Here is a 111,723-nt window from a genome sequence, read left to right on the forward strand (position 1 = left end):
GAAACGAGTCAGCGCCGATGATAGTGCGGATTCCCGTGTGAAAGTAGGTCATCGTCAGGCTAATATCCCGCCAAACCCCCGGTCCCCAAAGGATCGGGGGTTTTGCTTTTGGGGCGAGGATTTCCGCCGAATATTTCCGGTAGCCGTCCATCAATGCCGGGGCGAGATTTCGGTGAGCAGATGGCTTCTCACTGTGGCCCTATCCAAACATGCCGTAGGCGTTGTGCTCTATCGGCGCCCCCGAGGGGCGATCAAGGCCCGCCATCCGAAGGCGAGCGCGGCGTACGCATCCAGACCAGGCGCCTGTCCTGCGCTCGCTCCCCGCTCGTCACAGCTGCGAGCGACTCGCATTTCGTCCGCTATCCAGGCGTTTCATCCGACGTGGGCGCAGGTCACTCTTCAAGGACGGCGCTTCGTCGCTTAGGGCTGGCGGGCGCGCCCATGACTTCAGATACTGTGTCTACACAATCTGACAGGGCTGGTGGGATCTATGAAGCAAGTGCAGCAAGCTGAACGCGTAAGCCGCAAGCGTGCGGTGATGGCCGCTGCATGCCTGCTGGCTGTGAGCCTTTTTGCTCCTGCCCAGCCTGCGGATGCCAGCGAAGTCGTCAAGCTGACCCGACTGGTTCTCACCGGCAAGCGCTCCGTGGACAACGGCAGCAAGGCCGGACCTGCTCAGGGCCCGATTGAGCGACTGCCCAAGGTCAGTGTTGATGGTCTCCGCATGGATGAGACCCCCACCCAGGTCGCCGGCCAACTGCGTAGCGGCAGTCGCCCCAGCTAAGGCTTCCTCATCCCTGCCGAGGAACGAGGCCCTGCACCTGAAGAGCGCCTGAACAGTCCTTCAGCACCGCGTTACAGTGCAGGGCATTGCCATTGCCGACCCTGCCTAGATGCCCAAGCTCGTTTCCATTGCCACAGCCGAACCTGCCCGGACTGCCACGCCCCGCGGGGAAGCGCCTGCTGGGCCTCGAGCAGCCGAGAAGTTCCTGGTGAGCGTGCAGCCATCCCGCATTGATGGCCACGGCGTCTTCGCCGCCGAGCCTATTCCCGCGCGGCGCAAGATCGGCGAGATGCGCGGTGAGCTGATTTCCGTCGCCGAGGCTCGGCGGCGTATCAAGGGCCGGGCCCGCATTCACATGGTGGAAGTGAGCGAGCGCCGCGCCATCGATGCCACCAATTCCGATGGCCCGCTGCGCTACATCAATCACTCCTGCCAGCCTAACGCGGTGCTGCGCATCCGCCAGGGGCGGGCTGAGTTCTATGCCATCCGCGACATCGAACCCGGCGAGGAGCTGACTGCCGACTACGGCGAGAGCCATCACGAGGGACGGCTGCGCTGCGCCTGTGGGGCCTCCAATTGCAAGGGGCGCCTGTAAGTCTGGTTGCGGCCATGCCGGGTGCGGCCTTGCCCGCATCGTGAATGGCTCGCGAGGGAGGTTTCAGCGGGGAGCCCGGCGCATATCCTGAGCGGCAAACAGTGCGTCATCGATGAGTGCTGCCGCCTCGATGTCCTGCGGCCTGTCGTAGGCCTCCTGAAGATAGCGGAGCAGATCAGGGCCCTCGTCCATGGTCAACGCTGCAATCACGCCCAGCAACTCGGGGTCAGCGCCAGGGCGGGCCTCGGCCTGATACTGGCGAAGGAAGCCCTCCGCCCATGCGCGCGCCGCTGCAGGCATCTGCCCTGAAGGAGCTCCCGCGCCGAGCCGGTCGATCGCCCATGGCAGGGCCTCGGCCAGGGGCAGGGCGTCCGGGTCCTGCTGCAGCTGCTGAGGGTCGAGAGCCTCCTGCAGCGCTTGCCACCGTTCCTCCAGCCACGCCATGAACTCGTCCAGGAGCTCCTGTTCCACGAGGGCTTCGGCCCAGTCCTGGCCCCAGCAGGTGTCCAGAACGGCGACCGGCTCATCGGCGGAATGCAGGCACAGGGCGGCACACAGATGTCCGTCCAGATGATCGGGTGACAAGCGGTCTGGCGCATGCCGGTCATGGACCGGGAGCAGGGCGAGGAGCTGTATCAGGCGTTCTTGCACGGAGTAGGTTTCCTCGGGCGGATGGCGCCAGACGCCGGCGCATGGCCGGTACAGGCGCTCCGCCTACAGTGGTGCGCATGAAAAGAAAAAGGGGCCTCGTTGGAGGCCCCATGATGCATCAGACAGGTGCTCAGAGGCGCTCAGCCACCCAAGCCTGCACGCTGGCCAGGGCTGCAGGCACAGCACGCACATCGGTGCCGCCGGCCATGGCCATGTCGGGCTTGCCGCCGCCCTTGCCGCCGACCTGCTGGGCCACGAAGTTGACCAGCTCGCCGGCCTTCACCTTGCCAATGCTGTCAGCGGTGACGCCTGCGGCCAGCTGGACCTTGTCGCCATCCACGGCGGCCAGCACGATGGCGGCGGTCTTGAGCTTGTCCTTGAGCTTGTCCATGGTCTCGCGGAGGGTCTTGGCGTCGGCCCCGACCAGCGTGGCCGCCAGCACCTTGAGCCCCTTGACGTCCACGGCCTGGCTCAGCAGTTCATCGCCCTGGGCCGAAGCCAGCTTGCTCTTGGCAGCCGCCAGGTCCTTCTCCAGTGAACGCACCTGGTCGAGAACGCCTGCCACGCGTTGGGCCAGCTCCGCCGGGGCGGCCTTCAGGCTACCGGCCAGGCCGTTCACGGTGTCTTCCAGCGACTGCAGATAGGCGAGGGCGTTGTCGCCCGTCACCGCCTCCACGCGTCGCACGCCGGCGGCCACGCCGCCTTCCGCGACGATCTTGAACAGGCCGATGTCACCGGTGGCCTTGACATGGGTGCCGCCGCAGAGCTCCTTGGAGCTGCCGATGCTCAGCACGCGCACGGTCTCGCCGTACTTCTCGCCGAACAGCATCATGGCGCCGCTCTTCTGAGCGTCGTCCAGAGCCATCACCTCGGCCTTGGCGCCGGCATTGGCCAGGATCTCGGCGTTGACGATGGCTTCGACCTTGCGGATCTCTTCGGCCGTCATCGGCGCGTTGTGGGCGAAGTCGAAGCGGGTGCGCTCGGCATTGACCAGCGAGCCCTTCTGCTGCACATGGGCGCCCAGCACTTCACGCAAGGCCTTGTGCATCAGGTGGGTGGCGCTGTGGTTGCGCACGGTCTTGGCGCGCGCCTCGGCGTTGACCTGGGCCTTGAAGCCGTCACCCACCTTGACGGAGCCCTCCATCACGCGGCCGTGGTGGCCGAAGACGTCCGCCTGGATCTTGAGCGTGTCCTCGACGAGCACACGCGTGCTGGCATTGCGCAGTTCGCCGCTGTCGCCCACTTGGCCACCGCTCTCGGCGTAGAAGGGGGTGTGATCCAGCACGATCACGGCATCGTCCCCGGCCTTGGCCTCTTGCACGGACACACCGTCCACGTAGACGGCCGTCACCTTGCTGGTCTCGCAGACCAGGTGCTCATAACCATGGAAGGCGGTGGCTGCGCCGCTGTACTCCAGGCCCTGGGCCATCTTGAACTTGCCGGCTGCGCGAGCCTGCTCGCGCTGCTTGTTCATGGCGGCGTCGAAACCGGCCTGGTCCACGGTCACACCGCGCTCGCGGCAGACGTCGGCGGTGAGGTCCACGGGGAAGCCGTAGGTGTCATGCAGCTTGAAGGCGGTGTCGCCGTCCAGCTGCTTGTCGCCCTTGGCCAGGGCGGCTTCCAGGATTTCCATGCCGTTGGCGATGGTCTGGAAGAAGCGCTCTTCCTCCTGGCGCAGCACCTCGGTCACGCGGCCTTCAGCCTGGCGCAGCTCGGGATAGGCCTCGCCCATCTGGCGAACCAGCTCGGCCACGATCTTGTGGAAGAAGGGGGTGCGGGCGCCCAGCTTGTAGCCGTGGCGGATGGCGCGGCGGGCGATGCGGCGCAGCACGTAGCCGCGGCCTTCGTTGCCCGGGATCACGCCGTCCACGACGGTGAAGCTGCAGGCGCGGATGTGGTCGGCGATGACCTTCAGCGAAGCGCTGTTCTTGTCGCAATCGCCGGCGCCGGCGCCGTCCACGGCAGCCTTGGCAGCGGCCAGCAGGGCCACGAAGGTGTCGATCTCGTAGTTGGAGTGCACGTGCTGCAGCACGGCGGCAATGCGCTCCAGGCCCATGCCCGTGTCCACCGAAGGCTTGGGCAGCGGATGCATCACGCCGTCTTCGGTCCGGTTGAACTGCATGAACACGTTGTTCCAGATCTCGATGTAGCGGTCGCCGTCTTCATCGGGGCTGCCGGGAGGGCCGCCGGCGACGTCCGAGCCGTGGTCAAAGAAGATCTCGGTGCAGGGGCCGCAGGGGCCGGTGTCGCCCATCATCCAGAAGTTGTCGGACATGTAGCGGCCGCCCTTGTTGTCACCGATGCGCACGATGCGCTCGGCGGGCACGCCCACCACCTTGTTCCAGATTTCGTAGGCCTCGTCGTCCTCGGAGTAGACGGTCACCCAGAGCTTGTCGGCCGGCAGCTTGAAGTGCTGGGTCAGCAGTTCCCAGGCGTAGCTGATGGCGTCCTTCTTGAAGTAATCACCGAAGCTGAAGTTGCCCAGCATCTCGAAGAAGGTGTGGTGACGCGCGGTGTAGCCGACGTTGTCCAGATCGTTGTGCTTGCCGCCGGCGCGGATGCACTTCTGGGCCGTGGTGGCCCGGCTGTAGGCGCGCTTGTCGAAGCCCAGGAACACGTCCTTGAACTGGTTCATGCCCGCGTTGGTGAACAGCAGGGTGGGGTCGTCCCCCGGCACCACGGGGCTGGAGGCGACGATCTGGTGTCCCTTGGATTCGAAGAACTTCAGAAAGGTCTGGCGAATGTCTGCTGCTTTCATGCGGCCACTTTCATTGCGGGCGTGGGCCCGGGGCAAGGGCGTCGGCGACGCGGTAAATACTTGATTTTTGGGGATTTTTGATTATAGGGGCCTGCATTGACCGAGGTGGCTTTGCGGCCGGGGTAGAGTGCTGTCTCCACACCCCCCCATTCCCGGAGTTTTCAATGGACAGCAAGACCCCCGCCCTGGCCGCCCTGGACGACGCCAGCCTGTTGCGCCAGCAAGGCCTGATCAACGGCGAATGGGTCGGCGGCGAGACACGTTTCCCCGTGGACGATCCGGCCACGGGTCAGCTGCTGGCCGAGGTGTCCCGGCTGGGTGCGGCGGAGGCCGAATCTGCCATCGCCGCGGCCAATGCGGCCTGGCCGGCCTGGCGCAGCAAGACCGCCAAGGAGCGGGCGGCCATCCTCATGCGCTGGCACCAGCTGATGCTGCGCCATGCGGATGATCTGGCTCGCATCATGACGGCGGAACAGGGCAAGCCCCTGGCCGAGGCGCGGGGCGAGGTGGTGTACGGCGCCAGCTTCCTGGAATGGTTCGCCGAGGAAGGCAAGCGTGTCTACGGCGAGACCATCCCCACCACGGACAACAACAAGCGCTACCTGGTCATCAAGCAGGCCATGGGCGTGTGCGCGGCCATCACGCCCTGGAACTTTCCCATCGCCATGATCACCCGCAAGGTCGCGCCCGCCCTGGCCGCGGGTTGCACCGTCGTGATCAAGCCGGCCGAGGCCACGCCGCTGTCGGCCCTGGCTGTGGCAGAGCTGGCGCAGCGCGCCGGACTGCCTGCCGGTGTGCTGAATGTGCTGACCTCCGATGCGCAGGGCTCCATCGAGATCGGCCAGGTGCTGTGTCAGAGCGACGTGGTGCGCCACCTGTCCTTCACCGGCTCCACCGAGGTGGGCCGCATCCTGATGCGCCAGTGCGCGCCTACGGTCAAGAAGCTGTCGCTGGAGCTGGGGGGCAATGCACCCTTCATCGTCTTTGACGACGCGGATCTTGATGCGGCGGTGGAAGGCGCCATGGCCAGCAAGTACCGCAATGCCGGCCAGACCTGTGTCTGTGCCAACCGGCTGTATGTGCAGCGCGGTGTCTATGACGCCTTCGTGGAGAAGCTGTCGGCCAAGGTGGTCGAGCTGAAGGTCGGCAATGGCTTCGAGCCTGGCGTCAACGTCGGCCCGCTGATTGACGCGGATGCCGTCGCCAAGGTGGAAAGCCATGTCGCCGATGCGCTGGCCAAGGGCGCGCGGCTGCTGGCCGGCGGCTACCGTGCCGAGGGCCTGGGGTCCGGCCAGTTCTACGCGCCCACCTTGCTGGCCGATGTGAAGGCCGACATGCTTTGTGCCCGGGAAGAAACCTTCGGCCCCGTGGCGCCGGTATTCTGCTTTGACACCGAGGCCGAGGTCATCGAGGCAGCCAATGCCACTGAGTTCGGGCTCGCGAGCTACTTCTACAGCCGCGACATCGGCCGCGTCTTCCGCGTCGGTGAGGCCCTGGAGTACGGCATGGTGGGCGTCAACACCGGCCTGATCTCGACGGCCGAGGTGCCCTTTGGCGGCGTCAAGCAGTCCGGCCTGGGCCGCGAGGGCGCGCACCAGGGCATCGACGACTATGTTGAGGTGAAGTACCTCTGCTTGGGGGACATCCAGCGCTGAGGCACTGCACCGGAGGCCTGCCGACAGGCCCTTGTCGAATGGCGCCGCGTAGGCGGAGGGCAGGGTGGAGCGGGTGATGGGAATCGAACCCACGTATCGAGCTTGGGAAGCTAGCGTTCTACCATTGAACTACACCCGCTGAGGTGTGGCGCCAGCGCGCGGTGCGTGGGGCTGGCGCGGATTATAGGCAGGTTCAGGCGGGGCTCAAGGCGCGCGCCCGTTCTGGGTCAGGTCTGCGGCCAAGGCCGAGGCCCGCGGGCCGAAGGCGTAGGCGTCCATGCCCAGGCAGCCGTAGGTCACGCTCTCGTGCAAGCGCAGGGCTGGCGAGGCCGGTCCACCGGCGCCCGCGGCCACGAACCAGGGGAGCAGGTGCTCGTCGGTCGGGTGCATGTCCACGGCATGCGGGGCCTGGCGGCGGTAGTCCAGCAAGGCGGGCCAGTTCGAGGCCAGGGCCTGCTCGGCCCACCAGTGGCGGAAGGCCCTGGATTCTTCGACTTCCGGCGCGTCGACCGCCGCCCCGCCCTGGAAGACGCGGCGCAGGTTGTGGGTGATGCTGCCACTGGCCAGGATAAGGACGCCCTGCTGTGCCCAGGGCGCCAGGGCCTGCCCGAGTGCCCACAGCTCGGCCGGACTGGCCTGGGGCGAGAAGCACAGCGGCAGGACGGGGATGTCCGCCTGCGGCACCATGTAGCGCAGCGGCGTCCAGATGCCGTGGTCCAGGCCGGCCATGGCATGGGTTTGAAGCAGATCCGGCAAGGCCGACTGAAGCTCTGCGGCCAGCGCTGGTGCGCCAGGGGCGTCGTATTGCAGCTGATACAGCGCCGGGTCGAAGCCGCCGAAATCATGGACGGCATGCTGGCGTTCGGCCACGAGCAGGGTGGGGCGCCGCGCCAGGCTGTGTGCGGACAGGGCCAGGATGGCCCGCGGGCGCCTCTCGGCGCTCGTCACGAGCTGGCGGCCCAGGGCCTGCATGAACAGGCCTGCCGCACCTGGCTCCAGCGCCGTCATCGGCGAGCCGTGCGACAGGAAGAGGGGGGCGATGGCAGTGGCGGTGGTCATGGAAGCATTGCAGCAGAGCGATCGCCGCACAGGGCTGAGGGGACTTGCACGCAGGGTTCAAATGCATTGGACATCCGCCCTTACAGTGCGGCATGGATTCCTCCACCGCCTCGGAGCGCCGCCCGTCTGCTGCGCCTGCTGAACGACCCCGCACGCCCTCGATCTTCCTGCTGGCCTGGCGCCAGCTGCAGCGCGACTGGCGAGCCGGCGAGCTGCGAATGCTGAGCCTGGCACTGGTGCTGGCGGTGGCCGCGGTGACGGCCGTCGGCTTTCTCTCGGAGCGCATGGAGGCCGGGCTGCGGCGCGACGCCTCGCAGCTGCTGGGCGGCGACGCGCTGGTGGCCTCGGACCATCCGGTGGCGCCCGAGCTCCAGGCGCTGGCCCAGCAGATGCAGCTCAAGCGCATGCACAGCGTCACCTTCTCCAGCATGGCGCGCGCCGAAGGCGGGAGCACGCGCCTGGTGACGGTCAAGGCCGTGTCGGCCAGCTATCCGCTGCGGGGTCAGGTCTTGCTCACTGACGGCCGGCGCGTTGGCGCACCATCACCTGGCGAGGTGTGGGTGGACGCCCCAGTGCTCGACGCGCTGGACCTGAGCCCGGGGGGGACGCTGCTGCTCGGAGACACCCAGCTGAAGGTCGCGGGCGTGATCCTCAACGAGCCGGACCGCGGCGCCGGCTTCCTCAGCTTTGCACCGCGCCTGATGCTCAACGAGGCCGACCTCGCCGCCACCGGCCTGGTCCAGCCCAGCAGCCGCGTCACCTACCGGATGGCCGTGCTGAGCCCTGCCGCCGATCCGGACGCCGCGGCACGCTTCCTGAAGGAGGCGGGCGCCCTCATCGAACGCCAGGGCTGGCGCGGCCTGCGCCTGGAGAACCTGGAGACAGGCCGGCCGGAGATGCGCCAGACCCTGGACCGCGCCAGCCTCTTCCTGCGCCTGGTGGCCATGCTGGCCGCCTTGCTCGCGGCTGTGGCCATCAGCCTCGCCTCGCGCGATTTCGCGCTGCGCCATCTGGACGACTGCGCCATGCTGCGCGTGCTGGGGCAGTCGCAGTCGAGGATCGCGCGGCTCCACGTGCTCGAGTTCGCCATGGCAGGCCTGCTGGCCAGTGCCGTGGGCGTGCTGGGCGGCCTGGCCCTGCATGAGGTCTTCGTGCGGCTGCTGGCAGGGCTGATGTCGGTGAGCCTGCCGGCGCCCGGCTGGGCAACGGCCGTGGGCGGGCTCGGCCTGGGGCTGAGCCTGATGCTCGGATTCGGCCTGGGACCGGTGCTGCAGCTGGCCTCGGTGCCACCGCTGCGCGTGATCCGGCGGGACCTGGGCGGCGTGCGCATGGCCTCGGGCCTGGTGCTGCTGGCGGGCCTCCTCGGCTTTGCCGGGCTGCTGGCCCTGGTGGCCGGCGACTGGAAGCTGGGCCTGGGCACGGCAGGCGGCTTCATGCTGGCCCTGGCCGTCTTTGCACTGGTCGCCTGGCTGGTGTTGCGCATCCTGCGGCGTTCAGTGCCCCAGGCCGGCGCACCGCGCTGGCTGGCTCTCGCCACTCGCCAGCTCAGCGCACGGCCGGTATTCGCCGTGGTGCAGGTCTCCGCCCTGGGCGTCGGCCTGCTGGCCCTGGCGTTGCTGCTGCTGCTGCGCACCGACCTGATCAACAGCTGGCGAGCGGCCACGCCAAAGGAGGCGCCGGACCGCTTCGTCATCAACATCCAGCCCGAACAGGGCGAGGCCTTCAGGCGCAGCCTGGACATCGCCGGCGTGAAAGGCTACGACTGGTACCCCATGATCCGCGGCCGGCTGGTGGCCATCAACGGCGCTGAGATCAAGCCCGAGCAGTACAAGGAGGAGCGCACGCAGCGCCTGGTGGAGCGCGAGTTCAACCTCAGCCACTCCGACGCCCTGCCTGTGCACAACCAGCTGGCCGAAGGCCGCTGGGTGGCCGACGAGCAGGACGGCCTCAGCGTGGAGCAGGGCATCGCACAGGATCTGGGCCTGAAGCTGGGCGACCGCCTGCGTTTCGACGTGGCCGGGCAGCCCGTCGAGGCCCGCATCACCACCATCCGCAAGCTGGACTGGTCCTCCATGCGGGTCAATTTCTTCGTGCTCTTCCCGCGCCGCGAGATGGCGGATCTCCCGCGCAGCTACATCACCGCCTTCCGCGCGCCCGAGCAGGCCAAGGCCTTGGACAAGCAGCTGGCGCGTGACTTCCCCAACATCACGGCCGTCGATGTGCGCGCCCAGCTCGATCAGGTCCAGCAGGTGCTGGATCAGGTGGCTTCCGCGGTGCAGGTGCTGTTCGCCTTCACGCTGGCCGTGGGGCTGATCGTCCTGCTGACGGCGGTGAGCAGCACCCGGGAGGCTCGCATGCGCGAGTTCGCGCTGATGCGCGCCATGGGCGCGGGCTCGCGCCTGCTGGGCCGGGTTCAGAGCGCCGAGCTGCTGGGCCTGGGGCTGCTGGCCGGCGTGCTGGCCGGCGCCGCGGCCTTGCTGATCGGCGCGGTGCTGGCGGCCAAAGTCTTTGAGTTCAGCTGGACGCTCAACCCCTGGCTGATCCCCGCCAGTGGCCTGGCGGGCGCACTGCTGGCCTGGCTGGCGGGCTGGTGGGGCCTTCGTGGCGTGCTGCAGAAGCCAGTTATGCAGAGCTTGCGCCTGCAGGACATCACCTGAATCGCCGGGCCCGGGCCCGCACATGAAAAAGCCCCCGTGCCGCAAGGCGACGGGGGCTTTGTCCTGATGACCCGCGCGGGGTCTCAGGTCTGGCTCAGAAGGACTGCCAGTCGTCGTCGCCCTCCGCCTTGGGCGCGGGGCTGGCGGCCTTGGGCGCCGGGCTGGCCATGGGCGTGGGGGCAGGTGTTGCCTTGGCCGGGCGCGGGGCCGGACGGGCAGCCGCCGGGCTGGGCGCGCTCGGTGCCGGACTCATGCTCTTGCGCGGCTTGGCGGTGTAGGCCTTGAGCTGGCGCTCCTCCTCGCCCAGGCGGAACACGGACACCACCTCGGTCAGGCGCAGGGCCTGGTCCTTGAGGCTCTCGGCGGCCGCGGCGGATTCCTCCACCAGGGCGGCATTCTGCTGCGTCATCTGGTCGAGCTGGACCACTGCGCCGTTGACCTGGCCGATGCCTTGGCTCTGCTCTGCCGCGGCGGCGGTGATCTCGCCGATGATGTCGGTCACGCGCTGCACGCTGGAGACGATGTCGGTCATCGAGGAGCCGGCCGCCTGCACGAGGCGAGAGCCCGCCTCCACGCGGTCCACGGAGGCGCCGATCAGGGCCTTGATCTCCTTGGCCGCTTCAGCACTGCGCTGGGCCAGGCTGCGGACTTCCGAAGCCACGACGGCGAAGCCGCGGCCCTGCTCGCCGGCTCGCGCGGCTTCCACCGCAGCGTTCAGCGCCAGGATGTTGGTCTGGAAGGCGATGCCATCGATCACGCCGATGATGTCGTTGATCTTCTTGGAGCTGGTGTTGATCTCCTCCATGGTGGAGACCACCTGGGACACCACGTCGCCGCCCTTGGCCGCTGCGTCGCTGGCCGAGGAGGCCAGCTGGTTGGCCGTGGTCGCGGCGTCCGCCGTCTGGCGCACGGTGCCGGTCAGCTGCTCCATGGAGGAAGCGGCCTGCTGCAGATTCGAGGCGGTCTGCTCGGTGCGCTGGGAGAGGTCCTGGGCCCCGACGGCAATCTCGCTGGAGGCCGTGGAGATCGAGTTGCTGGCCGAGCGGACGTCGATGAGGATGTCCTGGATCTTCTTGGCAAACAGGTTGAACGAGGACGCGATGCGGGCGATCTCGTCATTGCCATGCTCGGGCAGGCGCTGGGTGAGGTCGCCGCCGCCCGCACTGATCTCGTCCAGTGCGGCGCGCACGCGGTCCAGGCCGCCCATGGCCCGGGTGATGGTGGCGGCGATGACAGCGCCGGACAGGGCCACCATGATGATCAGAATCACGGCGGCGGCACGCAGCAGCGAGCTCAGCGAGGCCAGCGCCTCGGACTTGTCCGCTGCCAGGATGAGGGTCCAGTTGGTGTCAGCGATGGGCACGCCGCGCAGCAGGTAGGTGCCGTCACCGATGGCCGCCTCCACCCAGGCCCCGCCTGCCGCCTGCGCCGCCTTCAGCGCATTGCCGTCCAAGGCCGGGGACAGCGCGCTGGCCGGCTTCAGCGAGAGCTTGCTGTCCGGGTGGGCGATGATCTTGCCGTCCTTGTCGACCAGGAAGGCGAAGCCGTTGGGCGTGGGCTTGATGGCCTTCACCGTGGACACCACGTCTTCCAGGAACACGTCCGAGGCCACGACGGCCTTGGTGCCGCTGCCATCCTTGACGGCGCTGGCGAAGGTCACCACCAGCTGCTGGCGGGCCGCGTCCATGTAGGGGTCGGTGAGGATGGGCCCACTGGCCGCTGCGGCCTGTGTATACCAGGGGCGGCCCGTGGGGTCATAGCCCGCGGGCAGGTTCTGGGGCGCGTTGAACGAGATGCGCTTGTCTGCAAAGCCCACGTAGGCCGCGTCCAGGCGGCCGGACTTGGCGGCCTGCACGAGGAAGGGCACGGGCTCGGCCTGATCGGCCACGGGCTGCATGGCCGTCACGATGTCGCGCTGGCTGCGGACCCACTGGGCGATCACCGAGGCACGGGCCGCCGCCAGTTGGTCGAGACCGGCCAGCTGCTGCGCATTGGTGTGCGACTTGACGGTCATGTAATTGGCCACGGTGGCTGCTGTCAGGGACAGCACCACCACCGCGATACCCAGGGCAATGAGCCGGGTCTTGATTGAGTCAAACATCGTCGCTCCTTCTTGGCTCTGCATCGCGGAGCGGTGGCCGCTCCGTCGTCTTGCTCGTCCGCCCCCCACGGGGTCCGGATCCTGGCGGCCCATCTGTGGGGCCTGCCGATTGATTCAGCAGCCGGCACCTCGGCGGTCCCGGCTGCTGGCGCCCGGCCCTGTGCGGCCGGCGCGCGTCAGAACGTCTCCCAGTCACTGTCGGAAGCCGGCTTGGCCGCGGGGGCGGCCCGAGGCGCTGGGCTGTCGGCGGTGCTGCTTGCGGCCGGGCTGCGGGGAGCGCTGGCCGCGGGCTTCACCGCACTGGGTTTGAACGGTGCGGATGCGGCCGGCGAGCGCGGGGCAGCCCGGGGCGCCGGGCTGGATGCCACGGTATGGGTGCCGCTCACACGAAACACGCTCACGGCCTCCACCAGGCGCTGGGCCTGCTCCTTGAGGCTTTCCGCGGCCGCGGCGGATTCCTCGACCAGGGCCGCATTCTGCTGCGTCATCTGGTCCAGCTGGACCACGGACTGGTTGACCTGGCCGATGCCGTCGCTCTGCTCGGTAGCCGCCGCGCTGATCTCGGCAATGATGTCCGAGACTCGCTGGACGCTGCTGACGATGTCCTGCATCGAATGGCCGGCGTCCTGCACCAGCCGGGAGCCTGCCTCGACCCGGTCCACCGAGGCGCCGATCAGGGCCTTGATCTCCTTGGCCGCTTCGGCGCTGCGTTGTGCCAGGCTGCGCACTTCTCCGGCCACCACGGCGAAGCCGCGGCCCTGCTCGCCGGCCCGGGCAGCTTCCACCGCGGCGTTCAGCGCCAGGATGTTGGTCTGGAAGGCGATGCCGTCGATCACGCCGATGATGTCGTTGATCTTGCGCGAGCTGTTGTTGATCTCGTCCATGGTCGTCACGACCTGGCCCACCACCTGGCCACCGCGGGCGGCGGCGCTGTTGGCGGACGCGACCAGCTGGTTGGCGGTACGGGCCGAGTCGGCGGTCTGGCGGACGGTGGAGGTGAGCTCCTCCATCGAGGAGGCCGCGATCTGAAGGTTCGAGGCCGTCTGCTCGGTGCGGTGGCTCAGGTCCTGGTTGCCCGTGGCAATCTCGGTGCTGGCCGTGCCGATGGAGTCCACGGAATGGCGCACGGTGCCGATGGTGTCGGCCAGGCGCTGGCGCATGGACTCGGTGTCACGGATCAGGTCGCCGATCTCGTCGTTGCGGGCGTTGTCGACGCTCTTCGTCAGGTCACCGCTGGCAATGGCCTGCACCGCGTCGCGCAGATCCCGCAGGGGGCGCGCCACCCAGTTGCGCATCATCCAGAACAGGCCGTAGCCCAGCGCCGCGGTGGCGCCGCCCAGCATGATCCAGAAGGGCACCATGGTGCGCCAGTGGCTGGCCAGCGCCTCGCTGCTGGACACCTGGGACACGACCCAGTAGCCGGCGGCGTCATTCTTGCGGAGCACAGCGACGTAGGAGCTGCCGCTGGCGCCCAGGACATTGGGCGTGCTGGACATGTAGCCGTCGCTGGTCTTGCCCAGCTCGACGAGGAAGGGCTCGATCTCGGGGGACAGCTCGCTCACGGCCTTGCCCTTGGCCGTCGGGTGGGCCAGGAAGCGCCCCCCCTTGCCGTCCTTGCCCACGGCCACCACGTAGGTGCCGCCGGTCTCGAAGAAGTGTGAGTCCTTGGCCATCTTCTCCATGGCCTTCTGGAAGCCTTCCATGTCCAGGGCGATGGCCAGGATGCCGATGACCTTGCCGGCCTCGTTCTTGATGGGGTCGTAGTAGGCCATGAAGGCCTTGCCATTGAGCACGGCACGACCGGCGAAGGGCTGGCCCTGCATCATGGAGGCGAAGGCCGGGTGGTCCTTGCCCAGCATCTGACCGACGGAGCGCTCGCCGCTGGCGGTCTTGAGGGAGCTGGTGATGCGGACGAAATCGCCGTCCTTGGCCGCGAACACGCTGGCGGCGCCGCCGGTGGTGCCGGCGAACTTGTCGACCTGCGTGGTGTTGCCGTTCAGCTTGGGGCCCCAGTCGCGCAGATCGCCCGTGGCCTCGTCCAGCTGGAACACCGGGCCGAACTCCTGGCGGAAGGCGCCGTAGGACTGCTTCACCATGGTCTTGGCGACTTCGTCCATGGCGTCCAGGGCATCGATCAGGGTCTGGGTCTTGTCGCCGACCCAGGCGATCGTGCGATCGTTGGCGACGCGCGTCAGCAGCACGCTGAGGATGGCGCTGGTACCCAGCAGGATGGCCGCGATGGCCGTGACGCCCACCATGGACACGCGGCGCGCGATGGAGGTGGATGAGCTAGACATTCCGGAAACTCCCAACTCTCAAAACGAGGTGCACCTCCCACCTCTGAAACCTGGCAGCAGGGTGGGTGTTCTCCTGCTGCCGTGAGCCAGCTGGCATCAGCTGGTCAGGCTGTCCATCAGGCCCATGTCGGCACTGCTCATGAGACCTTCGATGTCCATCAGGATCAGCATGCGGTCGCTGACGGCGCCGATGCCGGTGATGAAGCTGGTGTCGACCGCGCTGGCGTTGAGCTCGGGGGCCGGGCGGATGGCATCGCGCGACAGCTCCAGCACATCGGACACGGAATCCACCACGGCGCCGACCACACGGCTCTTCACGTTCAGCACGATGACCACGGTGAAGCTGTTGTACTCGGCCGTCGGGCAGCCCAGCTTCAGGCGCAGGTCCACGATGGGGACGATCACGCCGCGCAGATTGACCACGCCCTTGATGAAGTCCGGCGAATTGGCGATGCGCGTGGGCGGCTCGTAGGAACGGATCTCCTGGACCTTCAGGATGTCGATGCCGTATTCCTCAGCACCCAGCCGGAAGGTGAGGTACTCGCCGCTGGCCGGGCCATGGTTCTTCACCGCGACGGCGCCGCCTTCATGTCGAACGACCTGATTCGATTGTTGGACGATTTCCATGTTGACCTCAGCAGGGGTTGATTGGGTGTTGACAGGTGTTCTCAAAGGCTCAGAAGGTTTCCCAGTCGCCTTCGCTGGACGGCGCAGCCGGCTTGCCGGCCGCGGGCCTGGGCGTCGCGGGCGCAGCCGTTGCTGCGGCAGGGCGGACCATCGGGGCCGAGGCGGGCCTGCCGGCGCTGCCGCCGGCCAGGCTGGCCGAAACGGTGGCTGCCGGGCGCGGCTTGGCTGACGTGCTGCCGGCCGTGGGGCCTGGCGTGCGGCGGGGCTTGGCGACCGAGGCAGACAGGTCGACGCCACCGGTGATCTTGAAGCGGCCCACCGCCTGGGCCAGCTGCTCGGCCTGGTCGCGCAGACTTTCCGCGGCGGCAGCGGACTGCTCGACCAGGGCAGCGTTCTGCTGCGTCATCTGGTCCAGCTCCACCACCGACTGGTTGACCTGGCCGATGCCATCGCTCTGCTCGCTGGCCGCGGCGGTGATCTCGCCGATGATGTCCGTCACGCGCTGCACGCTGGAGACGATGTCCGTCATCGACTCGCCGGCTTCCTGGACCAGCTTGGCGCCGGTCTCCACCCGTTCGACGCTGGCGCCGATCAGGGTCTTGATCTCGCGGGCCGCGCCGGCGCTGCGCTGGGCCAGCGAACGGACCTCGCCAGCGACCACGGCGAAGCCGCGGCCCTGCTCGCCGGCCCGGGCGGCCTCGACGGCGGCGTTCAGCGCCAGGATGTTGGTCTGGAAGGCGATGCCATCGATGACGCCGATGATGTCGCCGATACGCTTGGAGCTGACGTTGATCTCGTCCATCGTGGCGACGACCTGGCTCACCACCTCACCGCCCTTGGCTGCCGCCGAGGAGGCGGAGCTGGCCAGCTGGTTGGCGGTGCGGGCAGAGTCCGCCGTCTGCTTGACCGTGCCGGTCAGCTGCACCATGGAGGACGCGGCCTGCTGCAGATTGCTGGCCGTCTGTTCGGTGCGGCCGGAGAGGTCCTGGTTGCCGCTGGCGATCTCCACCGATGCGGTGCGGATGTGGTCCGCCGAGGTCCGCAGCTGACCCACCAGGTCCTGCAGGGCCTTCTGCATCAGCTGCAGGCTGTGCAGCAGGTGCGAGGCCTCGTCCTTGCCCTCGATGGGGCGGTCGTCATTGGTCAGGTCACCCTTGGCGATGGCGCTGGCCAGCTCCTCGGCCTCGGCCAGGGGCTTGCAGATGCTGTACATGTTCAGCAGGGTCAGCGGCACGACCACCACGGCGCTGGCGATCAGCACGATCACGAAGACCGTCAGCACATTGCCCTGCGTCTTGGCGGCCGACTCCTGCAGCTGGCGGGAGTCCTTGAGCAGGATGGCCTGGTAGTCCATCACCAGCTTGTCGGCTTCGGTGGCCAGATCCTTGGCGCCGGCGAGCATGCGGTCGGCCACGGCGGCGTTGTCGTAGGCGCCGGCTTCCAGCTGCTGCAGCACGGGCTTGGCCTTTGCGTCGTAGTCGCCGAGCACAGCGGGCAGGCGGCTCAGCGGGCCGGTGTCGGAGCCGTGCTGGAGGGCCTTGCCGAGCTTCAGCACTTCGTCGCGGGACTGCTCCCAGCGCTGGCGAAGCGCCTTCACGTTCTCCGGCTTCTCGTAGTTGACGATCATGTCCTTTTCGAAGCGACGCATGTCACCCAGGGCATGGACCAAACTGGTCAGCTCCGTGGAGTCGTTGACCGAGCGCTGGAGGATGTCGTCGGACTGCTTGCGCATGGAGTTCATGCCAAACAGACCCACGCTGCCCAGGGTCAGCAGCAAGGTCAGCACCATCACGATGGCGCCAATCATGCGCAGGCGGATGCTGAACTGCCGCAACAGCGAGCTCATGCTCATTGGAGATGCTCCCAGGAGCCCCTCGTGGGGGCCCGTTCAATATTCAATGACGCGAACGACGGACGAGGCTGCCCACGTCCAGGATCAGGGCCACCCGACCGTCGCCCATGATGGTGGCGCCGGAGACGTCGGTGACCTTGCGATAATTGGCTTCGAGGTTCTTCACCACCACCTGCTGCTGGCCCAGCAGCTCGTCGACCAGCAGGGCGACGCGGCCGCCCTCCGCCTCGACGACGACCATGATGGAGCTGACGTGCTCGAAGTCGAAGCGCGGCACGTTGAAGACTTGCTCCAGCTCAACCACGGGCATGAATTCGTCCCGCACCTCGACGACGCGACCGGAGCCGCCCACCGTCTTGATGGTGTCCGCCTGGACCTGGAAGGACTCGACCACGGAGGACAGGGGCAGGATGTAGACCTCTTCGCCCACGCCCACGCTCATGCCGTCCATGATGGCCAGGGTCAGCGGCAGGCGCACCGAGACCTTCATGCCGTAGCCTTCGGCGGAGTCGATCTCGACGGTGCCGCCCAGCTGGGTGATGTTCTTCTTGACCACGTCCATGCCCACGCCGCGGCCGGAGACGTCCGTCACCTGCTCGGCAGTGGAGAAGCCCGGCGCGAAGATCAGGCCCCAGACTTCCTGGTCGGTGAGGGAGTCGGGCGCGTCGATGCCCTTCTCGCGGGCCTTCTTGATCAGCTTCTCGCGGTTCAGGCCGCGGCCGTCGTCACGGACCTCGATCACGATGGAGCCGCCCTGGTGGGAGGCCACCAGGGTGATGGTGCCGTGCTCGGGCTTGCCCTTGGCCAGGCGTTCGGCAGGCAACTCGATGCCGTGGTCGCAGCTGTTGCGCACCAGGTGGGTCAGCGGGTCGGTGATCTTCTCGACCAGGCCCTTGTCCAGCTCGGTGGCCTCGCCCTGGGTGACCAGCTCGACGCGCTTGCCCAGCTTGGCGGCCAGGTCGCGCAGCATGCGGGGGAAACGGTTGAAGACCACCGACATGGGAATCATGCGGATGGACATCACCGACTCTTGCAGGTCGCGGGTGTTGCGTTCCAGATCGGCCAGGCCGGAGGACAGCTGCTGGTACAGGCCCGGGTCCACATTGCGCGAGTTCTGCGCCAGCATGGCCTGGGTGATCACCAACTCGCCGACCAGGTTGATCAGCTGGTCCACCTTCTCGACCGAGACCCGCAGCGTGGACTGGTCCATGCCGCCGCCACCGGCGCGCGGCTCGACCTTGGCTGCAGGACGGGCTGCCGCCACGGGCTTGGGGGCCTCTGCCACGGCCTTGACCTCGGTGCCCGTGCTCGCGGCGACGGGCACACCGGGGGCGTCGTCGAAGAAGCCGTAGCCCGGGTCTTCTTCCTTCTTGACCTCAGGGGGAGCGCCGGGCGCGCCCTCGTGGAAGCCGTAGCCTTCGCCCAGGGGCGAGAGCTGCACCTGCTCACGGGCGACGTGGAAGGTGAAGAGGTCCAGCAGGTCGTTGTCGGTGCTGGTGGTCAGGACCTTGAAGCGGCGGATGCCGTCGGCCGCAATGCCACCGTCCAGGGGTTCGATGGTGCCGAGGTCGGTGATCTCCTTGAAGAGCTCGACCAGGTTGTCGGCCTGTGCGGGATTGCTCAGCGGGCCGACCTTCAGCTCCAGCTGGCGCGCCACCGGGCCTGCCGGCTTGGCCGGGGCAGGTGCGGCGGCCACGGGCGCAGCGGCGGGCGCGGCCGGTGCAGCCTTGGGCGCCGGCGAGCCGTCCAGCGTGCCGCCGTCGACCAGGGTCTTGATACTCAGCAGCAGCTCGCTGGTGTCCACGGGAGCGGCGCCGGAGCCCTGATGGCGGCCCAGCTGCTCGCGCAGGGCGTCACCGGACTGCAGCAGCACGTCCACCATCTGGGAGGTGGGTTGCAGCTCGTGGCGGCGCAGCTTGTCCAGCAGCGTCTCCATCTGGTGGGTCAGTTCGGCGACATCGCTGAAGCCGAAGGTCGCGGCGCCACCCTTGATGGAGTGGGCGCAGCGGAAGATGGCGTTCAGTTCCTCGTCGTCAGCCGTCTCGATGTTCAGGTTCAGCAGCAGCTGTTCCATGTTGTCGAGGTTCTCGCTCGCCTCCTCAAAGAAGACTTGATAGAACTGGCTCAGGTCGATGCCCGCGCTGAGGCTGGCGCCTTCGGAGGTCATTTCTCCCATGCTTTACTCCTGGCGTTGCTCGTGCCTTAGCGGATCACCTTGCCGATCACTTCGATCAACTTCGCCGGGTCGAAGGGCTTGACCAGCCAGCCGGTGGCGCCGGCGGCGCGGCCAGCCTGCTTCATCTGGTCGCTGGACTCGGTGGTCAGGATCAGGATGGGCGTGGTCTTGAACTTGGGGTTGTCGCGCAGCTTCTTGGTCAGGCTGATGCCGTCCATGCGGGGCATGTTCTGATCAGTCAGCACCAGATCGAAATCGCGCGTACTGGACTTCTCCCAGGCGTCCTGCCCGTCCACCGCCTCCACCACGTTGAATCCTGCGTTCTTCAGCGTGAAGGAGACCATCTGGCGCATCGAGGCCGAATCGTCTACAGCAAGAATTGAGTGCATCGCTTTCTCTCCGGGTAACTAGCTGATATCGACTGGATCGAGTCGATCCTTAGAACAATTCAATGGACCCCGCGTCCATCTCGTCCTGCGTCACGGGATTGGGGCGCAGGGGCGCGATCTCGACGACGGTCGTGCCGTCTTCGTCGTCGCCAAAGGTGTCGCGGGCCAGCTGGTCCGCGCAGTTGCGCAGGCGCTGGCTCGTGTGGGCGATCAATTGCGTGGCCATGTCCTGGAACTGCAGGGCGGTGATGGCCCCCGCGATGTCTTCCATGACGCGGTGCAACTCGCTGCTGCCACTTTCGTCAGCCTGCTCGGCCGCGCGTCGCAGCAGCCCATGCAGGATGCTGGATGCACTGAAGAAATGGGTGGAGAGCGACTCCCCGGCGTCGTCCAGCAGGCGCTGCAGGCGCTCCAGATCGTTGGTCACCGTCATCAGGTGATCCTGAAGTTCTGCCGCGGCCAGGAGGGGAAGCATTCCCGATTCCATTCCCGAGTCCGAGGCGGAGGTGTCATTCATCAGCATCTTGGCTCCACGGGTTTTGTCTCTGCAGAAGCTGCCGTTTGCATCGAGCGAGGTCTCCCCCTATCGACCATTCCGAGCCATGTGTTCATGGACGCGATCTTCGGCATTTCTTGTGGCGATGTCGACAGGACTTGTTGTTCAAACTTGGGCTATTTCCATCCTTCGGCCAATAGTTCTCATATTGACCCTAGGGTTAACCCTTTGTTTGCGCTTTTGTCATCGGGGGACTGTCGTTTTCCAGCAGGCAATGCCCCTGGCAGGGGTACCTTGCGTTGGCATACTCCCGCCCATGTCCAAGCCGAGTCCCGAGCGTCAGCTGCGAGTCCTCCATGTCGAGGATTCCGAGCTGGATCACCACCTGATCGCCGTTGAGCTGGCCCGCGCCGGGCTGCAGGTGGAGCTGTGCCGCCTGGACAGCCTGGCCGCCGTCAATGCGGCCCTGGATGAGCGTTGGGACGCCATCATTTCCGACTTCAACCTGCCTGGCTTCTCGGGCCTGCAGGTGCTGGCCCTGCTCAAGGAGCGGCACCAGCTGCTGCCCTTCATCCTCGTTTCCGGCGAGATCGGGGAAGACACCGCGGTTGCTGCCATGAAGACCGGTGCCTCGGACTACCTGCTCAAGAACAACCTCACCCGCCTGGCCCCGGCGCTGCTGCATGCCATCGAGGCCAGCGAATCCGAACGTGCGCGCATGGAGGCCGACCGGGCCCTGCGCCGCAGCAAGCAGCGTCTGCATGAGCTGGCGGGGCATTTGCAGACCAGCATCGAGATGGAGCGGGCCGCCATCGCGCGGGAGATCCACGACGACGTCGGCGGCTCCCTGACCGCGCTGAAGTTCGACCTGGCCTGGCTGGCTCGCCATGTGAGCGAGCCGGCCGTCCAGCAGCGCGTGGCCTCGGCGATCGAGACCGTGAGCCAGGCGATCGAGGCCAGCCAGCGCATCATGCACAACCTGCGCCCTGCCATCCTGGAGCAGGGCCTGGTGGCGGCTCTGCAGTGGATGGCGGCGCGCTTCGAGCGCCGCACGGGCATTCAGGTCAGCCTGCGCACGCCCCAGGAGCAGCTGCAGATGCCGGCCGGCGTGCCCCTGGTCGCCTACCGCTGTGCCCAGGAGGCGCTGACCAACGTCTCCAAGCATGCGCAGGCGAGTCGCGTGGACATCGAGCTGAGCCTGGACGCCGGCGTGCTGACGCTGGAGCTGCGTGACAATGGTCGCGGCATGGCGCCCCAGGACCTGGCCAAGACGCGCAGCTTCGGCATCCGGGGTCTGCACGAACGGGCCGCGACCGTCGGTGGCTGGGTGGACCTCAGCAGCAGCACCAAGGGCACCAGCCTGATCCTGACCATACCGCTGGAGCCCGATGCGATCGCGCAGGTCCAGGAGGGTGACGAAGAGGCAGAAGACGCCAGCGCGCACGACCCCTCGGTGTGGGGCAATCTATGATCAAAGTGATTCTCTGTGACGACCATGCCCTGATCCGCCGCGGGATCCGGGACACGCTGGCCGATGCGCCCGACATCGAGGTCGTCGGCGAGGCCGGGGATTACGGCGAGTTGCGCACCCTGCTGCGCGGCCTGGGCGACCCGCCCGCCTGCGATGTGCTGGTCCTGGACATCAACATGCCGGGCCGCAGCGGCCTGGACGTACTGCATGTGCTGAAGGACGAGGGCAGCGCCCTGCGCGTGCTGATCGTCTCCATGTACCCCGAAGACCAGTACGCCATCCGCGCCCTGCGCGCCGGCGCCTTCGGCTATGTCAACAAGGGCGGCGATCCGCAGCAACTGGTGCAGGCCGTGCGCACCGTGGCCCAGGGGCGTAAATACGTCACGCCCGAGATCGCGCAGATGCTGGTCGAAAGCCTCACCGCGCCCGTCACCGAGCAGGCTCACCAGAAGCTCTCCGACCGCGAGCTCCAGACGCTTGTGATGATTGCGTCGGGAAAGCGCCTCTCCGATATTGCGGAGGAATTGACATTGAGCCCCAAGACGGTGAGCGTTTACCGCGCCCGCGTGCTGGAGAAGCTCGGGCTCAGCAACAATTCGGAACTGACCGTCTACGCCATCCGCAACGGCCTGGTCGCCAGCTGACGCAGGGGCCGCTGCCAGGCGTTTCGGCGCCTGTGCCTGTCCACCTGCATGCAAGCCAAGAACAATCCTTCCACGATGCCTGCGGGCGATGCCTTGCGCGACGCGCCAGCCTCGCCGCGCTCAGCCTCGCTGGTCGCCCGTCTGACGCGATGGAATCTGGCGGTGCTGGTGTCCACCCTGCTGCTGTGCTTCGTCCTGATCGCGACGGCCGGCTGGTTCTCGGCCCAGGCGCGCCAGGCCAGCCTGTCGCAGGCCAGCGCCCAGGTCCTGGCCAACAGCCTGGCGACCATGCTGGTGTTCGAGGACCGCGATGCGGCGCGCGCCGAGCTGCAGTCCTTCATCCGCCGGGACGACGTGCTGGAGCTGCAGGTGCTGATGACGGACGGCAAGCTCTTCGCCCAATGGGAGGCCGCCGGCCAGCACTCGGACCTGCTGGTCAGCGAGGCCGTGAAGGTGAGCGCCGCACGCCATGAGGCCGATGCCCAGCAGCTGCGCGTCTGGATCCCCATCATGCTGCGGGGCGAGCGGGTTGGCGTGCTGTACCTCCGCGAGAGCCTGCAGGCGCTGCGCCAGCAGCTGCAGCAGGCCATCATCATGGCGGCCTTGCTGATGGCGGCGGGCATCCTGGTGGCGTCGCGCGCCCTTCGCTATGTGCAGCGCCGCGCGCTGTGGCCGCTGGTGGAGCTGTCCCGCCTGGCGGAGCAGGTTGCGGCCGATCAGAACTACAGCCGCCGTGCCCGGGTTCATCATCCGGACGAGGTCGGGCGCCTCACGGAGCGCTTCAACCAGCTGCTGCGCCGGGCCGAGGCCTGGCAGACCGAGCTGAACCGCCAGCTGCGCGAGGAGCAGGCGGCCGGTCAGCAGTACCAGCGCCTGGCGCACGAGGACAGCCTGACCCGGCTGCCCAATCGCCTGTACTTCCAGTCCGCGCTGCAGCGCCTGCTGGCCCACAGCCGTGAGCACCGGGAGCCGCTGTCCCTGATGTTCATCGACCTGGACAACTTCAAGCTCGTCAACGACGGCCACGGTCACGAGGCCGGCGACCAGGTGCTGGTCGAGGTGTCGCGACGCATGAGCGCGGTGCTGCGCAGCAGCGACGTGCTGTGCCGCCTGGGCGGTGACGAGTTCGCCCTCATCCTGCCCGGCCTCGGGCCCGAGGGTGTGGTGACGACCCTGGCCCAGCGCCTCATTGCCGTGGTCCGCGATCCCATCCTGATCAACGGCCAGTCCGTGCAGGTCGGCGCCACGGTGGGCGTGGCCAGCTTTCCAGACGATGCCTCGGACGACGCCGGCCTGCTCGGGCAGGCGGACGCCGCCATGTACGCGGCCAAACGGGCCGGCAAGAACACCTACCGCCAGGCCGGCAAGGTCAACAGCCATGACGCATGAACCAGCCCACCCCCGCACGGCGAGCGCCCTGCTGTGCTGCCTCGGCCTGCTCTGGGCGCTGGGCGCCGCCGGGATGGCCCGCGCCGAGGACGGCGCTGCGGCGCAGGATCCGCCGAGCCTGGAAGAACTGCTCAAGCAGGGCCTGACGGTACTGCCCAAGGCCGTGCAGGTCTCGACGGCCTCGCGCTTCTCGCAGACCGCCGAGACCTCGGCGCTGACCTATGTGCTGACCGAGCAGGACATCCGCAACCTGGGCCTGCGCAGCCTGCGCGAGGTGCTGGATGCCCTGCCGGGCCTCTACATCACCAGCAATTCGAACTTCAGCTTCGTCGGCGCCCGCGGCCTGGGTCGGCCAGGCGATTTCAACTCCCGCGTGCTGCTGATGATCGACGGCGTGCGGGTCAACGAGAACACCACGGATGCCGCCCTCATCGGCCCCGAGTTCTACCTCGATGTCCAGTGGATCGAACGCGTGGAGTTCACGCCCGGGCCCGGCTCTGCCGTCTACGGGAACAACGCCTTCCTGGGCGTGATCAACGTGATTCCCAAGCGGGCGGACAAGCTCCTGGGCTGGCGCGTCGGCCTGAGGGTGGACAGCAGCGACCGCCGGGAAGCGCAGATGAGCTGGGCGGTACGGGGCAGCGAAGGTCAGGAGGCCATGCTGGGCCTCTCGCTCGTGGAGCAGGCGCGCCTGCCCCTGGCCTATGACGTGCCGCCAGAGCAGTTCGATGCCATCCAGTCCCTGAACTCCGAGCGCGTGCAGCGGCTGTTCGGCAGCTACAGCCACCGGGGCCTGTCGGTGCGCGGCGGGCACACTGAACGCACGCTGGGCAGCGCCGTCTGGCTGGACGGGCGCAAGCCGGAGCTGGGCCTGGTCAAGCGCGAGTCCTACTACCGCAACAGCATGCTTGCGCTCAGCCAGGAAATCGCCCTGGGCCCGAGCGTCGACCTTTCGCTGGACATCTCCGGCAAGCGGACCCGCGTCGAGGGCCGTCAGCCCTACCTCGACGAGGAAGGGCGCCGGCGCGTGTGGCGCACGGTGAACGATGGCCGCTGGGTCAACGCCAGCGTGCGCCTGGGGCTGTCGCAATGGGCAGGGCACCGCCTCATGTTCGGCTGGGACACGCAGCAGGACCAGGTCCAGCAGATCTTCCTCGGCCCCTGGGGCGAGGAGCCCTGGCTGACCTTCCTCGCTGGCGGGCGTGGCAACGGTCTCTTTGTCCAGGACGACTGGACGCTGGGCCAGGGCCATCACCTGTCCCTGGGCCTGCGCCGCGACCGTGACGACCGCGTGGATGGTGCGCAGCTCAACCCCCGGCTGGCCTGGACCTGGCAGATCGACGCCGATCGCCGCCTGCGCCTGGTGCACGGCAGTGCCTACCGCGTGGCCAACCTGATGGAGTTCGCGCAGAACTACTTCGTCGAGGCACCGGAATGGCTGCCCTCCGAGGAGCGGGTTCGCTCGCAGGAGCTGGTCTACGAGCACGCCTTCTCGCGCAGTACGCAGCTGCGAGTGTCGGTGTTCCGTTCCACCTTCAAGGGGCTGATCAGCCTCAACCAGGGCCTGGCCTATGTGAACGATGGGCCGATGAAATCCGTGGGCATCGATGCCGGCCTGGAGCACCGCTGGGCCGATGGCGGCCGACTGCAGGCCGCGCTGACGGCGCAGCGCCTGCGCGACGCGGCGGACCTGGTCCCCGACAACTCCCCGCGCTACCTGCTCAAGCTGCAATACCAGCGGCCGCTGGACGGGCGCTGGACGCTGGGCTGGCAGACGCTGGCCATGGGCGCGCGCCACGTGGGCGAGGAACGACTGGGGCCCAGCCTCGTGAACCACGTGCACCTGAGTGCGCGCTGGGACCAGGGCTGGACCCTGGGGCTGGGCCTGCGCAACATCGGCCAGAAGCGCTATGGCGACATCGCCGAGCCGGGCAGCGGCCTGGTCCGGGCGCCTGGACGGACCCTGTTCGTGCAGCTGTCCTCGGCATGGGGATCGTGATGCGGCGCTGGCTTCGCCTGGCGCTGGCTGCGCCCGCCTTCTCCTTTTCTGCGCTTGCGGGAGCCGCGCAGGCCTCGGACGAGGCCGCGCTCAAGGCAGCCTTCGTCTACCGCTTTGCCCAGTTCACGCAGTGGCCGCCGCCGCCGCTGAAGGACTTCACCTACTGCCTGGCGGGGTCCTCCGACATGGGCGAGGCCCTGCGCGGCCTGGCTGCGCGCCAGCATGAGGTCAGCCAGGTGCGTGTCGTGACGCTGACCCAGGTGGGGCAGGCGTCGGGCTGCCAGCTGCTGGTGCTGAGCCTGCTGGACCGCCAGGAGATGCTGCGCTGGCAGCAGGCGCTGGCGGACGCCCCGGTGCTGATCGTCGCGGACTCCCCGGAAGCCCTGCGCAGCGGCGCCGTCATCGCGCTGGCCCAGGAGCCCAACGGCCTGACCTTCCGCATCAACAACACCGAGGCCAAGCGCCGTGGCCTGACGCTGAGCTCGCAGGTGCTGAAGCTGGCTCGCGAGGTGCGCTGAGGCGCGGGTGAATCCGGGAGGGTCAGGTCTTGCCCGGCGTTCAGGTGAAGGCCGCGAGCATCCGGTCCAGCACCAGCTGGAAGGGCCCCTGCATCAGCGGCAGCGTGGCGACCATGCCGATGAGGCCGATGCTCACGGTCAGCGGGAAGCCCACCGAGAAGACGCCGATCTGTGGCGCCACGCGCGAGATCACGCCCAGCACCAGGTTGACGAACATGAGCATGGTGATCAGCGGCAGGGCGATCCAGAAGCCCATGCGGAAGATCTCCGCCCCCCAGATGTGAGGCTGGGCCACGCGCAGGAACTCGAACGGTGACTGCCCCACGGGAAAGGCCTGGAAGCTCTGCACCAGGGCCTGGATCAGCAGCAGGTGGCCGTTCACCGCGATGAACAGAAAGGCCACCATGGAGCCGAAGAAGCGCGAGGTGGAGGTGCCCTGGCTGCCGGTGGAAGGGTCGAAGAAGCCCGCGAAGTTCAGACCCATCTGCAGGCCGATGACTTCCCCCGCGAACTCCAGCGCCGAGAACACCAGGCGCACGGCAAAGCCCATGGAAAGACCGATCAGCAGCTGCTGCGCCAGCAGGAGCAGCAGCAGGGGCAGGGAGTCCAGGGGCGTGGCGGGCATGGCCGGCAGCGAGGGCTGGGCCGCCACCGAGATCAGCAGGGCCAGGCCGATGCGCAGGCGCATGGGCATGGCGCGCTGGCTGAACACCGGCATGCCGGCGAACAGGGCCAGGGTCCGGAAGAAGGGCCACAGCAGCGGCGTGAGCCACTCCAGCAGCTGCGCTTCGGTGAAGCTGACCATGGGCGTCGCGTCTTGCGTTCAGCCCACGACCTGGGGGATGGTCTGCAGGGTGCGCTGGATGTACTCGACCAGCGTGGTCATCATCCAGGGCCCGGTGATGGCCAGCACCAGCACGGCCGCGACGACCTTGGGCACGAAGCTCAGCGTGGCCTCGTTGATCTGCGTGGCGGCCTGGAACACGCTCACCAGCACGCCCACCGCCAGCACGGTCAGGAGCACCGGCGCGGCCACCAGCATCAGCATGTAGAGGCCTTGCTGGCCGAAGGTGAAGACTTGTTGGGCGTCCATGGGTGCACTCAGTTCATGTGGCAAAGGAGGCGGCGAGCGAACCCAGCAGCAGGTTCCATCCGTCCGCCAGCACGAAGAGCATCAGCTTGAAGGGCAGGGACACCAGCACCGGTGACAGCATCATCATGCCCAGGCTCATCAGCACGCTGCTGACGATCATGTCGATGACCAGGAAGGGGATGAAGATCAGGAAGGCGATCTGGAAGGCCGACTTCAGCTCGCTGGTCACGAAGGCCGGCACCAGCACCCGGAAGGGCACGGCCTCGGGCTTGACGTCTCCTTCGAGCTTGGCCAGGCGGCTGAACAGGGCGACGTCGGCCTGGCGCGTCTGCTTGAGCATGAAGCCGCGCATGGGCACCTCGGCCCGCTTGAGTGCCTCGTCGAAGCCGATCTGGCCGGCGGAGTAGGGCTGCCAGGCGTCGCTGTAGACCTTGTCCAGCGTCGGGCTCATCACGAAGAAGGTGAGGAACAGCGAGAGCCCGATGATGACCTGGTTGGGCGGCGCCGCCTGGGTGCCCAGGGCCTGGCGCATCAGCGAGAGCACGATCACGATGCGCGTGAAGCCCGTCATCATCAGCAGCACCGCGGGCAGGAAGCCCAGGGCGGTGAAGAAGAGCAGGGTCTGGATGGGCACCGAGTAGCTGCCGCCCGAGCCCTGGCCGATCAGCAGGGGCAGGGTGGCCGGTGGCGGATTGCCTTGCTGGGCCATGGCGCCTCCCGCGGCCAGCAGCAGCGCCAGCACGGTCCCGGCGCGCAGGAAGGTGTCACTGCGCATGGCCGTCTCCGTTGCCGCGCGCCAGGCGCTGGCGCAGCTGGGCCGCGAAGCCGCCGGCCTCAGGCGCAGCTGGCAGGGTGGCCTGCGGGGCCATCACATGCAGGGTCTGGATCTGCTGCGCGGTGACGCCCAGCACCAGCCAGCGCCGGTCCTCGCCTTCACCCACCTCCACGGTCAGCAGCTTCTGGCTGGGAGACAGGGGCAGGATGGAGACCAGGCGCATCTGCGCATTGGCAAGACCTGGCCCCAGCGGGCTGCGCTTGAGCAGCCACAGCGCCAGGGGAATCAGCGCGATGATGGCCAGGAACCACAGGACCGGCAGCACTTGAGAGTTCATGTGCCGATTCTGGGCAGGACTTGAGGGTGGGAGTCCTTGGAAAAGCGCGGGAAAAGCCCTGCGACAGGGCCAGACGCCCGTGGCCCGCTGCGCTTGCTGAGCCTGGCGTGGTCCGGCGGATCAGCCGCCCTTGGAGAGACGGCGCATGCGCTCGGAGGGCGTGACGATGTCGGTCAGGCGGATGCCGAACTTGTCGTTCACCACCACCACCTCGCCCTGGGCGATCAGGTAGCCGTTGACCAGCACGTCCATGGGTTCGCCGGCCAGGGCATCCAGTTCCACCACCGAGCCCTGCGCCAGCTGCAGGATGTTCTTGATGGGGATGCGGGTGCGGCCCAGCTCCACAGTCAGCTGCACGGGGATGTCCAGGATCATGTTGATGTCCTGGCCCGGCATGTTGCCCGGGGTGGGCGAGAAGTTGGCGAAGCTGGCGGGCGCGACCTGCTCGGTGGGGGCTTGCACCTCCTCCGCGACTTCGGTGCCCTTGGCTTCTGCGAGTGCGGCCGCCCATTCGGCCGCCATTGCGTCTTGTTCGTCCATGGCAGTGCCTTCAGCCTGTGTTGCGGGTACCCAGCCAGCCCTGGTCATGGCCGGTCAGCATGTTTTCAACCTTGAGGGCGTACTTCCCATTGGAGGTCCCGTAGTGGGCCTCGAAGACAGGCACGCCGTCGATCTTGGTCTTGATCACCGGTTCCAGGTCCAGCTCGATGAAGTCGCCGGGCTTGAAGGCCAGCAACTGCTCCACCGTGGCCGGCGCCTGGGCCAGCTCGGCCACCAGCTCCACCTCGGCCGATTGCAGCTGGTGCTTGAGCAGGTTGACCCAGCGGCGGTCGGGTTCGGTGGAGTCGCCCTGCGTGCTGGAGTACAGCACGTCGCGGATGGGCTCCAGCGTGGAATAGGGGATGCAGAAATAGACGGTGCCGCTGGTCTCGCCGATCTCCAGCGTGAAGGACGTCGAGACGACGATCTCGCTGGGCGTCGCGATGTTGGCGAACTGCGGCTGCATCTCCGAGCGCTGGTATTCCAGCTCCAGCGGATAGATGCCCTTCCAGGCCTTGTGGTACTCGGCGGTGATCACCTCCACCAGGCGGAAGATCACGCGCTGCTCGGTGGGGGAGAAGTCCCGGCCCTCGATGCGCGCATGGAACTTGCCGATGCCGCCGAAGAGGGAGTCGATCACGGCGAACACGAGCGTCGGGTCGCAGACGATCAGCCCCGAACCTCGCAGCGGCTTCACCGAGACGATGTTGAAATTCGTGGGCACCACGATCTCGCGCAGGAAGGCGCTGTACTTCTGTACCTTGATGCCGCCGATGGCCACTTCCGGGCTCTTGCGGATGAAGTTGAACAGGCCGATGCGGATGTTGCGGGCGAAACGCTCGTTGATGATTTCCATCGTGGGCATGCGCCCACGCACGATGCGTTCCTGGCTGGCCAGGTTGTAGTCGCGGATGCCGCCCTGCTGGACCTCCTCGGCCTCGAGCTTCTGGCTCTCGCCGGTGATGCCCTGCAGGAGTGCATCGACTTCGTCTTGGGAGAGGATCTGCTGGTTCATGGCGGACTCACTGCGCGTGCGGCATCACTGCACGATGAAGGTGGAGAACAGCACCTGGGTCACAGGGCTCTCGACGGCCTTCTTCTTTTTCTTCTTCTTTTTGCTCGTCGCGGCGGCATCCTCGTCTTCCTCGTCGTCGAGCTCGATGCCCATGGGGCGCACCGACTCGCGCAGGATCTCGCGGGCCAGCTTCTCCTTGCCCTCGCGGGTCAGCAGCTCTGCCGAGGTCTTGTGCGACAGCACCATCAGCACATTGCTGCGGATGGCGGGCATATAGGCCTTGAGCTGGTCCGCGGTCTTGGGGTCACCGACCTCCAGCGTCACGCCGATTTGCGCGAAGCGGTCCACTTCCTTGTCGGCCAGATTGACCGTGAAGGGGTCCAGCGGCACAAAGGTGGGCGGCGTGCCCGGCTTGGGCTTGGCATGGCTCGTCTCGGCCGCGGCGGGCGCCTCGGCGCCGTCCTCGTCCTCGGCGTGCTGCTTCTTCTTCATCAGCATCAGGGCCGCACCACCGCCGATGATGACCAGCAGCAGCACCGCGGCAATGATGATGATCAGCTTTTTCTTGCCACCGCCGCCACCCCCTGCGGCAGCGGCCTCGGCACCGGCTGGTGTGGCCATGAAGACTCCTTGGATCTGTGGGCCCGGCCGCGGTAGCGCGCCATGGGGCCATCAGGATCAATTATTCGGACGAATGGCGGCTTGGCATATGGCAATAAGCGGGGGAAAAGCGTGCAAAAGACCGGAGAGGCCCCGCCAGGACCCCTCCGACCTGCGATGCGGGTCTCAGGCGAAGAGGTCCAGGACGCCGCGGCTGCGGCGCGGCGCGGTCGCGCTGCGCTGCTGCGCCGAGCTCATGTCATCGGCTGCCATGCTGTCCAGGGACGAGGCGGCCCAGCGTCCACCCGCCGCGCTGCCCTCGCGGTCCGCCTGGCCGGACTGGCCCGACTGCGCCTGCTGCTGCTGGCTGAACACGCCGCCACCGCTGAGCGTGAGGCCCTGCTCGCGCAGCGCACCGGCCAGCTCGGGCAGGCTCTTCTCCAGCACGGCCCGGGTGTCGGCCTGCTCGGCCACGAAGCTGATCTGCGCCTGCTGGCCATCCAGCACGATCTGCACCTGCACGGGACCCATCTCGGAGGGATTCAGGTGCAGCTGAGCCTGTTGAACGCCTTCGGTGGCGGCCAGGCTCAGGCGCGCGGCCATCTCGGGCGCAAAGCCCGGTGCGTGCAGCGGTGACTGCAGCTCGTAGCGGGCGCCGGCAGGGGCAGCGCCCGTGCCCCGCTCATGCACGCCACCGGCCTGCGCCTGCTGCAGCAGGCCGGCAAAGCCGGCGGGCAGCGCGGCGGGCTCGTGTGCAGGGCCTGCACCGGCCTTGCCGCCTGGTGCCGTGGCCTCCAGGGCCAGCGCGGCCTCATCCGCACCGGCGGCCTGCGCCGGCGACGCCCCTGCGCCGGCCAGTGCCTGCTGCGCCTGGGCCTGGGCCGCAGCGCCCGGCAGGCCTGCAGGGAGCTCGATGTTCCGGGCGTCCCGCGTGCTCGTACCGCGAGTGCCGTCCGCCAGCCCTTGCGGGCCCGCTTCACCCAGGCCCTCGGGCCTGGACCGGGCCTGGCTGCCCAGGGCGTCGGTCGATGCCAGGGTGGCATCGCCGGCGGCGGGCAGGGCCTTCTGGGCCTCCTGGCCAGGCAGCTGGGCTTGTGGAACCGCCGCCGTCAGACTGGCGTCCTCCGCCGCATCCTGCGTCTCGGTGGGGGCGTCCTCGGCGGTGGCGTCGATTTCGGCATCGCTGGGGCCATCGTCCTTGCGCAGATGCCGCAGCACCTGGGCCAGCACCGGGTCCTGCGCGTCTGCCTCGGCCGTGGCCTGGGCGGCCTGGCTCTGCCTGTCCTTGCCCTGGGCCATGCGCCGGCTGTCGGCCCGGGCGGCGTCCTGGCGCCGCGCCAGATCGGCGGCTGGGTTGCGTGAGGATTCGGCTTCCGGCCTGGGCGAGGCCGGGGTGTGGGAAGGGGCAGGGGCCGACGCACGGGGCGAAGGAGCGGCCACCGGCTCGCTGCCTGGCAGGGGGGCTGCCGGCGTGTTGCCTGCGGCGGCGGGCTGACGCGGGCTGCTCGCGACCGGCGCTGCCGACAGCACGCCGCCCTTGGCCTGCAGCAGCTGTGCAAAGGCAGCCGAGGCCTCGCCGTCCTGGCCGCCACGGGCCGAGCCCAGCTGGCTCAGCAGGTCTGCGGCGGCCGACCGCGAGGTGCCGGCCGTGGGCGTCAACATCATCTTGTTCATGGGAGATCCTTTCGGGCCGGCGCCAGGGGCAGCCGGCGGCGCGGGGTCAATGGCCGAGACGCAGGGCAGGGCCGAAGCCGCTGTGGCGCAACGCGCGGGCCGCCTGCTCGTCGGTGGCCTTTTGCTCCTGGCGATCCTGGCTGCGGCGCGCCTCCAGGCGGCGCCGCTCCAGCAGCTTGCGCACCGAGGCCACGCGCAGCTCGCGTTCGCGCAGTTGTTCACGGATCAGGTCCAGGCGCTGCTCGGCCTGATTGCTCAGCAGGTCCTGCTGGCTGATGGCCTGGTCCAGTCGGCCGCCGAAGCTCTGATAGCAGCTGAGGATGTCCACCGTGGTGCTGCGGGCAAAGCTCTGGGTCCAGCGTGTCTGGTATTCCGTGCGGTATTGCGCGAGCTGCTCGTGCTGCTGGCGCATGGCGCCGGCCCGCGCCTCGGCGTCGCGCAGCAGGCGCAGGGCCTCGTCGCGTTCGGCTTCGGCACGTTCCAGCAGCACGTCCAGGGCTTGCAGGGATTGAGCGCTCATGAAAGTTTCTCCGTCTTGGGACTATCGGCAGTTCTCAGGAAACATTGACCAGTTTTTCGAGCTGGTCGACGCTGCTCACCAGGCCGGCCGGCGAATGCATGTCCTGCTGCAGCAGCTGGGCCATGTCAGCATGCAGCCGCACCGCGAGGTCGAGCTCGTGGTCATGGCCTGGCACATAGGCGCCCAGCTGGAGCAGGTCGCGGGCCTTGTTGAACTTGGCCCAGAGCTGGCGGAAGCGGCGAGCGCAGACCACATGCGCAGGTTTGGCCACGTTGCTCATGACCCGTGAGATCGAGCGTTCGATGTCGATGGCCGGGTAGTGCCCGGCCTCGGCCAGCTCGCGCGAGAGCACGATATGGCCGTCCAGGATGCCGCGGGCGGCATCGGCGATGGGGTCCTGCTGGTCGTCGCCTTCCGAAAGAACGGTGTAGAAGGCCGTGATGGAGCCGCCGCCCGCCATGCCGTTGCCGCTGCGCTCCACCAGCTGCGGCAGCTTGGCGAAGCAGCTGGGCGGATAGCCCTTGGTGGCCGGCGGCTCGCCGATGGCCAGGGCGATCTCGCGCTGGGCCATCGCGTAGCGGGTCAAGGAGTCCATCAGCAGCAGCACATGCAGGCCGCGGTCGCGGAAATGCTCGGCGATGGCGGTGGCGTAGGTCGCGCCCTGCATGCGCAGCAGCGGCGGGGCGTCGGCCGGCGCGGCGACGACCACCGAGCGGGCCAGGCCTTCCTCGCCCAGGATGTCTTCAATGAATTCCTTGACCTCGCGGCCGCGTTCGCCGATGAGGCCCACCACGATGACGTCGGCCTGCGTGTAGCGGGCCATCATGCCCAGCAGCACGGACTTGCCGACGCCGGTGCCGGCGAAGAGGCCCAGGCGCTGGCCGCGGCCCACGGTGAGCATGGCGTTGATGGAGCGCACGCCAGTGTCCAGCGGGGTGCGCACCGGATCTCGGTCCATGGCATTGATGGGGCGGCGCACCATGGGCTCGGGGTGCACGTCTTCCAGCGGGCCGCGGCGATCCAGCGGGTGGCCGTGGGAGTCCACCACCCGGCCCAGCAGGCCATTGCCCATGGGCAGGTGCAGGCCGCGGTCCTCGTCGCGGCGCCAGGGATGGCGCTGCTGGCCCAGCACCGGGCCGTGCAGGGCCGCGGGGCGGGGCACGACCATGGCGCCGCTGGAGAGGCCGTGGACCTCGTCGGTGGGCATCAGGTAGGCGCGGTCGCCGGAGAAGCCCACGACCTCGGCATTGACCGGCGCCTGACCGCGGCGTGGATTCGCCGCCGAGCTGGGCATGTGGATCTGGCACACCGAGCCGACGGGCACGCGCACGCCGGTTGCCTCCAGCACCAGGCCGGCGACGCGCACCAGCTTGCCCTGCGGCTCCAGGGCCACGGGGGCCGCGGCGAAGGCCTGCAGGTCGTCGAGGTACTGGCCCCAGCGCGAGAGGCGCTCGATGCTGTCGTTCCTCATGCGGCACCGTCCTCTTCCGGCTCGGCACTGCCGCGGCGGTCTTCCCACAGCGAGTGCTGGCCAAGGGCAGCCATCACCTGCTGCCAGCGGGCGGGCAGGGTGGCGTCGACGCTGGAGATGTCGGAATCCACCTTGCAGCCGCCGCGGGCGATGGCCGGGTCGGGGATCAGCTGGGCCTCACGGGCCTTGAGTTCCTCGCCCGCGCCCTGCTCGACCAGGGGCAGATCCTCGGGATGGACCCGCACGCGGATATGGCGGGCCGAGATCAGCAGGGCCTCGACGGCGTCGTGGGCCACGCGGGCGATGGCCTCGGGCTGCTGTTCCAGCTCGGTGCGCACCACCTGGCGGGCCAGCTCGACGGCGCAGCGCGTCAGGGTCTCGGCCATGCGGACTTCCATCTCCTCGAAGTCGGCGTTGAAGTTGCGCACCAGCTCGCCGATCTGGGCGCTCATCTGCTGGGCGAAGCTCTTCTTGAAGGCGTCCAGGGCCTCCATGCCGTCGCGGTAGCCGTCCTGGTAGCCGCCCTGGCGCGCCGCAGCGAGAAGCTCCTCGACATCGGGCGCCGCCGGTTCGGCCGGGGCTTCGGCGACGGCGGGCTCGGGGGCGGCCGTCGTGTAGGTCGGCTTGTTCTCCGGCACGCCGTGGAAGGCGTCCGGATTCCAGCTGGAGAAGCCCTGCAGCTCCTCGCGCGGGATGAAACGGCTGTAGTGGCTGGTGCGCGTCGGGCTGCCCTCGGGGCGCACCGGCGGGGGGACTTGGCGAGGCGGGCGAGGCGGCATGGTGAACATTCAGGGCATTCGGTGAGGACGGTGTCCGCAGGCTCAGAGGAACTGGTCGTCCCCGCCGGTGGCGAGCACGATCTGGCCTTCGTCCACCAGGCGGCGAACGATCTTGAGGATCTCCTTCTGCTCGCTCTCGACTTCCGAGAGACGCACGGGGCCGCGGGAATCCAGGTCCTCGCGCAGCGTCTCGGCCGCACGGGTGGACATGTTGCGGAAGATCTTCTCGCGCAGCTCGGGGCCGGCGCCCTTGAGCGCGACCACCAGAGACTCGCTCTGCACTTCCTTGAGGGTGGCCTGGATGCCCTTGTCGTCGATCTTCTCGAGATCGTCGAAGGTGAACATGTTGTCCATGATCTTCTGCGCCAGGTCGCTGTCGGCCTCGCGGATGTAGTCCAGCACCGAGGCCTCGACGCTGGATCCCATCATGTTGATGATCTCAGCCGCTGTCTTCACGCCGCCCAGCGAGCTCTTGCGCATGCGGTCGCCGCCGGCCAGGATCTGGCTCATCACCTCGTTGAGGTCCTTCAGGGCCATGGGCTGGATGCCATCCAGCGTGGCGATGCGGATCAGCACCTCGTTGCGCTGGCGCTCCGTGAAGAGCTTCAGGACGGAGCTGGTCTGGTCGAAGTCCAGGTGGGCCAGGATGGCGGCGATGATCTGCGGGTGCTCGTTGCGCAGCAGCTCGGCCACCGAGCCGGCGTCCATCCACTTGAGGCTCTCGATGGAGGAGACATCGCTGCCCTGCAGGATGCGGTCCAGCAGCAGGTTGGCCTTGTCCTCGCCGAGGGCGCGACGCAGCACCGTGCGCACGTATTCGTCGGTGTCGTTGACCAGCATGCTCTGGGTCTCCGCCACTGCGTCGAACTTGTCCAGCACCTTCTCGACCTGCTCGCGCTTGACCACCTTCAGCTTGGCGATGGTCTCGCCCAGCTTCTGCACTTCCTTGGGCGCGAGATGCTTGAAGACCTCGGAGGCCTCTTCCTCGCCCAGCGACATCAGCAGGATGGCCGCTTGTTCAACGCCTTCGTCATCCATGATGGTGCGTTCCTGTCAGTTCCGCCCCCCGGGCGATGGCAATTACTTCGGGCCGAGCGCCGGGCCGCCCCAAGCCGGCCCGCGGTGACGATGTCAGCGGCTCAATGCCGCAGACATCGTCGTCCCCTCGGGGGACCGACCAGGCAAGCCCGCGTTCAGCGAGGCGAGCCTGGGCGAGGGGCCGGGTATTCTGGGCCGAGCGCCGGGCCGCTCCCAAGCCGGCCCGCGGTGACGATGTCAGCGGCTCAACGCCGCAGACATCGTCGTCCCCTCGGGGGACCGACCGGGTTTGCCCCCGTTCAGGGTGGCAAGACTGGGCGAGGGGCCAACACATCACGCGGGCTCCTCGCCATTGACCCAGGCGCGAACGATGTTGGCGACGGCCGCGGGGTTCTCGCGGGCCAGCTGGCGGGCCCGTTCGAGCTTCTGGTTGTTGGCGGGTGCTTCCAGGGCGGGCAGGCCATCGGCGCCGGGCAGCAGCTCGGTCTCATCGGCCACTGCATTGAGCTGGCCGCCGGCCTCCTCGGCCTTCTCTTCCGCGGGCGGCGGGAAGGCCGCGCGGATGGCCGGCTTGACCATGCCAAAGACGGCGATCAGGGCCACCAGCACCAGGGCCGCGGGCACGGCGGCGGCGCGCACCACGTCCAGCAGCCAGGGCTGCTTCCACAGCGGCAGCTCGGTGCTGTCGATCTTCTCGACCACGAAGGGCGCCGAGACCACGCGCACGGAGTCGCCGCGGTCCTGGCTGAAGCCCATGGTCTCCTTGACGAGCGCGGTCAGCTTGTCGAGCTCGTCCTGGGACACGGGCACCGTCGTGACCTTGCCCTTGGGGTCGGTGATGCTGCGATGGTTGACCACCACCGCGGCATTGAGCCGGCGCACCACGCCGGTGGCGTTGCGGGTCACGCGAACGGTCTTGTCCAGCTCGTAGTTGGTGACAGCCTCGCGGCGGCTGCTCTGCTGGCCGCTGCCCGCGCCACCCGCCGTCTGCAGCGGGGCCGAGGCGCCATTGATGGGGGCCGTGGCAGGCACCGGCGGCTGGTTGGTGGCGGCGCCCGGCACGCCCGCGGGCTGGGCGGGCGTGGCGTTGGTCGATTCCTGGGTCTGCTGGCTGCGGATGGCGCTGCTGGCATTGGCACCCTGATTGGGCTTGTATTCCTCGGCGGTGGACTCGACCTGGGAGAAGTCGACATCGGCGGTGACGGTGGCGCGCAGGTTCTCGCGGCCCACCACCGGCTCCAGCAGCTCATAGATGCGCTTGTGGAGGTTGGCCTCGACCTGCTGCTTGTACTGCAGCTGCTGGCTGTCCAGGCCGGAGCCGTTGTCACCCGGGTTGGAGAGCAGGGCGCCGGTGCTGTCCAGCACGCTGACGGCCTTGGGATTGAGTTCGGGCACCGAGGCCGAGACCAGGTGCACGATGCCGGCGACCTGGGCGCGGTCCAGGGTGCGGCCGCCGCGCAGGGTCAGCATCACCGAGGCGCTGGGCTTCTGCTGCTCGCGGAAGAAGCCGTTCTGCTGGGGCATGGCCAGGTGCACGCGGGCATCGGCCACGTCCGCCATGGCGGTGATGGTGCGGGTCAGCTCACCCTCCAGGGCGCGCTGGAAGTTCAGGCGCTCGTTGAACTGGGTCTGGCCGATGGACTGCTTGTCCATGAGCTCGAAGCCCACCACCGAGCCCTTGGGCAGGCCGGCCGAGGCCAGCTTCATGCGCACGTCATAGACCTGGTTGGCCGGCACGAGGATGGTGCCGCCGGGCTCGTTCCTGTAGGGCACCTGCATCTGCGCCAGCTGGGCAATGACGGCACCGCCGTCCTTGTCCGAGAGGCCGGTGAAGACGGGGCGGAAGTCGCCTTGCGAGGACCACAGGCTCATGGCCAGCACCACGCCCACGAGCGCGGCGAGCCCCAGGCCCAGGCCGAGCTTGCTGCGGGCGGGCAGGGCCACCAATCGCTCGGCCAGGCCCGGCTGGCCTGCGGGCTGGACCGGGACGGGCTCCAGGGTGACGGCGGTAGGGGCGGTGAGGGCGTTGTCCATGGCGGGTGGCTGCTGAGCAAGGGTGCAGGGTTCCCGCACCAATGACCAGGATTTTTTTGTCATTTCCCCCTCAAGAAAGGCGAAATGAGGCCGACAAAGCGCGCTCAGTTCACGCCTTTGTCCTTTGGCCTGCCCCGTAGCATTTGCCTACCTGAAGAGCGGGACCGTGTCCTGCCGCCGTGCCCCGCCGGGCCGGATGGCACCGTCAGCTCCGGGAGATGCCATGGACCTCAAGCTTCGCCCCTTTGATTTCGCAGCCGCCGTCGCCCGCGCCGGGATGAGCAGCAACGGCCAGCCGGTGACGCAGACGCGCCCCACCGGTGGCGCCAGCTTTGGCGATGCCATGGTCAAGGCCATGCAGTCGGTGAGCACCCAGCAGAACGAGGCCCAGCGCCTGCAGCGCGAGGTCCAGCTGGACAACCCCACGGTCAGCCTCGAAGAGACCATGGTGGCCATGCAGAAGGCGCAGATCGGCTTCCAGGCCACGCTGCAGGTGCGCAACCGCCTGGTCTCGGCCTACTCGGAAATCATGAACATGCAGGTCTGAGGCCTGCCGCGGGCCGGTCAGTGGGGCTTCACAGCCGCATCTGGCGGCGCCGCTTCTGCGTCTGGTCGATGTAGAGCTGCAGGGCACGTGCCGTCTCCGGCGGCAGCGTCTGGAAGGCGCAGCCCAGGTGGCGGCCGCTCTGGATCTCGGCATGCTGCGTCACATGCAGCAGCCGCAGGCCCACTTCCAGGCGGGTGTCTCGGTCCAGCTCCAGCACGCAGCCGCCGAGGTCCTGGTTGGGCGGGAGCTCGGGCTGGTCGCCCGGCAGCAGCAGGCCCAGGCCGCCCATGCTCACGTCCAGCACGCGCAGGCGCAGCAGCTCACCCTGCAGAGGGTGGCGCAGCTGCAGCAGCGGATAGTTCACGCCCGTGGGCTGGACCCGGAAGGTCTGGCGGCGCTGGAAGCGGTACAGGCGCTGGGGCAGGGCGGCACGCAGCACGCTGCCGCCGCCATCGCGCACGATGACGGGCTGCTCCAGCTCGAACTCCAGCCGGATCGAGGCCAGGTAGGCCGTGGCGGTGATCTCGTCGCTCTCGAGCAGGGATTCCGCCTGGCTGCTGCTGCTGGGGAGGTCGAAGCCCATGAGCCCGGTCCGGGCGTCCAGCACGCACAGGGTGGTGTGCAGGTCGACCCCTTCCGGATTGCGCAAGTAGACCCGTGCCTGCTCGCTCATCAGCTCACGCAGGTAGGCCGCAATCTCGACGGGGGCGCTGATCCGGTAATTCTCCCGCTGCGGGTCATCGAGGGCGGAGGTGGCGGCGGTGTCGGGCAGGCTCATCGGGGCGGACCAGTTGCAGCGGGCGGCCTGCCGCGCCATCGGGCGGCGGCCGTGATGTGAAGAAGCGCACCGGGGTGCGCTTCGAAGTCTTCAGTGTACGGTCTTGAACTTGCCGCTGAGCACCTGATCCAGATCATCGAGCCAGGGCTCGGCGAGGTGGCGGATCTCCGCGTCGTTGAGCAGGATGCGCTGCATGATGCGCGTCTTGAGCTGGCTTTCCTCGGGCGCCAGCTGCTCGCGCTGGGCGGCATGCTTGAGCTGCGAGATCAGCAGCACGCAGGCGCCTTCCAGCTTGACGACTTCATCCCAGTTGCCCGAGCGGGCCGCGGAGAGCATGTCGGCGCTGGCCTGTTCGATCGCTTCGTAGTAGCTGATGAGGTGGGTGTTCATGGGGCTGTCCGGAATGCTGGGTGGGCGGGCTGTCGTGGTTTTGACGCGCATGCTTCAGGCCACTCGTTTGGTTTCGCCGCGTTCGCCGATGGCATGCCAGGCTTCTCGGATGGGCTGGAGCAGCCGCTGGCATTCCTGGATGGTGGCGATGTCGCTGTGCAGATTGGCATGCGTCAGGCGCATGCACAGGTAGGCGTAGAGGTCGCGCAGGTCGCGGGCCAGGGGGCCGGATTCCAGGTTCAGGGCTGCCTTCAGCCCTTCGTCCAGGATACGGACGCAGCGGCCGAGGCTGCGGTTCTTCATCTCGTGGTTGCCGGCCTGGATGTGGCCGATGGCCTGGGTCATGCCGTCGTGCACGCCATCGAACAGCAGGGTCACCAGGCGGTGCGGGCTGGCATTCAGCACGTCGGTTTCCAGACCGACCTTGCTGTACATGGCGCTGGCCCGATGCGTGCGCGATGCGAAGGGGGAAGAGTTGCCGTACATATGCTCAGTTCTCTGTTGGGCCGTGTTGAGACATTTTTCGACCTTCCGCCGGGAAACTTGAGCCTCCGCGACGCGACGAATTGCACGGGGAAACCAGTGGGTTTGTGAGTGGACAGTGTGAATGAAAAAGGCGCCCCGCGGGGCGCCTTGTCAGAGCAGGCCGGACAGCGCCTCAGCCAGAGGACTTGTTGGAGAACTGCTGCGTCACGTAGGCCGACAGGCCGTTGAGCTGCCCCATCTTGGTGTCCAGCGCCGTGTACTGGGCGCGCAGGCGCTTCTCCATCAGGTCCAGGTGGTCCTGCAGGCGGTCGATCTGCTTGTCGTTTTCCTTGATGCGCTTCTGCAGGCCGGTCTGGCCCACGGAGATGGCTCCGTCCGTGCTCAGGTTCTTGCTGGCGAATTCGTTCCACTTCTTGGCAAAACCGTTGTGGCTGGCGTCGGTCAGGTCCACCGCGCTGAAGAAGCGTTTGAGGTCGCCCAGATTGCCCAGGGCCTTGTCCAGCTTGGCGCTGTTGACGGTGAGCGTGCCGTTCTGGCCGGGGTCCAGGCCGATGTCGGCCAGGCGCGCAAAGGCCCCGCCCAGCGTGGTCGAGCCGCCGCTGAGGTTGCGCAGCATCTGCTGCAGCGAAATGGCCTTGGCATCGCCCTGCAGGGTGCCGGCGGTCTTGGTGGCCGAGTCGTACTTGGTCTGGTCGCGCATCAGGTTCATCAGGCCGTTGTAGGCGGTGACGAAGTCCGTGATGGATTTCTTGATGGCCGCAGTGTCCGTGCTGCTGCCGATGTTGACGGCCGTGGTGCTGGTCTTCAGCAGGGTCAGCGTGAGGCCGTCGGCGACGGTGGTGAGGGTGTTGGATTCGGAACTGAGGTCCAGCCCGTCCATGTTGAAGGTGGCATTGCCCGCGCTCTGCTTGAGGCTCATGCCGCCGGCAGCCGGGCCTTCGTAGCTCAGCGCGGCCAGGCTGGGGTCCGAGGCGCTGATCTGGAAGCCGTTGGTCTGCCCGCTGTCACGCGAGCGGATGACCAGGCGCGTGCCCGCGGCATCGCTGACCACGCTGGCCACCACGCCGGCATTGGCTGCATTGAGCTTGTCGCGGATGCTGTTGAGCGTGTCCGTGGCGGTGATGCTGACGTTGATCGAGCTGCTGCCCGACTTGCCGGTGAACACGGGCGGGTCGCCTTCCCAGCTGCCCAGGGCGATGGTCAGCGTCCCCTCACCGACGGTGCTGGTGCCGCTGGCAAACACGCCGCTGGCCACGCTCTGCGCTGTGGCGAGCTGGCTGACGGTGATCACATGGCTCTGCGTGCCGGCACTCGGGCCGCTCACGGTGACGGCGGTGGCGTCCGAGCTGCTGGCCGAGGAGGCGGACCAGGTGGCCGGGTCGCTCAGCTTCTGGGCGGCGGTCTGCATGGCCGACATCGCGGCCTGCATCTGCCCATAGGCCGAGATCTTGGTCTGCAGGCCGGCGGAGGCCTTCTTGATGTTGTTGATGGGTGTCTGTTCGACGGACATCAGCTTCGAGATCATGTCCTCGACATTCAATCCGCTGCCAATCCCCACTGAAGTAATGCTCGCCATGGCATCCTCTCAAAAAGACACTGCCCCAAGCCCTCTTCGGCAGGGTCGGAGCGAACTTTAGGGCTTTTTGCGTTTTTCAGCGCCCGCAGGCCGAGACCGTCTCCCGAAAGCATCGGGAAACCGCCTCGGCCTGCAGGCTGCCGCCTGGTGGCTCAGCCCTTCAGCAGCTGCAGCACCTGCTGCGGGAGCTGGTTGGCCTGCGCGACCATGGCATTGCCGGCCTGCTGCAGGATCTGCGCCCGCGAGAGGCTGGAGGTCTCCTGCGCGTAGTCGGCGTCCATGATGCGGCTGCGGGCGGCGGCCTGGTTCTCCACCGCGACCTGCAGATTGGCGATCACGGCGTCGAAACGGTTCTGCGTGGCACCGAAGGTGGAGCGGGCCAGGTTGACCTGGGCCAGTGCCAGGTCGATCTTGGCCAGCGAATCCAGGGCGCCCTGCGTGCCGCCGGCGTAGACATCGAAGGTCGTGCCGGTGCCGGCCGCGCCCAGGTTCAGGATGTCCGTGGCGGTGGTGTCGATCACCGCCGCCAGCGCGCCGTCATTCTTGCCCGCTGCCGTGGTGGTGGTCAGCATGTCGCTCACCGCCACCTGGATCTGGTCGTCCGTGGTGGCGTTGGCCCCCACCTGGAAGGTGTAGGTCGTCGCCGCGCCGGTGAGGATCTGCGAGCCGTTGAAGGTGGTGTTGCGCACCAGCCGTCCGATTTCGGTCTGCAGCTGCAGGAATTCGTTGTTCAGCGCGGAGCGGTCGTCGACGTTGTTGGTGCCGTTGGCACCCTGCACCGCCAGCTCACGCATGCGCTGCAGCATGTCGCCGATCTTGCCGAGCGAGCCTTCAGCCGTCTGCGCCAGCGAAATGCCGTCGTTGGCATTGCGCACGGCCACCGTCATGCCTCGGACCTGCGTGTTCATGCGTTCCGCAATCGCGAGGCCGGCGGCGTCGTCCTTGGCCGAGTTGACTCGCAGGCCGGAGGACAGGCGTTGCATCGCGACGCTCAGCATCCCCTGAGACATGTTCAGGTTGCGCTGCGCATTCAACGAGGCGATGTTGGTATTGATGGTCTGGGGCATTTGAGCACTCCTGCAAATTGCCGGAGGGTTCGGACCCCGAGGACGCCGATCCGGCGCTCTGCGCGCTCAGGACCGAGGTCTTCGGAGTCGCCCCGCGAAAGGCAGCAGGCCGGAACTGAACCTGACTGCGATCCGGAGGGCTCCGGAATCCACGCCGGGAATTCCTGACGTGTTGGACGAATTCTGAAAGTGCTCGAGCGTCTCCAAACTCCCGATAAAGGGGTGAAACCACCGCCAAAACAAAAGGCAGCACCCCGCCCTGGGCGAGACGCTGCCTTCCTGCGGGGCGCCTTTGCGACGCCGGGATCAGCCGCCGCGCAGCAGCGAAAGCACCTGCTGCGGCAGCTGGTTGGCCTGGGAGACCATCGCATTGCCAGCCTGCTGCAGGATCTGGGCGCGGCTCAGGTTGGCGGTTTCCGAGGCGTAGTCGGCATCCATGATGCGGCTGCGGGCGGCGGTCTGGCTTTCCACCGACACGTTCAGGCTGGAGATCACCGCATCGAAGCGGTTCTGCGCCGCACCGAAGGTCGAGCGTGCCGTGTTCACTTGCGAGAGCGCCAGGTCGATCTTGGCCATGGCGTCCAGCGCACCCTGGGTGGCGCCGGTGTAGACGTCGAAGGTGGCGCCCGTGCCGGCCGCGCCGACGTTCAGGATGTCCGTGTTCGTCGTGTTGATCACCTCGGCCAGGGCCGCGGCATTGGTGCCGGCGCTGGTGGTCGTGCCGGTGATGTCGACGCCGGTGATGGTGATCTGATCGTTGGTCGTGGCGTTGGCGCCCACCTGGAAGGTGAAGCCGGTGGTGCCCGTCAGCACGGGCTGTCCGTTGAAGGAGGTGTTGGCGGCCAGACGCGTGATTTCGCTCTGCAGCTGGGTGAACTCGTTGTTCAGCGCTTCGCGGTCGGTCTGGTTGTTGGTGCCGTTGGCGGACTGCACGGCCAGCTCACGCATGCGCTGCAGCATGTCGCCGATCTTGCCCAGCGCGCCTTCGGCCGTCTGCGCCATCGAGATGCCGTCGTTGGCATTGCGGATGGCCACGGTCATGCCGCGCACCTGGGTGTTCATGCGTTCGGCGATGGCCAAGCCGGCGGCGTCGTCCTTGGCGGAATTGACTCGCAGGCCCGACGACAGGCGCTGCATGCTCACAGAGAGCGAGTTCTGCGACATCGACAGATTGCGCTGGGCATTCAGCGATTGCAGATTGGTGTTGATGATTTGAGGCATGACGCGATCCTTTCAGTACCGATGAATGGAAACCGAGCCCAAGCAGACCAGCGTCGCGGCCGCTTCAGTGACAGTGCGGGCGATGTGCCTGCGCTGCCGGCCTGGTGCGCTCTCGAGAGGAGAGGCGGTGGCCGCTGTCGCTTGTCGCTAACGAGCTGGGACCCGTTGAGAGGGTTATCGGACCGATGTGGATGCGCTTGAGGTCAGACCTTGAAAAGAGGGGCCGCTCAATCACCTGAAAAGCGGGGTGATTGGCGGCCTGTTAGGGTGTTTGCGCTGGCGGGCTTTGCCCTTTGACCTCGACGGTCGTCGCAGCGTTGGAGCTCAGGGCCAGCGGGGCTGGCCCAGGGTCATCGAAGAAGCGACAGCACTTGCTGGGGCGTCTGATTCGCCTGGGCGATCATCGCCGTGCCGGCCTGCTGCAGGATCTGCGCTCGGCTCAGGTTGGCGGTTTCCATGGCGTAGTCAGCGTCCATGATGCGGCTGCGGGCGGCAGACTGGTTCTCCACCGAGACCTGCAGGCTGGAAATCGCAGCGTCGATGCGGTTCTGCGCTGCACCGAAGGTCGACCGTGCCACGTTCACCTGGGCGATGGCCAGGTCGATCTTCGCCACCGAGTCCAGGGCGCCCTTGGTGGCGCCGGCGTAGGCGTCGAAGGTCGTGCCGGTGCCGGCGGCGCCGACGGCCAGGATGTCCGTGTTGGTGGCGTTGGTCACTTCAGCCAGCGCACCGTCGTTCTTGCCGGCGGCGGTGGTCGTGCCCAGCATGTTCAGCCCGGAGATCGAGATGACGTCATTGCTGGTCGCGTTCGCGCCGACCTGGAAGTCGAACGAGGTGGTGGTGGTCAGGGTGGCCTGGCCGTTGAACGTGGTGTTGTTGGTCAGACGGGTGATTTCGCTCTGCAGCTGCGAGAACTCGTTGTTCAGCGCGGTGCGGTCGTCCGTGTTGTTGGTGCCGTTGGCCGACTGCACGGCCAGTTCACGCATGCGCTGCAGCATGTCGTTGACCTTGCCCAGTGCGCCTTCAGCCGTCTGCGCCAGGGAGATGCCGTCGTTGGCATTGCGGATGGCCACATTCATCCCCTTGACCTGGGAATTCATGCGTTCCGCGATGGCCAGACCGGCGGCATCGTCACGGGCAGAGTTGACTCGCAGGCCAGAGGACAGGCGCTGCATGGACACCGCCAGCGCAGACTGCGCGGTGTTGGCGTTGCGCTGTGCGTTCAGCGACAGCAGATTGGTATTGATGACGGCGGGCATGATGTGCTCCTTTCAGCTTGAAGAACCCCGGCTTAGCGCCGACGTGACTCGGGTGCCCGGGTACTGACACCCGTGCTTGCAGCTCGACAGGCGAACCTGCCGCTCTGCACCGCCCGGCGCTAGTCAACCGTTGAAGCCGGAACCTCGTCTTGCCATCGAGGTGCCCGTTCTCGGCCTCCTAACCGGACCACGGAACCTGTTTCCAGACCCGTTGGAATGGCTATCGGAGCCCCCCAGTCGGAACTTGAGGGCTTTTTGTCAAGACCTGTGATCTTTTGAATAGCCGGGGGACTTGCCGTGCTTTTCTTCGTTTTGAATTCAGGCGGGAGCGGGCCTGGACTGTGAAGAAATGCCGGTCTGGCGTCGGGTGGGGCTGGAGGGACTCGGGCGTCCTTTGCTGAAAGGGAGCCGCGTCGTCGCCGCGGCACAGGTGGAAGAAGGCAAGAGGTGAGCGTCAGGAGCACGCTGCGGGGGCCGCGCCCTCATGCCACTGGAGGCGGGGCCCTGTCTGCTATTTCGGCCCGCGCCGGACGAGGCAGGCGCCGAGATGAAGCCGGCAGACCCCGCTTTTCAAGCCTTTGGAGGGGAGGGGCGATCCCTAAAGTGGGCGCCAACGCGGACGATAAGCCTGCCCCTGCCGGTCAGCGATGGCAGGCCATGCATTGTTTGCGTCCCTTTCAACGGCCCGCACGGCCTATCTGCAGGAGATGCACATGCGTTCGACCCATACTGAAGGCGCGCGCGAGGCCTTGCCCGCCGCCATGATCAATCCCAACCCCGAAGCCCAGTGGCTGCTGGCTCAGGCCCGCAACGCGGCCTTCGCCGAGGCCTCCCGCGGCCGTGTGGGCCAGGGCCTGGCCCTGCTCGCAGGCGCACTGGAGCAGGAGCCGCTGAGCCACGAGCTGCTGAGCGATATGGCCGCCCTGCTGCTGAGCGCCGGTGAGCTGGTGCATGCGGCGCGCTATGCCCGCGAGGCCCTGGTCATCACTCCCCACCATGGCGCGAGCCTCTATACCCTGGGCTTTGCCCTGGCGGGCCTGGGCGAAGAGGCAGCCGCGCTGGAGGTGCTCACCCAGCTGCTGACTGGGCAGGGCCTGATCAGCCTGGAACGCGAGGCTCCCGAGCTGGTGGGTCTGGTGCGCGTTGAACTGGCCCGGCTGCAGGCTCGCGCCAACGAGGCGTCCGGCCTGTCATCCCAAGGCTGACAAGCCCGCCCTCTCAGCCGGCTCCAGGGTCGGCATGCCCCCGAAAAGGCCTCCTGCCCCCGTGCAGCAGGCCTTTCTTCTTTGGTGCGGCCGACAGGCTTGTAGGAATTTGCCTGACAAGCGGCTGAGAAATACCGGGACTTCATCGACGGAAATGGGCTGATGTTTCGTTCCAGTTGTGCTCTTCACAATTCGTCTCACGTTGACACGCAATTGAAGCGACACAGGAGCCCGACATGAATGCCGATCAAATCCTCACCGAGATCCGTGAAGCCAATCTGTCGTACCTGATGCTGGCCCAGAGCCTGATCCGCACCGATCGCGAGCAGGCCCTGTTCCGCCTGGGCATCTCGGAAGAGACCGCGACTCTGATCGCCACCCTGACTCCGGCCCAGATCATGAAGATCTCCTCCGGCAACACCCTGCTGTGCCGCTTCCGCATGGACGACGACCTGGTGTGGGGCCTGCTGACCAGCCATGGCAAGCCGGCGGCCAACGACCATGTGTCCCGCCTGCATGCCTCCATCCTCCTGGCCGGCCGGCACCAGGAAGCCGCATGACATGGGGCCCCCGGTCGCCCGGGTACGGGCGACCACCCCCCGAGGGGGTGCAGTTCATAGCCGCCTGGGGGCGTATATGAACTGCAAGGGGGCCGGCTTGGGGCGGCCCGGCGCCGGCCCATTCAATACGCAGTACGAGCCCGCCGTGGGCGGGATCGAACTGCAGCCTAGATGAACCGAGTAGTTTGAATAGACTGGAGACCAACCATGCGCAGCAAGTCCATCCTGACCGAAGCCCGCCAGATCGAGCGCGCCGTCACCCTGATCCAGCTGGGTGCCCGCCTGCAGGTGCTGGAATCGGAAACGGACCTGTCGTATGAGCGCCTGCTGCGCCTGTACAAGGAAGTCTCCGGCAAGTCGCCGTCCAAGGGCCAGCTGCCCTTCTCGACGGACTGGTTCATGACCTGGCAGCCCAATATTCATGCCTCGCTGTTCCTCAACGTGCATGAATACCTGAACAAGGTGGCCGAGATCGACGAGATCGACACGGTCATCAAGGCCTACCAGCTCTACCTGGAGCAGGTGCAGGCCCAGGGGCTGGAGCCGCTGCTGTCGGTGACTCGCGCCTGGCGTCTGGTGAAGTTCGTGGACAACGGCATGCTGACCATGACCAAGTGCTGCAAGTGCGGCGGTCACTTCGTCACCCACCCGCACGAGATCTCCCGCCATTACGTCTGCGGCCTGTGCAACCCGCCGGCCCGCGCCGGCAAGGGCCGCGCGCAGGGCGCGATCCAGATGCATTGAATCAGGGCAGGGTGGTGATGCAGAAACGATCAGCTGCGGAATCTGCCCTGAACACGCCGCCGGGCGCCGAGCAGGTGCCGCCGGCGGCGCGCGCCTGGACCCGCCGGCTGTGGCCGGCGTCGGCGTTTCTGTGCTGGCTGCTGGGCTGGCTGCTGCTGGCGGCGCTTCAGCCGCTGGGGCCCCTGTGGGCCTTGGTGGGCGCGTTGATGCCGGTCGCGGGCCTGGCCTGGCTGCATGAGCGCCGCTGGCGCCGGTTCATGGTGCTGGGTGGCTTTGCCGCCTCCTTGCTGCTGCACCAGGGGTTGGCAGGCCTGCCGGCCTGGTGCTGGCTGCTGCCTCTGGGGCTGCTGGTCCTGATGTACCCGCGCAGCACCTGGCGTGATGCCCCTCTGTTCCCGACGCCTGCCGGCGCGCTGGCGTCCCTGGCTGCCCATGTCGATCTGCCGCCCCAGGCCCGCATCCTCGATGCCGGCTGCGGCCTGGGCGGCGGCCTGCGCGAGCTGCACCGTTGTTTCCCCGCCGCAGAGATCCATGGCGTGGAATGGAGCCCCTTGCTGGCCCTGGCCTGCCGGCTGCGTCATCCCTGGGCCCGCGTCCGGCGGGCGGATATGTGGGCCCAGCCCTGGGCGGGCTACCAGCTGGTCTACCTTTTCCAGCGGCCCGAAAGCATGGCGCAGGCCGAAGCCAAGGCCCGTGCAGAACTTGAGTCCGGTGCCTGGCTGATCAGCCTGGACTTTCCGCTGCCGGGCACGCCTGCCATACTGAACCAGCCCCTCGCGGGGCGTCATTCCGTTCATGTCTATCGTTTCTGAACCCTCGTCATCGGCCCGGGCCGTGGCTTCTTGGCGGTCTGCCGGGGAGATGGTGCACCGGCCTCGCTCAAGAGCCCGGGCGCATGGCCGATAAGGGCTTCAGACACAGCAGCATTCACACACCATGTTCGTCATCGTCGGCTGGCTCATTGCCATGGGTTGCATCTTCGGCGTGTTCATCGCGCACGGAGGCAATATCGGCGTCGTGCTGCATGCACTGCCCTTCGAGTTCATCACCATCTTCGGGGCCGCCTTCGGTGCCTTCCTGGCCAACAACCAGATGAAGGTGGTCAAGGGCGCCATGAAGGGCCTGGGCATGTGCTTCAAGGGCAGCAAGTTCAGCAAGGCGCGCTACATGGAGCTGCTGGCGCTCATGTACGACATCCTCCAGAAGGCCCGCAAGGAGGGCCTGATGTCCATCGAGAAGGACGTCGAGGACCCGCACAGCTCGCCCCTGTTCCAGAAGTACCCGACGGTGGGCAACGACCACCACGTGACCGAGTTCATCACCGACTACCTGCGCATGATGGTCTCGGGCAACCTCAACGCCCACGAGATCGAGTCCCTGATGGACGCCGAGATCGAGACCCATCACCAGGAAGAGCATGCCGCCGTGGCGGCCCTCAACCGCCTGGCAGGCGGCCTGCCGGCCTTCGGCATCGTGGCCGCCGTGCTGGGTGTGGTGAACACCATGGGCTCGGTGGGCCAGCCCCCGGCCGTGCTGGGCGGCATGATCGGCTCGGCCCTGGTCGGTACCTTCCTCGGCATTCTGCTGGCCTATGGCTTCGCGGAGCCGCTGGCCGGCCTGCTGGAGCAGAAGGTGGAGGACGCCGGCAAGGAACTGCAGTGCATCAAGACCACCCTGCTGGCCAGCATGCAGGGCTATGCGCCGCAGGTGGCCATCGAGTTCGGCCGCAAGGTGCTGTACTCGGGCGACCGCCCCAGCTTCACCGAGCTCGAGAGCCACGTGAAGGGCAAGAAATGAGGCTGAGTTCCTCGATGCCTGCCAACGCCAGGGGAGGGCAGCACCATGGCCGGTGACGCCAAGAAGCTCCAGCCCATCATCATCAAGAAGATCAAGAAGGGCGGCCATGGCGCCCATGGTGGCGCCTGGAAGATCGCCTATGCCGACTTCGTGACGGCCATGATGGCCTTCTTCCTGCTGATGTGGCTGCTGGGCTCCACGACGGAGGGCGACAAGAAGGGCATTGCCGACTACTTCTCCTCGCCACTGAAGGTGGCCCTGAGCGGCGGCTCGGGCTCGGGTGATTCCTCGCACGTGATCAAGGGCGGGGGGCAAGACCTGACCCGCCAGACGGGGCAGGTCAAGGCCGGTGATGTCGACGCCCCGCGCCACACCATCAATCTGCGTGCCCTGAAGGAGGAGCAGCGCCGTGCCGAGCGCACCCGTCTGCAGGAGCTCAAGGACAAGATCAAGGAGGTGCTGGCCAACAACCCCTCCCTGGCATCACTGGGGGGGCAGATCCGTCTCGAAATGACACGCGAGGGGCTGCGCATCCAGATCGTCGACGAGAACAACCGTCCCATGTTCGACAGCGGCAGCGCCGTGGTCAAACCCTATATGCGAGAACTACTTCGCGAACTTGGCGCCGTCCTCGCGGAGGTGCCCAACCGCCTGACGCTGGAGGGGCATACTGATGCTCAGCCCTTCTCGGGGGGCGAGCGGGGATACAGCAACTGGGAGCTGTCGGCGGACCGCGCCAACGCTTCCAGGCGGGAGTTGCTGTCCGGGGGGTTGCCGGAGTCGCGGGTGCTGCGCGTGCAGGGCCTGGCGGCGAGCAAGCTGCTGGAGCCCGACGATCCCCGAAGCCCGATCAACCGCCGGATCAGCATCATCGTGATGAACCGTGATGCGGAAGACGCGGTGCTGAAAAATCTGCCGGACAACGAGGACGAACCGGCCGACAATGCAGCATCAGCGGCCGAGAAACCGTAAAGAAGCGTTGAAACGTCCCGTCGCAGCAGGCCCTCGCCACCGCCGGTCAGGCCCGCTGCAGGAACCAGGTTCGACCAGCCCTCAAGCCCCTTGCGAGGAACGCCATGAGCACTGACATGAAATTTCTGATCGTCGATGACTTCTCGACCATGCGCCGCATCGTGCGCGGTCTGCTGAAGGAGATCGGCTACAACAATGCCGAAGAGGCGGAGGATGGCGTCGAGGCCCTGAACATGCTGAAGAACGGCAAGTTCGACTTTGTGGTGAGCGACATCAACATGCCCAATATGACGGGCTTCGAGCTGCTCAAGGCCATCAAGGAAGACGCCTCGCTGAAGCACCTGCCGGTGCTGATGGTGACCGCCGAAGCGCGCAAGGAAGACATCGTGCTGGCCGCCCAGAGTGGCGCCGCCGGCTACATCGTCAAACCTTTCACCAAGGCGACGCTGGAAGAGAAGGTGCAGAAGATCATGCAGAAGCTGGCCGCGGCCGCTTGAGGGAGAAGGCCATGAAAGCCGAAGATTTCACCAAGCTGGGCGCAGGTACTGACCCCCTGATGGTCTCGCCGGAGGTGTTCCAGCAGCTGGGCACCATCACGCGGGTGCTGCACGACACCATGCAGCAGCTGGGCGTGATGCCCAAGCTCCAGACCGCCACCGACGGCCTGCCCGACGCGCGCAGCCGCCTCACCTACATCGCCAACAAGACCGCCGAGGCCGCCAACAAGGTGCTGAACTCGGTGGACCAGGCCAAGAGCGAGCACGCCAAGATCTCGGCCGCGACGGCGGAGATGGCCAAGGCCATCACGGCGGACCCGGTCAAGGCCGTGGCCTCGGGCGCCGTCTTCAACTTCGTCAAGCAGGTCGAGGACTCCACCGCCCACATCGACCAGCACCTGACGGACATCATGCTGTCCCAGGACTTCCACGACCTGACCGGCCAGGTGGTGGCCAAGGTCGTGACCCTGGCCAATGATCTCGAAGACAGCCTGGTCAAGCTGCTGGTGCAGGTGGTGCCGCCCGAGCAGCGCGAGAAGGTGGATCCCAACATCCTGCAGGGTCCGGTCGTGAATCCGGAAGGCCGCACCGACGTCGTGGCCAACCAGAGCGAGGTCGACGACCTGCTGGCCAGCCTGGGCTTCTGACCCCTAGTTGTCCTCCGGCCCGGCCGGCCACATCAGGTGGCGCCGGACCTTCCACAGCCCGCTGAGTGCGATGCACCGGCGGGCTTTTTGTTTGTCACCTCGACCTTCGCGTTGGCCTTGGCGCGAGGTCCCGGCGACGCTCCAGTCGGCGCAGGCGGCCGGCCCGCCGAATGGGTGCGACGGCGCGTGGCCCGCGAGCCCTGATCACCGCCCCTTTCCCCCCGCTTATCCGGCTTAAGTTCCCCCGTCCGCCGGCCAAGAATGTCGCCATCCCCCGGACCGTCCCGTCCGGTGGCATCACGCCATGGCAGACCAAGACGCACAGGACCGCAACTTACCGGCATCGGCCAAGAAGATCCAACGATCTCGGGCCGAGGGCCAGCTGCCGCGCTCGCGTGACCTGCCGCACTTCGCCATGCTGGTCAGCGCCGGCGCTCTGCTGTCCGCCGGTGCGCCCCAGGCCCTGGACTGGCTGCAGAAGATGATCCAGCACGGCCTGCGCTTCGACGCCCAGCTGCTGCAGCGCCCCGGCTTCATGGGCGAGCGCCTGGGTGAACTCACGATGCAGGCGCTGCTGTTCCTGCTGCCCATCTGCGGTCTGCTGATGGTCGTGGCCGTGGCCGCCAATGTGGCTGCCGGCGGATGGAACTGGACCCTCAAGCCCCTCACACCGCGCTTCGATCACCTTAATCCCCTGCAGGGCCTGGCGCGCCTGTTCCAGTGGCAGCACCTGGGTCAGGCACTCAAGGCTGTGCTGCTGGCCCTGCTGCTCGGCGGCGTGGGAGCCATGGTGCTGCGCGACCGCATCTCGGCCTATGTGGGCATCATGTCCGTGCCCCTGCCCAGCGCCATTGCCTACGCCGGCCAGCAGCTGATGCAGGGCCTGGCCCTGCTGGGCCTGGCGCTGGCCCTGTTTGCCATCATCGACGTCCCGCTGCAGCGCCATCTCTACCTCAAGCGCCTGCGCATGAGCCGCGAAGAGGCCAAGCAGGAAATGAAGGAGATCGAGGGCAACCTCGAGATGAAAGGCAAGATGCGCGCCCGCATGCGCGAGATGGCCAAGCGCCGCATGATGGCTGCCGTGCCCACCGCCGACCTGGTGGTGATGAACCCCACTCACTACGCCGTGGCGCTCAAGTACGAAGAGGGCAGCATGGCCGCGCCCAAGGTCGTGGCCAAGGGCACCGACCTGCTGGCCTTCCGTATCCGCGACCTGGCCAAGGACTCCAAGGTCCCGGTGCTGCAGTCCCCTATGCTCGCCCGCGCCCTCTACGCCCACGCCGAGGTGGACCGCGAGATCCCCGCCGCCCTGTTCGCCGCCGTGGCTCAGGTGCTGGCCTATGTGTACCAGCTCAAGGCCGCGATGGCCGGGCAGGGTCAGGCCCCCACGCAGATGCCGGATCCGCAGGTGCCGCCCGAGCTGGACCCGCACAACAAGCCGCATCGCCCCGCCGATGCCGATCTTCTGGAGGATGAGGCATGAACGCCCTGATGGCTCAACTGCAGGCCATGCTCGGCCCGCGCGCGCAGATCGTCGGCGCCCTGGGCGCGCCCATCGCCATCATCATGATCCTGTCCATGATGGTGCTGCCGCTGCCGCCCTTCGTGCTGGACCTGCTGTTCACCTTCAACATCGCCATGGCTGTGATGGTGATGATGGTGGCGGCCCACATGCTCAAGCCGCTGGACTTCGCGGCCTTCCCCACGGTGCTGCTGCTGACCACGCTGATGCGCCTCTCGCTGAACGTGGCCTCCACCCGCGTGGTGCTGCTGCAAGGCCATACCGGCACGGGCGCTGCGGGCCGGGTGATCGAGTCCTTCGGCCACTTCCTGATCGGCGGCAACTTTGCCGTCGGCCTGATCGTGTTCGCCATCCTCGTGGTGATCAACTTCATCGTGGTGACCAAGGGTGCGGAGCGCATCGCCGAGGTCGGGGCGCGCTTCACGCTGGATGCCATGCCGGGCAAGCAGATGGCGGTCGATGCCGACCTCAACGCCGGCCTGATCGACGAGAAGGAAGCCAAGCGCCGCCGCGCCGAGCTCAGCGACGAAGCGGACTTCTTCGGCTCCATGGACGGTGCCAGCAAGTTCGTGCGCGGTGATGCCGTGGCGGGCATCCTGATCCTCTTCATCAACATCATTGGCGGCTTCATCATCGGCGTGGCCCAGCACGGCCTGTCCGCCGGCCAGGCGGCCGATTCCTACATCCTGCTGGCCGTCGGTGACGCGCTGGTGGCCCAGGTGCCGGCCCTGCTGATCTCCGTTGCTGCCGCCATGGTCGTGTCGCGCGTCGGCAAGGACAAGGACATCGGCACCATGATCGGCCGTCAGGTCTTCGGCTCGGCCAAGAGCCTGTCCATCACCGCCGGCGTCATCGGCATGCTGGGCCTGATCCCGGGCATGCCGCATGTGGTCTTCCTGCTGATCGCGTCCGGCCTGGGCTACCTGGCCTGGTGGCTCAAGCGCAAGGAGCAGCTGGCGCAGGAAGCCAAGGCCGAACAGATGCCGCCTCCGCCGCCCGAAGCCAATGCCGAGGCCAGCTGGGACGACCTGCAGCCCGTGGATGTGCTGGGCCTGGAGGTCGGCTACCGCCTGATCACCCTCGTGGACAAGACCAAGGAGGGCGACCTGCTCTCACGCATCAAGGGCGTGCGTCGCAAGTTCGCGCAGGAGGTGGGCTTCCTGCCGCCGGCCGTGCACATCCGCGACAACCTCGAGCTGCGCCCCAGTCAGTACCGCCTGATCCTGCGCGGCGCCGTCATCGGCGAGGCCGAGGCCTATCCCGGCATGTGGCTCGCCATCAACCCCGGCCATGCCACGCAGAAGCTGATCGGCACCTCCACCACCGATCCCGCCTTCGGCCTGCCCGCGACCTGGATCGAGGAGCGCCAGCGGGAAATGGCCCAAATGGCCGGATTTACCGTCGTTGATTGTTCGACTGTCATTGCCACCCATCTTTCACACTTGATGCAAGTTCACGCGGCCCGTCTCCTGGGTCGTGTGGAGGCCCAGCAGCTGGTGGACCACCTCACCAAGCAGCAACCCCAGTTGATCGAAGACGTGATCCCCAAGATGGTTGGCATCGCCACACTGCAAAAGGTTCTCCAGTTCCTGCTGGAAGAGGGCGTGCACATCCGCGACATGCGCTCCATCGTCGAGTCCATCGCGGAGAACGCCGGCGCCACCAACGATCCCATCGAGCTGGGCCGCCGCGTCCGCGTGCACATCGCTCCGGCCATCGTCCAGCAGATCTACGGCCCCGTGAAGGAGCTGGACGTGATCGCCCTGGAGCCCGAGCTGGAGCGCCTGGTCACCCAGGCCCTGAATTCCCCCCATGGCGCCGCGCTGGACCCCGGCGTGGCCGACACGCTGGCCCGCAGCGCGGCCGAGCAGAGCCAGGCCCAGGAGGATCGTGGCGTGCCCGCCTGCCTGCTGGTGCCGGACCTGATCCGTGCGCCGCTGGCCCGACTGCTGCGCCGTGCCGCCCCGCGCCTCAAGGTGCTGGGCCACAGCGAGATTCCCGAGACCCACTCGATCCGCATCGGATCCATCATCGGAGCAGCCGCATGAGCGCCCGCGCCCTGATGACTGATGCCCTGCCTTGTCTGGAGGCCGCATGAACGTCAAACGCTTCACCGCCCGTACGTCCCGCGAGGCCCTCGCGCTGGTGCGCCAGGCCTTTGGCGACGATGCCGTCGTGCTGTCCAACAAGCCCTGCGCCGGAGGCGTGGAGGTGCTGGCCATGGCCCCCGAGGGCATGAACCAGATCGAGCGCGTGGCCGCCACCGCGCCGCGCGCCGAAGCCCGCGGCCCGGCCCGCGTGCAGGCCCGCCCCGCCGCTGCACCCGTGCCCACCATGGCCGGCAGCGCCCGCCTGGCCCAGCGCGTGGCCGAGCGCAATGAACCCAGCTTCGGCCAGCCCGTGGACGAGGATGTGCAGACCCTGGCCATGAGCACCCTGAGCTTCCAGGACTATGTCCGCGAGCGCATGCTCAAGCGCCGCCAGGCCGAGCTCAACGGCCAGCCCGATCCCATGGACCTGCCCGCTGCGGCCCCCGAGCTGCCCGCCGCCGAAAGCCTGGCCACCATGGCCGCCGCCCGCCAGCAGCGCGCGCAGTCCGCCATGCAGACGCTCAACGCCCGCCGCCTGGACACCCCGGCTGCGCCCGTGGCTGAACCGCCGCGCCGCAACCCGCCCGTGCTGCGCGATGAGATCCGCATCTCCGCCGAGCAGCGCCCCATGCCCCAGCTCTCCGACATGCCCGGCACCGCCCGCCGCGACCAGCAGGACATGATGAACGAGCTGCGCTCGATGAAGGGCCTGATCGAGGAGCGCTTCGGCGCCCTGGCCTTCATGGAGAAGCTGCAGCGCCAGCCCGTGCAGGCCCGCCTGACGCAGCGCCTGCTGGACGTGGGCTTCTCGCCCGCCCTGGTGCGCAAGCTGGTCGAGGGCTGCCCGGCGCATCTGGAGGGCAAGGAAGGCGCAGATGAAACCCAGTGGGCCGCGCAGGTGCTGGCCCGCAACCTGATCACCGACGAGACCAACCTGCCGCTGGAGGAGCAGGGCGGTGTCTTCGCCCTGATCGGTTCCACCGGTGTGGGCAAGACCACCACCACGGCCAAGATCGCCGCCGCCTTCGCGACCCGCCATGGCGCCTCGCAGCTGGGCCTGATCACGCTGGATGCCTACCGCGTCGGCGCCCACGAGCAGCTGCGCGCCTACGGCCGCATCCTCGGCGTGCCCGTGCACACGGCCCATGACCGCGCTTCGCTGGAAGACCTGCTGGAGCTGCTGTCGGGCAAGAAGATGGTGCTGATCGACACCGCCGGCATGGCCCAGCGCGACAGCCGCACCCACGAGCTGCTGGAGATGCTGGCCCACCCCAGCATCCGCCGCATCCTGGTGGTTAATGCCGCCCAGCAGGGCGAAACCATCGAGGACGTGGCCGGCGCCTGGCGCGCCCAGACCTGCCAGGGCGTGGTGCTGTCCAAGATCGACGAAGCCGTGAAGCTGGCGCCCGCGCTGGACACCATGATTCGCCATCGTTTGCGCATTATTGGCGTTGCCAACGGGCAGCGGGTGCCGGAAGATTGGCATCGCCTGTCGGCGACGGCCCTGGTGCAGCGCGCGCTGCGCAGCCAGGCCCACGCCGCTTGGCGCATGGACAGCGCCGATGTGAACCTGATCTTTGCCGGAGGCCCCGCGCTGGCCGCCGTGCAGTCCACGGCCCCGGGCGTGCACTGACCCGCCCCTGAGTCATCGAACCCATCGAGACCACCCCATGCGCGAGCCACCCTTCAGCAAGACCCCGCAAGACCAGGCCGACGGCCTGCGCAAGCTCTTTGCCGCCTCACGTGTCCGCTTCATCCCCGTGGTGAGCAACCCCGAGGTGCTGGACTCCGGCGTGCTGCTGGAAGGCCTGTGCGCCGCCTTCTCCGAGATGGGCCTGCAGACCCTGGTGGTCGATGCGGGCGAGCTGTCCCCGGCAGCCACGGAGATGGCCGCTGTGGACCTCTCGGCCTGTGTGGAACGGCTGTCTCGCCAGGTGAGCTACCTGGCCGCGCGCGGCCTGCCGCTGCGCTACATCAATGCCAACGGGTCCGCTGCCGAATTCCTGCAGGCCCTCAGCGAGGCGGCACCCCAGGCCGATGTGATGATCCTGCATGCGCCGGCCGCCGAGCTGGCCCGCGTGCTCAATTCCCGCGAGCTGCGCCCGGTGCTGCTGGCCGACACCGACGCCCGCAGCGTCACCCACGCCTATGCCGGCATGAAGTGGCTCAGCCAGCGCGCCGGCATCATGGTCTACAGCCTCTTGATGGCCTGCCACCCGCAGCTGCGCCTGGCGGAGCGCATCGCCCAGCAGATCAGCAGCTGCGGCGATGGCTTCCTGGGCGCCGTGCTGCGTGACTGGGCCTGCATGGATCCCCGCACGCCGCCCACGGCCCCGCTGTCGCCCGAAGTGCGGCACCTGGCCCGCGAGCTCCTGGCGGTCGTGCCCCAGGGCTTGGCGCCGGATGCGGCCCAGCAGGCCCGCCCGCTGCGGCCCCTGGTGAATCTCCGTCCGGCGCGGCCGGCGGTGGCCGCCAACTGATGTTGCAGGAGCTGAAGATGTATACCGCCAAAGGCCGCCTCGACAACTCTGCGCTGATCCAGCAGTACAGCGGTCTCGTCCGTCGCCTGGCTCACCAGATGATCGCCAAGCTGCCGGCCAATGTGGAACTGGACGACCTGATCCAGGTGGGCCTGATCGGGCTCACCGATGCGCTGTCGCGATTCGATTCCGCACAGGGCGTGCAGTTCGAGACCTTCGCCACCCAGCGCATCCGCGGCGCCATGCTGGACGAGCTGCGCGGCGGTGACTGGATGAGCCGTGGCACGCGCCGCCAGCAGCGCTCCATCGAGACGGCGGTCCACAAGCTGGAGCAGCGGCTGGGCCGCGCGCCGCATGAATCCGAGATCGCTGCCGAGATGGGGCTCAGCCTGGGCGACTACCAGGACATGCTGTCCAAGGTGCGCGGCACCCAGCTGGTCTACCTGGAGGACATGAGTGGCGAGGAGGGGAGTGATGACTACCTCGATCGTCACGTGGTCGACGAGAGCAACAATCCCATGGCGCAGCTGCAGGACCATCGCATGCGCGAGGCCCTGGTCGCCGCCATCAAGAACCTGCCCGAGCGCGAGCAGTACGTGATGAGCATGTACTACGAGCACGACATGAACCTCAAGGAAATCGCGGCGGTGCTCAAAGTGACCGAATCCCGGGTCTGCCAACTGCACAGTCAGGCCATCGCCCGCTTGCGCGTAAAGCTGCGCGACTGGTAAAACTTCTCCCCAGACGGCCGGGTCCGGCCTGGAGAGGAATCCGCATGAAGTCCTGGTGGCAGTCCGGCTCTCGAGAGCCGGCGCAAACCCCGCAAGCCGCCGAGCCGGCTGGCAAGACTGCAGACGCGCAGGCTCTGGTGCGCTCGCTGGCCCAGCCGGTGTCCAGCCTCGGGCGCGATGCCGCCGAGGTGCGCGGCGCGCTGGAAGACACGCAGAAAGTGGTCGTTGCCCAGCGCGAGGCCATGCAGGCCCTGGGCCACGAATTGCAGCTGGTCCAGCAGGCCCAGCAGGGCATCGCCCTGGCCACGGCAGAATCCATCGAGGCCGTGGCGCAGGCCCGCCTGGCCCTGCAGAACATCGGCGCCGAAGTGGGGGGCATCGTGCAGACGCTGCGCCAGGTCTCGGATGCCGCCTCTGAAATCACCCGCATCGCCCTGCAGACCCGTCTAGTGGCCTTCAACGCTTCGGTGGAGGCCAAGCGGGCGGGCGAGGCCGGCCGCGGCTTCGGCGTGGTGGCCGATGCCGTCAAGGACCTGGCCGCCCAGGTCGAGCAGAGCTCCAAGTCCATCATGGGCACGGTCGGCGCCCTGGATGCCCGCATCGACAGCTTCAGCCGCGAGCTCAGCAGCGAAGGGTGGCAGGCCCATGAGCAGAGCAGCATCCATGCCGCCTTCGGCACCGTGCATGCCGACGTGCAGCGCATCGCCCAGGCCGCCGACCAAAGCCAGCAGACCACCGCCGCCCTCGCGGAACGCGCCGCCGAGCTGGGCGGCGAGGTGGCCCTGGCCCTGCGGCACCTGGAGTCCGCCTTCGCCTGCAGCGACCGATTCCTGCGCCTGTCCGAGGACCTGATCGAGCGCATCGCCTCCTCCGGTGTGCGCGTGGACGACGCGCTCTACATCGAGGGGGCCCAGCAGGCCGCGCAGGAGATCGGTCAGCTGCTGGAAACGGCGGTGAAGCAAGGGCGTATCAGCCTGCAGGACCTCTTCGACGAACACTACCAGCCCGTGCCGGGCAGCAATCCTCAGCAGCACCTCGCGCGCTTCTGCGAGCTGGCCGACCAGCTCTTCCCGCAGGTGCAGGAGCGGCAGCTGAAGCTCTCGGACAAGGTCGTCTACTGCATCGCCGTGGACCGCAATGGCTATGTCTCGACCCACAACCGCCAGTACTGTCAGCCTCAGCGGCCTGGCGATGTGGTCTGGAACACGGCCCACAGCCGTTATCGCCGCATCTTCAATGACCGCACGGGCCTGGCCTCGGCGCGCAACGAGCGGCCCTTCCTGCTGCAGACCTACCGGCGCGACATGGGCGGCGGCCGCTTCGTGCTGCTCAAGGAGGCCTCGGCGCCCATCTGGGTGCAGGGCCGGCACTGGGGCGGCCTGCGCCTGGCCTTCAGCTTCTGAGCCCGCGCCCGCAAGCCCGGGCACCCTGGCTCACTCGACGATGCAGGCGCGGTTCTTCCCCGTGCGCTTGGCCTCGTAAAGGCCTTCGTCGGCGCGGTCCAGGGCCACTTCCAGGGTCTCGCCGGCACGGTAGAGCGTGATGCCGGCCGAGAAGGTCACGAAGACGTCCTTGCCCTCGTGCATGAACAGCGCCGCGGACAGCGAGCGCTGTAGCCGCGTCAGCACCTGCTGGGCCTCGTCCAGGGGCGTGCGGGGCAGCATCAGCACGAACTCCTCGCCGCCATAGCGAGCGACCAGATCGCCGGGGCGCAGCATCTGTGTGACCCGCGCGGCCAGGGACTTCAGGGCCTCGTCGCCCGCGGCATGGCCCAGGCTGTCGTTGAGCTTCTTGAAGTTGTCCACGTCCAGCAGCGCCAGGGCCAGCACGGTGCCCTCGCGTTCCAGCTTGGCCTGCTCGGTGTTGAAGGCCGCCTCCAGCCCGCGGCGGTTGGCGATCTTGGTGAGCTGGTCGGTCTGGACCTCGCTGGAGAGGCGGCGCAGCTCGACCTCCAGCTCATCGACCCGCTTCGAAAGCTCGGAGGCACGCTCGTGCTCGGTGCTCAAGCGCTGCTGCGTGCTGTGGACCAGGGTCTGCACCGTGCGGCTTTCCTCGACCATCTCGCGCACGACGCCGGCCAGGCTCTCGAGCGTGTCGGCCTTTTCGATCACGTCGGCATAGCGGCTGACGTTGCTCTGGAAACGGTCCGTGTGCTGGCCCAGCTGGCCCAGCTCCTCGAGCATGCGGTGGATCAGCAGCTTCAGCGAATCGCGGGCGCGGGCACGCTCGGCCTGCAGGCTCTTCTGGCGCTCGCGCGTGCCTTCCAGCATCTCGCTGACCATGCGCACGCCGCGGGAGCTGAGGCCGGTGTCCAGAGCCTGCGTCATCAGTTCGCACTGGCCTCGGGCCCAGGAGTCATCTTCCGCCAGCTCGACCAGGCTGGCGCTCAGCGCGCGGCAGAGCTCGCCCATCTGGCCGAAAAGATGGTGGCGGTGGTCCAGCATGCGGCGGGCGCGCACGCACAGGGCCTCCATGGACTCGGCGCGCTGCGGCGTGGCGCCCTGCTCGCGCAGGCTGGCCAGGGCCGTTTCCAATTCGTGCTTCAAGGCGTCGGCGCGCTCGTCCATGGCGGGCAGGGCGTGCTGCACGGTCTCATGCAGGCTCTCGCCCACCAGAGGCCAGGCCTGTGGGCCGGCCTCGCGGTCCAGGGCACTGGTGTCCAGCTGGAGTTCGTCTTCGCTGAAGAACTGGCTGGGCGTGCCACCCGGCTCCTCGGCGGCCACCTCCTGCACATCGACGCCGACGTCGCTGGTGTCGCTGTCCCAGCTGGTGAGGAGCTGGCGCAGGCGGTTGAGCAGGCGGTGCGGGTCGCTGCGGTTGGACTCCAGCACGCGCTGCAGGCCGTCCTTCTTGCGGGCCAGGGTCCACTGGCGCCCGCCTCGTTCCAGGCCGCGCACCAGGCGTTCGGTGACGCCGGCCATGCCGTCGGCCAGCACGGCCGGGCCGGCGCTCTGCTGGAAGCGCTCGAGGACGCGCTGGGCCTCGTCCCAGCGTGACTCGCGCAGCATGGCCATGACGTCCTGGCGGGCTTGGATCTCACTGAGCCCCAGGCTCAGCAGGCGCTGGACCACGGGTTGGGCGCGCTCGGGGAGGGTGTCTGCCGCCGCGGCCGGTGCAGCGCTTGCCTCGCTGCCGCCGGACTCGACGAGATAGGCCCGCGCGTAGTTCTCGGGCGTGGGCTCCAGCTTGGCCATGGCCAGGCGGCGCAGTGCGGCCTTGGCGATCAGGGCCGGTGCCTGGCCGGCTGCCGTGGCAGTGGCGGGGCGGGTGGCGGGCGAGGAGGGCGAACGGTCGTCCATGGTGTTCCTGAAGGCTCAGCGCTGGCCGCCGGCCGGGCTGCTGAGGGGGCGGCTCAGGGCCGGGTCGCCATCCAGGCCGTTGGCCTGGACGATCCACGGTGCCTTGCGGGGCAGCACGGTCTGCGCGAGCCAGCGTTCGAGGTCGTCCGCGGCGAGCGGGCGGCTGAAGAGGAAGCCCTGCATCACGCTGCAACCCAGGCGGTGCAGCACCTCCATCTGGCGCAGGGTCTCCACGCCCTCGGCGATCACGCGCAGGCCCAGCGAACGCGCCAGGGCGATGATGGCGGTGACCACGGCCGAGCTCTGCGGCGTGATGCCCAGATCGCGCACGAAGCTGCGGTCGATCTTGACCTCGGAGATGGGCAGCGTGGTCAGGTAGGCCAGGGAGGAGTAGCCGGTGCCGAAGTCGTCGATGGAGATCTCCACGCCTACCTCGTTGAGCCGGTGCAGCGCGGGGATCACGTTCTGCAGGTCCTTCATCAGGCCCGTCTCGGTGATCTCCAGCTGGATGGCCCGGTGCGGCACGCCGTAGGCACTGACGCACTGGTGGATGTGCTCGACCAGGTCCGAGCGCTCGAACAGCCGGTTGGGCAGGTTGACGGCGATGGCGTCCGAGAAGCCGAAGTTCAGCTGCCAGACCTTGGCCTGGCGGGCCGCCTCGCGCAGCGCCCACTCGGACAGCGGCACGATCAGGCCGGTCTCCTCGGCCAGGGGGATGAAGTCCCCCGGGGGCACGAGCTTGTCGCCGCGCTGCCAGCGCATGAGGGCCTCGGCGCCCACCATGCGGGCGGCACGCACGTCGATCTTGGGCTGGTAGTGCAGCACGATCTCGTTGCGCTCGATGGCCTTGTGCAGGGCGGACTCCAGCTCCAGCTTCTCGCGGCCCCGGCCGGCCAGCTGCGGGGTGTAGAGCGCCGAGGCATTGCGCCCCTGGCTCTTGACCGCGTACATGGCGACGTCGGAATTGCGCAGCAGGTCGGCCGTGGTGGTGCCGTCACGCGGATAGATGGCGATGCCCACGCTGGCCGTGACGAAGCACTCCTGGCCGGCGATGAAAATGGGCTCGCGCAGGGCCTCCAGCACGCGCTGGGCCACGCGCTCGGCGTCGCGCTCGTCGGTCACCTCGGGCAGCAGGGCCACGAATTCGTCGCCGCCCAGGCGGCCCACGGCCTCCAGGGTGCGGTGCGAACGGCCGCCCACTGATTCGAGCAGGCCTTCCATGATCTGGTCGGAGTGGCGCACGCAGGCACGCAGGCGGCGGCCCACCTCCATCAGCAGCTCGTCGCCGGCGGCATGGCCCAGGGTGTCGTTGATGACCTTGAAGCGGTCCAGGTCGATCAGCAGCAGGCCCACCTCGTGGCCGCTGCGCCGCGCCGCCTCGATGGCGCGCTCGGCCCGCCAGATCAGCTGGCGGCGGTTGGGCAGGCCGGTGAGGGCGTCGAAATTGGCCAGCTGGCGGATCTTGTCCTCGGCCAGGCGGCGGTCGGTGACGTCCTGGATCACGCCGGTGTAGCCGCTGGCATTGCCGTGCTCGTTGAACTCGGGCTCGGCCTCGATGTGAAGCACGCGCTGCCGGCCGTCGACCAGGGTCACGGCGACGTCGGTCACCAGCACCGAGTTGTGGGCCATGACCTCGCGCAGCAGGCGCATGAAGAGCTGCCGCTCGTCCCGGGGCACCATGCGCATGACGCCGATGAAGTCCAGCGGCTCGTTCGGGCCGTAGCCGAACACGCGCAGGGCTTCCGTGGCCAGCACGAAGCCGCCCGCGCCGCGGTGCCATTCGAAGCTGCCCATGCGTGCCAGGTCTTGCGCGCGGGCCAGGCGGGCCTTGCTGCGCTCCAGCTCGATGCGGGTGCGCGAGCTGCGCAGCAGGTAGCGCAGGCGCCCGGCCAGCAGGCTCCACTGGGTGGACTTGACGAAGAAGTCGGTGGCGCCGACCTGGTAGGCGCGGTTGATGGAGGCCTCGTCGTCGAGGCCGGTCAGCATCAGCACGGGCGTGGACTCGAAGCCCGGCATCTCTCGCAGGCGGCTGCAGGTCTCGAAGCCGTCCAGCTCCGGCATCATGGCGTCCAGCACGATGATGTCCGGCGTCCAGCCCGACACCGTGCGCAGCGCCTCCTCGCCACTGCTGGCCTCGGTGATGTCAAAGCCCCGCTCCCGCAGGGCGATGGCGGTGAGCAGCAGATTGACTTCGTCGTCGTCCACGAGCAGCACGCGGGGCTGCTCGGGCAGGTCCTGGTCCACGGTCGGGTTGGCTGAGTTCATTGGGGCCCCGTCAACAAGGCTTCAAGGGCATGGCGTACCAGCCCCGCCTCATCATGCATGGCATCGATGAGCTTGTCCAAGCCTTCGGTCTGTCCGTTGCGGGCCATGGTCTCGATATCGGCACAGTGCCGCGACAGCTGGAGGGCTCCCAGGCTCGCCGAGGAGGACTTCAGTGTATGGGCCACATGCCGGATGGCCGCCAGGTCCATGCCGGCCTCCCGGGCGCGCTGGAGGTCGGGCAGGAGCTTGTCCAGGGACTTGACGAAGGCGTTGATCACCCGGGGCAGCAGCTGGTTGCTGCCGCTGGGGTCCAGGTCGCGCAGGCGTTGCAGCGAGGCCTCATCCAGGCAGCCGGCGCTGCGCTCGGGCGAGGTGGGCGGGGTGGCAGACGGCATGGTCTCTCCAGGAGGAAGGTGGGCCGATTCGGCAGGCGCGGGGGCGGTCTCGGGGCCGGACAGGGCGGCCTGGCCCAGCTGGCGCTGCAGCACGGCCTGCAGTTCACCGCTGCGGATGGGCTTGGGCAGGTAGTCGTCGAAACCATAGGCCAGCAGCTTGCCGCGGTCGCCTGACAGGGCGTTTGCGGTCACGGCGATCACTGGCAGGCGTCCCGGATTGACGAAACGGAAGCGGCCGTCGCCGCCTCGACGGAAGATCTGCAGGGCCTGGATGCCATCCATGCCGGGCATGTGGATGTCCATCATGACCAGGTCGAAGGTCGATTCGCCCAGGGCGAGCAGGCCTTCTTCGCCGCCGTTTGTGAGCTGCACGGTGCAGCCCAGCTGCAGCAGCATCTGCTGGATGACTTCCTGGTTCACCGGGTTGTCCTCGACGACGAGGATGCGCCATGCCGGTGGCGTTGCGGGCCCGGCCACGGCCGGCGCCTGAGCCGCTGAGCCGCCGGCTGCCGTCAGGGGCAGCGCCAGGCTGAAGATGCTGCCGCCCTCGGGCCGCGCGGCAGCTTCCAGGCGCGCGCCCATCTGCTGGGCCAGCTGCTGAGCCACCGCCAGGCCCAGGCCCGCGCCACCGTAGCGGCGCGCGAGGCTGGCATTGCCCTGGGTGAAGGGCATGAACAGGCGTTGCAGCTTCTCCGCCGGGATGCCGATGCCGGTGTCCACCACCTGCAGCAGCAGGCCGTCCGGCGAGCTGCCGGTGGGCTGGCGCAGGGCCCTCAGGCGGACCTCGCCCTGTTCGGTGAACTTGAGGGCGTTGTCCAGCAGCTTGCCCAGCAATCGGCGCAGCGCGCCGGCGGACACCGGCACCGAGGCCGGCAGGTCCTCCGGCAGCTCCAACGTCAGACGCAGGCCGCGCGACTCGGCCTGCGGACGGTACTGGGCGGTCAGCGTCTCCAGCAGCGGCCGCAGCGGGCAGTCGCCCCCGCGGAGCTCGGCGGCCTCGCCTTCCAGATGGGCGAGGTCCAGCATGTCGTCCAGCAGGTGCTGCAGGTCTTCGGCGCTGGCCTGGACCTGGCGCGCGTAGTGCTGCTGCCGCTGGTCCAGCGGGGTGTTGAGCAGGAGCTGGGTCATGCCCAGGATGCCGTTCATGGGGGTGCGGAACTCATGGCTCATGTTCGCCATCAGCAGGCTCTTGGCCTGGCTGGCGGACTCGGCCTTGTCCCGTGCGGCCTGCAGCTCGCGGTGGCGCTGCTGCTCCTCGGTCACGTCGGCCAGGATGCCGTAGACCAGGGGCGCCCCGCCCGCGTGCACCTGGACCCGCGTGCGCAGACGCACCCAGCGCAGCCCGCGGCCGGGGTGCTGGATGCGCAGCACCATGTCCGAGGACTCGCCGGCGGCCTGGGCCAGCAGCCGGCGCTGGTAGAGCACGCGGTCCTCGGGGTGGATGCGCTCCTCGAACAGGCGGGGGCCGTGGCGCAGGTCCATGGGGCTCAGCCCCAGGGTGTCCAGCAACAGGGGCGAGCTGAAATGCAGGCGGTCCCACTCGGCATTGGTGACGAAGAGGCACTCGCTGACGGCGTCGGTCACTTCCCGGAAACGGGTGTCGCTTTCCTGCAGCGCGCGCTCCAGCTGGCGGCGGGCGTTGGCGTCCTGCAGGACCAGCACCGCGAGGGTGCGACGCTGTCCGGCCAGGGGCAGCAGCAGGCGCTGCACCTGCAGCCAGCGCGAGCCGAAGGGGGTCTGCACGCGCAGGTCCTCGCGAGCGCCGCGGCGGCCTTCTCGCAGCGTCTGCCACCGTGCGGGGGCGCAGAGCTCGGCCAGCGCCGGGTCCACGCCCTGGCCCAGGGGCTGGCCCAGCACGGCAGCGCCGCGCAGCGAGAGCAGGCGCTCGGCCTCGCGGTTGAGGTGCATCAGGCGGCCGTCCTGGCTGTCCATCAGCAGCAGGCCCATGGGGAGCAGGTCCAGCAGGGCCAGGGAATCGGCCGGATTCAGGGCCTGCAGGAGCTGCCGAGCCGCCTCGCCGGCCAGGGAGGAATCAGGCGTCATGGGCGCCCTGCGGGCCAGTGGGGCGGCCGGCGCGGGCCAGGGCCCTCAAGACCTGACCCTCGTCCCGGTGGCGGGCGGTGCCTGTCGGTGCATGTGCTGCCGCGCCCCCCGGGGCCCGGCCTGTGTCTCGTTCCTGCATGGATCGTCTCTCTGCGGTGGGCGGCGCCTCCAAGGCGGGCCCTGGACCCTCATCGCCGCATTCTCGGTGAAACGCCGCTGAACTGGGTAGAGGGATCTTTACAATGAGTTGCATGAGCAGCCTCAGCCAAGTCCCGCAGCGTGGTCGACGCCGACCCTGGTGGGGGGGCGCCCTCGTCGGACTGGGGCTCGCGCTTGCGGCGCTGGGCCTGTGGATGCTGGGCAGCATGGAATCGCAAGGCGCGCTGTGGAGCGGGCTGCTGGCCGTGGCGGCCATGCTGCTGCTGTGCGTGGCGCTGGCGCTGGGCTGGCACCTGGGCGTGCGCCTCACGCGACAGCAGCTGGGCGAGTCCCTGCGCGAGCTGCGCCAGCAACTGCACGCGCAGGCTCAGGTGCAGTCCGACTGGCAATGGCAGACCGATGCCCAGCATCACCTGGTGCGCTGGCAGGCCCCCTGGGGCCAGCCCGGCTCCAGCTGGGTGGGCCTGGCCGCGACGCAGTCCCTGGCCGAGCGCCTGCAGCTGGAGGCGCCCCTGGCGCTGCAGCTGCACGAAGCCCTGACGGCCCAGCGCCCCATCCAACAGCTGAGCCTGCCCGGGGCCTCCGCCTGCGCGAAGCCGCAGGCCGGCAGCTGGTCCCTGCAGGCCGTGCCCCTGCTGGACGGCAGCGGGCGTTTCTGTGGCTTCCTGGGCAGCGCGCGTTTCATCGCGGCGCCGGAGGCCGCAGCGCCCGCCCAGGGCGCCGTCAGCACGCTGCAGCAGGCCGACAGCGAAGGCCTGCGCGCCGAGCAGGCCGCCTTCGCCTACACCGTCTCGCATGACCTGCGCGCACCGCTGCGTGTGGTCGAGGGCTTTGCCCGCATCCTGCGGGAGGACTACGGCCGTCTGCTGGACCGCGTGGGCAATGACCACCTGGACCGCATCTCCGGCGCGGCCCAGCGCATGAATCAGATGATCGATGCCCTGCTGGCCCTGAGCCGGCTTTCGGTCCAGGCGCTGGAGTGCCGGCCGGTGGACCTCAGCGTGCTCGCCGGCCTCGTGGTCGAGGAGCTGCGCCGTGACGCCCCGCAACGCCAGGTGGAGGTCCGCATCCAGCCCGGCCTGGTGGCCCAGGGCGATCCCACCCTGCTGCGCGTGGTGCTGGAGAACCTGCTGGGCAATGCCTGGAAGTACAGCAGCAAGTGCGAGCTGGCACACATCACCTTCGAAGCCAAGGACACGCCGCAGGGCCGGGTCTTCGTGGTGAGCGACGACGGCGCGGGCTTCGACATGCGCTTTGCCGACCGGCTCTTCGCTGCCTTTCAGCGCCTGCACAGCGCCAGCGATTTCCCCGGCACGGGCGTGGGTCTGGCGTCGGTGCGGCGCATCGTCAGGCGCCATGGGGGCGAGATCTGGGCCGAGTCGGCCGTGGGGCAGGGCGCCCGCTTCAACTTCACGCTGCCGGGCTGAACGCCGCGCGCAGGGCGGCGCACTGCCGCCTCAGGCCTGGTCCGTCGCGGGCAGGGCCAGCAGTTCCACGGCTTCAAGCAGGCGCGCGGCCTGATCCGGGAGGGAGCGGCCTTCCGCAGCCGCCATGCGGCGCAGGCGCGTCAGGGCATCGCGGCGGGAGAGGGAATAGCGGTGCATCAGCACGCCCACGGCCATGGCCTCGGTCTGGCCGAGCACTTCGTCGCCGCCCTGGGCGCGCGGCGGCTCGGTCGGGGTGCTGCCGCCGATCCTTGCCCGCAGGTTGGCAAAGGCCGCTTCCACCGCCGGCACGATCTGGTGGATGTCCAGGGGCTTGACCAGATAGGCCACGGCGCCCAGTTCCTTGACCTTGGCCACGGTGTCTTCGTCGGCGAAGGCCGAGAGGAACATGAAGGGCGTCTGCAGGGCCTCGCGCAGATAGGCGGCGACGTCGAAGCCGCTCATGCCCTCCATGCGGATGTCCAGCAGGGCGAGTTCCGGGCGGTGCTCGCGCGCCAGCAGGATGGCATCGTCGCCGTTGTCGGCGTCAATGACCTCGTAGCCGGCCTGGACCAGGCCGTGGGTGAGCGTCGCCAGGACCAGCCTGTCGTCGTCGACCACCAGAATCTTGCCTTTGCTCGTCACTGCCTGCGTTCTCCCACCCAAGGTGGCCGGATTCGCCCGGCCTGGCCACGCTTTCGGCCCCGGGGTGGAGCGGCGTGATCTGGGCCGCTCCTGGTCATTCCGGGCGGCCAAAAGCGGTCATTGTCGCTGAATTGCCGCCTTGCCTGCCTTCACGATTGCCCTAGTCAGGCACAGAGCGGGGCGCAGGGCGACCGTGTCGCTCATGGGCAAGCCCGGGGCCCGGTTCAGCCGGCGGCCAGCCAGGTGATGCTGGGCGGCTGCAGCTCCATGGTGCAGCACACCAGCAGGCCCTGCTGCTCCAGGCTCAGCGTGGCGCTGCGTCGGGGCAGCAGCGCACGCACCAGGCCCAGGCCCGAGACGCTGCCGGGCACGCCGGCCAGGCTGAAGCCCGGTGGCAGCTGGCCCGGGTTGACGATCTGGATCGAGACCCGGTCGGTCTCGCAGCGCAGGTGGCAGTGGATGGGCGCGTCCACGCTGTGCTTGATCGCGTTGGTGAGCAGCTCGTTGAGCGTCAGCGCAATGGGGATGGATTCGGCCTCCGGCAGGGCCCAGCGCGCCGCCTCGGCCGCCATGCCGCCCTCGATATGGCAATGGATGGGCCGGCCGAACATGCGCTGCACGGAGCCGGTGATGGCCTCCACCACCTTGGGCACGCGCAGTGGCCCGGCGCCGCCCACCTGCAGGCCGTAGACCTGGGCGATGGCCTGCACCTGGCCCACGGCCTCGGAGATCACGCCCTTGATCTCCGGGCGGCGCGCGGCGATCTGCTGCAGCAGGCCCGCCACGCCTTGAAGGTTGTTCTTGATGCGGTGGTGCACTTCCTTCACCAGCAGCTCGCGCTGGGCGATGGCGGCCTCCAGGCGCGCAGCCTCGGCGGCGCGCTGCTCGGTGACGTCGCTGGCCACCATCAGCAGCTGCTCGGGCTCGCTGGCGCCGTCGGGGCGGCTGACGTCGCTGAGGTGCAGGTAGCGGGTGTCCCAGATGCGGGTCTCGCCGCCCATGCGCAAGGGGTACTCGCGCTGGGTGACGGCGTCGGTCTGCAGCGCGGCCTCCATGTCCAGGCGGATGGCGCTGCCCTGCTCGGCGCCGAAGAGCTCTTCCGGCGTCGCGCCCAGCAGGGCCTGCTCGGGGCGGCCGGCCAGTCGGGCTGCCACCTGGTTGATCTTCTCCAGGCGCAGGCTGCGGGCATCCAGCAGGCTGATGGCCAGGGGCGCGGCCTCGATGATGCGGCGCAGGGAAGCCTGGGCCTGCTGGGTCTGTGCCTCGGCCTGGCGGCGGCGTTCGATGTCCAGCAGGGCGTAGGTGAGCTGGCGGCCATGCTCGGCAAGACCTGTCACCACGGCGTTGCCCACCACCCAGAACTCGCGGCCGTCGCGGGCCATCAGCCGGCATTCGAAGGTCTCGGCCTGGCCTTCGGTGAGCTCGTCGAGGTAGTGCGTCTGGCGGAAGGGATGCTCGGGCTCGGGCGTGGCCACGATGCTCATGGGCTGGCCCAGGAACTCGACCAGGTCGCCGCCGAACATGCGTCGCGCCGAGCGGTTCATCCACTCGATGCCGCCGCGGCCCACCGTGACGATGCCCACCAGCACCGAGTCCAGCACCGCGCGCTCGCGCTCGGCCTGCAGCAGCAGCGACTGCTGGGCGCGCCAGCGGTCGTCCACGTTGACGTAGGTGGCGATCAGGGCTTCGTCGGCCAGGCCCTGGCGCATCAGGCGCTTGCTGACCTGCATCCACAGCAGGCTGCCGTCGCGCCGGCGCACGCGGCGCTCGCCGCGCCACAGGCCGCTGTCCTGCAGGGCCATCTGGGTGAGGCGGCCGATGTGCTCGTACTCGTGCTGCGATTCGTAGAGGGCCTGCAGGGGCAGGCCCACCAGTTCTTCGATGCGGTAGCCCGTCAGCTGCGCCAGGGCCTCGTTGGCGCGCTCGATGCGGCCGTTGCGCAGGATGGCAATGCCCACGTCGGACAGGCTGAACATCAGCTCGCGGTCCTGCACCAGGGTCTCCAGCTGCGCCTGCTGGCTCTTGAGGCGGCTGATGTCGCTGATCACCGCGATGGCCTCGGGCTCCATCGACTGCCCGGCCGGCACGGCCTTGAGGCTCAGGGACAGCCAGCGCGCCTGGGCCTGGTTCGGGCCGACCTGCTGGAACTCGGCCTCGAAAGGCTGCTGCGGATCCAGGGCCTGCAGGGCATCCAGCACCTGCCGGGCCAGCTCGGGCAGAGCCTGGAACAGCCGGGCGATGCCGGTGCCGGCCTCCGGCTGCGTGGCATGGCCCAGCATGCGGGCGAAGCCGGGATTGCAGCGCACCAGGCGCTGGCCGCGCAGATAGGCCAGGCCCAGGCCGGCGCCGTCCATGGTGGTGGTGAGCTCGTGCAGCAGTTGCTCGCTGCGGGCCTGGGCCTGCTGCTGCGCGGTCATGTCCAGGGTCACGACGGAGGTGGTGCGCTGTCCCGATCCCAGCTGCCCGGGCTCGACCCGCGTGAGCAGCCAGCGCCGGCCCAGCTCGGGGTGGCGCACGGCGTAGCGGACCTCGGCCTTCTCACCGGTCTTGAGCGCCCGCTGCAGGCGCTCGAACTCAGGCAGGGATTCGGGCTCGACGATGTCCCGCCCCACGCCCTGCAGGCCGGCCAGGGGGCCGGAAGGCGCGGCGCCACCCTTGCCCGGGCGGGGCCGCAGCCAGCCGGCGTCCTGCTGGAACGTGGCCAGGCCGACGCCGGCGGTGTCCATCAGGGCGTCCAGCTGCTGGTGCGCCAGGTCGCGCTCCTGTTCCAGGCTGCGGTCCTCCAGCAGGGCCATCACCCGGCGCTGGCCTGCATGCTCGGGCAGGAGGCGGGCCTTGGCCTGCCACCAGCGGGTGCGGCCCTGCGGGTCCAGCAGGCTGGCCTGGGTCAGCAGCAGGCCCTGCCCCTCCAGCAGCAGGGGATGCAGCCCCTGCGGCGTCCAGCCCAGCAGGGACTGCAGGGCGGGCTCAGCCTCGTGCAGCGTGGCGGGGACCTGCAGGCACAGGGCGGCAAAGGCGCTGTTGTGGCGCAGCAGCAGGCCCTGGGCGTCGAAGAGCACCATGGGCAGCGGGCTGAGGTCCAACCACTGGGCCGTTTCCAGCTGCACGCGGTCGGCCTGCTCGCGGGCCAGCATCTCGGCGCTGCAGTCCTGCAGCAGAACCAGGGTCAGCGTGGGCGACTGGGGTTCGTGGAGCCGATGGCTGCTCAGGCGCACCCAGCGTTCGGGCCCGCCGGGCTCGCGCAGGCGCAGGGGGCGCGCGGCGGTGTCGGCCCGCACCAGGCTGCGCGCCAGGGCCCGGCTGTGCGGGCGCTCACGCCACTGGGCGCGGTCCTCGGGCGCCAGCCACTGCGCGAAGTCCTGGCCCTGCAGGGCCTCCAGGGGCCTGCCCAGCAGCGTGAGCAGGGCCTCGTTGGCCGACTGCAGCCGGTGCTGCCCGTCCTCGACAAAGGCCGGAAAGGGGGAGTGCCAGAGCAGTTGCAGCAGGTCCTGGGCCGCGCCTGGGGCCGCAGGCGCCAGGGGTGCCGGTGGGTGCGCTGGCAGATTCGATGGCGAATGCGATGGCGGGGGCAGATGGGGCGCCACGCCGACATCGCTCGCCGGGTGGCGACCCAGCACGCTGCGCCCTGCGCGGGCGGGGCGCGCCGTTTCGGGGGAGGACTCGACGCGGGCATGCAGCATCCAGCAGGCCGCGTCCTGGGTGTCGGGTGTCAGCCCGATGAGATGGAGCTGGGCGCGCAGGGCTTCGCTGAGGGCCCAGGTCGGGGCCACCGGCGCCCGTCGGCCTTCGGCCAGCGCCTGGGTGGCCAGCTTGAGCCAGTCGAAGACCTTGGTGCCAGCGGCGGTGCGCAAGCCTTGCAGGCTGCCTCCCGGCTGCAGGTCCAGGGCCTGGGCCGCGGGGTTGGCTTCGAGGATCTCCAGACGCCGGCCGAGCAGGACGACGGGATCGCTGAGCTCATGCATGAGCCCGCGCACTGCGGTCAGGTCCTGGGCGAGCAGAGAGAGCTGGGATGGCACGAAGCGCAGTGTAGGACAAGCGCCAGGCCCCAATCCCGAGCGGGACTTGCCGCCGGCCTACTCCAGCTGCGCGGCCTTGCCCAGGGCACGGACCACGGCCAGATTGACTTCCTCGATGCCCAGCATCAGGGCGTCCGTGCTGGCGCGGAAGTCGAAGGCTGACTCGTTCTCGACGGCATGGACCAGGTCGAGATAGGGCTTGTACGGCCCGGTCTGCTCGACCAGCGCCTGGCGCACGCGCTCGGGCACGGGGATGGACTGCAGCAGCTTGTCGAAGGGCTGCTTGAGCATGTGGTCCAGCAGGGAGAACAGGCCGCAGATGAACATCTCGTCCCGCATCTCGGACTCGCTCATGCCCTTGGCCAGCTCCTCCATCAGCAGGCCGCGGCGCAGCGCGGCGTACATGATGGGACGCATGGCGTGGTCCTTGCTGGCGGTAGCCAGCAGCAGGGCCAGCCAGCGCTTCAGCCGGGCATAGCCCAGCAGCATGATGGCGTGACGGAAGGAGCTGACCTCCACCGGCAGGCCGAAGGCGGCCGAGTTCATGTAGCGCAGCAGCTTGAAGGCCAGGCTGGGATCGCGCTTGAGGGTCTGCTCCAGGCGCTCGACGTCATCGCCCTGGTCCAGGCGGGACATCAGCTCCACGATGACCTGCAGGTCGGCCTGGATCTCCTGCTTGCCGGCGCCCGGAGGGGGCTCGTAGGCCTCGACCGCGGGGCTCCCGGCAACCAGGGCCGCGCCCAGCTTGAAGGCTTCATCGATCTCGGCGGTGCCGCGGGCATTGCCCACCAGGACGTTCTTGCCCTGCAGCGCGGCCAGGCCCAGGCGACGGGCGTCGTCCAGGTCCAGCTGGACGCGGCCGAAGGCACCGCGCAGCTCGGGCGCCAGCGGGTTGGCACTGAGCCCCTTGAGCAGCAGGCCGGTGCCGTTCTTGCGGGCGGCCTGGATGGCTTGCGCAGCCTCGGGGCTGGCGCCCATGAAGGCCGGCCATTCCAGCTGGGTCTGCGGAGGCAGGGGCAGGGCGGCCAGGCCCTGGAGGCCGGCTTCGCTCATCAGGTTGAGCTGCAGGGGCTTGGGCGGTTCGCTGAAGGCCGGCTGCAGCGCGGCCAGCAGGGCGCTTCCATCCAGCGGGGCATCTGGGCGCAGGGGCAGGATGCTCAGGCGCGTGGCGGTGACCGTGCGCTGGGCGTCGATGACGGGCGCATAGCCCAGGGCCAATTGGCCCAGGATGGGATGTTCACTCATGCAGGCGCTTCGCTTGGGTTCAGTTGTTCAGGTAGTTGAAGAGGGACATGCGCTGCACGGTGGCATAGGCCTTGAGGGCGGCTTCGTAGCCTGTCTGCTGGTTCTGGAAATCGGAGATCGCCCGGGTCATGTCAAGGTCTTCCGCGGCCGATTTCTCGGCTTCGTTGTACTGCTTCAGCGCGGCCAGGCGGGTTTCGGTGCCGTCCAGATTGTTCAGGCGTTCCCCGACCTGGCTTCGCACATTCTGCAGGTTGGCCATGGAGGCGTCCAGATCTCGCAGCGCCAGGACGTTGCTTTGCACGATCTCGGTGCCCGTACGGTTGGTCTTGCGCAGGTCGGCCACCGCGCCGTCGAGTACATCAAAGACCTTCAGCGTGTTCGTCGCAGGCTGGACCTGGAACTCGTCGCCATCGGCGGCCACGCCCTGCAGTGTCATGGACATGCCATCGAAGTCCAGGGTCTTGCCTGGCACATAGGTGCCGGATTTCACGACACCACCGCTTGTCGTGTCCGTCACGGTGTAAGTGGCTGTAGGTCCTGTACCACTGATGGAAATCTTGTAACTATCTCCAGTCAAGGCCGCCGGATCGATGACGCGGCCGGAGTCGATCCAGGACTTGGCCGGCCCGCCCGTGATGCTGTTGGGCAAGGCCGAGGTCACGAAGCTGCCATTGCCGCTGCGGGCCTGTTCCCAGGTCTGGCGGCCATCGACGGTGAGGGGGAAGTTGTCAAGGTTGCCGGTCTGGATCTGGCCGGAGGAACCGCTGTAGACCACGCCGGTGGCCGTGTCCAGGAAGGGCGGGTTGCCCGCGCCCTGGCCGGAGAAGAGGTAGCCGCCGCTGCCGTCAGCCCGGTTGGCGATGGACAGCAGCTGGGCGCGCAGGCCCTCGATCTTGTTGGCCAGGCCGTTGCGCTCCGAATCGCTGTAGGTGCCGTTGCCGGCGGAGACCAGGGTCTCGCGGATCTGCTGGAGAATCTCGTTGGCGTCACCCAGGGCACCTTCGGCCAGCGTCATGCCGTTGCGGCTGGCTTCCAGCGCGCGCTGGTTGGCGTCGACGCGGCCGATGGCCGAGAGGGCGCGCTCGGCGCGTGCCGCACCGGTCGGGTCGTCGCTGGCCATCTCGACCCGCTTGCCGGAAGTCAGCCGCTGCTGCGCTTCCTGCATGCGCTGCTGGCGGGCCTGCAGCTCGGTGATGCCGGCGTCGAAGACGGTGATGGTGGCGAGTCTCATGGCGGAAATCCTTCAGCGGCGCGTGAGGGCCGGGGTTCAGCGCTGAGCCAGCGTGAGCAGCTCGGCAAAGACGGTCTGGGCGGTCTGCAGCACCTTGGCGGCGGCCTGGTAGCCCTGCTGGTACTGCATGAGCCGGGCGGCTTCCTCGTCGAGGTTGACGCCGGCCTGGCTGGCACGGCTGGTCTCGGCGTCGGCCGCCACCGCGGCGGACACATTGCTCAGGTACTGGGCACCCTGCACCCGTGCGCCGATCTCGGACATGGCGGCCGCATAGGCGTCGTTGATGGTCGAGCCCGCGGCCAGGCTGCCGTCGGGCAGCAGGCGCTGGCCCACGAAGGCTTCCTTCTGGATGTTCAGAAAGGCCTTGGCATTGCCGTTGTTGCTGGCCGGGAACTTGGTGGTGGTGATGTCGACCGCGTCGTCCTTCTTGGGCACGCCCACCAGGCGCAGCTCGAAGCCCAGGTCGATGGGCGGCGAGGCCGCGGGGTCGTTGCCGATGGGCGAGCCGGGCGTCCAGGTGCCGGTCAGCGTGCTGCCGTCCGACAGGGTGATGGTGTAGTCCACGCCATTGGGCACCAGCGGATTGGGGTCACCGAAGACCAGGCGGGCCGGCGTCAGGCTGAGGTCCAGCTTGTTGTTGACCGCGTACATGGCGTCCACGCTGACGGTGCCCTTGTTGTTGACGTCGGTGGTGGCGCTGACGGGCGAGGCGGCGGCGATGCCGGTGGTCTGGTCCAGCACGCGGCGCATGTCGACCGAGGCCTGGGCCACGGGCTCCAGCAGCATGCTGTCGGTGCTGGCCAGCGGCGCGCCGACGATCTTGACGGTGAAGCCGTCGACCGTGTCGCCGTCCGAGATGGTGCGCTCCAGGCCGTCGGACAGGCGCGTCAGCTTGTACTGGCCGGGCGAGGTGGCATCGGGCTGCAGCTTGTAGGAGCTGGCCTGCAGCAGCTTGGCGTCGCTGATGGTGAGGTCCACCTTGCTGGCGAAGGTGCCGTCGGGATTGCGCACATTGGTCTCGGCCGGCAGGGCCCGCGGGGGCGCCAGGGAGAAGATGGGATTGCCCGAGCCGGGCGGGTTGGTGAGGGTCCAGCCCAGGGCCTGCTGGTCGTTGACGCGGGTGGCCAGCGCGGTGGCCATCTGGCCGATCAGGTTGCGGGCGTCCTGGATGTCCTTGTTCTGGTAGCGCAGCAGTGCGCTCAAGGAGCCGCCGGTCAGGATGGACTCGTCCAGCTTGCGGGCGCCGCTGACGTCGATGATGCTCAGCGAGGCGCGGGCCGGATCGTAGGGGTCGGCCGTCACCTGCAGGGCCTGGGCGTCGGCGCCCAGCACCAGACGCTGGCCGCCGCCGATGAAGACGCCCAGCGTGCCGTCATCCTGGGCCAGCGTGGTCACCTGCACGTACTGGCTCAGCTGCGAGATCAGCTGGTCGCGCTTGTCCAGCAGGTCGTTGGGCGTGTGGCCGTTGCCATTGGAGCGGGCGACCTGGTCATTGGCCGCGGCAATCTGCTTGGAGAGCTGGTTGATCACGTCCACATTGGCCCGCAGATCGCTCACCACGCCCGCCTGCAGCTGCTGCAGCTGCTCGCCGGCATTGGAGAAGCGCGCGGCCAGCTCCTGCGCACGGCCCAGCACCACCTGGCGGGCGGAGGGGTCGTTGGGCCGGCTGGTCACGTCGACCATGGCGTTGAGGAACTGGCTGGCCGCGTAGCCCAGGCCCTGGGTCCCGGGCGGGAAGAGCTTCTCCAGCTGGGACAGCTGCTCCAGGCTGGTCTGGTCCATGAAGGCCGTGGACTTGGTGCTGGCCGCGTTGTTGGTCAGGAAGGCGTTGTAGGAGCGGGTGACGGTCTCGATCACCACGCCCTTGCCGAAGTAGCCGGCGCCGGTGTACTGGCCGTCCGGCGTGGTGAGCTGCAGGCTCTGGCGCGAGTAGCCCGGCGTGTTGGCATTCGAGATGTTCTGGCCGATGACCTGCAGCGCCGCCTGATTGGCGAACATGGCCCGCATGCCCAGTGACATCAGTGCGGAGTTGCCCATGGTTCTGTCCTCGATTGGGTCCGGTGCTCAGGCGCCGGGCGCTCAGGCCATGGCGCGCTGCACGCGCACCGTGGTGTTGATGGTCTTCGCCAGCTTGACGGCGTAGTCCGGGTCGGTGGCATAGCCGGCCTTCTGAAGGCCCTGGGCGAAGGTCTCTGCGTTGCCCTTGCCGGCCTTGGCCACCACGTCCTTGTAGCGGTCATTGCTGCTCAGCAGCTTGGCATAGTCCTTGAACGCGTCGGCGTAGCTGTCATAGGCGCGGAACTTCGCAGTGACCTTCTGCAGGCGGCCGTCGATGTACTCGGTGGTCTGGACCTCGGTGGTCTTGCCAGTCCAGCCGGCGGTGGCCTTGATGCCGAAGATGTTGTGCGAGCTGCTGCCGTCCTTGTTCATGATCTCGCGCTTGCCCCAGCCCGACTCGTGCGCGGCCTGGGCGATCATGAAGGAGGCCGGGATGCCGGTGCTGGCCTGTGCCTCCTTGGCGGCGCCGTCGTGCTTGAGGATGAAGTCCTGCACATGCGGGGCCACGTTCTTCTTGGCCAGCTGGGGCAGGGCTTGGGGCGCGGCGGGCTTGTCGGCATCACCGCTGATGCCCATCTGGCGCTGCAGCTGGCGTGTGATGGCGTCCGAAAGCCCGCCGGGCAGGCCCGTCATCTTGGTGGCGAACTGCTGGTCCAGCATCTCGGTGCCCATCTGCGAGCCGGCGTTGTCCAGCATGCCGGAGGACAGCGTGGCGGCGCGCATGCTCTTCATCACCTCCTGCATGAAGAGGGACTCGAACTGCTTGGCCGTCTCACGGATCTGGCTCTTGGGGTCGCGCGCGGCGGAGGCGCGCAGGGCGTCCAGCGAGCGCGTGTCGGTGCTGAGGCTGTTGCCGCTGAGGGTCGGTGGATTGAATCGCATGTCAGGTCTCCTCGGCAGCGTCCGGCACCGTCGATGCAGGACGCCATTCGAGCCGAGCGGCATCCGAGGATCCGGCTTTGCCGGTCCTGCGGATGCGCCCCCTCGAGGGGGCTGGCGAAGCCAGTAGGGGGTGGGCCATCAAATCACTTCCAGCTCAGCATTGAGCGCGCCGGCAGTTTTCATCGCCTGCAGGATCGCCAGCAGATCCTGCGGGGTGGCGCCAAGTGCGCTGAGCGCCTTGACCACGTCCGAGAGCTTGGCGCTTGCGGGCAGCTGGATCAAGGGGCCAGCCTCCTGGCGGATCGCGATATCGGTCTTTTCTGTCACCACGGTCTGCCCGCCGCTGAGCGCGCCGGGCTGGCTGACCTGCGGGGTGCTGGTGATGGTGACGGAGAGGTTGCCATGCGCCACGGCGCAGTTGCCGATGCTCACGGCCTGGTTCATCACCACCGAACCTGTGCGGGCGTTGATCACCACCCGGGCTGCCGGGGCTGCCATCTCGATGGGCAACTCTTCCAGGTCGGCGAGGAAGGCCACGCGCTCATCGCTGTCGGTGGGGGCCTTGACCCGCACCACGCGGCCGTCCACGGCCTGGGCCACGCCCGTGCCCTTGGCCTTGTTGATGGCGCGGGCCACGGCGCGGGCGGTGGCGAAGTCGGCGGAATTCAGGTCCAGCTGGATGGCCTCGCCCAGGGCCAGGGGCGTGGGCACTGAGCGCTCCACGGTGGCTCCGGCGGGAATGCGGCCGGCGCTGAGGTGGTTGATCTGCACCTTGGCGCCACCGGCCGAGGCCCCGGCGCCGCCCACCACCAGGTTGCCCTGGGCCATGGCGTAGACCTGGCCGTCGGCGCCGCGCAGGGGCGTGGCGATCAGCGTGCCGCCGCGCAGGCTCTTGGCATTGCCGATGGAGGACACGGCGATGTCCAGGGTCTGGCCCGGCTGGGCGAAGGGGGGGAGCTGGGCCGTCACCATCACCGCGGCGATGTTGCGCGGCTGCATGGTCACGCCCTGGGGCAGGATGACGCCAAACTGCTGCAGCATGGCCTGCAGGCTCTGGCCGGTGAAGGGGGCTTGGGTGGTCTGGTCGCCGGTGCCGTCCAGCCCCACGACCAGGCCATAGCCCGTGAGGGCATTGGTGCGCACGCCCTGGACGGCGGCGACTTCCTTGAGGCGCACCGCTTCGGCAGTGCCTGCCGCGAACAGCAGGGCGGCGAGCAGGAGACGGAGAACGGTGGTGGTGGACATGATGGTCGCAGGGGTAGCCTTGCGACCAATTTTGCGAAAACTTTAGACCGGCGAAAGACTCAAAAAGAAGCGCGACAGCCAGCCTATTCCATGGGCCTCGGCCGGCGCGCCGCGACCGCGCTGCTCGATGCGCACGTTCGCGATGGCCGTGGAGGGGATGGCATTGCCCTGCTGGATGGCGCGCGGGTCCACCTGGCCCGAGAAGCGCAGCACGTCGACGTTCTGGTTCACACCGATCTGCTTCTCCGCAATGATCAGCAGGTGCCCGTTGGGCAGCACCGCGGTCACGACAGCGGTGACGGTGCCCGTGAACTCGTTGGTGTTCTGGTTCGCGCCCTTGCCCGCCGCCTTGTTGGAGGAGCTGCCCGCCACCGAGGCCCGGCCGAAGCTGTTGCTCGCGATGCCGGGCAGGGCGGTGAGGCTGCCGCTGAGGTCCCCGCTCTTGGCCAGCTCGCTGGTGGAGGACTGGCTGGCGCTGACCTTCTCGGCGATCTGTACCGTCAGCGTGTCGCCCACCAGGCGGGCCCGGTGGTCCTCGAAGAGCGGGCGATAGCTGGCAGCCTGGTAGATGGCGCCGTTGAGGGCTGTCTGCGGTGGCACGGCCGGCATCTGCACCACGGGCGTGTTCTGCATCTCGACCTGGGGCATCTTCATCGAGCTGGCACAACCGGCCAGCAGCGTGACGGCAGCCAGGGCGGCCAGGGCGGGCGGGGCAATGTGGCGGGAACGCATGGGGAACCTCTCAATCAGCAGGCGTGAGACTCAGGAGCGCGATCAGATCTGCGAGAGCTTCTGCAGCATCTGGTCCGAGGTCTGCACGGCCTTGGAGTTCAGCTCGTAGGCGCGCTGGGTCTGGATCATCTGCACCAGCTCCTCGACCACGTTGACGTTGGACGTCTCCACGAAGCCCTGCTGGATGGCGCCCATGCCGTTGGCATTGGGGGCGCCGGCATTGGGCGTGCCGGAGGCGGCGGTCTCGGTGAAGAGGTTCTGGCCCTTGGGCTCCAGGCCGGCCGGATTGACGAAATTGGCCAGCTGGATCTGCCCCAGGGTCTGGGGCTGGGTCTGGCCCGGCACCATCACGCTCACCGTGCCGTCCTGGCCGATGGTGACGCTCTGGGCATTGGCCGGCACGGTGATGCCGGGCATCACCGTGTAGCCGTTGTTGGTCACGACCTGGCCGTTGGCGTCCAGCTGGAAGCTGCCGTCGCGGGTGTAGGCCGTGGTGCCGTCGGGCATCTGGATCTGGAAGAAGCCGCTGCCCTTGATCGCCAGGTCGAAGTTGCCCGTGGTCTGCTGCAGGCTGCCCTGGCTGAAGTTGCGCGAGGTGGCCACGGTGCGCACGCCCAGGCCCAGCTGCAGGCCGGTGGGCAGCTGCGTCTGCTCGGTGGTGTTGGCACCGCTCTGGCGCAGGTTCTGGTAGATCAGGTCCTCGAACACCGCATGGCTGCGCTTGAAGCCGTTGGTGCCCACATTGGCCAGGTTGTGCGAGATGTTGTCCAGCTGCGTCTGCTGGGCTTCCATGCCGGTCTTGGCGATCCAGAGCGAGCGAATCATGGCGGGGTCCTTCTCGAAGCCTTGCCCTCAGGCTCAGCTGTTGCTGGACAGCAGCTTGGCGCTGGTCTGTCCCTGGGTCTGGGCAATCTGCAGCAGCTTCATCTGCTGCTCGAACTGGCGGGCGGCGGCGATCATGCTGACCATGGTCTCGACGGCACTGACGTTGGAGCCCTCCAGCGCGCCGTCCTGCAGCCGTGCGGCCTGGTCTGCGGGCAGGTCGCCATTGGCGGCTCGGAACAGACCGTCGGTGCCTCGGGTCAGCGGGGTCTCGGCGGTGGGCGTGACCAGCTTCAGCCGGCCGATCGCCGTCGGGCGGCCCGTGGCCCCCTTGGCGGTGATCGTGCCGTCATTGCCGATGCTCAGCTCGCTGTTGGGCGGCACGTTGATGGGGCCGCCATCGCCCAGCACCTGCAGGCCGTTGCGCAGCACCAGCAGCCCTTCGCTGCTGACGTCCAGGGAGCCTGCACGCGTGTAGGCCTCGGTGCCGTCCAGCCCCTGCACGGCCAGCCAGGCGTCGCCGCGCATGGCCACGTCCAGGTTGCGGCCCGTGGCGCTGATCACGCCGGGATCCGGGTTGTAGCCGATGGTCGTCTCCAGCGCGTAGGCCCGTGTGCTGGCGCCATCGCCGCGCACAGGCACCGCGCGAAAGGCGGCCAGCTCGGCCCGGAAGCCGTTGGTGGAGACGTTGGCGAGGTTGTTGGCCAGCACGTCCTGGCGCTGCATGGCCGCCTTCGCGCCCGCCATCGACAGATAGATCATGCGGTCCATGACAGTCCTCCAGGGTCAGCGCATCAACGGAGGTTGACGAGGGTCTGCAGCACCTGGTCCAGCGTCTTGATGGTCTGGGCATTGGCCTGGTAGACGCGCTGGGCCGTGACCATGTTGACCAGCTCGGCCGTCATGTCCACGTTGGATTCCTCCAGCGCGCCGGACTGCAGCACGCCCATGTTGCCGTCACCGGCCACGCCGACCACCGCATCGCCCGAGGCGTAGGTCCGCGCCCAGACGTTGCCGCCCAGCGGCTGCAGGCCCTGCGTGTTGCGGAAGGTGGCGAGCTCGACCTGGCCGGCCGGCTTGGACTGGCCGTTGGAGTAGCGGGCCATGATGATGCCGGACTTGTCGATCTGGATGCCCGCCAGCTGGCCCGGCGCGTAGCCGTTCTGCTTCACGTCGGTGACGGCGAAGCTGGAGCCGCCTTCGGTGGTCTTCAGGATGTCCAGCTTGATGCCGTTGATGGGCAGGGTGACGGCACCAGCCGAGTTGGTGGACACGGGGATGTCCATGTTGATCTTGTCGGTCGGGCTCACCGGCTTGGAGCCGTCGTAGGCCGAGAAGACCAGGGTGGTGTAGGGCAGGGTGGGGTTGCCGTCGGCATCGACCGGCGTCGCACCGCCCAGGGCGTCGACCTCCAGCGGCTTGCCGTTGGCCGTGGCGTAGATGTTCCAGGTCGTGGTCGAGCTGGGATCGGGCGGCGCCGGGGTGGGGTCGCTCTTCTGGAAGTAGAAGGTCAGCGCCACGCTCTGGCCCTTGGCGTCGTAGACGGTCATGGAGGTGGCGTTGTTGTAGGTGGCCGGGTCGTTGAGCTGCATGCCCGTGCCGATGCCGCCGGGCGCCGTACTCTTGGCCCGCGAGTCCAGGTTGAACTCCATGGACATCTCGCTGGTGACCTGCGGCGTGATGCCGGCGGTGGGCAGCTGCAGGGCCTGGGCCAGGCCCGGCTGGATCACGCCGGTGCCGTCGGCCGGATAGCCCAGCAGCTTGAGCCCGGCGTTGTTGACGATGTAGCCGTCGCGGCTGACCTTGAACTGGCCGTTGCGCGAGTACATGACCGGGTTCTTCTCGTCACTGAGCTGGAAGAAGCCCGAGCCGTTGATGGCCATGTCCATCGGGTTCTCGGTGGTGCTGATATTGCCCTGAGTGAACTGCTGCGAGACCGCGGACAGACTGGTGCCGATGCCTACCGGGTTCTGCCCCGCGCCATTGAGCGCGCTGGCATAGACGTCGGCAAACTCGGCCCGCGAGGACTTGCCGCCGTAGGTGTTGGCGTTGGCGATGTTGTTGCCGATGACCTCGAGGTTCTTGCTGGCGGCATTGAGACCGGAGAGACCTTGCTGGAAGCCCATGATGTGTCCTTCGAAAGAAAGTGCTCGAGGGGTCAGTCGACCCGTTTGACGCTGCTGTAATCGACGAGGCCGACGGTCTGCAGCTGCAGTTGCAGCTTGCCGCCCGCGGTGTTGACGGCCATGACCCGGTCGTGGGCATAGCTGGTGCTGCCCAGGACGCTGGCGCCCTTGCTGGCAGTGATGCGGAAGCTGTAGCCGCCGGACTTCGCATCGAACTTGTCCGAGCTCCAGTCGAAGTCGTGCACGCCGGCGCCCTGGGCGCCCAGCTGCACGGTATCGACCACGGCGCCGGACGGCGCCAGCACCTCCAGCTTGACGGCATCGGCGGGGCTGCTGATCTCGAAGGAGCCCTGGGCCTTGGCCGTCTCCTCGTTCCAGCTGAGCTTGTTGCCGGGCACCAGCACCTCGCGACCGACCAGGCTGACGCTTTGCAGAGCCTGCATCTGGCCGAACTGGGAGCCCAATGCCTTGATGTTGTCGTTGAGGTTGCTGATGCCGGTGACGGTCTGGATCTGCGCCATCTGCGAAGTCACCTGGGCGTTGTCCATGGGGTTCATGGGGTCCTGGTTCTTCATCTGGGCGACCAGCATCTTGAGGAAACGGTCCTGGGTGTCCTGGGCCTGCTGGGCGGCGCTGGGCGTGGTGTTGGCGCTGCTGCCGGTCACCTTGCTGTTGCCGATCACGGTGCTGTAGTCCATGGTTTACCTCGTCAGGCTCAGGATTGGCCCAGCTGCAGGGTCTTGAGCAGCAGGCTCTTGGCCGTGGTCATGACCTCGATGTTGTTCTGGTAGGAACGGGAGGCGGAGATCATGTTGACCATCTCCTCCACGCTGTTGACGTTGCTGTAGGTCACATAGCCCTCGGCGTCGGCCTGCGGGTGCTTGGGGTCGTGCACGCGCCGGCCCTGGGTCTGGTCCTCGGTGATCTGGGCCACGCGCACGCCGGCCGCGCCGGGGTCCTGGCCGGCGCCCATCAGCTGGGTCTGGAAGGTCACCTGGCGCGCCTTGTAGGCCTGGCCGTCGGGGCCGGCCACGGTGTCGGCGTTGGCCAGGTTGCTGGCCACCACATTCAGCCGCTGGCTCTGCGCGCTGACCGCGCTGCCGGAGACATTGAAGATCTGGAACATGGACATGGTGCTCTCCTGCCTGGTGCTTCAGCTCAGCCGGCTCAGGCGGCGTTGTGCGACTTCATCGCGTCCAGCTGCGTCCGCACGCTGCTGTTGATGAAGCGCAGGGTGGCCTCGTACTTCACCGAGTTGTCCGCGAAGCTGGCCCGCTCGCGGTCCATGTCCACCGAGTTGCTGTCCAGGTTGGTCTGGGCCGCCATGGCGAACTCGCGACCCGTGGGGCTCAGTGCGCCGGCCAGCGGGGCGAGGTGGCGGCCCTGCGTGGTCTGCAGGGCGCCCGGGGTGCCGATCTCGCCGGTGGCTTCCTTCAGGGCGCGGCTGAAGTCGAAGTCGCGCGCCTGGTAGCCCGGCGTGTCTGCATTGGCGATGTTGCTGGCCAGCTGCTGCTGACGCTCCGCCCGCAGCACCAGGGCCTGGGTCTGGAAGTTCAGCGAATCGGTGAGGCGGTTGATCATGGAAGCACTCCTTGCCGGGGCCGGGTATCGAGGGGCTGGGCGGCCTGTCCTGCAGGCCTCTTGCCAGCCGCTTTGCGACGCCATGGCACGGGATATGGGCATTGTTGGGCGGCGGTCCGCCAAACATGAGCGGGAAAAGAGCGCGCTTTGCTGCTCATTTCGAAGCTAAGGCGCGGCAGGCGGAGGCCTACAGTCCATCCCATCATGTTCAATCGGCCTCAATCCCTGCAGCGCACCGCCCGATGGCTGGCGGCGCTGCTGCTTGGCCTGTGCTGTGGGCCGTGGGCGCAGGCGCAGGTTCAAGCGCAGGGGCAGGGGCTGGAACCCTGGCGCCAGGTCCTGCAGCAGACCGCCCAGCAGGCCGCCAGCCAGCTGAACAGGGAGTTCGGCGCCGCCGCGCGCGTGGTGGTGGAGCTGGGGCAGGCCGATCCGCGCCTGCGTCTGGCGCCCTGCCAGCGGGCCGAGCCCTATCTGCTGCCCGGCATGAAGCTCTGGGGACGCTCGCGCATCGGCCTGCGCTGTGTGGAGGGTGCCAGCCGCTGGAACGTCTCCCTGCCGCTGACCGTGCATGTCTTTGCGCCAGCCCTGGTGGCCGTGGGCCCGCTGGACGCCGGCACCGCGCTGTCTGCAGAGCAGCTGCGCCTGGCGGAGGTGGACATCGCCGCCGAACCGGGCGCCGTGTTCACCGACGCCGCCGCGCTGCTGGGCCGCAGCCTCGGCCGGCCGGTACAGGCGGGCGAGGCGCTGCGCTCGGGCAGCCTCAAGCAGCGCCAGTGGTTTGCCGCGGGCACGCAGGTCAAGGTGACGGCCCGCGGGGCAGGTTTTGCCATTGCCGGCGAGGGCCAGGCCCTCAACCAGGGCCTGGACGGTCAGGATGTCCGTGTTCGCTTCGAGAACGGCCGCACCGTGACCGGTCGGGCCGTCGGGGAGCGGGAAGTGGAGGTCCTGTTGTGAACGATGCACCCTCTAGACCCCCGCCCCCCCTGTCTTCGGGGCTCTCAGCTGGTATCGTTGAGGAAATGGCTCAAGTCCGCCTGGACGCGGCCGATACACCGTCCAACAGGCTGGGCGGTTTCAAGCTCAGTCCTTGGAGAACATCATGAAAATCGGTCAAAACGCTGACAAGCTCGCTGCCACTGGCCTCGGCCAGGGCGTCGAGCGTCCGGCGACGGCGGAAGCCGGCCGCAGCAAGGGTGCTTCCGAGGCAGGCAGTGTGAAAAATGCCCCGGAAGCCAGTGCCAAGATCGCGCTGTCCAGCACCGCAAGCACTATGTTGCAGGGTGTGCCTGACGATGGCAGCTTCGACGCCGAAAAGGTGCAGCGCATCTCCCAGGCCATCAGCGAAGGCAAGTTCAGCATCAATGCCGATGCCATTGCCGACAAGCTGATCGCCAATGCCCGGGAAATGGTCGGCCGCGTTGGTGCCCACTGAAGGGACGGGTCTCCTCATGCAAACCTTGCCGCCCACCGAGAACACCGAAGCGCTGAGCCAGGATCTGGAGCGGCCGCTGATCGAAGTCGAGAACTGCCTGAACCTGCTGGGCGAAGCGCTGGTGCGCCGTGACAGCCAGGCCATCGAGACCCATGCCGCGGCCCTGCACCAGGCCTTGGCCCATGCCATGAACAGCTTCATGGAAGCCGCCCGCAATGGCAAGGTGCCGCCCCAGCTGCGCAACCGTCTGGTCCAGGCCGGTGGCCGCGTGGCGGCGCAGCGCGAGTCCCTGAACCGTGCCAATGCGGCCCTGGATCGCGCCATCGATGTGCTGATCCCGCCCGAGCCGGGTGGCGTCTACGGCGCCAGCGGCAAGAACGAGCGCAAGAGCAGCCTGGGCGGATCCATCCAGGCCTGAGCCGGCCCCTGACGAAAAAAGCCACGCACCGCGTGGCTTTTTTGCTTTTCCGGCCGCCTGGCAGGCCTACTGCGTGGCCTTGTGCCGCAGCGCCTCGAGGTAGGCGTGGCCATCCGGCGGCCGCCCGCTGCGCTGCGACTCCCAGATCATGGTGCCCAGGCAGTCCATGGCCACATGCTGGGCCTCGTGCAGGGACTGCCGGCGCGCGGTCAGCAGGTCCAGGGCCTGACGCACGCCACGCGGCTGGTCGATGGAGTGCTGCTCGCTGATGCTCAGGTGCATCGACAGATGCAGGAAGGGATTGGTGCGGCCCTCCTCGACGGTGTAGACGGCCTGGACGGCCTGCTCTTCGTCCGCCAGCTCGGCGTGGTACTCGGGGTGTTCCTCGATCCACTGCGCCGCCAGGGTCTCCATGGGCGTCAGGGGCAGGCGGTCCCGCCACTTGGCGTAGGTGCTGCAGAAGAACCGGCGGACTTCGATCTGGGACGGGGCAAACATGCCCGCATTGTCGCCGCAAGGCCGCCGCCCTGCCGCGATGGGTCAATCCGGCCGGGCGTCCTCGGCCTCACCGGGGTTCCAGCCCTGGCGATGGCGCACCTGCGCCCGGGCCTCGCGCTCCTGGGCCATCAGGGTCTCCAGCTGCTGGCGGCCCTGCTTGACCATGGCGATGAGCTGGTCCTCGTCATCGCGGTGGCGGGCCATCAGGCGCAGCTGGGCCGCGTTGTGCTGCCGGAAGCGCCAGGCCTGGCGGCGCGCCATGGCGGGCTCCACGCCCAGCAGCTCCAGCACGCTGCGGCCGCTGAGCAGGGCGGATTCAAAGGTCTCGCGTTCGACGTGCTGGACCCCCAGCTCCTGCAGGCGGTAGAAATGCTGGACGTTGCGGGCCCGGGCCACGATCTGCAGCTGCGGAAAGTGCTCGCGGGCCAGCTCGGCGATGGCCAGGCTCTGCGCCACGTCGTCCACCGCGATCACCAGGATGGCAGCGGTCTCCGCGCCGGCCGTGCGGAGCAGGTCCAGGCGGGTGGCGTCACCGTAGAAGACGCGCCAGTCGAAGCGCCGCAGGCCTTCGACGGTGTGGGCGTCGTGCTCCAGCACCGTGGCCTCATGCCCGTTGGCATAGAGCAGGCGGCCGACGATCTGCCCATAGCGGCCGAAGCCCGCGATGATCACCGGCGCCTGCTGCGGCTCCTTCAGCTCTTCCATCGCCGGCCCGCCGCGCAGGGCCAGGCGGGGCTGCAGCCAGCGGTCGGCGGCCGCCAGCAGGGCCGGCGTGCAGCCCAGGGACAGGGCCACCGCGGCCACCAGGGCCGAGGCCTGGGCGTCGCTCAGCAGCCCGGCCTGCTGGCCCAGCTGGAAGACCACGAAGCCGAACTCGCCGCCCTGTGCCAGCAGGATCACGAAGACCGGCCGCTCCAGCAGGGGCAGACCCATGACCCGGCCCATGCCCAGCAGCAGGGCACCCTTGAGCAGCAGCAGGCCGGCCAGCAGGGCCGCGACCAGGCCGGGCTGCTGCAGCAGCACCTGCAGGTCCAGGCCCATGCCCACGGCGATGAAGAAGAGGCCCAGAAGCAGGCCCTTGAAGGGCTCCAGATCGGTCTCCAGCTCGTGCCGGTACTCGCTTTCGGCCAGCAGCACGCCCGCCAGGAAGGCGCCCAGCGCCATCGACAGCCCCACGGCCTGCATCAGCGCCGCCGTGGCCAGCACCAGGAGCAGGGCGGCAGCGGTGAAGATCTCGGGCGTGGCGCTGCCGGCGATCCAGCGCAGCGCTGGCCTCAGGGCCAGGCGCCCGCCCAGGATGAGCACGGCAATGGCGCCCAGGGCCTTCAGCGCCTGCCAGTGGCCCTCCGAGCCGCTGCCATCCGCCCCCGCGAGAGCCGGCACCAGGGCCAGGATGGGGATGGCGGCGATGTCCTGCAGCAGCGCCACGCTGAGGATGCTCTGGCCGGCGGCCGTGCCACCCAGGTTGCGTTCGCCCAGCACGGCCATGGCCACCGCGGTGGAGGACATGGCCAGGCCCAGGCTGCCCACCAGGGCCAGGCGCCAGGGCAGGCCGCACAGAAGGGCCAGGGCCATCAGCAGGGCCGTCGATCCCAGCAGTTGCACCGAGCCCCAGCCGAAGATGGGCCGGCGCAGCTGCCACAGCCGCCGCGGTTCCAGCTCCAGGCCGACCAGGAACATCATCAGCACCACGCCGATCTCGGCCACCTCCAGGATGGTCTCGGGTGCAGACACCAGGCCCAGCACTTGCGGCCCGATCAGCACCCCGGCGACCAGATAGCCCAGGATGGAGCCCAGCCGTGCCCAGCGGGCCAGGGGCACGGCCAGCACGGCGGCACCCAGGAAGACGAGCGGCAGGTGCAGCAGGTCGTGCGAGGGCGCGCTCATGCCTGCGCCTCCACCGGGCGTTCGCCCGCCGGCAGCTCTTCCTGCTCGGCCCGCTGGGAGCCGCACCAGTGGGGATAGTTCAGCAGGTGCTGCAAGGCCTTGCGCACATGCTGGGCAATGGTCTCGTCGTCGGCCCGGTGGGCGCCGTGCAGCACCTGGGGTGGCAGCAGGCGCAGGCCGCACAGGCGCGCCGTCTGTTCGTAGGGCAGCAGGAAGTCCTGGAAGGCGTGGCGGTGGTGGCCCTGGGGGCTGTAGGCCGCCTCGGCGCCGCCCGTGGACAGCAGCAGCCACAGGTCCTTGCCCTGCAGCGCATGGCCGCCCGGCCCGTAGGCCCAGCCATAGCTGAAGACCTCGTCCAGCCACAGCTTCATCAGGGCCGGCATGCCGTACCAGTGGATGGGGTGCAGCCAGATGACGAGCCGGGCCTGCGCGAGCGCCTGCTGTTCGGCCTCGATGTCGATGGCGTAGTCGGGATAGAGGCGGTAGAGGTCCCGCAGTTCCAGCTTGCCTGGAGGGAAGGGCGTGCTGGCCAGCGCGTCCATCAGGCGGGCGCTGACACGGGAATGGGCGCGGTCCGGATGGGCGCAAAGACACAGGATTTCAGCCATGGCGAAGGGTAGCAGCGTCTGCTGGCCACGACTTCCGGCCTTGTCAGCATTGCCGTGGCCGGAAAGTCGCCGCTAACATCCCCAGCAGCGCCGTCAAGGGAGATGCCATGCCCGTGATCCTGGTTGCCAACCCCAAGGGCGGGGCCGGCAAGAGCACCCTCGCCACCAACATCGCCGGCTTTCTTGCCTGGCAGGGCCATGCGGTGGCCCTGGGCGACGCCGACGTCCAGCAGTCCAGCCGGCAGTGGCTGGCCCAGCGGCCGACGCAGCTGCCGCCTATCCTTCCCCTGGACATCGATGACAGGCAGGTGGCCCGCGTGCCCAAGGGCGTCAGCCACGTGGTGCTGGACACGCCGGCGGGCCTGCACGGCAAGCGCCTGGAGCGGCTGCATGGGCTGGCCGACCGCATCCTCGTCCCTCTGCAGCCCAGCCTCTTCGACATGCAGGCCTGCCATGCCTTCGTGCTGCGCCTGAAGGAGCTGGCCGCCGAGCAGCGCCATCGGCCGCGGCTGGGGCTGCTGGGCATGCGCGTGCGGCAGGGGACGCTGTCCCAGCAGCAGTTGCAGCAGTTCCGTCTCAGCCTTGGCGAGGGCCTGGACTGGCTGGGCGAGCTGCGCGACACCCAGCACTATGTGCAGCTGGCGGCCCGCGGTCTCAGCCTTTGGGACATTTCACCCGGTCAGGTGGAGAAGGATTTGCAGCAATGGCAAGCCCTGTGCGGGTGGCTCAAATCATGATCGTCATTCATATTGATGATACGAATGGCGAACCCAGTCTGCGAATCGCCCACCCGGAAGGGGTATGCCCTCGCCCAGGGCCCGCCACTATGATTCGACGCCCCCGACACGCGGGGTGCGTTGATACAGAACTAGCGAGGAGACTGGCATGAAGGTGCTGCTCATTGACGACCATCCCCTGATTCTTTCGGCCCTGCAGACGGTGATCTCGGGCCTGGACGATGGCGTGGAAATGGTCGGGGTGGAGACCGCCGCCGCCGCCCGCCAGCGCCTCAAGGACGAGGACGATTTCGACCTGGTCCTGCTGGACCTGCAGCTGGGCGATGCCAGCGGCTTCGACGTGCTGGAGGAGTTCCGCTCCGTCTACCCGGCCCTGCCCGTGGTGGTGATCTCGGCCTCGGACCGCGCCAGCGACGTCATCCGCTCCATCGACATGGGCGCCATGGGCTTCGTCCCCAAGCGCAGCAGCACCGAGGTGTTGTCCCAGGCCCTGCGCCTGGTGATGTCGGGCGGCATCTACGTGCCGCCGATGAGCCTGGGCACCGAGGCCCCCGCGCCGGCCGCTCCCGAGGTCAACAGCCAGGCGGCCCGCCTGCAGCAGATCTCCCAGCTGGCCACGGCCTCCGAGTACCAGATGCAGGCCGGGCTGGAGAACCTCTCCCTGACCCCGCGCCAGACCGATGTGCTGGCCCTGCTGCTGCAGGGAAAGCCCAACAAGATCATCGCCCGCGAGCTTGGTGTCTCGGTGGAGACGGTCAAGGACCATGTGGCCGCGGTGCTCAAGGCCCTGGGAGTCAACTCGCGCACCCAGGCCGTGCTGGCGGTCAGCCAGATGGTGCAGCGCACGCCGGAGCAGAGCTTCAGCACCTTCCGCCAGCCGGCGCACTGAACGCCACCGCTGCACCATGAAGAAAGCCCGCCTCCTGGCGGGCTTTGTCATTCAGGGGGGAGGGTCAGCTCGGTTCGTAGGCCAGGCGCACGTAGATGGGGGCGAAGGCCTCGGCCTGGGTGATCTCCAGCAGGCGTTCGCGGGCCAGCTCCAGCATGGCGATGAAGGTCACCACCAGGACCTGGGGACCGCGGCTGGTGTCGAAGAGGTGCTCGAATTCGACGAAGCGCTGGCCCTGCAGGCGGCGCAGCACCATGCTCATGTGCTCGCGCACCGAGAGCTCCTCGCGGCTGATCTTGTGGTGCTGCTTCAGCTGCGCCTTCTTGAGCAGGCCCAGCCAGGCCTCGCGCAGGTCGACCAGCTCCACGTCCGGGAAGCGCGGCGTCAGGGACTGCTCGATGTGGACCTGGGCGCGCAGGAAGTCGCGGCCGATCACGGGCAGGGCGTCCAGCCGTGCGGCAGCCAGCTTCATCTGCTCGTACTCCAGCAGGCGCCGCACCAGCTCGGCCCGCGGATCCTCGGGCTCGCCGCCGTCGTCCGTCTTCTTGGGCGGCAGCAGCATGCGGGACTTGATCTCGATGAGCATGGCCGCCATCAGCAGGTACTCGCTGGCCAGCTCCAGGTTCTGCTTGCGGATCTGGTCGACGTAGCTGAGGTACTGCCGGGTGACATCCGCCAACGGGATGTCCAGGATGTTGAAGTTCTGGCGCCGGATCAGGTACAGCAGCAGGTCCAGCGGCCCTTCAAAGGCCTCCAGGAAGACCTCCAGCGCATCGGGCGGGATGTAGAGGTCCTGGGGCAGGGCGAAGAGCGGCTCGCCGTACAGGCGGGCCACGGCCACGCCGTCCACGGTCTGCAGCACGGGGCTGGGCTCGGCCTCCGTGAGCGGCTCGGGCAGCTCGACGGGATCGGGCGGGGTGCTGGGGCCGCTCAAGAGAAGGCTCGCCGGTCAGCGCAGGTGAACGGCGGCGCGCTTCAGTGGGACTTGGTCTGGTAGACGTAGGCCTGCTGGGCCACGCGGGCAGCGCGGTAGTCGGCCTGGGCGGCGCGGTCCACGGGCTTGTCCCACAGCAGGGCGCGGCCGTCGCGCTGTTCCTGTTCCAGCGTCGGCTTCTTGGCCTTCAGCTCGTCGATGAACTGGGTGACTTCGGACTTGTAGGGCTTCCAGAACAAAGGCATGGCGCTTGGGCAATGAAGGTTGATGCAGGGCAGCCGGTGCGGGCGCCCTGGCGGGAAACCGGCATTTTAGCTGCCCCGGGGCGGCGCAGGCGTGGCCTGCGGCACGGCTTCGAAGAAAGTCGCCTGCAGTGTGGCCAGGTCCGGCAACAGTCCCTGCTCGCCCAGCAGCGCTCCCAGGCCTCCGCGCTCGACCAGGGAGGCCGGCTGCGCATTGAGGCCCAGCAGCACCAGTCGCCGGCCCTGGCGCTCCAGGCTCTGGTGCAGCTGGACCAGAGCATCCAGGCCGGTGCTGTCCATGGAGACCAGCAGGTGCATGTCCAGGGCCAGCACGCGGGCGTCGGGCGGCAGGCGCTCGGCCAGGGCCTCGACCTTGGCCACCGCGCCGAAGAACAGCGAGCCATAGACCCGCAGCAGATGCACACCCGGCGGCAGCGCCGTACCGGGTGGCGCCTCCGAGACGCTGAACAGCTCGCTCATGCGATAGATGAAGAAGCCGCAGGCCAGCATCAGGCCGGCCTCCACCGCCACCGTGAGGTCGAAGATCACCGTCAGCAAAAAGGTGCCCAGCAGGGTGGCGCGGTAGGGCAGCTTGAAATGGCGCAGGCGAGCGAACTCATGCCACTCGCCCATGTTCCAGGCCACGACCAGCAGCAGGCCGGCCAGTGCTGCCAGCGGCACCTGCGCGGCCAGCGGCGCCGCGACCAGCACCACGACCAGCAGGCTCAATGCATGCACCATGCCCGCGACGGGGCTGCTGGCCCCCGCCTTCACATTGGTGACGGTGCGGGCAATGGTGCCTGTGGCCGGGATGCCGCCGAACAGGGGGGCGACCATATTGGCGATGCCCTGGGCCATCAGCTCCTGGTTGGGGTCGTGGCGGCGCTCGCCGCTGAGCCGGTCGGCCACGCGGGCGCAGAGCAGGGACTCGATCGAGCCCAGCAGCGCGATGGTCAGCGCGGGGATCAGCAGCTGCTTGGCCTCCTCGAAGCTGAGGCCGGGCCACTCCGGCCGGGGCAGGGCCTGTGGAATGTCGCCGAAGCGGCTGCCGATGGTGTCCAGGGGCAGCTGCAGCAGGCTCGTCGCCAGCGTTGCGAGCACCAGCGCCACCAGGGTGCCGGGCACATGGGCGGCCAGGCGATGCAGGCGCTCGCGGGGGCTGCGTGCATGCGACGCCATCGTGTAGCTCTTGGGCCAGATCAACACCAGCAGGCTGCAGCTCGCGCCCACCAGCGGTGCGTAGGGGTTGAGGCTGGACCGATGGGTCCACAGGGCCTGCAGCTGGGCAAAGAAGTCGGCCGGCATGCGCGGGATCTGCAGGCCCAGGAAGTCCTTCAGCTGCGAGAGGGCCACCAGCACCGCGATGCCGTTGGTGAAGCCGATCACGATGGACACGGGGATGTAGCGCACCAGCACTCCCAGGCGCAGCGCGCCCAGCACTAGCATCATCAGGCCACCCAGCATGGTGGCGATCAGCAGGTTGTGCAGCCCGTAGCGCTGCACGATGCCGTAGACGATGACGATGAAGGCGCCGGCCGGCCCGCCGATCTGCACGCTGGAGCCGCCCAGCAGCGAGATCAGGAAGCCCGCGACGATGGCCGTGACCAGCCCCTGTTCCGGTTTGACGCCCGAGGCGATGGCGAAGGCCAGGGCCAGCGGCAGGGCGACGATGCCCACGGTCAGCCCGGCGCCGACGTCGCGGACCAGGCGCTGGCGCTCATAGCCGCGCAGGCTCTCCAGCAGGCGCGGGCGAAAGGGATGCAGACGAGGCAGGGACATGAACGCTCCGGTGGTGGCGGGAGGGGGGCTTGTTCATGGCCAGAGGCGGCCCGCAGTGATGCAGCCGCGCGATGAAGCGCCGGCGCCGGCTCGGCGCGGCCAATCGCAGCAGGCGGATGCGTTGGGGGTCCACGCCCCGATTGTGGGGCCGCCTTGCGCGGCCAGCAAAAAGGGCTGCCGAAGCAGCCCCTTGGCGGCGAAGCCCGCGGGCTCAGCGCACCCGCATGCCCGGTTGTGCGCCGGGGAAGGGCTCCAGCACGAAGATGCCGGGATTCGCCTTCTCATCGGCATGGCTGGCGGCCAGCACCATGCCCTCGCTCACGCCGAACTTCATCTTGCGCGGGGCCAGGTTGGCCACCATGACGGTCAGCTTGCCTTCGAGGTCCTCGGGCTTGTAGGCACTGCGGATGCCGCTGAAGACATTGCGCAGGCGGCCTTCGCCGGCGTCCAGGGTCAGGCGCAGCAGCTTGTCCGAGCCCTCGACCAGCTCCGCCTTGACGATCTTCGCGATGCGCAGATCGACCTTGCTGAAGTCGTCGATCTTGATCTCGGGGGCCAGGTCTTCACCGCCGGGCACGACCTTCGGTGCCGCAGGGGGCTCGAACAGGGCCTCCAGCAGCTTGGGGTCGACGCGCTGCATCAGGTGCTCGTAGTTGCCGATCTGGTGGGCGCCCAGAGCGCGCTGGGCGTCGGCAAACTGCATGGGCTCGACCTTCAGGAAGGTCTCGACCTTGGCCACCAGGGCCGGCAGCACCGGCTTCAGGTAGACCGACAGCAGGCGGAAGGCCTCGATGCAGACGCTGCAGACGTCCTGCAGCACCTGGTCCTGGCCCTCCTGCTTGGCCAGCTCCCAGGGCTTGTTCTGGTCCACGTACTCGTTGACGCGATCGGCCAGCAGCATGATCTCGCGCAGGGCCTTGCCGAACTCGCGGGTCTCGTAGAGCTCGGCGATGGTGCCGGCATGCGCGCGCAGGCCGTCCAGCAGGGCGCGGCCCTCCACGCCCACATCGGCCGAGAGGCGGCCGTCAAAGCGCTTGGACAGGAAGCCGGCCGCGCGCGACGCGATGTTGATGTACTTGCCGACGAGGTCGGAGTTGACGCGGGCGACGAAGTCCTCGGGATTGAAGTCCAGATCCTCCACCTTGCTGTTGAGCTTGGCGGCCAGGTAGTAGCGCAGCCACTCGGCGTTCAGCCCCAAGCTCAGGTACTTGAGCGGATCCAGGCCGGTGCCGCGGCTCTTGCTCATCTTCTCGCCGCCGTTGACGGTCAGGAAGCCGTGCACGTGCACGTGGTTGGGCGTCTTGCGGCCGCTGAAGTGCAGCATCGCCGGCCAGAACAGGGTGTGGAAATAGGTGATGTCCTTGCCGATGAAGTGGATCTGCTCCACCGCCTCGTCGGCCATGAAGGCGTCGAAGTCGCGGCCCAGCTTGCCGAAGTAGTTCTTCAGCGAGGCCAGGTAGCCGATGGGGGCGTCCAGCCAGACGTAGAAGTACTTGCCCGGCGCATCGGGGATCTCTATGCCGAAGTAGGGCGCGTCGCGGCTGATGTCCCAGTCACCCAGGCCGCCGTTGCCGTTCTCGTCCTTGGCGAACCACTCGCGGATCTTGTTGAGCACCTCGGTCTGCAGGCGGCCGGGGGTCTGCGTCCACTGCTCGAGGAACTCCACGCAGCGCGGGTCCGAGAGCTTGAAGAAGTAGTGGTCCGAACTCTTCATCACCGGCGTGGCGCCGGTCAGCACGGAGAAGGGATTCTTCAGCTCGGTGGGCGTATAGACGGCGCCGCAGACCTCGCAGGAATCGCCGTACTGGTCCTTGGCGCCGCACTTGGGGCACTCGCCCTTGATGAAGCGGTCCGGCAGGAACATGGCCTTCTGCGGGTCGAAGAACTGCTCGATGGTCTTCACCGCGATCAGGTCCTTGGCACGCAGGGCCTTGTAGATGGACTGGGAGAGCTCGTGGTTCTCGGCACCGTCGGTCGAGTGCCAGTTGTCGAAGCTGATGTGGAAGCCGTCCAGGTACTGCTTGCGGCCTGCGGCGATGCCGGCCACGAAGTCCTGCGGCGTCTTGCCGGCCTTCTCGGCGGCGATCATGATCGGCGCGCCATGGGCATCGTCGGCACAGACGAAATGCACCTCCTGGCCCATCATGCGCTGGAAGCGGACCCAGATGTCGGCCTGGGTGTACTCCATGATGTGGCCAATGTGGAAGTTCGCATTGGCGTAGGGCAGGGCAGTGGTGACGAAGAGCTTGCGAGTCATGGCGTGCAGGGTAGCTGCGCGGCGCAAAGGGGCCACGCAAGAGGCGGGATTTTAGGGCCTCGGCGCCGGATTGCCGGCGCCTGGCTCAGGCCTCCTGGGACGGGGCCTGGCCGGCCTCGGGACTGGCCGGGCCGGCGTCGTCGCCGTGCGAGGTCTCGTCGCCGCGGCCCTGGGCCTTGCGGGCCTTCTTTTCAGCGGCTTTTTCTTCGGCCTTGCGCTTCTTGGCCAACTCGCGCTGGCGTTTTTCGTAGGAGTAATTTGGAGTTGCCAAGGTCCGGTCCTTCGGTCGCGACGGCAAGTCACCGTCAGACTCGACTGTAGCGCCTCGCCGCCCGACAGGGCCATGAGGGCCTCCGGGCCATGTGCCAAGCCGCTTCAGCTTGCGCGCGCAAGCGCTTGCCAGCACAGGGAAAAATGAGGTCCAGGCTTGTGGATAAGTTTGTGGGAAAAAGGCGGGAAAAGAAGCCCTGAATGCCATTGACCAAGCCGCCGTCCGGCCTGCATTTGCCCGGGATGTCAAAAAAATCCATATGGATCAATGGCTTGCGAAGGCTCTGGAGTGGCCGCTGCGGCGCGCTCGCGCAGAAGGCCAGATGCCCGCCATTGGGGATAAGCCCGACGGCGCTTCGAGCGCTGTGTCAATTGGCGGCAGCCATGGCGCCGAACGGCGGGGCTCTTTGAGCCCCTGCGCCGGAGGGGCTGGTCACAGAACTTGGCGCATTGAGCTCAAGTATCTTGGAGGGATGGTGTCCAAGTCATTGATTAAACAGGACTAATGAAAGCTGTCCACCGATGCTGTGGATAAGTTTGTGGAGAAGCTGGGTCCCCGAGCCCTAAATGCTTGATTCATCGACGGCGGAGCTGGGTTGCCTCAAATTTTTGCACTTCGATGACGGTCATATGAATCAATGACTTGCACGCGCTTTGGGCCAGGCGCGGCCTCTGCCCTGCCAATGGCGGTGTCTTGTTTCTTTCTGGAACGCCGCCCTGGGACAGTGGGGATAAGTCAAGCCCGCCGCAGCCTGGGTGTGCGCAGATCAAGGCCGGGCGTGTGCTCCAAATGGGGGACATACAGGACGCAGGCAGGCCGCCCGGTGGCCTAGCGGGCCGCCGCTGATGGCGCCATGGACTGGGCAGACATCCCCAGCGGCTGTGGATAAATTTGTGAGTCCGCTGGAGAAAGCCGCGCTAAGTCCTTGATGTCATTGCAGATGTCTTGCGCTGCTCAAGATTTGAGCAGGTTCGGCATGGCGCCAGCGGCTGGTGCTCGCGCCCTGGCATGCGGGGGAACGCCGAGGGGCGGACCTGAACTGGCGGCTAAAATCGCGCGATTTGCAGCCAATGGCCGTATTCATGGGGCAGGGAACCGTTTCGCAGCAATCCGCACAGCAGTCGCCAGACCGGCCGGGACGATCCGCTCAAGGCAGGGACTCGGCCGCCGTTGAGGTGTTCGAGCTCCGCAGCGCATCCATCGCCGCCTTCAGCCTGGTGCTGCGCAGCCCGGACCTGCAGCAGCTGGCGCAGGCCCTGCAGGAGCGCCTGGGTGACACGCCCGAGGTCTTCAACCAGGATCCGGTGGTGCTCGACCTCAGCCAGCTGCCCGCCCCGCCCCAGGCGGCCGACGACGGCCAGCTGAGCCTGGAGTCCGCCGCCGTCCAGCTGGATTTCCCCGCCCTGGTGGCCCTGCTGCGGCGCTTCCGCATGCAGGCGGTGGCCGTCAGCGGCGCCACGGTCGAGCAGCTGGCTGCTGCGCAGGCCGCCGGCCTGGCGGAGGCCGATGTCCCCGCGCAGCGTGCCGAGGCGCCGCGGGTGGAGACCGTGGTCAAGGAGGTGGTGCGCGAGGTGATCGTCGAGCGTGAGGTGCCTGTGCCTGCCGCGCCGGCCGAGCCCAGCCGCACCGTCATCGTCGACAAGCCGCTGCGCTCCGGCCAGCAGATCTATGCCAAGGGCGCCGACCTGGTGGTGATGGCGCTGGTGAACCATGGCGCCGAGGTCATCGCCGACGGCAACATCCATGTCTACGCGCCCCTGCGTGGCAAGGCGATTGCCGGGGCCCGTGGCAATACCGAAGCCCGCATCTTTGCAGCCAGCCTGGAGGCTGAGCTGATCGCCATTGCCGGCATCTACCGCACCACCGAGAACCCTCTGCCCGCCGAGGTGCTGGGCAAGCCGGCGCAGGTCCGGCTGGAGGGCGAGAAGCTGGTGATGGAAGCCTTGAAACTCTGAGCCGCCCGAAGTCCGGACGGCCGAACAACGCATTTTTGAAGAAGGAAGGCAATCGATGACCAAGATCGTCGTGGTGACCTCGGGCAAGGGGGGCGTGGGCAAGACCACGACCAGTGCCAGCTTTGCAACAGGCCTCGCCATGCGCGGCTACAAGACCGCGGTGATCGACTTCGACGTGGGCCTGCGCAACCTGGACCTGATCATGGGGTGCGAGCGCCGCGTGGTCTATGACCTGATCAACGTCATCAACGACGAGATCAAGCTGACCCAGGCCCTCATCAAGGACAAGCAGCTGGACAAGCTCTACATCCTGGCCGCCTCCCAGACCCGTGACAAGGACGCCCTCAGCCAGGAAGGCGTGGAGCGCGTGCTGGAAGAGCTCAAGGCCATGGAGTTCGACTACATCGTCTGCGACTCGCCGGCCGGCATCGAGACGGGCGCGCTGATGGCCATGCACTATGCCGACGAGGCCTTGGTGGTGACCAACCCCGAGGTCTCCTCGGTGCGCGACTCCGACCGCATCCTGGGCATGCTCAACAGCAAGACCAAGCGCGCCATCGAAGGCAAGGAGCCCGTCAAGGAGCACCTGCTCATCACGCGCTACAACCCCAACCGCGTCGAAGGCGGCCAGATGCTCTCGCTGGAAGACATCCACGAGATCCTGCGCACCCCGTTGATCGGCGTGATCCCGGAGAGCGAGATCGTGCTGCAGGCCTCCAACCAGGGCCTGCCCGCCATCCACATGAAGGGCACCGACGTTGCCGAGGCCTATGCCGACGTGGTGGGCCGCTTCCTGGGCGAGGACAAGCCCATGCGCTTCATCGAGGCGGTCAAGCCGGGCTTCTTCAAGCGCCTGTTCGGCGGCAAGTGAAGGAGCGGCCACAATGGGATTCCTCTCGTTTTTCATTGGTGAGAAGAAGAGCACGGCCAGCGTCGCCAAGGAGCGCCTGCAGCTGATCCTCGCGCACGAGCGCAATGGCCGCAGCGCCAGCCCCGACTACCTGCCCCAGCTGCAGAAGGAGCTGGTGGCGGTGATCTCCAAGTACGTCTCCATCAACCCGGACGACATCAAGGTCCACATGGAGCGCCAGGACAACCTGGAGGTGCTGGAGGTCAAGATCGAGCTGCCCGAGCCGGGTCGCTGAGCCCACACGGGCCTCGCAAATGCGAAGGGCCAGTCCTTGCGGGCTGGCCCTTTTTGCTGCCTGGCTTCGGCGGCTCAGGCGTGGTCGAACTGGGAGGCGTTCTTGCCCTTGAAGGGGGCGTAGAAGGCCTTGATCTTGGCCATGTCGGCCTCGATGTCGCCGGTGGGCACGAAGACCGGGCCCAGGCCGCTGAGCTTGCGGCTGTAGTCCATGTAGGCCATCACGATGGGCACCTCGGCGGTGACGGCGATCCAGTAGAAGCCGGTCTTCCAGTAGCGCGTCTTGCTGCGCGTGCCCTCGGGCGGCACGACCAGCTGCAGCGGGCCGTCGGCGGCCTTGATGGCCTCGGCCGAGGCGGCGACGAGGTTGTTGCTCTTGTCGCGTTGCACGGCAATGCCGCCCAGCCAGCGCATCACCGGCCCGAAGGGGAAGCGGAAGATCTGCGCCTTGCCCATCCAGTAGATGTTCAGGCGCAGTGCGAAGGCCACCATGAGCGTGTAGGGCAGGTCCCAGTTGCTGGTGTGCGGGGCGGCGATCAGCACGCATTTGTCCTGGCCGGCCGGCAGGGCGCCGTCCAGCTTCCAGCCCGTCAGGCGCAGGAACCCCACCGAGAAGGCCCGCAGCAAGGTGTTGACGACGGGCGTGGTGAAGATCGTGCGGTGCATGCGGACGGGGCTTGGGCTGACAAACCGTCGATTATCTCGTCTGCCACTCCGAGATCCCTGCCTGTTTTTAGAGCAGGGCAACAAAGTCCGTGAAGAAACAAGCACTTGCCGCATTGCTGCAGAGGCCGTGCACGGACTTGTCCACAGGCGCTGTGGATGCCTGGGCTCTGCCGGCGGCCTCAGTCGCCCGCTTCGGTGCCGGGCAGGGCCTCGATCACCAGGTCCGAGCAGGGCCGGGCCACGCAGGGCAGGAACCAGCCCTGCGCCTTCTCCTCGGCGCTGAGCCCGGGCCATTCGACGATGTACTCGATCTGCCCCGAGACGAGGCGCCGCATGCAGGCCCGGCAGGTGCCGGCGCGGCAGGAGCTCAGCAGCCCGCCGCCCTCGCGCAGGCTGGCGCGCAGCACGGTGAGCTCGGCCGGCGCCTCGAAGCAGTCCCCGGGCTCGCCGGGCTGGAAGCGGATGCGGTAGGACTGTGGTGACATCGGCACATGATGCCAGCGAGCCCCGGGCTTTCGTGAAATGCGAGACGGGCGGCGGGCGCCCGTGGCTGGCATCTGCCTGCGCCGGGGCACACACTGCATCCACATGGACGCAGCGCGCCCTCATCCCGAACTGGAGTCGACCCTGGCCAGCGCCTGGTTCTCGCTGGCGGGGGAACGCTGCGCCTTCACGAGCCTGGACGGCATGCCCGAGCTCGACCCCGAGGCCGCCTGCTTCCAGCTGCCTGTGCTGAGTGCCGACGGGCGCGAGGCCGGCCGCGTACTGCTGGCCCTGAGCGACGAGGATGCCCAGCAGCTGGGTGTCTCCATGTTCGGCATGCCGCTGGACGAGCTGGGCCAGGAGGAGCTGGATGACGCCAATGCGGAGCTCTGCAACATCTTCGGCAGCTGCCTGGTGAAGGCCCTGGACGACAGCCACCAGCTGGAGATGGGCCTGCCGCGCCGCGCCCGCATCGAGGCCTTCGAGGCCCTCAGCCGCCGTCGCATGCCGGCCCTGACGCTGGCAGCCACGCTGGGCCCCCGGCACATCGTCGTGGCCTATTTCGCAAGTGCCCGTGATGTCGACGTCGCATCGCCTGCGCCCCCGTCCACCAAGGATCCGCGCCATGGTTGATTCGAACCCCAAACCCCTGCGCGTGCTGGTCGTGGACGACAGCCGCGCCATCCAGGCCATCATCACCCGCGTCCTGCAGAACGCCGGCCTGGGCCCCATGGTGGTCGAGACCGCCGGCAACGGCGAGCAGGCGCTGCGCATGGTCACCGCCCATCCGCCTGACCTGGTGATCTCTGACTGGCACATGCCCGTCGTCAGCGGCATCGAGATGCTGCAGACGCTGCGCCAGCTGGGCGGCGGCATGGTCAAGGTGGGCTTCGTGACCACCGAGACGGCCGAGCGCCACCTCGACCAGGCGCGCAGCAATGGCGCGGTCTTCGTGATCAACAAGCCCTTCAAGGACGAGGAGCTGCTGCAGGAGGTGCAGAAGGCACTGGCCGCACGCGTCGAGCAGCTGAAGGCGCCGCCCCCGCCACCGCCGCCGCCCCTTGCGCCGCCAGCGATGAGCTCCGAGGGGGCGCTGCATGCCCTGGTCAAACAGCAGCTGGGGCAGATTCCCTTCCGCCTGGTCGAGGCGCCGGGCCAGAGCCTGGACGACCTGAAGCTGCCGCACGACCTGGCCATGTATGCGCTGGACGGGCAGAAGACGCCCTTCGCGCTGGGCATCCTCGACGTCAACGCCTGCTGCATCCTGGGCGGCGGCGGCGCGCGCCTGCAGCCGCCGCCGGTGCGCCAGGCCATGCAGGCGGCCAGGCCCACGCCGGAGATGATGCAGTTCGCCGACCACTTCCTGCGCTCGGCCGCGGGCATCCTGGCGCGCGGGGAGGGCGGTGGCGCGCCGGCGCTGCGCATCGTCAACCTCACGCCCAAGCCTTTCGACAAGCTGCAGGGCCTGCTGTTGCGCAACCGCGGGCGCAGCGACTACCGGATCGCCGTCCCAGGCTACGGCGAGGGTAGATTGGCATTCATTCGTTGCTGATGCTGCCGATAAGTCCCTTGGGCGCGCCTTCGCGCTGCAACAGGAACAGGTCGCTCTGATCATGGCGCTGGAGTTTTCGCTCGACAGCCTTGCGGTGGTCGCCGTCTTCGTGGCCAATGCCGCGGTGATGGTGATCACCATTGGCACCTACTGGCGCATGACGCGCTATGAGCAGAGCAACCACATCCACATCGTCAACGCCCTGCGCGAGACCCGCGACGCCGGGCGCGAGATGAAGATCGCCGCCCATGAGCTCATCCGCATTGCCGAGCGCGGCGGCGTGGGCGGCGGCGGGGGCCTTGGCAGCGCGGAGCTGGGCCAGCTGGATGAGCTGATGAAGCTGGTGCGTGGCCTGCTCGACGCCTATGGCGGGCAAGACGAGGAGGCCGAGGCAGGCGATGAGCCCGAGGTGCGCTGGCCCGATACCGCCCATGAAATGAGCAGCGAGCTGATGGAGCAGCTGCGCCGCAGCCATCGCAACGAGGTGGACCGCCTGGTGGCACAGCGCCGCCGCATGCAGGTGGAGCTGGGCCTGACGCGGGAGCGGCTGGACGATGCGCTCAAGCAGCTCAGCGCCTCGCGGCACCGCGGCGGCGGTGGCGGCTCTGCCGGCGGCGGCCCCGAGCTGCAGGTGCTGCGCCAGCAGCTGGACGGCGTTCGCTCCCAGCTGCAGCAGGCCCAGGACCGCCAGTACCTGGCCGAGACCCGGGCCGAGAAGGCCGAGCGCATGGCCACCAAGCTGCAGAAGGAACTGGAGGAGATGGCCCTGGCGCCTAAGCCCGCCGCCCAGAACAACCAGGCGCCCGAGATGATGAAGCTGCTGGAGCGCGAGGCCCTGATGCTGCGCGAGCAGCTGGCCGAGGCCGAGCGCACCATCCAGAAGCTGCGGGCCGAGCTGGCCGCGCTGGCGGCCAACCCGCCCGAGCACGCCGACGCGCAGGCGGTGGACGAGATCCGCGAGCGCCTGGAGCGCGAACTGGAGCAGCTGCGCGGCAAGATCGACGACCTGCAGGACGCGCTCAAGCGCAACCAGGTCGAGAAGGAGTTCATCGAGGAGCACTACCTCAAGGAAGCCCAGAAGAACGAGGAAGCGCGCCTGGAGGCCGAGGCCACCGCCGCCGCCATGGAGTTCGTGGGCAAGACGCCGGGCGGGCGCTGAGCGTCCCCGGGCTGCAGGGCCGGGTCTTGCCTCGCCGTGGGGCCAGGTCTTGCCTTGCCGGCTGAGGGACAATCGCGGGTTTCCTTGCGTCCGGGCCCGGCCCGGATTCCTCCCGTCGCAGTTCCTGACCATGCTCAAGTACCTGGCCGGCTATCCGGCAGCCCTGCAGGACCAGGTCCGGCAGATGATCGATGCCGGCCGCCTGGGCGACTACCTGACTGCCCGCTACGCCGAGCCGCACACGGTGCAGAGCGACCGCGCCCTGTTCGACTACACGCAGGCGCTCAAGCAGCGCCACCTGCGCAATGCCGCGCCGCTGGACAAGGTCTGCTATGACAGCAAGCTCAAGGTGATCCAGCACGCCCTGGGCACGCACACCCGCAGCACGCGCGTGCAGGGCAGCCAGCTCAAGAGCCGGCGCGAGATCCGCATCGCCAGCCTCTTCCGCGAGGCGCCGGCCGACTTTCTGAAGATGATCGTGGTGCACGAGCTGGCCCACCTCAAGGAGCTGGAGCACAACAAGGCCTTCTACCAGCTGTGCCAGCACATGGAGCCGCGCTACGGTCAGCTGGAGCTGGACCTGCGCCTGTACCTCACCTGGCGCGAGCTGCCGGCGGTGACCGCGATGGAGGCCGTCTCGTGATCCTGCTCGCGCCCATGGAAGGCCTGCTTGACCACATGCTGCGCGACGTGCTGACCCGCGTGGGCGGCATCGACCGCTGCGTCAGCGAGTTCATCCGCATCACTGACATGCTGCTGCCCCGGCGCGTGTTCACCCGCATCGTGCCCGAGCTGCTGCAGGGCGGTCGCACGCCGGCGGGGGTGCCGGTGCGCGCGCAGCTGCTGGGCTCGGACCCGACCTGCATGGCCGAGAACGCCGCGCGTCTGGCCGAGTTGAACCCTGCGGGCATCGACCTCAACTTCGGCTGCCCCGCCAAGTGCGTCAACCGCCATCGCGGTGGGGCCGTGCTGCTGGACGAGCCCGAGCTGATCGCCGAGATCGTGGGTGCCGTGCGGCGCGCCATCCCGGCGGACATGCCGCTGTCAGCCAAGATGCGCCTGGGCTTCATGGACCAGTCGCGCACCCTGGAGTGCGCGCTGGCCATGGCCGAGTCGGGCGCCGAGGAGCTGGTGATCCATGCCCGCACCAAGGCCGATGGCTACAAGCCGCCGGCCTACTGGGACCGCATCGCCCACGTGCGCGAGGCGCTCGCCCCCGCGGTGGGCGTGGTGGCCAATGGCGAGGTGTGGACGGTGGAGGATGCGCGGCGCTGCCTGCAGGAGTCCGGCTGCGACGCGCTGATGCTGGGCCGGGGCATGGTGGCGAACCCGGGCCTGGCGCTGGCCGTGCGCGGCCTGGACATAGGGCAGGGCGCAGGGCAGGGCGCAGGGCAGGGCGCAGGGCAGGGGCTGGACTGGAACGCCCTGCAGCCCCTGATGCTGCAGTTCTGGCGCGAGGTCCAGGCGCATGTGCAGCCCAAGCACCAGGCCGGCCGGCTCAAGCAGTGGCTGCACTACCTGCGCCGCCACTACCCTGAGGCGGGCGAGGCCTACCAGCGCGTGCGCACGATCAACGCGCCGGCCGAGCTGGAGCGGGCGTACTTCACGCAGGCCGCCTGAGCAGGCGTGATGCGGGCGCGGCTCGCACGAAGCTCGTCACGCAGGCCCACGCCCCGGTGCAAGCCCGGAGGCCGCGAAGGGAAGGCAGCGCGTAGCATCCCGCATGCTTCAAATATCCCGCCTTCTCCTTTCCCTGCTGCCCCTGCTGGCAGCCTGGCCGCAAGCGCAGGCCGCGGCCGCGCCTGAGGCCCTGGATCCCGCGCTGACGCTGGAGCGCATCCACGGCGACCCGCCCCTGATGGGCCGCGCCGGCCTGGGCGGCGTGCTCTCGCCGGGCGGGCAGTGGCTCACCTATCTGCGGCCCTCCGAGGCGAACCCTGATGTCAACGAGCTGTGGGGCACGCCCGTGGCCGGCGGCGATGCCCGCCGCCTGGTGGCCGCGAGCGACCTCATCGGCCAGCGCGAGGCCGTGCTGACCGAGGCCGAGCGCATGGCCCTGGAGCGGCGCCGCCAGCGCGGTGCAGGCATCACCGGCTACCAGTGGTGCGGCAAGGACGACCGCCAGCTGATCCTGCCCCTGTCGGGTGACCTCTACAGCGTCGAGCTGGCGCATTCACAGGACGGCGCGCCCAAGGTTCGCCGTCTCACCCACGACGAGCAGGAGCCCGAGCGCGATCCGCAATGCGATGCCGCAGGCCGGCAGCTGGCCTATGTGAAGCAGAACGACCTCTGGATCCAGGGCCTGGACGGCAGCCCCGCGCGCCGCCTCACCCACACGGGCAGCGAGACGCGCTCCACCGGCCTGGCCGAGTTCATCGCCGAAGAGGAACTGCACCGCCACCGCGGCTTCTGGTGGTCGCCCGACGGCACCCGGCTGCTGGCGCTCGAGGTGGACGAGTCCGGTGTGCCCCTGCGCCGCCGCGCGCAGATCGGTGGCGATGGCACGCGCCTGGTGGAGCAGCGCTACCCGGCCGCCGGCAGCCCCAATGCCAAGGTCCAGGCGCTCGTGCTGGACCTGAGCGGCAAGGCGGAGGCCCAGCGCCTGCCCCTGCCCGCCGAGGCCGAGTACATCGCCCGCGCCGGCTGGTTCGCCGATGGCAGTCCCTGGCTGCAGTGGCTGACGCGCGACCAGAAGCGCCTGCAGCTGCTGGAGTTCAACGCCCAGGCTCAGCCCCATGTGGTGCTGGACGAGCGCGATGCCGCCTGGGTCGAGGTGCATGACGACCTGCGCGAGCTGCCCGGGCTCAAGCGCTCGGGCAAGCCGGCCCTGCTGTGGAGCAGCGAGCGCAGCGGGCGCCGCCAGCTCTACCTGGTCGACCGCGTCAGTGGTGCCGTGCAGGCCCTCACGCATCAGCCCGAGCCCGTGGCCCAGCTGGTGTGCCTGGGCGAGCAGCACCTGGTCTTTGCCGGCGCCACCGAGCGCGGCCGCGGCCGCGAGCTGTTCCAGGCCGACTTCAAGGGCCAGGTCCGCCAGCTCCAGCCCGGCGAGGCCCGCCGCTGGCGCGATGCGCGCGGTGATGCCGCCTGCACGCGGCTGCTGATCACGCAGTCCTCCTGGCAGCAGGCGCCGCGCACCGAGCTGCTCCTGCTGGACGGCAGGACGGCACCACGCCTCATCGAGCAGGCCCGGCCCGATCCGCTGGTGCTGGACCTCGCCGCCAAGCTGCAGCCCCAGTTCCCCGCGCTGCTGGCCGCCGACGGCAAGACCCCGCTCAACGCCATCTTCCTGCCGCCCACGCGGCCCAGCCTCAGCGGCAACTACCCCGTCGTGGTGCGGGCCTATGGCGGCCCGGGCACGGCCACGGTGAACTGGCGCTGGCAGGGCGACCTGCCCACCCTGGCGCTCTACCAGCAGCAGGGCTTCGGCGTGCTGATGCTGGACACCCGCGGCATGGCCTTCCGCGACCGCGACTTCACCCGCGCCCATGACCACGCCTTCGGCAAGACCGAGGTGGCAGACCTCTTCGGCGCGGTGCGCCAGCTGGTGCAGCAGTATCCCGCGGTGGACGCCGGCCGCATCGGCTTCATGGGCTGGTCCTATGGCGGCTTCCTGGCCCTGCGGGCGCTGCTGGACGCCGACACGCCCTTTGCCGCCGCCATCGCCGGTGCCTCGCCCACCGACTGGACGCTCTACGACACGGCCTACACCGAGCGCTACCTCGGCCTGCCCGAGGGTGGCAAGGCGCCGGCCTACCAGCAGGCCCAGCTGGTCTCGCGTGCGGCCCTGCTGAGCAAGCCGCTGATGATCATCCACGGTACCGCCGACGACAACGTGCTCTTCGACAACTCGCTGCGCATGATCCAGGCGCTGCAGAACGAGGGCAAGCTCTTCGAGACCGTCATCTACCCGGGCCATGCGCACGGCGTGGCCGGCCGCAAGGCTCGCTACCACCTGGCGCGCACGCAGCTGGATTTCTTCCAGCGGCAGCTGCGTCCCTGAGTCCACCCCTGAGCCGGAACCCGGGGTGGATGGGCATGTGGATTGCCTGTCGTGAATAAATCATGTCAGTGCATTTCCTAGTCCACCCATCTCGAGGATCCGACGTTGAATCGAGACCTTTGCACATGGTGGCCCCCGCGATTGAGGCCTAGTCTTGGATCAAGCCCACAGCAAAGATGAGGGCGTCGTTGGAGAAGATCATGAACATCCTGGAAAGCACCGCTCCGCGCGTGGCGGGGCCGTTCGAAAGCAGCTTCGAGCTGAGGTTCCAATCCCTGTTCCACAGCGGCAAGGCCCTGGCCTTTCCCTGCGACGCACGGGGCGAGGTGAGCCTGGATGCGCTGAGCGAGCGGGCACGCGAGAACTACCTCTTCGCAAGGGCCGTGGTGGGGCATGAGTACGCCGCACCGGTGGTCACCAGCCGCGGCTGAGACCTGCGCCCGTGCGGCCCCTGCTGAGCCGGTGTTCCTGAACGCCGGCCTTCAGAGGCGGCCTGTGCGCTGATCAGCGCCCTCGCTGGCGCCATGAAAAAGACCGCCCTCGGGCGGTCTTGTCATTGCGGGAGGCCGCGGCCTCGTCGATCACTTGCCCCAGCCGTCGCGCAGGCCGGTGATCTTGTTGAAGACGGGCGTGTCGGCACGGTGGTCCACGCGGTCGGCCACGAAGTAGCCGTGACGCTCGAACTGCACCTTGGTGTCGGCCACGGCCGCGGCCAGGGAGGGTTCGAGGTAGCCCGTCACCACGCGCTTGCTGCCGGGGTTGATGACTTCCAGGAAGTCGCGGCCGCCGGCGTCCGGCTGGGCCTCGGTGAAGAGGCGGTCATAGAGGCGCAGCTCGGCCTGCACGGCCTCGTGCACGGCCACCCAGGTGATCACGCCCTTGACCTTGACGGCGTCGGCGCCCGGCGTGCCGCTCTTGGTGTCCGGCACCAGGGTGGCGAGCACGGCGGTGATCTCGCCGGCCTCGTTCTTCTCGCAGCCCGTGCACTCGACCACATAGCCGGCCTTGAGGCGCGCCTTGTTGCCGGGATAGAGGCGGTGGTAGCCCTTGCTCGGCACCTCCATGAAGTCCTCGCGCTCGATCCACAGCTCGGGGCCCAGGCTGAAGGCGCGCTGGCCCAGCTCGGGCAGGTGCGGGTGGACCGGGGCGCTGCAGGGCTCGCGGTGCTCGAGGCTGCCGAAGATCTCGGCGAAGTTCGTGAGCTTGAGCTTGACCGGGTCGATCACGGCCATGGCGCGCGCGGCCTTGCCTTCGAGGTCGGCACGCAGGCAGCCGTCCAGCACGCTGTAGTCGATCCAGGCGTTCTGCTTGGTCACGCCGGTGGACTCGACCATGTTGCGGATGCTCTCCGGCGTGTAGCCGCGGCGGCGCATGCCCACGAGCGTCGGCATGCGGGGGTCGTCCCAGCCGCTCACATGGCCTTCCTCGACCAGCTGGCGCAGCTTGCGCTTGCTGGTGACCACGTAGCTCAGGTTCAGTCGACCGAACTCGTACTGATGGGGCAGGGGGCGTGCCAGCAGGCCGCCCTGGGCCAGGTGCTCCAGCAGCCAGTCGTAGAAGGGGCGCTGGTCCTCGAACTCCAGGGTGCAGATGGAGTGGGTGATGCGCTCCAGCGCGTCCTCGATCGGGTGCGCGAAGGTGTACATCGGGTATATGCACCACTTGTCGCCCGTGTTGTGGTGGGTCGCGCGGCGGATGCGGTACAGGGCCGGGTCGCGCATGTTGATGTTGGGCGAGGCCATGTCGATCTTGGCGCGCAGCACCATGGCGCCGTCCGGGTGGACGCCGTCGCGCATCTCGCGCAGGCGGGCCAGGTTCTCGGCCGGCGTGCGGTCGCGGAAGGGGCTGTTGGTGCCGGGCGTGCCGAAGTCGCCGCGGTTGGCGCGCATCTCCTCGGGCGTCTGCTCGTCCACATAGGCCAGGCCCTGCTCGACCAGGTACTCGGCGGCGCGGTACATGAAGTCGAAGTAGTTGCTGGCGTAGTAGAGGTTGCTGCGCTCGCCGTGCGAGGCCGGAGCCTGCCAGGACCAGCCCAGCCAGGCCACCATCTCCTTGATGGCGTCGACGTACTCCTGCTCTTCCTTCTCAGGATTGGTGTCGTCGAAGCGCAGATGGCATTCGCCGCCATAGTCGCGCGCCAGGCCGAAGTTCAGGCAGATGCTCTTGGCGTGGCCGATGTGCAGGTAACCGTTGGGCTCCGGCGGGAAGCGGGTGCGGACGCGGGCGGGGTCCAGCGGTCCGGCGGCATGGTGGGGCGCGTCACCCGGGCCGCTGCCGAAGCGGCGCTCGGCGCCGTAGCCCTGCTCCAGGTCGCGCTCGATGATGGCTCGCAGGAAGTTGTTGGGCTTGAGGGCCTCGGCGTCAGGGGCGTTCTTGGGCTCGGACATCGGCGTTTCGGGAGCCGCCGGATGTGCCGCGGCCCCCTCGTTGGAATGGGAAGGGGCGGATTTTATCGGTGCTGCGCGACGGTCTGCCGCTCACAGCCCCCGGAAAAGGTGCGCATAGAGCCGGCTGACGCCCAGCTTCTCGGCGTGATCGCGCAGATGCAGGGTCAGTTTGCCCTGTTCATCGCGCACGGCGCGGTCGATGGCCGTGGCGCGCACCACGGTGCCGCGGTGCACCTGCCAGAACAGCTCGGCGTCCAGCTGGGGCAGCAGTTCGCGCAGGGAGAGCCGCATCAGGTGCTCCTTGCCGGCGGTGACCACGCGCACGTATTTGTCAGCCGCTTCGAAGAACAGCACCTCCTCGATGGGCACCATCTGGATGCTGGAGCCCTGGCTGACCTGGAGCAGACGCAGGCGGGGCACGGCCGGGGCCGAGGCCGGGGCAAGGGCCTGTGCGGGCGCCAGCAGCTGGCGCAGCTGGTCCAGCGTGGCGTCCAGCGCCTGCGGGCCTTGGCGCTGGGCCAGGGCCTGCTTCAGCCGGGCGACGGTCTGGGCCAGGCGCTCGCGCTGCACGGGCTTCAGCACATAGTCCACGGCCGCGTGCTCGAAGGCCTGCAGCGCGTACTGGTCATAGGCGGTCACGAAGACCAGCAAGGGGAAGGGCGCGCCCTCGGGCCAGTCCTCGGCCAGGGCCGCGGCGGCTTCCAGGCCGCTGAGGCCGGGCATGCGGATGTCCAGGAAGCACAGGCTGGGGCGCCGCGCCAGAGCCAGGTCCACCGCCGCCTGGCCATGCGGGGCGATGGGCAGCAGCTCCAGCTCCGGCCACAGCAGCTGCAGCTCGGACTTGAGGTGTTCGGCGAGCAGGGCTTCGTCTTCGGCAATGAGGGCGGTGAGGGCGGTGGGGCTCATGGGGCAGCGGCGGGGGCGGGGGCCGTCATCAGGCGGCGGGGGATGTGGATCTCGATGCGGCAGCCGCCGTCAGGCGGGTAGCTCAGGCTGAGGCCGGCGGCCTCGCCGTAGCGCGCCTGCAGGCGGTCGCGGACCTGCTGCAGGCCGAAGCCGGTGCCCGCGGTGTCGGCGGCCGGGAAGTGGCCGCGGCCGCTGTCGCTGACCACCAGCAGGCAGTCCTCGCCCTGCATCCGGGCCTGGACGCTCAGCGTGCCGCCCTCGATCTTGGGCTCCAGGCCATGCTTGATGGCGTTCTCCACCAGCGGCTGCAGCAGCAGGGCCGGCAGCTGCAGCGAGGCGAGCTCCTCCGGCAGATCGAAGCGGGACTGCAGGCGCTCGCCCATGCGCACCTGCATGAGGCTGAGGTAGTCCCGCAGCCGGGCGAACTCGTCGCGCAGGGCATGGTGGCCGACGCGGGAGGCCTCCAGCGTGGCGCGCAGGAAGGCGATCAGCTGGTCCAGCATCGCCTGGGCGCGGGCGGTATCCAGGCCGATCAGCACGCGCAGATTGGCCAGGGTGTTGAACAGCATGTGCGGCTCCAGCTGGGCCTGCAGCAGCAGGAGCTGGGTCTCGGCCGCCACGCGGCGTGCGTGCTCGGCCTCGACCTGGGCCGCGGCCATGCGGTGGCGGGTGTAGAAGAAGGCCGTGGCAACGAGGGAGGCCACGCCTGTCACCGTCAGCATGGCGGCCGCGTGGCTCCATTGCGCGGACCACAGGCTGCGGGTGTGCAGGCCGGAGATCAGGTCGCC

General features: G+C 68.3%; 100 protein-coding genes and 1 tRNA gene (1 of these 101 only partly in view). 40 read left to right on the top strand and 61 right to left on the bottom strand.

Annotated elements, in window-relative coordinates:
• Nucleotides 1–490 precede the first annotated feature (490 nt).
• Entirely contained in the window at nt 491–784 is a 294-nt protein-coding gene (locus O9Y01_RS21735) for a hypothetical protein (RefSeq protein WP_269633754.1), read from the top strand.
• A 208-nt stretch (nt 785–992) separates the two neighbouring features.
• Nucleotides 993–1,379 carry an SET domain-containing protein gene (locus tag O9Y01_RS21740; RefSeq protein WP_269633755.1) on the top strand — a complete coding sequence of 129 codons (387 nt, stop codon included), beginning with the start codon at nt 993–995 and terminating at the stop codon, nt 1,377–1,379.
• 63 nt (nt 1,380–1,442) lie between these two features.
• Here O9Y01_RS21740 and O9Y01_RS21745 read toward each other — a convergent pair whose 3' ends face one another.
• Both O9Y01_RS21745 and alaS read right to left on the bottom strand, forming a co-directional pair.
• Nucleotides 1,443–2,030: a hypothetical protein gene (locus tag O9Y01_RS21745; protein WP_269633756.1), complete on the bottom strand. Its 588-nt coding sequence runs from the start codon at nt 2,028–2,030 to the stop codon at nt 1,443–1,445.
• Between the two features lie 130 nt (nt 2,031–2,160).
• Entirely contained in the window at nt 2,161–4,788 is a 2,628-nt protein-coding gene (alaS, locus tag O9Y01_RS21750) for an alanine--tRNA ligase (protein WP_269633757.1), read from the bottom strand.
• Nucleotides 4,789–4,952: 164 nt separating this feature from the next.
• On the opposite strand from alaS, the gene O9Y01_RS21755 reads away from it, so the two are divergent.
• Nucleotides 4,953–6,443, top strand: a complete 1,491-nt coding sequence (locus tag O9Y01_RS21755) for an NAD-dependent succinate-semialdehyde dehydrogenase (RefSeq protein WP_269633758.1) — start codon at nt 4,953–4,955, stop codon at nt 6,441–6,443.
• A gap of 65 nt (nt 6,444–6,508) precedes the next feature.
• Here the strand turns inward: O9Y01_RS21755 and O9Y01_RS21760 are convergent.
• Both O9Y01_RS21760 and O9Y01_RS21765 read right to left on the bottom strand, forming a co-directional pair.
• Nucleotides 6,509–6,582: transfer RNA gene (locus O9Y01_RS21760), tRNA-Gly, on the bottom strand.
• A 65-nt stretch (nt 6,583–6,647) separates the two neighbouring features.
• Complete coding sequence (locus tag O9Y01_RS21765) at nt 6,648–7,502, bottom strand: dioxygenase family protein (protein WP_269633759.1); 855 nt, start codon at nt 7,500–7,502, stop codon at nt 6,648–6,650.
• Nucleotides 7,503–7,594: 92 nt separating this feature from the next.
• Between O9Y01_RS21765 and O9Y01_RS21770 the strand changes: the two genes are divergently transcribed.
• On the top strand, nt 7,595–10,159 hold the full coding sequence (locus O9Y01_RS21770; protein ID WP_269633760.1) for an ABC transporter permease: 2,565 nt from the start codon (nt 7,595–7,597) through the stop codon (nt 10,157–10,159).
• 94 nt (nt 10,160–10,253) lie between these two features.
• On the opposite strand, the gene O9Y01_RS21775 is transcribed toward O9Y01_RS21770, so the two are convergent.
• The 7 genes from O9Y01_RS21775 to O9Y01_RS21805 all read right to left on the bottom strand — a co-directional run bounded on the left by O9Y01_RS21775 (nt 10,254) and on the right by O9Y01_RS21805 (nt 20,034).
• The gene (locus tag O9Y01_RS21775) at nt 10,254–12,260 is read right to left on the bottom strand and encodes a methyl-accepting chemotaxis protein (protein WP_269633761.1); all 2,007 of its coding nucleotides are present in this window, start codon (nt 12,258–12,260) and stop codon (nt 10,254–10,256) included.
• 176 nt (nt 12,261–12,436) lie between these two features.
• Nucleotides 12,437–14,557 (bottom strand): methyl-accepting chemotaxis protein, encoded by a 2,121-nt coding sequence (locus tag O9Y01_RS21780; RefSeq protein WP_269633762.1) that lies wholly within the window; start codon nt 14,555–14,557, stop codon nt 12,437–12,439.
• A 96-nt stretch (nt 14,558–14,653) separates the two neighbouring features.
• Nucleotides 14,654–15,184 carry a chemotaxis protein CheW gene (locus O9Y01_RS21785; protein ID WP_183105294.1) on the bottom strand — a complete coding sequence of 177 codons (531 nt, stop codon included), beginning with the start codon at nt 15,182–15,184 and terminating at the stop codon, nt 14,654–14,656.
• A gap of 49 nt (nt 15,185–15,233) precedes the next feature.
• Nucleotides 15,234–17,036, bottom strand: coding sequence for a methyl-accepting chemotaxis protein (locus O9Y01_RS21790; RefSeq protein WP_442952787.1), 1,803 nt, complete (start codon nt 17,034–17,036; stop codon nt 15,234–15,236).
• 43 nt (nt 17,037–17,079) lie between these two features.
• Nucleotides 17,080–19,212 carry a chemotaxis protein CheA gene (locus O9Y01_RS21795; RefSeq protein WP_269633765.1) on the bottom strand — a complete coding sequence of 711 codons (2,133 nt, stop codon included), beginning with the start codon at nt 19,210–19,212 and terminating at the stop codon, nt 17,080–17,082.
• Between the two features lie 26 nt (nt 19,213–19,238).
• Nucleotides 19,239–19,601 carry a response regulator gene (locus tag O9Y01_RS21800; protein ID WP_183105291.1) on the bottom strand — a complete coding sequence of 121 codons (363 nt, stop codon included), beginning with the start codon at nt 19,599–19,601 and terminating at the stop codon, nt 19,239–19,241.
• A 49-nt stretch (nt 19,602–19,650) separates the two neighbouring features.
• The gene (locus O9Y01_RS21805) at nt 19,651–20,034 is read right to left on the bottom strand and encodes a hypothetical protein (RefSeq protein ID WP_269633766.1); all 384 of its coding nucleotides are present in this window, start codon (nt 20,032–20,034) and stop codon (nt 19,651–19,653) included.
• A 379-nt stretch (nt 20,035–20,413) separates the two neighbouring features.
• Between O9Y01_RS21805 and O9Y01_RS21810 the strand changes: the two genes are divergently transcribed.
• The 5 genes from O9Y01_RS21810 to O9Y01_RS21830 are packed head-to-tail and all read left to right on the top strand — an operon-like array spanning nt 20,414 to nt 26,118.
• Nucleotides 20,414–21,568 (top strand): hybrid sensor histidine kinase/response regulator, encoded by a 1,155-nt coding sequence (locus O9Y01_RS21810; protein ID WP_269633767.1) that lies wholly within the window; start codon nt 20,414–20,416, stop codon nt 21,566–21,568.
• The gene (locus O9Y01_RS21815) at nt 21,565–22,212 is read left to right on the top strand and encodes a response regulator (protein ID WP_269633768.1); all 648 of its coding nucleotides are present in this window, start codon (nt 21,565–21,567) and stop codon (nt 22,210–22,212) included. Before O9Y01_RS21810 ends, O9Y01_RS21815 begins: the two co-directional genes overlap by 4 nt.
• A gap of 48 nt (nt 22,213–22,260) precedes the next feature.
• The gene (locus tag O9Y01_RS21820; RefSeq protein WP_269633769.1) at nt 22,261–23,601 is read left to right on the top strand and encodes a sensor domain-containing diguanylate cyclase; all 1,341 of its coding nucleotides are present in this window, start codon (nt 22,261–22,263) and stop codon (nt 23,599–23,601) included.
• On the top strand, nt 23,591–25,600 hold the full coding sequence (locus O9Y01_RS21825) for a TonB-dependent receptor plug domain-containing protein (protein ID WP_269633770.1): 2,010 nt from the start codon (nt 23,591–23,593) through the stop codon (nt 25,598–25,600). The genes O9Y01_RS21820 and O9Y01_RS21825 overlap by 11 nt, the downstream gene beginning before the upstream one ends.
• Nucleotides 25,588–26,118, top strand: coding sequence for a YfiR family protein (locus O9Y01_RS21830; RefSeq protein WP_269633771.1), 531 nt, complete (start codon nt 25,588–25,590; stop codon nt 26,116–26,118). The genes O9Y01_RS21825 and O9Y01_RS21830 overlap by 13 nt, the downstream gene beginning before the upstream one ends.
• Nucleotides 26,119–26,158: 40 nt before the next feature.
• Here O9Y01_RS21830 and fliR read toward each other — a convergent pair whose 3' ends face one another.
• The 13 genes from fliR to fliF all read right to left on the bottom strand — a co-directional run bounded on the left by fliR (nt 26,159) and on the right by fliF (nt 37,994).
• Complete coding sequence (gene fliR, locus O9Y01_RS21835) at nt 26,159–26,923, bottom strand: flagellar biosynthetic protein FliR (RefSeq protein WP_269633772.1); 765 nt, start codon at nt 26,921–26,923, stop codon at nt 26,159–26,161.
• An 18-nt stretch (nt 26,924–26,941) separates the two neighbouring features.
• Complete coding sequence (fliQ, locus tag O9Y01_RS21840; protein WP_183105284.1) at nt 26,942–27,211, bottom strand: flagellar biosynthesis protein FliQ; 270 nt, start codon at nt 27,209–27,211, stop codon at nt 26,942–26,944.
• A 13-nt stretch (nt 27,212–27,224) separates the two neighbouring features.
• Nucleotides 27,225–27,986: a flagellar type III secretion system pore protein FliP gene (gene fliP, locus O9Y01_RS21845; protein ID WP_442952788.1), complete on the bottom strand. Its 762-nt coding sequence runs from the start codon at nt 27,984–27,986 to the stop codon at nt 27,225–27,227.
• Entirely contained in the window at nt 27,976–28,323 is a 348-nt protein-coding gene (locus O9Y01_RS21850; RefSeq protein WP_269633774.1) for a FliO/MopB family protein, read from the bottom strand. Before O9Y01_RS21850 ends, fliP begins: the two co-directional genes overlap by 11 nt.
• 120 nt (nt 28,324–28,443) lie before the next feature.
• Nucleotides 28,444–28,863, bottom strand: a complete 420-nt coding sequence (gene fliN, locus O9Y01_RS21855; protein WP_269633775.1) for a flagellar motor switch protein FliN — start codon at nt 28,861–28,863, stop codon at nt 28,444–28,446.
• 10 nt (nt 28,864–28,873) lie between these two features.
• Complete coding sequence (gene fliM / locus O9Y01_RS21860; protein ID WP_269633776.1) at nt 28,874–29,878, bottom strand: flagellar motor switch protein FliM; 1,005 nt, start codon at nt 29,876–29,878, stop codon at nt 28,874–28,876.
• 24 nt (nt 29,879–29,902) lie between these two features.
• Entirely contained in the window at nt 29,903–30,499 is a 597-nt protein-coding gene (locus O9Y01_RS21865) for a flagellar basal body-associated FliL family protein (protein WP_269633777.1), read from the bottom strand.
• Nucleotides 30,500–30,664: 165 nt separating this feature from the next.
• Entirely contained in the window at nt 30,665–32,152 is a 1,488-nt protein-coding gene (locus O9Y01_RS21870; protein ID WP_269633778.1) for a flagellar hook-length control protein FliK, read from the bottom strand.
• Between the two features lie 46 nt (nt 32,153–32,198).
• The gene (gene fliJ / locus O9Y01_RS21875; protein ID WP_269633779.1) at nt 32,199–32,672 is read right to left on the bottom strand and encodes a flagellar export protein FliJ; all 474 of its coding nucleotides are present in this window, start codon (nt 32,670–32,672) and stop codon (nt 32,199–32,201) included.
• Nucleotides 32,673–32,706: 34 nt separating this feature from the next.
• Entirely contained in the window at nt 32,707–34,143 is a 1,437-nt protein-coding gene (gene fliI, locus O9Y01_RS21880; protein ID WP_269633780.1) for a flagellar protein export ATPase FliI, read from the bottom strand.
• Nucleotides 34,140–34,922, bottom strand: a complete 783-nt coding sequence (locus tag O9Y01_RS21885; RefSeq protein WP_269633781.1) for a FliH/SctL family protein — start codon at nt 34,920–34,922, stop codon at nt 34,140–34,142. The genes fliI and O9Y01_RS21885 overlap by 4 nt, the downstream gene beginning before the upstream one ends.
• 42 nt (nt 34,923–34,964) lie before the next feature.
• Nucleotides 34,965–35,960, bottom strand: coding sequence for a flagellar motor switch protein FliG (gene fliG, locus O9Y01_RS21890; protein WP_269633782.1), 996 nt, complete (start codon nt 35,958–35,960; stop codon nt 34,965–34,967).
• 333 nt (nt 35,961–36,293) lie between these two features.
• Nucleotides 36,294–37,994: a flagellar basal-body MS-ring/collar protein FliF gene (fliF, locus tag O9Y01_RS21895; protein WP_269633783.1), complete on the bottom strand. Its 1,701-nt coding sequence runs from the start codon at nt 37,992–37,994 to the stop codon at nt 36,294–36,296.
• A 223-nt stretch (nt 37,995–38,217) separates the two neighbouring features.
• Between fliF and fliE the strand changes: the two genes are divergently transcribed.
• The gene (fliE, locus tag O9Y01_RS21900; RefSeq protein ID WP_269633784.1) at nt 38,218–38,541 is read left to right on the top strand and encodes a flagellar hook-basal body complex protein FliE; all 324 of its coding nucleotides are present in this window, start codon (nt 38,218–38,220) and stop codon (nt 38,539–38,541) included.
• A 28-nt stretch (nt 38,542–38,569) separates the two neighbouring features.
• Here the strand turns inward: fliE and O9Y01_RS21905 are convergent, their stop codons facing one another.
• From O9Y01_RS21905 to O9Y01_RS21935, 7 genes are all read right to left on the bottom strand, one after another.
• Nucleotides 38,570–39,319 (bottom strand): flagellar brake protein, encoded by a 750-nt coding sequence (locus O9Y01_RS21905; protein ID WP_269633785.1) that lies wholly within the window; start codon nt 39,317–39,319, stop codon nt 38,570–38,572.
• A gap of 90 nt (nt 39,320–39,409) precedes the next feature.
• Entirely contained in the window at nt 39,410–39,709 is a 300-nt protein-coding gene (locus tag O9Y01_RS21910; RefSeq protein WP_183105270.1) for a flagellar protein FliT, read from the bottom strand.
• 54 nt (nt 39,710–39,763) lie between these two features.
• Nucleotides 39,764–40,195 (bottom strand): flagellar export chaperone FliS, encoded by a 432-nt coding sequence (gene fliS, locus O9Y01_RS21915; protein WP_269633786.1) that lies wholly within the window; start codon nt 40,193–40,195, stop codon nt 39,764–39,766.
• A gap of 172 nt (nt 40,196–40,367) precedes the next feature.
• Complete coding sequence (fliD, locus tag O9Y01_RS21920) at nt 40,368–41,771, bottom strand: flagellar filament capping protein FliD (protein WP_269633787.1); 1,404 nt, start codon at nt 41,769–41,771, stop codon at nt 40,368–40,370.
• Nucleotides 41,772–41,923: 152 nt separating this feature from the next.
• Entirely contained in the window at nt 41,924–42,838 is a 915-nt protein-coding gene (locus O9Y01_RS21925) for a flagellin N-terminal helical domain-containing protein (RefSeq protein WP_269633788.1), read from the bottom strand.
• A 306-nt stretch (nt 42,839–43,144) separates the two neighbouring features.
• Nucleotides 43,145–44,059: a flagellin N-terminal helical domain-containing protein gene (locus O9Y01_RS21930; protein WP_269633789.1), complete on the bottom strand. Its 915-nt coding sequence runs from the start codon at nt 44,057–44,059 to the stop codon at nt 43,145–43,147.
• Between the two features lie 350 nt (nt 44,060–44,409).
• On the bottom strand, nt 44,410–45,318 hold the full coding sequence (locus O9Y01_RS21935; protein WP_269633790.1) for a flagellin N-terminal helical domain-containing protein: 909 nt from the start codon (nt 45,316–45,318) through the stop codon (nt 44,410–44,412).
• A gap of 713 nt (nt 45,319–46,031) precedes the next feature.
• Here O9Y01_RS21935 and O9Y01_RS21940 point away from each other — a divergent pair.
• From O9Y01_RS21940 to O9Y01_RS22005, 14 genes are all read left to right on the top strand, one after another.
• Nucleotides 46,032–46,523 (top strand): hypothetical protein, encoded by a 492-nt coding sequence (locus O9Y01_RS21940; protein WP_269633791.1) that lies wholly within the window; start codon nt 46,032–46,034, stop codon nt 46,521–46,523.
• Between the two features lie 236 nt (nt 46,524–46,759).
• Nucleotides 46,760–47,083: a flagellar transcriptional regulator FlhD gene (flhD, locus tag O9Y01_RS21945; RefSeq protein WP_183105263.1), complete on the top strand. Its 324-nt coding sequence runs from the start codon at nt 46,760–46,762 to the stop codon at nt 47,081–47,083.
• Nucleotides 47,084–47,290: 207 nt separating this feature from the next.
• Entirely contained in the window at nt 47,291–47,827 is a 537-nt protein-coding gene (flhC, locus tag O9Y01_RS21950) for a flagellar transcriptional regulator FlhC (RefSeq protein WP_183105262.1), read from the top strand.
• Between the two features lie 17 nt (nt 47,828–47,844).
• Entirely contained in the window at nt 47,845–48,639 is a 795-nt protein-coding gene (locus O9Y01_RS21955) for a class I SAM-dependent methyltransferase (RefSeq protein WP_269633792.1), read from the top strand.
• Between the two features lie 124 nt (nt 48,640–48,763).
• Nucleotides 48,764–49,624 (top strand): flagellar motor stator protein MotA, encoded by an 861-nt coding sequence (gene motA / locus O9Y01_RS21960; protein ID WP_269633793.1) that lies wholly within the window; start codon nt 48,764–48,766, stop codon nt 49,622–49,624.
• A gap of 45 nt (nt 49,625–49,669) precedes the next feature.
• Nucleotides 49,670–50,596, top strand: a complete 927-nt coding sequence (motB, locus tag O9Y01_RS21965; protein WP_269633794.1) for a flagellar motor protein MotB — start codon at nt 49,670–49,672, stop codon at nt 50,594–50,596.
• Nucleotides 50,597–50,700: 104 nt separating this feature from the next.
• Nucleotides 50,701–51,093 (top strand): chemotaxis response regulator CheY, encoded by a 393-nt coding sequence (cheY, locus tag O9Y01_RS21970; protein WP_183105258.1) that lies wholly within the window; start codon nt 50,701–50,703, stop codon nt 51,091–51,093.
• A gap of 11 nt (nt 51,094–51,104) precedes the next feature.
• Nucleotides 51,105–51,740: a protein phosphatase CheZ gene (locus O9Y01_RS21975; protein WP_183105257.1), complete on the top strand. Its 636-nt coding sequence runs from the start codon at nt 51,105–51,107 to the stop codon at nt 51,738–51,740.
• A 304-nt stretch (nt 51,741–52,044) separates the two neighbouring features.
• Nucleotides 52,045–53,223 (top strand): flagellar biosynthesis protein FlhB, encoded by a 1,179-nt coding sequence (gene flhB / locus O9Y01_RS21980; RefSeq protein WP_269633795.1) that lies wholly within the window; start codon nt 52,045–52,047, stop codon nt 53,221–53,223.
• Complete coding sequence (gene flhA, locus O9Y01_RS21985) at nt 53,220–55,310, top strand: flagellar biosynthesis protein FlhA (protein WP_442952789.1); 2,091 nt, start codon at nt 53,220–53,222, stop codon at nt 55,308–55,310. The genes flhB and flhA overlap by 4 nt, the downstream gene beginning before the upstream one ends.
• 46 nt (nt 55,311–55,356) lie before the next feature.
• Nucleotides 55,357–56,985 carry a flagellar biosynthesis protein FlhF gene (gene flhF / locus O9Y01_RS21990; protein ID WP_269633796.1) on the top strand — a complete coding sequence of 543 codons (1,629 nt, stop codon included), beginning with the start codon at nt 55,357–55,359 and terminating at the stop codon, nt 56,983–56,985.
• A gap of 37 nt (nt 56,986–57,022) precedes the next feature.
• Nucleotides 57,023–57,832 (top strand): MinD/ParA family ATP-binding protein, encoded by an 810-nt coding sequence (locus O9Y01_RS21995; protein ID WP_269633797.1) that lies wholly within the window; start codon nt 57,023–57,025, stop codon nt 57,830–57,832.
• Between the two features lie 17 nt (nt 57,833–57,849).
• Nucleotides 57,850–58,563, top strand: coding sequence for an RNA polymerase sigma factor FliA (locus O9Y01_RS22000; RefSeq protein WP_269633798.1), 714 nt, complete (start codon nt 57,850–57,852; stop codon nt 58,561–58,563).
• A 44-nt stretch (nt 58,564–58,607) separates the two neighbouring features.
• Nucleotides 58,608–59,966 carry a methyl-accepting chemotaxis protein gene (locus O9Y01_RS22005; protein ID WP_269633799.1) on the top strand — a complete coding sequence of 453 codons (1,359 nt, stop codon included), beginning with the start codon at nt 58,608–58,610 and terminating at the stop codon, nt 59,964–59,966.
• Nucleotides 59,967–59,996: 30 nt separating this feature from the next.
• Here O9Y01_RS22005 and O9Y01_RS22010 read toward each other — a convergent pair whose 3' ends face one another.
• The 3 genes from O9Y01_RS22010 to O9Y01_RS22020 are packed head-to-tail and all read right to left on the bottom strand — an operon-like array spanning nt 59,997 to nt 66,565.
• On the bottom strand, nt 59,997–61,862 hold the full coding sequence (locus tag O9Y01_RS22010; RefSeq protein ID WP_269633800.1) for a GGDEF domain-containing protein: 1,866 nt from the start codon (nt 61,860–61,862) through the stop codon (nt 59,997–59,999).
• 15 nt (nt 61,863–61,877) lie between these two features.
• Complete coding sequence (locus O9Y01_RS22015; RefSeq protein WP_269633801.1) at nt 61,878–64,127, bottom strand: putative bifunctional diguanylate cyclase/phosphodiesterase; 2,250 nt, start codon at nt 64,125–64,127, stop codon at nt 61,878–61,880.
• The gene (locus tag O9Y01_RS22020; protein ID WP_269633802.1) at nt 64,124–66,565 is read right to left on the bottom strand and encodes a PAS domain-containing hybrid sensor histidine kinase/response regulator; all 2,442 of its coding nucleotides are present in this window, start codon (nt 66,563–66,565) and stop codon (nt 64,124–64,126) included. The genes O9Y01_RS22015 and O9Y01_RS22020 overlap by 4 nt, the downstream gene beginning before the upstream one ends.
• A gap of 251 nt (nt 66,566–66,816) precedes the next feature.
• On the opposite strand from O9Y01_RS22020, the gene O9Y01_RS22025 reads away from it, so the two are divergent.
• Nucleotides 66,817–68,151 (top strand): sensor histidine kinase, encoded by a 1,335-nt coding sequence (locus O9Y01_RS22025; RefSeq protein WP_269633804.1) that lies wholly within the window; start codon nt 66,817–66,819, stop codon nt 68,149–68,151.
• Between the two features lie 30 nt (nt 68,152–68,181).
• Here the strand turns inward: O9Y01_RS22025 and O9Y01_RS22030 are convergent, their stop codons facing one another.
• The 14 genes from O9Y01_RS22030 to flgB all read right to left on the bottom strand — a co-directional run bounded on the left by O9Y01_RS22030 (nt 68,182) and on the right by flgB (nt 84,731).
• Nucleotides 68,182–68,793, bottom strand: coding sequence for a response regulator (locus O9Y01_RS22030; protein WP_269633805.1), 612 nt, complete (start codon nt 68,791–68,793; stop codon nt 68,182–68,184).
• Nucleotides 68,794–69,017: 224 nt separating this feature from the next.
• Complete coding sequence (locus O9Y01_RS22035) at nt 69,018–72,755, bottom strand: PAS domain S-box protein (protein WP_269633806.1); 3,738 nt, start codon at nt 72,753–72,755, stop codon at nt 69,018–69,020.
• A gap of 111 nt (nt 72,756–72,866) precedes the next feature.
• Nucleotides 72,867–74,054, bottom strand: coding sequence for an EAL and HDOD domain-containing protein (locus O9Y01_RS22040; RefSeq protein ID WP_269633807.1), 1,188 nt, complete (start codon nt 74,052–74,054; stop codon nt 72,867–72,869).
• Nucleotides 74,055–74,073: 19 nt separating this feature from the next.
• Nucleotides 74,074–75,285 carry a flagellar hook-associated protein FlgL gene (gene flgL / locus O9Y01_RS22045; RefSeq protein ID WP_269633808.1) on the bottom strand — a complete coding sequence of 404 codons (1,212 nt, stop codon included), beginning with the start codon at nt 75,283–75,285 and terminating at the stop codon, nt 74,074–74,076.
• Between the two features lie 36 nt (nt 75,286–75,321).
• Complete coding sequence (flgK, locus tag O9Y01_RS22050) at nt 75,322–77,322, bottom strand: flagellar hook-associated protein FlgK (protein ID WP_269633809.1); 2,001 nt, start codon at nt 77,320–77,322, stop codon at nt 75,322–75,324.
• Nucleotides 77,323–77,364: 42 nt separating this feature from the next.
• A complete protein-coding gene (gene flgJ, locus O9Y01_RS22055) occupies nt 77,365–78,225 on the bottom strand; it encodes a flagellar assembly peptidoglycan hydrolase FlgJ (protein ID WP_269633810.1) in 861 nt (286 codons plus the stop codon).
• Between the two features lie 138 nt (nt 78,226–78,363).
• Nucleotides 78,364–79,470, bottom strand: coding sequence for a flagellar basal body P-ring protein FlgI (locus O9Y01_RS22060; protein WP_269633811.1), 1,107 nt, complete (start codon nt 79,468–79,470; stop codon nt 78,364–78,366).
• A 42-nt stretch (nt 79,471–79,512) separates the two neighbouring features.
• Complete coding sequence (locus O9Y01_RS22065) at nt 79,513–80,202, bottom strand: flagellar basal body L-ring protein FlgH (protein WP_269633812.1); 690 nt, start codon at nt 80,200–80,202, stop codon at nt 79,513–79,515.
• 42 nt (nt 80,203–80,244) lie between these two features.
• Nucleotides 80,245–81,027, bottom strand: coding sequence for a flagellar basal-body rod protein FlgG (gene flgG / locus O9Y01_RS22070; protein WP_269633813.1), 783 nt, complete (start codon nt 81,025–81,027; stop codon nt 80,245–80,247).
• A gap of 33 nt (nt 81,028–81,060) precedes the next feature.
• A complete protein-coding gene (gene flgF, locus O9Y01_RS22075) occupies nt 81,061–81,795 on the bottom strand; it encodes a flagellar basal-body rod protein FlgF (protein WP_269633814.1) in 735 nt (244 codons plus the stop codon).
• A 23-nt stretch (nt 81,796–81,818) separates the two neighbouring features.
• A complete protein-coding gene (gene flgE / locus O9Y01_RS22080) occupies nt 81,819–83,150 on the bottom strand; it encodes a flagellar hook protein FlgE (RefSeq protein ID WP_269633815.1) in 1,332 nt (443 codons plus the stop codon).
• Nucleotides 83,151–83,182: 32 nt separating this feature from the next.
• Complete coding sequence (locus tag O9Y01_RS22085; RefSeq protein ID WP_269633816.1) at nt 83,183–83,848, bottom strand: flagellar hook assembly protein FlgD; 666 nt, start codon at nt 83,846–83,848, stop codon at nt 83,183–83,185.
• Nucleotides 83,849–83,865: 17 nt separating this feature from the next.
• Nucleotides 83,866–84,282, bottom strand: a complete 417-nt coding sequence (gene flgC, locus O9Y01_RS22090; protein ID WP_183105235.1) for a flagellar basal body rod protein FlgC — start codon at nt 84,280–84,282, stop codon at nt 83,866–83,868.
• A 35-nt stretch (nt 84,283–84,317) separates the two neighbouring features.
• A complete protein-coding gene (gene flgB, locus O9Y01_RS22095; RefSeq protein WP_269633817.1) occupies nt 84,318–84,731 on the bottom strand; it encodes a flagellar basal body rod protein FlgB in 414 nt (137 codons plus the stop codon).
• A gap of 204 nt (nt 84,732–84,935) precedes the next feature.
• Here flgB and flgA point away from each other — a divergent pair, with 204 nt between their 5' ends.
• The 3 genes from flgA to O9Y01_RS22110 all read left to right on the top strand — a co-directional run bounded on the left by flgA (nt 84,936) and on the right by O9Y01_RS22110 (nt 86,581).
• A complete protein-coding gene (gene flgA, locus O9Y01_RS22100; protein WP_269633818.1) occupies nt 84,936–85,685 on the top strand; it encodes a flagellar basal body P-ring formation chaperone FlgA in 750 nt (249 codons plus the stop codon).
• A gap of 145 nt (nt 85,686–85,830) precedes the next feature.
• Nucleotides 85,831–86,163 (top strand): flagellar biosynthesis anti-sigma factor FlgM, encoded by a 333-nt coding sequence (gene flgM, locus O9Y01_RS22105; RefSeq protein WP_269633819.1) that lies wholly within the window; start codon nt 85,831–85,833, stop codon nt 86,161–86,163.
• Nucleotides 86,164–86,179: 16 nt separating this feature from the next.
• Nucleotides 86,180–86,581: a hypothetical protein gene (locus tag O9Y01_RS22110; RefSeq protein ID WP_183105231.1), complete on the top strand. Its 402-nt coding sequence runs from the start codon at nt 86,180–86,182 to the stop codon at nt 86,579–86,581.
• A gap of 66 nt (nt 86,582–86,647) precedes the next feature.
• Here the strand turns inward: O9Y01_RS22110 and O9Y01_RS22115 are convergent, their stop codons facing one another.
• The 3 genes from O9Y01_RS22115 to kefF are packed head-to-tail and all read right to left on the bottom strand — an operon-like array spanning nt 86,648 to nt 89,574.
• The gene (locus O9Y01_RS22115) at nt 86,648–87,079 is read right to left on the bottom strand and encodes a DUF1841 family protein (RefSeq protein WP_269633820.1); all 432 of its coding nucleotides are present in this window, start codon (nt 87,077–87,079) and stop codon (nt 86,648–86,650) included.
• A gap of 42 nt (nt 87,080–87,121) precedes the next feature.
• A complete protein-coding gene (gene kefC / locus O9Y01_RS22120) occupies nt 87,122–88,966 on the bottom strand; it encodes a glutathione-regulated potassium-efflux system protein KefC (protein ID WP_269633821.1) in 1,845 nt (614 codons plus the stop codon).
• Complete coding sequence (gene kefF, locus O9Y01_RS22125) at nt 88,963–89,574, bottom strand: glutathione-regulated potassium-efflux system oxidoreductase KefF (protein ID WP_269633822.1); 612 nt, start codon at nt 89,572–89,574, stop codon at nt 88,963–88,965. The genes kefC and kefF overlap by 4 nt, the downstream gene beginning before the upstream one ends.
• Nucleotides 89,575–89,681: 107 nt before the next feature.
• On the opposite strand from kefF, the gene O9Y01_RS22130 reads away from it, so the two are divergent.
• Nucleotides 89,682–90,311 carry a ParA family protein gene (locus O9Y01_RS22130; RefSeq protein ID WP_269633823.1) on the top strand — a complete coding sequence of 210 codons (630 nt, stop codon included), beginning with the start codon at nt 89,682–89,684 and terminating at the stop codon, nt 90,309–90,311.
• A gap of 148 nt (nt 90,312–90,459) precedes the next feature.
• On the top strand, nt 90,460–91,200 hold the full coding sequence (locus O9Y01_RS22135; RefSeq protein WP_269633824.1) for a response regulator: 741 nt from the start codon (nt 90,460–90,462) through the stop codon (nt 91,198–91,200).
• Nucleotides 91,201–91,264: 64 nt separating this feature from the next.
• On the opposite strand, the gene O9Y01_RS22140 is transcribed toward O9Y01_RS22135, so the two are convergent.
• The 5 genes from O9Y01_RS22140 to O9Y01_RS22160 form a co-directional block, all read right to left on the bottom strand.
• On the bottom strand, nt 91,265–92,134 hold the full coding sequence (locus tag O9Y01_RS22140) for a segregation and condensation protein A (protein WP_430765657.1): 870 nt from the start codon (nt 92,132–92,134) through the stop codon (nt 91,265–91,267).
• Between the two features lie 41 nt (nt 92,135–92,175).
• Complete coding sequence (locus tag O9Y01_RS22145; RefSeq protein ID WP_269633825.1) at nt 92,176–92,379, bottom strand: DUF3460 family protein; 204 nt, start codon at nt 92,377–92,379, stop codon at nt 92,176–92,178.
• A 66-nt stretch (nt 92,380–92,445) separates the two neighbouring features.
• The gene (locus O9Y01_RS22150) at nt 92,446–94,155 is read right to left on the bottom strand and encodes a SulP family inorganic anion transporter (protein WP_269633826.1); all 1,710 of its coding nucleotides are present in this window, start codon (nt 94,153–94,155) and stop codon (nt 92,446–92,448) included.
• A gap of 211 nt (nt 94,156–94,366) precedes the next feature.
• Entirely contained in the window at nt 94,367–96,412 is a 2,046-nt protein-coding gene (gene metG, locus O9Y01_RS22155) for a methionine--tRNA ligase (RefSeq protein WP_269633827.1), read from the bottom strand.
• A gap of 85 nt (nt 96,413–96,497) precedes the next feature.
• Nucleotides 96,498–96,683, bottom strand: a complete 186-nt coding sequence (locus O9Y01_RS22160; RefSeq protein ID WP_269633828.1) for a hypothetical protein — start codon at nt 96,681–96,683, stop codon at nt 96,498–96,500.
• 1,175 nt (nt 96,684–97,858) lie between these two features.
• On the opposite strand from O9Y01_RS22160, the gene minC reads away from it, so the two are divergent.
• Genes minC through minE form a run of 3 tightly spaced genes read left to right on the top strand, consistent with a single transcriptional unit; the run spans nt 97,859 to nt 99,783 of the window.
• Nucleotides 97,859–98,638 carry a septum site-determining protein MinC gene (gene minC, locus O9Y01_RS22165; RefSeq protein ID WP_269633829.1) on the top strand — a complete coding sequence of 260 codons (780 nt, stop codon included), beginning with the start codon at nt 97,859–97,861 and terminating at the stop codon, nt 98,636–98,638.
• Between the two features lie 55 nt (nt 98,639–98,693).
• Nucleotides 98,694–99,509 carry a septum site-determining protein MinD gene (minD, locus tag O9Y01_RS22170; RefSeq protein ID WP_183105220.1) on the top strand — a complete coding sequence of 272 codons (816 nt, stop codon included), beginning with the start codon at nt 98,694–98,696 and terminating at the stop codon, nt 99,507–99,509.
• Nucleotides 99,510–99,522: 13 nt separating this feature from the next.
• Nucleotides 99,523–99,783, top strand: a complete 261-nt coding sequence (minE, locus tag O9Y01_RS22175; RefSeq protein WP_183105219.1) for a cell division topological specificity factor MinE — start codon at nt 99,523–99,525, stop codon at nt 99,781–99,783.
• Between the two features lie 74 nt (nt 99,784–99,857).
• On the opposite strand, the gene O9Y01_RS22180 is transcribed toward minE, so the two are convergent.
• Nucleotides 99,858–100,448 (bottom strand): lysophospholipid acyltransferase family protein, encoded by a 591-nt coding sequence (locus O9Y01_RS22180; RefSeq protein ID WP_269633830.1) that lies wholly within the window; start codon nt 100,446–100,448, stop codon nt 99,858–99,860.
• Nucleotides 100,449–100,627: 179 nt separating this feature from the next.
• On the bottom strand, nt 100,628–100,933 hold the full coding sequence (locus tag O9Y01_RS22185) for a 2Fe-2S iron-sulfur cluster-binding protein (protein WP_269633831.1): 306 nt from the start codon (nt 100,931–100,933) through the stop codon (nt 100,628–100,630).
• 103 nt (nt 100,934–101,036) lie between these two features.
• Between O9Y01_RS22185 and O9Y01_RS22190 the strand changes: the two genes are divergently transcribed.
• The 7 genes from O9Y01_RS22190 to O9Y01_RS22220 all read left to right on the top strand — a co-directional run bounded on the left by O9Y01_RS22190 (nt 101,037) and on the right by O9Y01_RS22220 (nt 108,073).
• Nucleotides 101,037–101,564 carry a hypothetical protein gene (locus tag O9Y01_RS22190; protein WP_269633832.1) on the top strand — a complete coding sequence of 176 codons (528 nt, stop codon included), beginning with the start codon at nt 101,037–101,039 and terminating at the stop codon, nt 101,562–101,564.
• Nucleotides 101,557–102,483 (top strand): response regulator, encoded by a 927-nt coding sequence (locus O9Y01_RS22195; RefSeq protein ID WP_269633833.1) that lies wholly within the window; start codon nt 101,557–101,559, stop codon nt 102,481–102,483. The genes O9Y01_RS22190 and O9Y01_RS22195 overlap by 8 nt, the downstream gene beginning before the upstream one ends.
• Before the next feature lie 61 nt (nt 102,484–102,544).
• A complete protein-coding gene (locus O9Y01_RS22200) occupies nt 102,545–103,642 on the top strand; it encodes a hypothetical protein (RefSeq protein ID WP_269633834.1) in 1,098 nt (365 codons plus the stop codon).
• Between the two features lie 124 nt (nt 103,643–103,766).
• Nucleotides 103,767–104,285, top strand: coding sequence for a YgjP-like metallopeptidase domain-containing protein (locus O9Y01_RS22205; protein ID WP_269633879.1), 519 nt, complete (start codon nt 103,767–103,769; stop codon nt 104,283–104,285).
• A 14-nt stretch (nt 104,286–104,299) separates the two neighbouring features.
• Nucleotides 104,300–105,262, top strand: coding sequence for a tRNA dihydrouridine synthase (locus tag O9Y01_RS22210; protein ID WP_269633880.1), 963 nt, complete (start codon nt 104,300–104,302; stop codon nt 105,260–105,262).
• A 103-nt stretch (nt 105,263–105,365) separates the two neighbouring features.
• A complete protein-coding gene (locus O9Y01_RS22215) occupies nt 105,366–107,642 on the top strand; it encodes a S9 family peptidase (protein WP_269633835.1) in 2,277 nt (758 codons plus the stop codon).
• 200 nt (nt 107,643–107,842) lie between these two features.
• The gene (locus O9Y01_RS22220; RefSeq protein WP_269633836.1) at nt 107,843–108,073 is read left to right on the top strand and encodes a hypothetical protein; all 231 of its coding nucleotides are present in this window, start codon (nt 107,843–107,845) and stop codon (nt 108,071–108,073) included.
• A 150-nt stretch (nt 108,074–108,223) separates the two neighbouring features.
• Here O9Y01_RS22220 and O9Y01_RS22225 read toward each other — a convergent pair whose 3' ends face one another.
• The 3 genes from O9Y01_RS22225 to O9Y01_RS22235 form a co-directional block, all read right to left on the bottom strand.
• On the bottom strand, nt 108,224–110,029 hold the full coding sequence (locus tag O9Y01_RS22225; RefSeq protein ID WP_269633837.1) for a glutamine--tRNA ligase/YqeY domain fusion protein: 1,806 nt from the start codon (nt 110,027–110,029) through the stop codon (nt 108,224–108,226).
• Nucleotides 110,030–110,119: 90 nt separating this feature from the next.
• Entirely contained in the window at nt 110,120–110,935 is an 816-nt protein-coding gene (locus O9Y01_RS22230; RefSeq protein WP_269633838.1) for a LytR/AlgR family response regulator transcription factor, read from the bottom strand.
• Nucleotides 110,932–111,723, bottom strand: the 3' portion of a protein-coding gene (locus O9Y01_RS22235; protein WP_269633839.1) for a sensor histidine kinase. It continues 345 nt past the right edge of the window; the window shows 792 of its 1,137 coding nt (coding positions 346–1,137); its start codon lies off the right edge, out of view; its stop codon occupies nt 110,932–110,934. Before O9Y01_RS22235 ends, O9Y01_RS22230 begins: the two co-directional genes overlap by 4 nt.

Origin of the sequence: Pelomonas sp. BJYL3, assembly GCF_027257975.1 — a bacterium.
Classification (GTDB): Bacteria; Pseudomonadota; Gammaproteobacteria; order Burkholderiales; family Burkholderiaceae_C; genus Roseateles_B; species Roseateles_B flavus.

Coding starts and splice junctions, on each gene's coding strand:
- flgA (WP_269633818.1), top strand. CDS start 84,936: ATGTTCAATCGGCCTCAATCCCTGCAGCGCACCGCCCGATGGCTGGCG.
- fliJ (WP_269633779.1), bottom strand. CDS start 32,672: ATGAGCGCTCAATCCCTGCAAGCCCTGGACGTGCTGCTGGAACGTGCC.
- O9Y01_RS21805 (WP_269633766.1), bottom strand. CDS start 20,034: ATGACGGTGACCAACGATCTGGAGCGCCTGCAGCGCCTGCTGGACGAC.
- fliE (WP_269633784.1), top strand. CDS start 38,218: ATGGACCTCAAGCTTCGCCCCTTTGATTTCGCAGCCGCCGTCGCCCGC.
- O9Y01_RS21830 (WP_269633771.1), top strand. CDS start 25,588: ATGGGGATCGTGATGCGGCGCTGGCTTCGCCTGGCGCTGGCTGCGCCC.
- flgK (WP_269633809.1), bottom strand. CDS start 77,322: ATGGGCAACTCCGCACTGATGTCACTGGGCATGCGGGCCATGTTCGCC.
- fliI (WP_269633780.1), bottom strand. CDS start 34,143: ATGAGGAACGACAGCATCGAGCGCCTCTCGCGCTGGGGCCAGTACCTC.
- flgB (WP_269633817.1), bottom strand. CDS start 84,731: ATGATCAACCGCCTCACCGATTCGCTGAACTTCCAGACCCAGGCCCTG.
- O9Y01_RS21825 (WP_269633770.1), top strand. CDS start 23,591: ATGACGCATGAACCAGCCCACCCCCGCACGGCGAGCGCCCTGCTGTGC.
- O9Y01_RS22060 (WP_269633811.1), bottom strand. CDS start 79,470: ATGTCCACCACCACCGTTCTCCGTCTCCTGCTCGCCGCCCTGCTGTTC.
- O9Y01_RS21885 (WP_269633781.1), bottom strand. CDS start 34,922: ATGCCGCCTCGCCCGCCTCGCCAAGTCCCCCCGCCGGTGCGCCCCGAG.
- kefC (WP_269633821.1), bottom strand. CDS start 88,966: ATGAGCGCGCCCTCGCACGACCTGCTGCACCTGCCGCTCGTCTTCCTG.
- O9Y01_RS22005 (WP_269633799.1), top strand. CDS start 58,608: ATGAAGTCCTGGTGGCAGTCCGGCTCTCGAGAGCCGGCGCAAACCCCG.
- O9Y01_RS22180 (WP_269633830.1), bottom strand. CDS start 100,448: ATGCACCGCACGATCTTCACCACGCCCGTCGTCAACACCTTGCTGCGG.
- O9Y01_RS22025 (WP_269633804.1), top strand. CDS start 66,817: ATGAGCAGCCTCAGCCAAGTCCCGCAGCGTGGTCGACGCCGACCCTGG.
- fliG (WP_269633782.1), bottom strand. CDS start 35,960: ATGGATGACGAAGGCGTTGAACAAGCGGCCATCCTGCTGATGTCGCTG.
- flgM (WP_269633819.1), top strand. CDS start 85,831: ATGAAAATCGGTCAAAACGCTGACAAGCTCGCTGCCACTGGCCTCGGC.
- minD (WP_183105220.1), top strand. CDS start 98,694: ATGACCAAGATCGTCGTGGTGACCTCGGGCAAGGGGGGCGTGGGCAAG.
- O9Y01_RS22215 (WP_269633835.1), top strand. CDS start 105,366: ATGCTTCAAATATCCCGCCTTCTCCTTTCCCTGCTGCCCCTGCTGGCA.
- O9Y01_RS22225 (WP_269633837.1), bottom strand. CDS start 110,029: ATGTCCGAGCCCAAGAACGCCCCTGACGCCGAGGCCCTCAAGCCCAAC.
- flgF (WP_269633814.1), bottom strand. CDS start 81,795: ATGGACCGCATGATCTATCTGTCGATGGCGGGCGCGAAGGCGGCCATG.
- fliF (WP_269633783.1), bottom strand. CDS start 37,994: ATGGACAACGCCCTCACCGCCCCTACCGCCGTCACCCTGGAGCCCGTC.
- O9Y01_RS22230 (WP_269633838.1), bottom strand. CDS start 110,935: ATGAGCCCCACCGCCCTCACCGCCCTCATTGCCGAAGACGAAGCCCTG.
- O9Y01_RS21755 (WP_269633758.1), top strand. CDS start 4,953: ATGGACAGCAAGACCCCCGCCCTGGCCGCCCTGGACGACGCCAGCCTG.
- fliR (WP_269633772.1), bottom strand. CDS start 26,923: ATGGTCAGCTTCACCGAAGCGCAGCTGCTGGAGTGGCTCACGCCGCTG.
- O9Y01_RS22015 (WP_269633801.1), bottom strand. CDS start 64,127: ATGAACTCAGCCAACCCGACCGTGGACCAGGACCTGCCCGAGCAGCCC.
- flhA (WP_442952789.1), top strand. CDS start 53,220: ATGAACGCCCTGATGGCTCAACTGCAGGCCATGCTCGGCCCGCGCGCG.
- kefF (WP_269633822.1), bottom strand. CDS start 89,574: ATGGCTGAAATCCTGTGTCTTTGCGCCCATCCGGACCGCGCCCATTCC.
- O9Y01_RS22210 (WP_269633880.1), top strand. CDS start 104,300: ATGGAAGGCCTGCTTGACCACATGCTGCGCGACGTGCTGACCCGCGTG.
- motB (WP_269633794.1), top strand. CDS start 49,670: ATGGCCGGTGACGCCAAGAAGCTCCAGCCCATCATCATCAAGAAGATC.
- O9Y01_RS21995 (WP_269633797.1), top strand. CDS start 57,023: ATGCGCGAGCCACCCTTCAGCAAGACCCCGCAAGACCAGGCCGACGGC.
- fliN (WP_269633775.1), bottom strand. CDS start 28,863: ATGGACGAACAAGACGCAATGGCGGCCGAATGGGCGGCCGCACTCGCA.
- O9Y01_RS22145 (WP_269633825.1), bottom strand. CDS start 92,379: ATGCCTTTGTTCTGGAAGCCCTACAAGTCCGAAGTCACCCAGTTCATC.
- O9Y01_RS21870 (WP_269633778.1), bottom strand. CDS start 32,152: ATGAACAAGATGATGTTGACGCCCACGGCCGGCACCTCGCGGTCGGCC.
- O9Y01_RS22115 (WP_269633820.1), bottom strand. CDS start 87,079: ATGTTTGCCCCGTCCCAGATCGAAGTCCGCCGGTTCTTCTGCAGCACC.
- O9Y01_RS22010 (WP_269633800.1), bottom strand. CDS start 61,862: ATGGACGACCGTTCGCCCTCCTCGCCCGCCACCCGCCCCGCCACTGCC.
- O9Y01_RS22085 (WP_269633816.1), bottom strand. CDS start 83,848: ATGGACTACAGCACCGTGATCGGCAACAGCAAGGTGACCGGCAGCAGC.
- flgC (WP_183105235.1), bottom strand. CDS start 84,282: ATGTCCATGTTCCAGATCTTCAATGTCTCCGGCAGCGCGGTCAGCGCG.
- O9Y01_RS22195 (WP_269633833.1), top strand. CDS start 101,557: ATGGTTGATTCGAACCCCAAACCCCTGCGCGTGCTGGTCGTGGACGAC.
- flhF (WP_269633796.1), top strand. CDS start 55,357: ATGAACGTCAAACGCTTCACCGCCCGTACGTCCCGCGAGGCCCTCGCG.
- O9Y01_RS22185 (WP_269633831.1), bottom strand. CDS start 100,933: ATGTCACCACAGTCCTACCGCATCCGCTTCCAGCCCGGCGAGCCCGGG.
- O9Y01_RS21925 (WP_269633788.1), bottom strand. CDS start 42,838: ATGCCCCAGACCATCAATACCAACATCGCCTCGTTGAATGCGCAGCGC.
- minE (WP_183105219.1), top strand. CDS start 99,523: ATGGGATTCCTCTCGTTTTTCATTGGTGAGAAGAAGAGCACGGCCAGC.
- O9Y01_RS21785 (WP_183105294.1), bottom strand. CDS start 15,184: ATGGAAATCGTCCAACAATCGAATCAGGTCGTTCGACATGAAGGCGGC.
- O9Y01_RS22200 (WP_269633834.1), top strand. CDS start 102,545: ATGGCGCTGGAGTTTTCGCTCGACAGCCTTGCGGTGGTCGCCGTCTTC.
- O9Y01_RS22110 (WP_183105231.1), top strand. CDS start 86,180: ATGCAAACCTTGCCGCCCACCGAGAACACCGAAGCGCTGAGCCAGGAT.
- O9Y01_RS21775 (WP_269633761.1), bottom strand. CDS start 12,260: ATGTTTGACTCAATCAAGACCCGGCTCATTGCCCTGGGTATCGCGGTG.
- flgG (WP_269633813.1), bottom strand. CDS start 81,027: ATGATTCGCTCGCTCTGGATCGCCAAGACCGGCATGGAAGCCCAGCAG.
- O9Y01_RS22040 (WP_269633807.1), bottom strand. CDS start 74,054: ATGAGTGAACATCCCATCCTGGGCCAATTGGCCCTGGGCTATGCGCCC.
- O9Y01_RS22190 (WP_269633832.1), top strand. CDS start 101,037: ATGGACGCAGCGCGCCCTCATCCCGAACTGGAGTCGACCCTGGCCAGC.
- O9Y01_RS21930 (WP_269633789.1), bottom strand. CDS start 44,059: ATGCCTCAAATCATCAACACCAATCTGCAATCGCTGAATGCCCAGCGC.
- metG (WP_269633827.1), bottom strand. CDS start 96,412: ATGACTCGCAAGCTCTTCGTCACCACTGCCCTGCCCTACGCCAATGCG.
- fliP (WP_442952788.1), bottom strand. CDS start 27,986: ATGCGCAGTGACACCTTCCTGCGCGCCGGGACCGTGCTGGCGCTGCTG.
- fliM (WP_269633776.1), bottom strand. CDS start 29,878: ATGAACCAGCAGATCCTCTCCCAAGACGAAGTCGATGCACTCCTGCAG.
- O9Y01_RS21935 (WP_269633790.1), bottom strand. CDS start 45,318: ATGCCCGCCGTCATCAATACCAATCTGCTGTCGCTGAACGCACAGCGC.
- O9Y01_RS21815 (WP_269633768.1), top strand. CDS start 21,565: ATGATCAAAGTGATTCTCTGTGACGACCATGCCCTGATCCGCCGCGGG.
- O9Y01_RS21800 (WP_183105291.1), bottom strand. CDS start 19,601: ATGCACTCAATTCTTGCTGTAGACGATTCGGCCTCGATGCGCCAGATG.
- O9Y01_RS21975 (WP_183105257.1), top strand. CDS start 51,105: ATGAAAGCCGAAGATTTCACCAAGCTGGGCGCAGGTACTGACCCCCTG.
- fliS (WP_269633786.1), bottom strand. CDS start 40,195: ATGTACGGCAACTCTTCCCCCTTCGCATCGCGCACGCATCGGGCCAGC.
- O9Y01_RS22135 (WP_269633824.1), top strand. CDS start 90,460: ATGAAGGTGCTGCTCATTGACGACCATCCCCTGATTCTTTCGGCCCTG.
- O9Y01_RS21770 (WP_269633760.1), top strand. CDS start 7,595: ATGGATTCCTCCACCGCCTCGGAGCGCCGCCCGTCTGCTGCGCCTGCT.
- O9Y01_RS21905 (WP_269633785.1), bottom strand. CDS start 39,319: ATGAGCCTGCCCGACACCGCCGCCACCTCCGCCCTCGATGACCCGCAG.
- O9Y01_RS21780 (WP_269633762.1), bottom strand. CDS start 14,557: ATGTCTAGCTCATCCACCTCCATCGCGCGCCGCGTGTCCATGGTGGGC.
- O9Y01_RS21865 (WP_269633777.1), bottom strand. CDS start 30,499: ATGGCCACACCAGCCGGTGCCGAGGCCGCTGCCGCAGGGGGTGGCGGC.
- O9Y01_RS21735 (WP_269633754.1), top strand. CDS start 491: ATGAAGCAAGTGCAGCAAGCTGAACGCGTAAGCCGCAAGCGTGCGGTG.
- O9Y01_RS21820 (WP_269633769.1), top strand. CDS start 22,261: ATGCAAGCCAAGAACAATCCTTCCACGATGCCTGCGGGCGATGCCTTG.
- cheY (WP_183105258.1), top strand. CDS start 50,701: ATGAGCACTGACATGAAATTTCTGATCGTCGATGACTTCTCGACCATG.
- O9Y01_RS22035 (WP_269633806.1), bottom strand. CDS start 72,755: ATGCATGAGCTCAGCGATCCCGTCGTCCTGCTCGGCCGGCGTCTGGAG.
- O9Y01_RS22150 (WP_269633826.1), bottom strand. CDS start 94,155: ATGTCCCTGCCTCGTCTGCATCCCTTTCGCCCGCGCCTGCTGGAGAGC.
- O9Y01_RS21795 (WP_269633765.1), bottom strand. CDS start 19,212: ATGGGAGAAATGACCTCCGAAGGCGCCAGCCTCAGCGCGGGCATCGAC.
- O9Y01_RS21910 (WP_183105270.1), bottom strand. CDS start 39,709: ATGAACACCCACCTCATCAGCTACTACGAAGCGATCGAACAGGCCAGC.
- O9Y01_RS22020 (WP_269633802.1), bottom strand. CDS start 66,565: ATGACGCCTGATTCCTCCCTGGCCGGCGAGGCGGCTCGGCAGCTCCTG.
- O9Y01_RS21940 (WP_269633791.1), top strand. CDS start 46,032: ATGCGTTCGACCCATACTGAAGGCGCGCGCGAGGCCTTGCCCGCCGCC.
- O9Y01_RS21790 (WP_442952787.1), bottom strand. CDS start 17,036: ATGAGCATGAGCTCGCTGTTGCGGCAGTTCAGCATCCGCCTGCGCATG.
- flgE (WP_269633815.1), bottom strand. CDS start 83,150: ATGGGCTTCCAGCAAGGTCTCTCCGGTCTCAATGCCGCCAGCAAGAAC.
- fliQ (WP_183105284.1), bottom strand. CDS start 27,211: ATGGACGCCCAACAAGTCTTCACCTTCGGCCAGCAAGGCCTCTACATG.
- alaS (WP_269633757.1), bottom strand. CDS start 4,788: ATGAAAGCAGCAGACATTCGCCAGACCTTTCTGAAGTTCTTCGAATCC.
- flhD (WP_183105263.1), top strand. CDS start 46,760: ATGAATGCCGATCAAATCCTCACCGAGATCCGTGAAGCCAATCTGTCG.
- O9Y01_RS21765 (WP_269633759.1), bottom strand. CDS start 7,502: ATGACCACCGCCACTGCCATCGCCCCCCTCTTCCTGTCGCACGGCTCG.
- flhB (WP_269633795.1), top strand. CDS start 52,045: ATGGCAGACCAAGACGCACAGGACCGCAACTTACCGGCATCGGCCAAG.
- O9Y01_RS21955 (WP_269633792.1), top strand. CDS start 47,845: ATGCAGAAACGATCAGCTGCGGAATCTGCCCTGAACACGCCGCCGGGC.
- O9Y01_RS22065 (WP_269633812.1), bottom strand. CDS start 80,202: ATGCGTTCCCGCCACATTGCCCCGCCCGCCCTGGCCGCCCTGGCTGCC.
- flgJ (WP_269633810.1), bottom strand. CDS start 78,225: ATGCGATTCAATCCACCGACCCTCAGCGGCAACAGCCTCAGCACCGAC.
- O9Y01_RS22220 (WP_269633836.1), top strand. CDS start 107,843: ATGAACATCCTGGAAAGCACCGCTCCGCGCGTGGCGGGGCCGTTCGAA.
- fliD (WP_269633787.1), bottom strand. CDS start 41,771: ATGGCGAGCATTACTTCAGTGGGGATTGGCAGCGGATTGAATGTCGAG.
- O9Y01_RS21810 (WP_269633767.1), top strand. CDS start 20,414: ATGTCCAAGCCGAGTCCCGAGCGTCAGCTGCGAGTCCTCCATGTCGAG.
- motA (WP_269633793.1), top strand. CDS start 48,764: ATGTTCGTCATCGTCGGCTGGCTCATTGCCATGGGTTGCATCTTCGGC.
- flhC (WP_183105262.1), top strand. CDS start 47,291: ATGCGCAGCAAGTCCATCCTGACCGAAGCCCGCCAGATCGAGCGCGCC.
- O9Y01_RS22130 (WP_269633823.1), top strand. CDS start 89,682: ATGCCCGTGATCCTGGTTGCCAACCCCAAGGGCGGGGCCGGCAAGAGC.
- flgL (WP_269633808.1), bottom strand. CDS start 75,285: ATGAGACTCGCCACCATCACCGTCTTCGACGCCGGCATCACCGAGCTG.
- O9Y01_RS22000 (WP_269633798.1), top strand. CDS start 57,850: ATGTATACCGCCAAAGGCCGCCTCGACAACTCTGCGCTGATCCAGCAG.
- O9Y01_RS21850 (WP_269633774.1), bottom strand. CDS start 28,323: ATGAACTCTCAAGTGCTGCCGGTCCTGTGGTTCCTGGCCATCATCGCG.